Raw genomic sequence first — 97,282 nt, forward strand, 5'->3', positions numbered from 1 at the left:
CGGCCGGTCGAGGCCGCCGGCCACGAGACGCTGCGGGGCGACATCCACGACACCGAACTGCTGGACCAGGCCATGAAGGGCGTCGGCGCGGTCGTCCACCTGGCCGGCACCCCGTCCACCTCGGCCACGTTCGAGGAGACGCTGACCGCCAACATCGAGGGCACCTACCGGGTCTTCGAGGCCGCCCGCCGGGCCGGGGTGGGCCGGGTGGTGTACGCCAGCAGCAACCACGCGGCCGGGTTCACCCCGCGCCAAGAGCTCGCCCCCGCCGACGTGCCGGTCGCGCCCGACTCGCACTACGGCGTCTCCAAGGCCTACGGCGAGGCGCTCGGCCGCTACTACTCCGCCCGTTACGGCATGGGCGTGGCGGCGCTGCGCATCGGCAGCTTCGGGCGGCGACCGCCGAACGCCCGGGCACTGTCCACCTGGATCAGCCCGGGCGACATGGTGCGGCTCGTGCACGCCTGCCTCACCGCGCCGGACCTGACCTACGCCGAGGTGTGGGGCGTGTCGGCCAACACCCGGGGGTGGCTGGACCTGGCGGCCGGGCGGGCCCTGGGCTACGAGCCGCGGGACGACGCCGAGGCGTACGCCGGGGAAATGCCCGAGCTGGACCATGACGATCCGGAGTACGCCTGGCTCGGCGGGCGCGTCGTCGAGTCATGAGCGGGGATAATCATCATTGACGCGCGGCAGGGAGGACGGAAATGACGGAGCAGCAGCAGGCCGTGACCGCGATGCCGCACGTCAAGTCCGCCGTGCGCACCGTGGAGCTGCTCGACTTCTTCGCGCAGTACCCCGGGCTGCACAGCCTGTCCGACCTGCAGGGCAAGCTGGGCTATCCCAAGAGCAGCCTGCACGCCCTGCTGCGCACGCTGGTCGACCTCGGCTGGATCGAGACCGACGTCACCGGCACCCTGTACCGCATCGGCATGCGGGCGTTGCTGGTCGGCGCCACCTACATCGACGGCGACCCGGTGGTGCAGATCGCCCGCGAGGCGCTCGACTGGCTCGCCGAGGTCACCGGCGAGACCGTGCACCTGGCGCGGCTGGACCATTTCGACATGGTCTATCTCGCCACCCGCGCCTCGCGCCACTACCTGCGGCCGTTCACCCGGGTGGGCCGCCGGCTGCCGGCCAGCACCACCTCGCTCGGCAAGGCCGTCCTCGCCACCCGCGATGACGCCGAGGTGATGCGGATGCTGCCCGCCGAGCTGCCCCGGCTCACCAAGAACACCATCGTCGACCAGGGACAGCTGGTCGCCGACCTGCGCCGCATCCGCAAGCGCGGCTACTCGATCGACCGCGAGGAGAACACCGAGGGCCTGCGCTGTTTCGGCGTCGCCCTGGACATCGCCTACCCGCCCCGCGACGCGGTGAGCGTCTCGGTCCCGGTGCCGCGGCTGACCGCCGGCCGGGACAAGGAGATCGCGGCCTGCCTGCTGGAGGCGCGTGACCGCATCGAGGTCGCCGCCCGCGGGGTCCGCCGCACCTACTGATCCGGCCGACCGGTGCCGAAGGCCACCGGCTTGACCATGCACGCTCCGCGGTTGTTCGATATAGCAGTCTTACATTTCATGTAATGGAACGGAGTTACCGGGTGGAGACACGATACGCGACGGCGCCCGACCAGGTCCCCGGCATGACCACCGAGGCGCTGCGGCGCCGGTTCCTGGCCGAGGAGCTGTTCGCTCCGGGGCAGGCCCGCCTGCTGTACTCCCACGAGGACCGGATGGTGATCGGCGGGGTGGCGGCCGGTGACGCGCCGGTCGAGCTGCCCTGCCCGGCCGAGTTGCGGGCCGAGCACTTCCTGCAGCGCCGCGAGCTCGGCGTGGTCAACGTGGGCGAGGCGAGCGGCACCGTCACGGTGGACGGCACCAAGCACGAGCTCGGCGCCCGGGAGTGCCTGTACGTGGGCCGCGGCGCCCGGGAGGTGTCCTTTCTCGGCGGCGACTTCTACCTCGTCTCCACCCCCGCGCACACCGAGCATCCGACGGTGCGCGTCGGTCTCGCCGACGCCGAACCGGTGCGGCTGGGCTCCCAGGAGGGCTCCAACGACCGGACGATCTACAAGTTCATCCATGCCGCGGGCATCCGCAGCTGCCAGCTCGTGCTCGGGGTGACCGTGCTGGAGCCGGGCAGCATGTGGAACACCATGCCGTGCCACACCCACGAGCGGCGCACCGAGGCCTACTTCTACTTCGGCCTGCCCGCCGGCCACCGGGTGGTCCACCTGATGGGCCGGCCGGACGAGACGCGCAACATCATCGTCGCCGACCGCCAGGCCGTGATCTCGCCGCCCTGGTCGGTGCACTGCGGGTTCGGCACCGCCGCCTACGCCTTCGTCTGGGCCATGGGCGGCGAGAACCAGGCGTACGACGACGTGGAGCAGGTCGCGATCGGCGAGATGCGCTGATGTTCTCGCTGGTGGGACGGACGGCGCTGGTCACCGGCGCCCGGACCGGGATCGGCCGGGCGATCGCCGTCGGGCTGGCCCGGGCCGGCGCCGACCTGGTGCTGCACGGGCGCGAGGACGACCTGGACGAGGTGGCGGCCGAGGTCCTGGGTGCCGGCCGCAAGGTCCGGCGGTGGGCGCACGACCTGTCCGACGTGGCCGCGCTGCCGGAGGCCGCGGCGGCCCTGCTGGCCGAGCAGCGGATCGACGTGCTGGTGAACAACGCCGGCATCATCCGCCGCGCGCCGGCCGCCGAGCACTCCTACGCCGACTGGCGGGCCGTCCTGGACGTGAACCTGGACGCGGCCTTCCTGCTCAGCCAGGCCGCCGGGCGGGCCATGCTGGAGCGCGGCTCGGGGAAGATCATCATGATCGCGTCGATGCTGTCCTTCCAGGGCGGCGTCAACGTGGCCGGGTACACCGCGGCCAAGCACGCGGTCGCCGGGCTCACCCGGAGCCTGGCCTGCGAGTGGGCGGCCGGCGGCGTCCAGGTCAACGCCATCGCCCCCGGATACGTCGCGACCGCCAACACCGCACCGCTGCGCGCCGACCCGGCCCGCGAGCCGGCGATCCGGGCCCGGATCCCGGCCGGCCGCTGGGGCACGCCGGAGGACATCGCCGGAGCCGCCGTCTTCCTGGCCTCGCCGGCGGCCGACTACGTGAACGGCCACGTGCTGGCGGTGGACGGGGGCTGGCTCGCCCGGTGAGCCCGCCGCCGTCCCGGCCCGGCGGTCGCATCGGTGCCCGGCGCGCGGCAGGGGTCCGGCACCGGGCGGCCCGGCGATGAGTAGGCTCGGGGCGTGGTGAGGGAAGGCAGCTCCATCGACAAGGCGCTGGCGGTGCTCGAGGCGATCGCCGAGCACCATCGCGTGACCGACATCGCCGCGGCGACCGGCGTCTCCAAGTCCACGGTCCACCGCATCCTGCAGTCGCTGGTCGACTGGGGGTTCGCCCGCGCGGACGGCGCCGGCGGCTACGAGCCCGGCCCGCGCATCCTCACCCTGGCCGGCAAGGTCATGAGCCGGTTCGACCCGGCCCGGCAGGCCTCGGCCGCGCTGCGCGCGCTGCACGAGCGGACCGGGTACACCACCCACTTCGGCATCCGCAGCGGCGACGAGGCGGTCTACGTCGACAAGCTGGAGGGTCGCCGGCCGTACCAGATGCCGTCCCGGATCGGCATGAGCCTGCGCCTGCACAGCACCGCCATCGGCAAGGCCATCCTCGCCCAGCTCGACGACCGGGAGGTGCGGTCGATCGCCGGGCGCACCGGGCTGCCCCGGCACACCGCCCGCACCCTCACCGAGGTCAGCGACCTGCTGGACCACCTCGGCATGGTGCGCGCGGCCGGTTTCGCCATGGACGACGAGGAGAACGAGCCGGGCGTGCGCTGTGTCGGCGCCGCCGTGTTCGACCACACCGGCCAGGTGCTGGGCGGGATCTCCATCTCCTCGCTGGCGATGGACCTGCGCCCCGATGAGCTGGAGAACCTGGCCCCGGTGGTGGTCGCCGCCGCGCGCGAGGTCTCCCAGGCCCTCGGCGCCCCCACCCCCGCCCCCACCTCCTGACGGGCCATCACGCCCGAACGTCCCGTGAGCGGCGGCGGGCTAGAGCAGGCCGTCGATCTCGTGGGGGGTGGCGATCCGGCCGGTGCCGCCCTGGCCGGCCAGGCTGACCGCGGCGGCGGCCATGCCCGCCCGGACGGCGGCGCGCAGCGGCGCCCCGGTGGCCAGCCGGGCGGCCACCGTGCCGGCGAAGGCGTCGCCGGCCCCGGTCTGGTCCACCACGACGGGTGCCGGGACGGCCGGGATGGCCTCCGGCGGCGCGTCGCCCGAGGCGAGCAGCACGCCCGCGGCGCCTTGGGTGACGGCGACCGCCCGCGCGCCCAGGCGCAGCGCGGCGCGGGCGGTGGCGGCCGCATCGGCGGTGCCGAGCAGCGGCAGGCTGTCGCCCGGGCAGGACGGGGTGACCAGCGTGGCGTGCGGGGCCACGGCGGCCAGCGCGGCGGCGGCCTGGCCGGGCGTGGTGAGCCGGCCGCGGAAATTGGGGTCGTAGACCACCGCGCCGCCCGCCGCGGCGACGATCTCGGCGGCGTGCCGGACGGCGTGCGCGCACGAGGGGGACAGCGCCGCGGTGACCCCGCTGACCAGCAGCACCCGGGCCTCGCCCAGCGGCGCGGCGGCGACGTCGGCGGGGCCCATCCGGGACGCGGCGCTGCCGGCGCGCATGTAGGCGAAGGCGCGCTCCCCGCCGGGGTCGGCGCCCACCGCGTAGGCGCCGGTAGAGCCGGGGCCGGGCCGCATCCACCGGGTGTCCACGCCGTGCGCGGCGGCGAACCGGATGAGCCGCTCGCCGAACTCGTCGTCACCCACCCGGGTCACCAGGGCCACGTGCGCTCCGGTGGCCGCCGCCGCCACCGCGGCGTTCAGCGCGTCTCCGGAGAACGAGAGCCGGAAGGTGTCCGCGTCGGTCAGCGGGGCAGGGGCCGAGAACTCGACCAGCGGCTCGCCGATCACGATCACATCCACGGAGCACTCCCGGTTGTTTCATGTAATGGGATTTGATTCTATGTGACGCAACAAGACACCACTGTGGAGGACCCCATGCCGAACATCAGCGTCGAACTGCTCTCCGGTCGCACCATGGACCAGCGCCGGGAGTTCGTGGCGGCGGTCACCGAGGCGGCCATCGACATTCTCAAGGCCCGCCGCGAGTCGGTGCGCATCGTGTTCACCGAGATCGAGAAGTCGGACGTGGCCAACGGCGGCACCCTGGAGTCCGACAAGGGCTGAGACCCGCCCCGCGGGCACGGGCAAGGTGCCCGGGCCCGCGGGGGAGGCGGCGGACCGGTGGCGCGGGCGCCGGGACGCGTTCCTCAGGCCAGCGCGGTCGCGCGGTCCTCGCCGGTGCCGTCGCTGTCGAGCGAGTCGACCAGGGCGTCCCGGTCCGGGCGGTTCTCCGGCCGGAGCAGCCCGATGACCACGTAGAGGATCAGCGAGGTGACCAGCGGCGCCGCGACCACGAGCGTCTGGTCGGGCTTGGTCAGCCCCCACTTCACCACCGCCCACACGCCGAGACCGGCCGCCCAGGAGGTGATCGCCGCCAGCGGCCCGCTGCGCTTGAACCAGGGGAGCAGGCCCAGCATCAGCGGGATCGAGATCGGGCCCATCGTGGCGGCCACCACGTCCACGACGATCTTCAGCACCACCCCCTGGCCCTGGGTCGAGATGGCGATCGTCATGCTGATGGCGACGAACAGGAACGTGGTGATCCGGGCGAGCCGCAGCGCGCCGGCGGCGTCCAGCGTCCGGACCCGGCGCCAGAAGACCGGCAGGATGTCCCGGGTGATCACCGCGGAGATCACGTTGGCGTCCGAGGAGACCATGGCCATGGTGTGCGAGAAGAAGCCGGCCAGTACCAGGCCGATCATGCCGGTGGGCAGCAGCGCCTGCGCCAGGTGCACGTAGGACTGGTCGGAGTCGGTGAGGCCGGGCACGATCAGCGGAGCGGCGAACATCGGGATGAACAGCACCAGCGGCCACAGCAGCCACAGGCCGCTGGACAGCAGCGCCGCCCGCCTGGCCTGGCTGCCGGAGGGGGCGCCCATGTAACGCTGGGCCAGGTTCCACATGCCGCCGTTGTACTCGAACGTCTTGATCAGCAGGAACGCGAAGAAGTAGGTGCCGGTGTACGGGCCGCTCAGCGGGTCGCCGTGCCCGGCGGGCAGCCGGTCCCACATGGTCCACAGCGCCGAGACCCCGCCGAGGTGGGCGAGGACCGCGACGAACATCACGATGCCCGCCACGAACTGGATCACGAACTGCCCGAAGTCGGTGAGCACGTCCGCCCACAGCCCGCCGACGGTCACGTAGACGATCGTCACCGCGCCGGTGACGGCGATGCCGTACTGGATGGGGACGCCGGCGAAGCCCTTGAGCAGTACCGAGATGGCCACCCACTTGGCGGCGATGTCGACCACCTTGAGCAGGGCGCCGCTGTAGGCCATCACCTGCTGGGTGGGCAGGTTGTAGCGCCGGGTCAGGTACTCCAGCGGCGACACCACGCCATGCTTGGCCCGCAGGCGGTTCCACCGGGCGGCGAACAGGAAGGCGCCGACGCCGACGCCGATGCCGATCGTCATGGCCCACCAGACGTACACGGTGAGGCCGTAGTCGTAGGCCACGGCGGCGAACGCGACGAACATGACCGCGCTGTAGCCCGACATGTGGTGCGAGATCCCCGACAGCCACCAGGGGATGCGGCCGCCGGCGGTGAAGTAGTCGATCACGGTGCGGATCCGGTTCTTCGACCACACCCCGATGACGACCATGAGCGCGAAGTAGATCGCGAGCACGGACCAGTCCAGTGCGGACATCGGCCCTCCTTCCCACGTTTCCGTTGGGAGGAGATTCCAGTACATGGAACGTCATGTCAATACACGGAACGGGGATCGATGTCACGGACCGGCCGGTCGGCCGCCGTATCGTGATATTCCGGCCGCCCCGCCCCGGCGCGCCTCCCTGGTGCCGGCCGGCCTCTTACGTAGCCTGGGCATCATGGCCACCCGTACGTCGAAAGGCGCCCAGAAGGGATCGGCGAAGCGGCCCGCCCCGGCGCGCCGCCCTCCGGCCAAGCGGCCGGCCGCCACCCGGGGCAGGGGCACCAGGCCGGCCGGCCGCCCCGCCGCCCGCCGGTCGGCGAGCGCGCCGCCGGACCCGATCAGCTGGGTCTTCCTGGCGATCGGCAAGCTCTTCGTCGGCGTGTGGCTGCTGTTCGCCAACGGCATCGGCACCGCCGCCCGGGCCTTCGGCCGGCAGGCGCGCGAGCTCGACCCGGCGCACCGCCGCGACGGACTCGGCCTGGCGGTGCTCGCGGCGGCCATCGTGCTGGCCGCGATGACCTGGCGTCCGGCCCGCGGCACCGCCGCGACCGTGGTGGACGCCGTGCTGCGCGGTGCCCTGGGCTCGCTGGCCTGGTCGGTGCCGCTGCTGCTCGCGCTGGTCGCCTGGCGCCTGCTGCGCCACCCGGACCAGAACGCCGACACCGCGCGCATGATGATCGGCTGGACCGCGCTGCTCGCCGGGCTGCTCGGCGTGATCCACGTCGCGCACGCCACGCCGTACCCCTCCGGGCCGGCCGCCACCGACGGCATGGACAAGGTGTCCGCGGCGGGCGGCATGATCGGGTTCATCGTGTCGGCGCCGCCGGCCAGCGTCCTGCCCGCGTTCATCACCGTTCCGCTGCTCCTGCTGCTGTCCGGGTTCGGCCTGCTGGTGATCACCGCCACCCCGGTGCACCGGGTGCCCGAGCGCCTCGCCGAGATCCAGCACATGCTCTTCCACCCGAGCGGCCAGGGCGCCGCTCCGCCGGACGAGGCCGCCCGGCCGGCCCGGCGCGGCCGGGGGCGCGGCTCCGCCGGGCGGTCCAAGCCGGACGAGCCGCTCGCCGGCGGCGAGGGCGGCGAGCACGTCAAGCCCTACGACACGCCGGTGGTCGCCGAGGACGGCCGGTCCACCGAGCACGCGCCGGAGATCGTGCCCGGGCTGGTCGAGGAGCCGACCGAGCCCGAGCTGCCGCTGCCGCCGCGCGCCGCGGCCCCGCCGCCGGAACCCTCCCCGCCGCCGCGCCGGGTCGAGCAGCTCGTCCTGTCGTCGCAGGCCGGGCCGTACGCCCTGCCGGACCTGCAGGTCCTGCGGTCGGGCAGCCCGCCCAAGCCGCAGACCAAGGCGAACACCGTCGTGGTGAACGCGCTGACCAGCGTGCTGGAACAGTTCGGCATCGACGCGCAGGTGATCGGCTTCACCCGCGGGCCGACCGTCACCCGGTACGAGATCGAGCTGGGCCCGGCGGTGAAGGTGGAGAAGGTCACCGCGCTCACCAAGAACATCGCCTACGCCGTCAAGTCCGCCGACGTGCGCATCCTGTCCCCGATCCCCGGCAAGTCGGCGATCGGCGTCGAGATCCCCAACACCGACAAGGACCTGGTCAGCCTCGGCGACGTGCTGCGCTCCCAGGTCGCCCAGGCCGACCACCACCCGATGATCGTCGGCCTCGGCAAGGACGTCGAGGGCCGCACCATAGTGGCCAACCTCGCCAAGATGCCCCACCTGCTCATCGCGGGCGCGACCGGCGCGGGCAAGTCGGTCTGCGTCAACGGGCTGATCTCCTCGGTGCTCATGCGGGCCACGCCGGACGACGTGCGCATGGTGCTGGTCGACCCCAAGCGGGTGGAACTGTCGGTCTACGAGGGCATCCCGCATCTGATCACCCCGATCATCACCAACCCCAAGAAGGCCGCCGAGGCCCTCGAGTGGGTGGTCGGCGAGATGGACCGCCGCTACGACGACCTGGCGGCCAGCGGCTTCCGGCACGTCGACGAGTTCAACAAGGCGGTACGCGCCGGCAAGCTGGTGCCCCCGCCGGGCAGCGAGCGGGTCTACCAGCCCTACCCCTACCTGCTGGTGATCGTCGACGAGCTCGCCGACCTGATGATGGTCGCGCCGCGTGACGTCGAGGACTCGATCGTGCGGATCACCCAGCTCGCCCGGGCGGCCGGCATCCACCTGGTGATCGCCACCCAGCGGCCGAGCGTCGACGTGGTGACCGGCCTGATCAAGGCGAACGTGCCGTCCCGGCTGGCGTTCGCCACCTCCTCGCTCGCCGACTCGCGGGTCATCCTCGACCAGCCGGGCGCCGAGAAGCTGGTCGGCCAGGGCGACGCGCTGTTCCTGCCGATGGGCGCCAGCAAGCCGATGCGGCTGCAGAACGCGTTCGTCTCGGAGAAGGAGATCGCCGAGGTCGTCGCGCACTGCAAGACCCAGATGCAGGCCGAGTACCGCGAGGACGTGGCCGCCGCGGCCACCGCCAAACGCGAGATCGACGAGGACATCGGCGACGACCTCGACCTGCTGGTGCAGGCGGCCGAGCTGATCGTCACCACCCAGTTCGGCTCCACCTCGATGCTGCAGCGCAAGCTGCGCGTCGGCTTCGCCAAGGCCGGCCGGCTGATGGACCTGCTGGAGAGCCGCGACGTCGTCGGCCCGAGCGAGGGTTCCAAGGCCCGCGAGGTGCTCGTCAAGCCGGACGATCTGCCCGCACTGCTCGCCGACTTGCGGGGAGGGTGACCCCTCCGCGACCGTCCCCCTCGGTTACTGGTTGAATGTGAATGACTACGCTTCGTCCGGGTGCGTGGTCAGGGCCACGGCGAGGGGGACACGTATGAGCATCGGGGGGACGCTGGCCGCGGCACGGCAGGCGGCGGGCATGTCGGTCGCCCAGCTGAGCGGCCGTACCCGGATCCGGGAGACGGTGATCTACGCCATCGAGCGGGACGACTTCTCGCTCTGCGGCGGCGATTTCTACGCCAGAGGGCACGTCCGCAACATCGCCAAGACGCTCGGGCTCGATCCGCAGGCGGTCGCGCACCAGTTCGACGAGGAGCACGGTGGGCCGGCCCGGCCGGTGCGCGCGGCCGCGGTCTTCCAGGCCGAGCACACGATCAAGCTGCGCGACCGGCGCAGTCCCAACTGGTCCACCGCGATGGCCATCGCGCTGGCCCTGGTGGCGGTCTTCGGGGTGACCCGGGTGATGAGCGGCTCCGGCGACCCGGTCGCCACCGGTCCCGACCCGCGGCGGGTCCCGCCGAAGTCCTCGCCCTCGGTCGGGGTCTCCACGCACCCGAAGGCGGCCAGGCCGGCCGGCGACCTGGTCACGCTGCGGGTGACGGCCAAGCGGCGCACCTGGCTGGACGTCACCGACGCCAAGGGCAAGCGCATCTTCCGCGGCGTGCTGCCGGCCGGTGGCGCCGCGACCTGGAAGGCGCGCAAGCTGATGAAGGTCACCTTCGGCAACGCCGGCGGGGTCGACCTGGAGGTGAACGGCCGGCACATCGGCCCGCCCGGCCGGTCCGGGGAGCTCGTCCGCCGCTCGTTCCGGCCGGAGGCGTCCGGCGCCCGATGACCGCGCGGGCGGGCGGTGACCTGGCGGCCTCGCACCCGCCCGGATGAGGAAGTACGGGGGGAGTGCGCCGGGCGGGGGGCAACTCCCGATACCGTAGAGCCATCATGTCTTCCCGCCGAACCGCATCGCTGATCACATTGGGCTGCGCGCGCAACGAGGTCGACTCCGAGGAGCTCGCCGCGCGTCTGGAGGCCGCCGGCTGGCGGCTGGACGACGACGACCCCGATGTGGTCGTCGTCAACACCTGCGGCTTCATCGACTCGGCGAAGAAGGACTCGATCGACACGCTGCTCGCCGCGGCCGACTCCGGGGCCAAGGTGATCGCGGCCGGCTGCATGGCCGAGCGGTACGGCAAGGAGCTCGCCGACGCGCTCCCCGAGGCCGCCGCGGTCATCTCCTTCGACGACTACGCCGACATCGGCACCCGGCTGGACGACGTGGTGGCCGGCCGGGCGCCGGCGCCGCACGTCCCGCGCGACCGCCGCGTCCTGCTGCCGATCAGTCCGGTGGAGCGCTCCGCCGGGGCCGGCCGGGTGCACATCCCCGGCCACGCCCAGCTGCCCGACGGCGTCGCGCCGCCGAGCGGGCCCCGCACGCTGCGCAAGCGGCTCTCCGGTGGCCCGGTGGCCGCGCTGAAGCTGGCCTCTGGCTGCGACCGGCGCTGCACGTTCTGCGCGATCCCCGCCTTCCGTGGCTCTTACGTCTCCCGCCATCCCGACGAGCTGCTGGCCGAGGCGGCCTGGCTGGCCGGGGAGGGCGTCAAGGAGCTGGTGCTGGTCAGCGAGAACAGCACCTCCTATGGCAAGGACCTCGGCGATCTGCGCGCGCTGGAGCGGCTGCTGCCCGCGCTGGCCGCCACCGACGGCATCGAACGGGTGCGGGTCAGCTACCTGCAGCCCGCCGAGCTGCGTCCGGGGTTGATCGACGTCATCGCCGGCACCGAGGGGGTGGCACCGTACTTCGACATCTCCTTCCAGCATGCCAGCGGCCCGGTGCTGCGCCGGATGCGCCGGTTCGGCGACCCGCGGCGCTTCCTCGACCTGCTCGGCGCCATCCGTGAGCGGGCGCCGGAGGCCGGGGTGCGCTCCAACTTCATCGCCGGGTTCCCCGGCGAGAGCGAGGCCGAGTTCGCCGAGCTGACCGGCTTCCTCACCGAGGCGCGGCTGGACGTGATTGGCGTGTTCGGCTACTCCGACGAGGAGGGCACCGAGGCGGCCGGGTTCGCGGGCAAGCTCGACGCCGACGTGGTCGCCGAACGGGTGGCCGCGCTGAGCGACCTGGCCGAGGAGCTCACCGCCCAGCGCGCCGAGGAGCGCATCGGCACCGAGATCGAGGTGCTGGTGGAGGAGGACCTCGGCGACGGCGGTTACGAGGGCCGGGCGGCCCACCAGGGGCCGGAGGTGGACGGCTCGGTGACCGTCCAGGGCATCGGCCTGGTCCCCGGCCAGATCGTGCGGGCCACCGTCGTCGACGCCGAGGGCGTCGACCTGATCGCGCGCATCAAGGCCGGGCCATGACCAACCAGCCGGAGGCCGGTGCCGAGCCCATCGCCGCGTCGGTGGTGGGGCGGGTGAGCCCGTGGAACATCGCCAACGTGCTGACCGTGCTCCGGCTGGTGGTCGTCCCGCTCTTCGTGGTGTGCATGCTCCTTCCCGGCATGCGCTGGCGCGCGGCGGCGCTCGCCGTCTTCCTGCTCGCCTCGCTGACCGACCAGCTCGACGGCTGGCTGGCCCGGCGGTACGGGCTGGTCACCGACTTCGGCAAGATCGCCGACCCGATCGCGGACAAGGCGCTGATCGGCGCGGGCATGATCGTGCTGTCCGCGCTCGCCGAGCTGCCCTGGTGGATCACCGGGCTGGTGCTCGGGCGCGAGCTGGGCATCACCGCGCTGAGGTTCGCGGTGATGCGCCACGGCATCATCCCGGCGAGCTACGGCGGGAAGGTCAAGACCGTGCTGCAGATCGTCGCCATCTCGCTCTACATCCTGCCCGGCGTGCCCGACGTGGTGCGGTGGGTGGTCATGGGCGTGGCGGTGGCGGTCACCGTCGGCACCGGCCTCGACTACGTGGTGCGGGCGATCCGGCTGCGGCGGGTGGCCCGCGAGGCCGGCGGCGGATGAGCGCGGAGGTGGCCGCGGCCGTGCTCGCCCTGCTGGTCCGCCGGCGGGCCACGGTGGCGGTCGCCGAGTCGCTCACCGGCGGGCTGATCGGCGCGGCGCTGACCACCCCGAGCGGTGCCTCGGCCGCGTTCCGGGGTGGGGTGATCGCCTACGCGACCGAGCTGAAGGCACGGCTGCTCGCGGTGCCGGCCGACCTGCTCGCCCGGGAGGGAGCGGTGCATCCCCAGGTCGCGGCGGCGATGGCCGCAGGCGTGCGGGGGCTGACCGGCGCCACCTACGGGCTGGCGGTCACCGGGGTCGCGGGTCCCGATCCGCAGGACGGCCGGCCGGTGGGCACGGTGCACCTGGCGGTGTGCGGCCCGGGCGGCGAGGTGTGGCCCCGAGACGTTGTACTGACCGGATCTAGGGAACAGATCCGAAAAAGCACCGTAAGAGAGGGTTTAGTGCTCCTCAGAGGTGTGCTGGAGGGTGAAGTGGGGGAACATTCGGGGTGATTACCGCGTTACGTCACCAGCGAACATGCTCGGCACGGTCTGCCGCCCTGTTGGTCGATGAAGGTACGGTGGAGCTGTGAGCGAGGTTCGTGACCCAGCGACCAGGACCACGTCCGGCGTACGCCCGGCACAGGGGCCGAGCGAACCGAAGATGACGGCGAGGAGCATGTACGAAGGGCATCCGAAGAACGGGCGATATGAACCGACCCCGCGGAGCGTCGTGAAGACGCCCGCGCCCGGGAGGGAGCGACAGATGGTCCTGCTGCGTCAGCTGCTCGGTGACGTACTGCGGCGGCTGCGGGTGCGGCAGGCGCGCACCCTGCGTGAGGTTTCGACTCTTGCCCGTGTCTCCCTCGGCTACCTGTCCGAGGTGGAACGCGGCCAGAAGGAGGCCTCCTCGGAGCTGCTCGCCTCGATCTGCGGCGCCCTCGGCGTGCCGCTGTCACAGGTGCTCCGCGAGGTGTCCGACCAGTTCGCCCTGGCCGAGCTCCAGCACGCGCCGGTGCTCGCCGACGTGCCCGAGCACGAGCGCCTGCCCATTCCCGACTCCGTGTCCACCACGATCTCCGGCCCCGAGTTCGAGGGCTTCCCGGAGGTCAAGGACATGGTGGCCGCGTAACCGGCGCGGTCACCGTCGCGGCGGCGGCAGCGCCTCCGCGTCCTGCCCGGCGCCGGCCGGCGGTCATGGCTGGCACGCGGGGCAGTAGAACACCACTCGTTCCTGTGGCCGCGCGCCCAGTTCGGCGCCGACGATCCCGGCACCGCAGCGCAGGCAGGGCCGCCCGGCCCGCCCGTACGCCCACAACCGCCGGCCCGGGCGTTGATCGCCGGTGGTGACCGGTCCCTGCGACCGGTCGCGGTTGGCCAGCAGCAGCCGGCGGGCCAGCGCGACCACCTTCGCCAGATCGACCTCCTCGACGCGCCGGTAGGGCGAGACCCCTGCCAGAAAGAGCGTCTCCGCGCGCCAGATGGTGCCGATCCCCGCCACGTTCCGCTGGTCGAGCAGCGCCTCCCCGATCGTGACCTCCGGCCGGGCGGCCAGTGCGGCCACCGCCCGCCGCAGGTGGTCGTCCGCCCAGTCCGGCGCCAGCAGATCCGGGCCCAGATGCCCGACCACCCGGTGCTCCTGCCCGGTCGGCAGCAGGTCCACCATGCCGAGCCGCAGCCCGACGGCCTGCCGGACCGCGTTGCCGAGCACCAGCCGCACCTGATCGCCGCGCGGTGGCCGGGTGCCCGCCGGCTGCACCCGCCAGCTTCCCTCCATCCGCAGGTGGGTGTGCACGGTCAGCTCGCCCTCCACCCGGGTGAGCAGGTGCTTGCCCCGCGACTCGGTGGTGAGCACCGCCCGCCCGGTCAGGTCGGCGGTGGCGTATCGGGGCACCCGGAAATCGGAGACGGTCAGCGTCCGCCCGTCCAGCGCGCCGCGCAGCCGCGCCGCCGCCCGGTAGACCGCGTCCCCTTCGGGCACCGGTCAGTCCCAGGCCGCCGGGTCGGCGGCCAGCCGCATGACGCTCTCGGGCAGGCGGTCGGCGGCGATCTGGTCGAGGGTCACCTCTTCCAGGATCGCGCGCTCGCTGGCCCGCAGGGCGATCCACACCTGCTGCAGCGACCGGGCCGCACCGCGGTAGCCGACGTGCTCGGGCCGCTCGCCGCGGACGTTGGCCAGCGGCCCGTCCACCGCGCGGATCACGTCGGCGAGGGAGATGTCGGCGGGCGGGCGGGCGAGGACGTAGCCGCCCTCCGGGCCGCGCTGCCCACGGACCAGGCCCGCCCGGCGCATCTGGAGCAGGATGTTCTCCAGATACTTGGGCGGCATCTCCTGCTCCTTGGCCAGCTCGCCCACCGTGGTGGGCCCGCTGCCGGCGGCGGCGAGTTCGGCCGCGGCGCGCAGGGCGTAGTCGACTCGGGCGGAAAGACGCATGTTATCGATTATCCCGCCTGCTTAACACTGGTTACGCGCACCCGCGCCGCCACCGGGAGATGATCTGAGAACGGGACGCGCGGAACCCACGCCCCGGTCACCGTCAATCCCGGGCTCACCAGCAGGTGGTCGATCCGCCGGACCGGCCGGTCGGCCGGCGACGTCGGCGGGTCGCCGAACGCCGGGAGCGGGTCGGCCAGCCCGGCCGCGGTCAGCACCCGCATCTCCGGATCGGCGGGCGTGGTGTTGAGATCGCCGGCCAGCAGCAGCGGCCGGGCCGGTCCGGTCCGGCGCGCGCGGGGCGTGCCGGCGTCCCGGGCCGGCACCCCGGCCGCCAGATCCCGGGCGATGGCCGCCACCTCCGGCGCCTGGCCCGGTGGAGACTGCAGGTGGGTGTTGACGACGCCCACCTCGGTGCCGCCCACCTCCAGCACCACGGCCTGCGCCTGCGCCCCGGTGGGATACCCGTGCCGGCCCAGCGGATGGGAGGCGATCTGCCGGACCGGCAGGTTCGTCAGCACGGCGTCCCCCCACAGCGCGTCGGCCGCCGGGGCGAAGTAGTGCCGCATGCCCAGCCCGCGGGCGATCCTGGCCAGGCCGTCGTGCCCGCCGTTGAGCAGCCAGCCCCGGTCCACCTCGCTCAGCAGCACCACGTCCGCGCCGGTACCGCGCACCCAGCCGGCCACCCGGTCCAGGTCGAGCCGGCCGGACAGCCCGAACCCCATCCGGATGTTGTAGGCGACCACCGTGAACCCGTCCCCGGTCACGGCGCGCGCCGCCGGCGGCGGGCGCCAGGTGATGGCGGCGACCGTCACGGCGACCACGATCGTCACCGCCACGGCCGCCCGGCCCGGCGGCGGCGCGGTGAGCAGCATCCGCCGGCCCCGGCCCGCGGCGAACGCGACCCCGCCCACCAGCGCGGCGAGCAGTACCGGGACCAGGCGGTTGGGAAAGCCCAGATCGGCGTCGTAGGCGGCGTAGTAGGCGAACACCGCGACCAGGAAGACCAGCGTGCCCCCCAACAGCGCGCCGCCGCCCCGCGCCGGACCGGCGGCGCGCGGCGCCGCGGCCACCCCCAGGCAGGCGCCCAGGGCCGGCGCGGCGATCAGCGCCGGGATCGGGGAGTCCGCGGCGATCAGCAGCCAGGCCGACAGCGGGAACACCGCCACCGCGATCTGCCAGCGGGCCGGCGGTGCGGCGGCGAACGACGCCATGGCGAGCTGCCCGGCCACCAGCAGCCCCACCGTCACGGCCCGTGCCACCGGATCCTGCCCGGCGCCGCCGTCCGGCCCGGCCAGCCCGATGGTGGCCAGGTACATGCCGTGCAGGGCCAGCGCCGGGCCGAACAGGAACCACAGGTGCCAGGACGCCGGATCGGCGGTCGAGGGCACCAGCCGGGCGCAGGCCGGCAGCGCGACGCACAGCGCGGCGACCGCGACGAACGGCCACGGACCCGGTCGCCAGGCCAGGTCCACCTGGTCCAGGGCCAGCTGGACGATCGCGGCGGCGGCCAGCCCGGCCGCGAGCCCCGCGGGCGCCGACCGGCGCGGCACGACGCGGGCGCACCCGTACAGCACGACGAGGCCGGCCGACACGCCGGCGCCGCTCACGTACAGTTGCGCGGTGCCGCCGCCGGTGGCCTGCAGCGCCAGCCGGGCCACGCCCAGCAGCGCCGCCCCGGCGAGCAGGACCGGTCTCGGCCCGGCCGGCCGGGCGGCCGGGACGGCGGCCAGCGGCAGCAGGAACCACAGGGCGGCGAACGCCCCCATCCGCTCCGGCGGCGTGTCGCCGGCCCGGCCGAACAGGGTGATCAGCGACGGCAGGAACACCCGCAGCGCGTCGGTCAGCAGCAGCACCGCGAGGGCCGTGGTGAGCGCTGGCGCCGCCCGGCGGGTCCGCCGGGCGGCCGCGGCGGCGGCCCGGCGCGCGTGCCGGCCGAACGGTGACCGGACCGCGGGGCCGGTACGGGGCGGCGGTGCGACGGCGGGCTCACCCATGACATCCTCCCGGGGACATGAGCGATCTTCGGGCTCGGCTCCGGTGTGAGGCAAGCCCCGGCACGGGGTGAGCGGATATGGCCCGCGGCGGGCGAGCGTGCCGCCCGGTCGCCGGCGGGCGCCGCTAAACTGGCAGGAAGCTTTACTGCAGGGCCACGTCCGGCGTGGCCGGGGGGATCACGGAAGAAAGCGGGCGATGGAGCGACGTCCTGGCGTGCCCAGGTTGCTGCGGGAGATCAACGACCGGGCGGCGCTGGAGCTGCTGCTCGCCTCCGGGCCGCTCACCCGCGGCCAGATCGGCGATCTGACCGGCCTGTCCAAGGTCACCGCCTCGCAGGCGCTGTCCCGGCTGGAGGAACGCGGGCTGGTCGAGGTGGTGGGGGAGCAGGCGGGCACCCGGGGGCCGAACGCCGCCCTGTACGGAGTGATCCCGTCCTCCGCCTACGTCGCCGGCCTGGAGGTGGGCCCCGAACAGGTCACCGCCGCCGTGGCCGGCATCAACGGCGAGATCGTCGCGGAGGCGACCGTCTCGCCGGGCGACCACGACGACCCGGTACCGATGATCCGCGACGCCGTGCTGAAGGCGGGCCGGTCGGCCCGGGTGGCACCGGGCCGGCTGAAGGGCATGGTGATCGGCACCCCGGGTGTGGTGGACCCGCGCACCGGAGAGGTCCGGTTCTCCTTCGACCTGCCCGGCTGGCAGCGGATCGGGCACCACGCCCTGGCGCGTGACCTGCGCCTGCCGGTCACCATCGAGAACGACGTGAACCTGGCCGCCCTCGCCGAGCGGTCGCAGGGCGCGGCGCGCGGGGTGGACGACTTCGTGCTGCTGTGGATCGAGCGCGGCGTGGGCCTGGCCGTCGTGCTCGGCGGGCGGCTGCACCGGGGCCGGTCCGGCAGCGCGGGCGAGATCGGCTACCTGCCGGTGCCGGGCGTGCCGCCGGCCGAGGACGTCCGTGCGGTGCCCGGCCGGCTGCCCGCGCTGGCGGGCGGCCTGGCCTCCCTGGTCAGCGCCGAGGCGGTCGCCGAGCTGGCTGCCGCGCACGGGTTCGCCGGCCGGCCGGCCGCCGAGGCCGTACACGCCGCGGCGGCCGGCGCGGCCGGCGGCGAGGAGTTCCTGGACGAGCTGGCCCGGCGGCTGGCACTCGGCGTCGCCTCGGTGTGCGTCGTGCTGGATCCGGCGCTGGTGGTGCTCAGCGGCGAGGTGGGCCGGGCGGGCGGCGGCCCGCTCACCCGGCGGGTGGCCGCGGCCGTCGCCCGCATGTGCCCCATCCGCCCCGACGTGGTGACCGGCGAGGTGCCGGGACGCCCGGTGCTGCGCGGCGCGATCCTGGCCGCGCTGGACCGGGCCCGCGAGGAGATCTTCGCCTCCTGACCCTGCGGCATCCGGCACGGATCAGGTGGTGAGCAGCTCGGCGGCGGCCCGCGCGTTGGCGCGCGCCGCGCCGTAGGTGGCGATGTAGGCCGCGGCCGGCGGCCGCCAGATCGGCAGCCCCATCTCCACCAGGGTGGCGTCCGGCCGGGCGGCCAGCAGCGCGGACACGATGTCCCGGCTCTCCCGGTACCGGTGGGCGTCCCTGACCACGATGACCAGGGACCGATTCCGGGCCCGGTCCAGCAGGCCGGGTACCTCGGCCGGGTCCGGCCGGGTGCGGACGACCTCCGCGGCCGGCAGCCACGGCGCGAAACCCCACGGCACGTCGCCGGCCGCGATGTTGGGCGGGGTCTCCACCTCGACCACGAGCGGGTCGGTGAGCGGGCGCGGCGTGCCGGACAGGCTCACCGCCCGGCGGGCGGCGGCCAGCCCGACTCCCTCGCCGTCCGGGGCCGCCGGGCGCGGCCCGCCGAACCACGCGCGCAGCCGGGCCACTCGCTCGGCGGCCTCTTCCAGGCGCGCCGCGGTGAGCCGGCCGTCGCCGACCGCGGTCACGATCGCCTGCCCGATCTCGGCCACCTGCGTCCGGGTGGGCAGCGGCCCCAGGCACAGCAGGTCGGCGCCGGCGGCCAGCGACATCACCGCACCGCCGCCGAGGCCGACCGACTCGCTGATGGCGTGCATGTCCAGCGCGTCGGAGATCACGACTCCGTCGTAGCCCAGCTCGGTCCGCAGCAGCCCGGTCAGCGCGGGGGCCGACAGGGTGGCGGGCTCGCGCCCGGTCAGGGACGGCACCCGCACGTGCGCCGTCATGATCGACTTGGTGCCGGCCTCGATCGCGGCCCGGAACGGGACCAGCTCCCGTTCCCACAGCACCTCGCGCGGCACGTCCACCTCGGGGATCTCCAGGTGCGAGTCCTGCCGGGTGGCCCCGTGCCCGGGGAAGTGCTTCGCGCAGGCCGCCACGCCGGCCTCCTGCAGCCCGTGCACCGCCGCCACGGTGTGCCGGGCCACCAGTGCCGGGTCCGCGCCGAAGGCGCGCGTCCCGATGATCGGGTTGTCGTCGGCCGTGTTGACATCCGCGTCCGGCGCCATGTCCAGGTTCACCCCGCACCGGGCAAGCTCGTCGCCGATCGAGTGGTATACCCGGCGGGTCAGTTCCACGTCGTCCACGGCGCCGAGCGCCGCGTTGCCCGGATAGGGACTGCCCACGTGGTAGGCGAGCCGGGTGACGTCGCCGCCCTCCTCGTCCAGCGAGATCACCGGGTCCCCGGCCTCGCGCAGGCGGGTGGTCAGCGCGGTGAGCCCGGCGGCGTCCGCCACATTGAACCCGAAGAGGGTGACGCCGCCGAGCCCGGCGGCGAGATCGTGCAGCAGCCAGTCGGGCGCGGTCGTGCCCGGAAAGGCGGCCAGCAGCGTGCCCGCCGCCAGGCGGTGCAGGCCGGGGTCGCCGTCCGGCGGGATGGGCCCGTTCGCGGAGAACTCAGACATGGTCCTGCTCGACTCCTCGCCTCGGGAATGACATCGGCCCCTCAGTGCCAGCCTTTCACGGCCACGCCGGACGGCCCGGAGGCCGGGGTGCCGTCCTACCTGCGGTGATGTGATGGCCCGGTGGTGAACCGCGGTAGGCCGGCAGTGGCCGGCCGAGGACGGGGGTGGTCCTCGGCGCCGGGCGGCCACCGGACCGCCCGATCTCCGGCCGGATGCGGGTCCTGGTGCGGCCGGTGCCGCGCCAGGAAAGGGCTGGACGATCGTGCATGGATATCCGCTGGTCAAACTAACAAGAAAGTTTGTTTAGAGAAACTCTCGTTAGCCTATCGTGATCCGGTCATGCGCGCCGGCCGGACGCGCCGAGGGATCAGCGGCGCAGCCGCAGGCCGCGCGGGGTGGGGTGGAACCCGGCCTCCTCCAGGGCGGCGGCCAGCGGCGAGCCGGTGATCGCCGCGCCGTCGGCCTTCTCCACCGTCAGCTTGCCCAGCGCGCCGTCCCGGACCGCCAGCGCCAGCGCGTCCACGGCCGGCCGCAGCCGGTCGTCGTCGGCGAACGACAGCAGGGTGCGCCCGCCGCGCTCGACGTAGAGCACCAGCCGGCCGTCCAGCAGCACCACCAGCGCGCCGGCCTTGCGCCCCGGCTTGTGGGAGACCTCGCCCGGGTGCGCGGGCCAGGGCAGCGCGGCGCCGTACGGGTTGGCCGGATCGGTCGCGGCCAGCACCACCGCCCGCCGCTCGCCGCCGCCCGCCCGGCCCCGGCGGGCCGGGACGTCCCCGGCCCACTCGCGCGCGGCGAGGGCGCCCACCGGCCGGACGGCGTCCGGCTCGGCCGGCGGCCCGTCGGCCAAGGTGGCGCCGATGGCGCGCATCCGGTCGACGGCACCCGGCAGGGCGAACTGGGCGCCGCCCAGGCCCTCCACGAAGTAGCCCCGGCGGCATCGCCCGCTCTCCTCCAAGGCGCGCAGCACCGGATAGACGGCGCCGAACCCCTCGGCCAGCCGCTCGGCCGCCACCGCCCCCCTGGTCACCACACCGTGCCGTTCCAGCAGCACCTCGGCCTGGGCGTGCGCCCGCATCGTCGGATCACCGGCCGGCTCTGGCAGCGCCCACCACCGGCCGCTCACCGTGGGCGGGCCGGACCGGGTCGGCAGCACCACCCGGCGGCGCGAGCCGGGTGGGCGGTGCGCGGGCCGGCCGGTGCCCAGCGTGGCCCGCAGCGGGGCCGGCGTGTCGCCGGACACCCGCCCCGACCACACCAGGTCCCACAGCGCCGCCGCCAGCACGGTGTCGTCGGCGGGCCCGGCCCGGCCGGACAGGTCCCGGAAGAACAGCGCGCCGCCACCGCCCAGCGCCGTCATGATCTGCTCGTGCAGCGGCGTCATGGTGATCTCGGCCGGCGGCGGCAGCAGCAGCGGCGCGGTGTCGGCGAAGAACAGCGCGACCCAGCCGTCCCCGCCGGGCAGCGCGCCCTGGCCGGCCCAGATGACCTCGCCGGAGGCGGTCAGCTCGTCCAGCAGACCGGAATGGTAGCCGGCGACCCGGCTCGGCAGCACCAGCGACTCCAGCGCCGAGGCGGGCACCGCCGCGCCCTGCAACTGCTCGATCGCGTGCACGAGCGCGTCGGTGCCACCGGCCGGACGGCCGGCGGTTATGCCCTGCCAGGCGGGCGCGAAGGCGCCGAGCACCTCCGGCGGGACCGGCTCGACCTCCTTGCGCAGCCGGGCCAGCGACCGGCGGCGCAGCAGCCGGAGCACCCCCGCGTCACACCACTCCTCGCCCCGGCCGCCGGGCCGGAACTCGCCGGGCACCACCCGGCCGGCGGCGGCGAGCCGGCGCAGCGTGTCGGTGACCACCGCGGCGCCCAGGCCGAAGCGCGCGGCGGCGGTGGCGGCCGGGAACGGGCCGCGGGTGCGGGCGTGCCGGGCGAGCAGGTCGCCCAGCGGGTCGGCCAGCGGCTCCAGGAACGCGTGCGGCACGCCCACCGGGAGCGGTACACCGAGGGCGTCGCGCAGCCGCCCGGCGTCCTCGATCGCCGCCCAGCACTCCGTCCCCGCCACCCGGACCCGGATCGCCCGGCGGGCGGCCGCGAGCTCCGCCAGCAGGGCGGCGGAACCGTCGCGTACCACGACGTCCTCCTCCAGCAGCGGCCCGTGCGTGCGCAGCAGATCGGCGACGTCCTCGGCGTCGCGCAGCGGCCGGTCCAGCCGGGCCAGCTCTCGCTCGGTGTCGGCCACCACGTCCGGATCGAGCAGCTCGCGCAGGTCGGCCTCGCCCAGCAGCTCGGCCAGCAGGCGGGTGTCCAGGGCGAGCGCCTGCGCCCGCCGCTCGGCCAGCGGCGCGTCCCCCTCGTACATGAAGGCGCCGACGTAGGAGAAGAGCAGGGAGGCCGCGAACGGGGACGCCTGCGCGGTCTCCACCTCCACCACCCGCACCCGGCGGGCGGCCACGTCGCGCATGAGAGCGATCAGGCCGGGCACGTCGAAGACGTCCTGCAGGCACTCGCGCATGGTCTCCAGCACGATCGGGAACGAGCCGTACCGGCCGGCGACCTTCAGCAGGTCGGCCGCCCGCTGCCGCTGCTGCCACAGCGGGGCGCGCCGGCCGGGGTTGCGCCGGGGGAGCAGCAGCGCCCGGCCGGCGCACTCGCGGAACCGGGAGGCGAACAGCGCCGACCCGCCCAGCTCCTCGGTGACGATCTGCTCGATCTCGTCGGCGTCGAACACCGCGACGTCGCCGGGTGCCCCCTCCAGGGTGTCGGGGATGCGCAGCACGATGCCGTCGTCGGAGTGGGTCGCCTGCACGTCGACGCCGTACCGCTCGCGCAGCCGCCGCCCGATCGCCAGCGCCCAGGGGGCGTGCACCCGGGCGCCGTAGGGGCTGTGGACGACCACCCGCCAGTCGCCGAGCTCGTCGTGGAACCGCTCGATCACCAGGGTGCGGTCGTCGGGCAGGTGCCCGGTGGCCTGCCGCTGCTCGGCCAGGTAGGCCAGCAGGTTGCCGATGGCGTACTCGTCCAGGCCGGCGGCCGCCAGGCGGTCGGTCGAGCCGCCGGAGATCTCGCGCAGGAACGCCCCGAGGGCCCGGCCGAGCTCGGCCGGGCGGCCGGGGGTGTCCCCGTGCCAGAACGGCAGCTTGCCGGGCTGCCCCGGCGCCGGGGAGACCAGCACCCGGTCGGTGGTGATGTCCTCGATCCGCCAGGAGGTGGCGCCCAGCACGAACACGTCCCCCACCCTGGACTCGTAGACCATCTCCTCGTCCAGCTCGCCGACCCGCCGGCCGCCGCGCCGGGTGTCGCCGCCGGCCAGGAAGACGCCGAACATGCCCCGGTCGGGGATCGTGCCCCCGCTGGTCACCGCCAGGCGCTGCGCGCCGGGCCGGCCGGTGAGGCGGCCGGTCACCCGATCCCACACCACGCGCGGCCGCAGCTCGGCGAACTCCTCGCCGGGATAGCGGCCGGCCAGCATGTCGAGCGTCGCCTCAAGGGCGCTGCGCGGCAGGGTGGCGTAGGGGGCCGCCCGCCTGACCAGCGTCTCCAGCTCGTCCACCGTCCACTCGTCGAGCGCGCACATCGCCACGATCTGCTGGGCCAGCACGTCCAGCGGGTTGCGCGGATGGCGGATCTCCTCGATCTCGCCGGACCGCATGCGCTCGGAGACCACGGCCGTCTGCAGCAGGTCGCCGCGGTACTTCGGGAAGATCACCCCCTTGGACACCGCGCCGACCTGGTGGCAGGCCCGGCCGATGCGCTGCAGGCCGCTCGCGACGCTGGGCGGCGACTCCACGCAGGCCACCAGATCGACCGCGCCCATGTCGATGCCGAGCTCCAGGCTGGAAGTGGCGACGACGGCGGGCAGCCGGCCGGACTTCAGCGCCTCCTCGATCTGGGCGCGCTCCTCCTTGGACACCGACCCGTGGTGGGCGCGCACCACCTCCGGAGCGACGCCGGCGGCCGCGCCGGCCTGCGCCATCAGCTCGGCGGGGGCCGCCTGCGGCCCCGGCCCGGCGCGGCCGGGCTCCGCCGGCGCCGTGCGGGCGGCGGCCAGCTCGTTGAGCCGGGCGCACAGCCGCTCGGCGAGCCGCCGCGAGTTGGCGAACACGATCGTCGAGCGGTGCGCGCCGATCAGGTCGAGCAGATGCTCCTCCACGTGCGGCCAGATGGACCGCCGCGCCGGCGGATCGCCCGCCAGGCCGGCTTCGGCGCCGGCCTCGGCGCCGCCGGCCGCCGTGGCCGGCGGCCGGTCGAGCTCGGTCATGTCCTCGACCGGGACGACCACCTCGACGTCGATCACCTTGTCGGAGGGGGGTTGCACCACGGTCGCCGGCCGGGCCCCGCCGAGGAAGGACGCGACCTCGGCCACCGGCCGGACGGTGGCCGACAGGCCGATGCGCTGGGCCGGGCGGGCCAGCAGCGCGTCCAGCCGCTCCAGGGTGAGCGCCAGGTGCGCCCCCCGCTTGGTGGCCGCCACCGCGTGCACCTCGTCGACGATCACGGTGTCGACCTCGCGCAGCGCGTCACGCGCCCGGCTGGTGAGCAGCAGGTAGAGCGACTCGGGCGTGGTGATCAGGATGTCGGCCGGGTCGGTGGCGAAGCGCCGCCGCTCCTCGGCCGCGGTGTCGCCGGACCGGACCGCCACCGAGATCGCCGGGGCCGGCCGGCCGGTCCGGCGCGCGGTCTGCCGGATGCCGGCCAGCGGCGCCCGCAGGTTGCGCTCGACGTCGACCGCCAGCGCCTTGAGCGGTGAGACGTAGACCACCCGGCAGCGCCCGCCCCGGCGCTCGGCCGCGGCGGCGCCTCGCCGGCCCGCGCGGGGTGCCGGCGCGGCCGGGCCGGCCGGCGTGGCGGACATCCGCTCGGCGGCCAGCCGGTCGAGCGACCACAGGAACGCCGCCAGGGTCTTGCCCGAGCCGGTCGGCGCGACGACCAGGGTGTGGTCGCCCCGCGCGATCGACCGCCACGCGGCCTCCTGCGCGGCCGTGGGCGCGGCGAAGGAGCCGGTGAACCACTCGCGGGTCACCGGCGTGAACAGGTCGAGCACGGATCCGGTCACGGCTTCATCCTGCCGCCCGCCACCGACAGAACGCGCCATGCCCCCCGCGTGACCTGGACGGGCGCCGGTCTGGGCCGGCTATGTCGACCTGCGGGACATACCGGAACTTGACATCGGCCCGGGCCGGGCCGTCCCCTGAGGTATGGCAATCGATTACGCGGCCATCGAAGCGGCCCGGGAGCGCATCCGCCAGACGCACCTGCGTGAGCGGCGCCCGGAAAGCAGTGCCCGCGGGCTTCACCATTTCGCGCTCATCTGCTCCGACGTGGAGCGGACCATCGAGTTCTACCAGGGCCTCCTGGAGTTCCCGCTGACCGAGATCTTCGAGAACCGTGACTACAAGGGCTCCAACCACTTCTTCTTCGATATAGGCAACGGCAACCTGCTCGCCTTCTTCGACCTCCCGGGGCTGGATCTCGGTCCCTACCAGGAGGTCCTCGGCGGGCTGCACCACATAGCGATCTCCGTCGAGCGCGGCCGGTGGGAGCGGCTGCGTGACAAGCTCGACGAGGCCCAGGTGCCCTACCAGCTGGAGAGCGACGCCTCGATCTACTTCCGCGACCCGGACGGGGCTCGGCTGGAGCTGCTGGCCGACCCGCTCGGCGAGATGTACGGCTCCCGGGTGCTCTGAACCGGGCCGTGAACCGGGCCGTGCGGCCCGGCCGCGGGTGCCACGGCCCCGGGCCGGGCCCATCGCGTGCCCGGGTGTGGACGGCGAGTGACGCCAGATGGGGCCGCCGAGTGCCTCATCGCCGGCCCCGGCCCGGCCCTTCGGGTGGCTCATACTGGGAAGATGCGTTTGACGGACTTCTGGAACAGGATGCACCGCCACTTCGGCGACAGATACGCCCAGTCCTGGGCGCAGGACTATGTGCTCGCCGAGCTGGGCGGGCGCACGGTGGTGCAGGCGCTCGCCGACGGGGTGGGGGCCAAAGAGGTCTGGCGCGCTGTCTGCGGCGTCACCGACGTCGACTCCCGGCTGCGCTGACGGCCGCACTCGCGGGAGTCGCGGACACCGCGACGGCCCGGGAGCGATGGCCGCCGAGATCCTTTCTCCGGCCGGCGGGTCTCCGGCCGCGTCGGCCCCCGATCGAACAATCGTTCGGCTATATTTGACGGACCGGCGCCCGTGGGCGCGCCCGGCGGAAATTGTCGGTGGCGCCCCGTAGCTTCCAGGCGACGGAAAAGACTTCAACACCCTCTAGGGGGGCACTCCATGGCAGCCAACGACCGCGAGAAGGCGCTCGAGACCGCGCTCGCCCAGATCGAGCGGCAGTTCGGCAAGGGGTCGGTCATGCGTCTCGGCGATGACGCCCGCGCCCCCATCGAGGTGATCCCGACCGGTGCCATCGCGCTCGACGTGGCCCTCGGCATCGGCGGGTTCCCGCGCGGCCGCATCGTCGAGATCTACGGTCCTGAGTCCAGCGGTAAGACCACGGTCGCGCTGCACGCGGTGGCCAACGCCCAGCGGGCCGGCGGCATCGCCGCGTTCATCGACGCCGAGCACGCGCTCGACCCCGACTACGCCCGCAAGCTCGGCGTCGACACCGACGCCCTGCTGGTCTCCCAGCCCGACACCGGCGAGCAGGCGCTCGAGATCGCCGACATGCTCATCCGCTCCGGCGCGGTCGACCTGGTGGTCATCGACTCGGTCGCCGCGCTGGTGCCCAAGGCCGAGATCGAGGGCGAGATGGGCGACAGCCACGTCGGCCTGCAGGCCCGGCTGATGTCCCAGGCGCTGCGCAAGGTGGCCGGCGCGCTGAACAACACCGGCACCACCGCCATCTTCATCAACCAGCTCCGCGAGAAGATCGGTGTCATGTTCGGCTCGCCCGAGACCACCACCGGCGGCAAGGCGCTGAAGTTCTACGCGTCGGTGCGCCTGGACGTGCGCCGCATCGAGACGCTGAAGGACGGCACCGAGCCGGTCGGCAACCGCACCCGGGTCAAGGTCGTGAAGAACAAGATGGCCCCGCCGTTCCGCCAGGCCGACTTCGACATCCTCTACGGCATCGGCATCTCCCGCGAAGGCGGGTTGATCGACATGGGCGTGGAGCACGGCTTCGTGCGCAAGGCCGGCGCCTGGTACACCTACGAGGGCGACCAGCTCGGCCAGGGCAAGGAGAACGCCCGTAACTTCCTGAAGAACAACCCCGACATCGCCAACGAGATCGAGAAGAAGATCAAGGAGAAGCTCGGCGTCGGGCCGCGGCTGGACACCCCGGCCGAGCCGATGGCGCCGCCGGCGGGCCCGGCGGCCGCCGGCCGGGCTCCGGCCACCGGGCCGGCCGGCCGGTCCGCCGCTCCGGCGGCGGCCGGTCGCGGCAAGGCGCCCAAGCCGGGTGACGTCTGAGCGGACCCGATCCGATGACGGCGCACGATGAGACTCCGGACGGCCTTCGCCGCGGCGACTGGGGGGCCTGGGTCGAAGAGCGGCCGGGGCGGCCGGCCGCCGATCGCCGTCGCCGCCGGGCCGGCCGGTCCCGGCGGGACGGCGGCGATCCGCAGCCCCGGCCGGATCTCGGGGCCGACGGCCCGGTGCCGGGTTCGGCGGCGGCCGACGGGCCACCGGGTGATCCGGCGGCGGTGGCGCGGGCGGTCTGCCTGCGCCTGCTGACCATGGCGCCGCGCACCCGGGCCCAGCTGGCCGAGGCGCTGCGCCGCCGGGGCATCCCCGATGCCGCGGCCGATTCGGTGCTGTCCCGGTTCTCCGACGTCGGGCTGATCGACGACGAGGCCTTCGCCGCGGCGTGGGTCAGCTCCCGGCATGCCGGGCGCGGGCTGGCCCGCCGGGCGCTGGCCGCCGAGCTGCGCAACCGCGGGGTCGAGGAGGAGGTCGTCCGGGAGGCCGTCGACCGGCTCGATCCGGACGAGGAGATCGAGACGGCCCGGCGGCTGGTGGAGCGCAGGTTGCCCGGCACCCGCGGGCTGGCCACCCCGGCCCGCGTCCGGCGGCTGGCCGGCATGCTCGCCCGCAAGGGCTACTCCAGCGGCCTCGCCTACCGCGTCGTGCGGGAGGCGCTGGAGGCCGAGGACCATCCCGCCGAGGACCTGCCGGACACCTTCGACTGAGGGTGTCGGAGGCGAACGCCTGCCGGCGACGCCCGGCTTGCCTCCCGGCGGCCAGGAGGCGGCCGGGAGGCGGGTGAACGCCCGGTCGAGCGGTCGTCCGGGGCGACGGCGCCGGGTCCGATGCCCGCCGACCGCAGGCCCGATCTTCCCTGCCGGTCGGCCCGCCTCACAGGGCGCGCAGGGCGGGCAGGAGATCCTTCTCGGCCCAGCCGAGGAATTCGCGCTGGTGTTCCGCCCCGACCTGTACCAGGGCGACGTGGGTGAAGCCGGCGTCGGTGAACTTCTTGACGGCCTGGACGACCGCGTCTACGTCCGCCCCGCAGGGCACCTGCCCGGTCACGTCCTCCGGCCGGACGAACGCGGAGTAGGCGGCGAAGTTCACCGGAGAGGGCAACTCCGCCATGACCTTCCAGCCGGCGGGGAACCAGCGCCACAGCCGGTGCGCGCGCTCCTCGGCCGCCGCGATGTCGGTGTCGTAGGAGATGGCGAGCTGGCCGTAGACCGGCTTGCCGGCGCCGCCCGCGGCGTGGAAGCCGCGCACCAGTTCGGCGTCCGGCTGGGTGGCGATCAGGGCGTCGCCGTACTCCGCCGCCAGGTCCACCGACTGGGCGCCGGACGCGGCCACGCCGATCGGCACCGGCCGATCGGGCAGATCGTAGAGCTTGGCGGAGTCGACGGTGTAGTGGTCGCCCCGGTAGTTGACATAGTCGCCGCGGAGCAGCGCCTGGATGATCTCGATGGCCTCGCCGAACATCTCGTGCCGGATGTTCACCGGCGGCCATCCCTGCCCGATGATGTGCTCGTTGAGGTTCTCCCCGGCACCGAGGCCGAGGGTGAACCGGTCCTGCGAGAGCGCGCCGACGGTCGCCGCCTTCTGCGCGACCACCGCCGGGTGGTAGCGCATGATCGGGCAGGTGACGTAGGTCATCATCGGGATGGCGTCGGTGGCTTGGGCCACCCCGCCGAGCACCGACCAGGCGTAGGGGGAGTGGCCCATGTCCTCCAGCCACGGGAAGTAGTGGTCGGAGATGGTCAGGTAGTCGAACCCGGCCCGCTCCGCCCCGGCGGCGTCCTGGACCAGTTGCCGGGCCGGGGTCTGCTCGGACATCAACGTGTAGCCGATCTGTGCCATGGCCGCCCCATACCCGCCCGGTCGTGGATGGTGCCCACGCCGCAGAAGATCTTCCGATGCCGCCGCCACAAGCCCGGTTCACCGGGCGGCGCTCCGGCCGGCGCGGGCCGGTGGATGCCGGATCGCCGGCCGGGCCGCCGTTCCTGCCCCGGGCGCGGTGCCGACATTTCCTGACGAACCCGACAAATGGTCAGCGACGTGAGTCATCGAGCGGGTGACATGAGCAGACTCACCCCGTCCGGCGGGCGGTCTTTGCTTGCTCGTTACCTCTCTGACGCTTAATCTCGACCACAGTGAGGAGTTACTCCGCGCAGTGCGGATTGCCATAACGGTCAACGACGGACGATCTACATCGATCATTTCCGGCGCAGCGAGTGTGATATCACGCGGTGTGCCCGGATATATTCGTCTGGTCAGGGTGCCTGGCCGGGGCGGCCCGTGCTGTGCGTGTGACACCTCGCGTGCTGGAAGCGACGCGAGGAGGGGTGGGCGCGCATGAACTCGACAGTCGTGATCATGCTGGCGGTAGCCGTTGTCCTGCTGGCGGTGGTCGCGGTTGTCGTGCCGATGGTGCTGCTGCGGCGGGCCGGTGGCCGGCCCGGCGGCGCGGGGCCGTCCGCCGAGCAGGTCGCCGACGCCCAGGCCGAGTTGGACGAGGCCCGCCGCGCCGGGGTGGAGATCCGCAGCCAGGCCGAGTCGCAGGCCGGCGAGGTACTGCGCCGGGCCGAGGCCGCCGCCGAGGACGCGCAGCGGATGCGCCGGCAGGTCGAGGACGAGGCCCGCGGCCTGAAGGACGAGATCAAGGAGCTGCGGGCCGACCTGGAGCGCCGGGAGAACCGGCTGGCCGAGCGCGAGCGGCGGCTGGACGAGGAGGCCCGCCGGCAGGCCGAGCGGGCCAGGACGATCACCGAGACCGAGTCCGAGCTGGCCGGCCGGCGAGTCGAGCTGGACCGGGTCGCCGAGCAGCGCCGCGAGGTGCTGGAACGGGTGGCCGGCCTGACCGCGGACCAGGCCAAGGCCGAGCTGGTGATGGCCATCGAGAACCAGGCCAAGCGCGAGGCCGCGCTGATCATCCGGGAGATCGAGAGTGAGGCCCGCAAGGAAGGCGAGAAGCGGGCCTGCAAGATCGTGACGCTGGCCGTGCAGCGGGTGGCCACCGAGCAGACCGCCGAGTCGGTGGTCAGCGTCGTCCACCTGCCGGGTGACGAGATGAAGGGCCGCATCATCGGACGCGAGGGCCGGAACATCCGCGCCTTCGAGTCCACCACCGGGGTCAATCTGATCATCGACGACACCCCGGAGGCCGTGCTGCTGTCCTGTTTCGACCCGGTGCGCCGGGAGACGGCCCGGCTCACCCTGGAGAAGCTCGTGCTGGACGGGCGCATCCACCCGCAGCGCATCGAGGAGGCGCACGAGCGCAGCAAGGAGGAGGTCAAGGATCTGTGCGTGCGGGCCGGGGAGGACGCCCTGGTGGAGCTCGGCATCACCGACATGCACCCCGAGCTGGTCATGCTGCTCGGCCAGCTGCGCTATCGCACCTCCTACGGGCAGAACGTGCTCCGCCACCTGGTCGAGTCGGCGCACATCGCCGGCATCATGGCCGCCGAGCTGCGGCTGGATCCGATGCTGCTCAAGCGCTGCACGGTGCTGCACGACATCGGCAAGGCGCTCACCCACGAGGTGGAGGGCAGCCACGCGCTCATCGGCGCCGAGATCGCCCGCCGGTACGGCGAGCACGAGGACGTCGTGCACGCCATCGAGGCGCACCACAACGAGGTGGAGGTCCGCACCGTGGAGGCGGTGTTGACCCAGGCCGCCGACGCGATCAGCGGGAGCCGGCCGGGTGCCCGCCGCGAGTCGCTGGAGGCCTACGTCAAGCGGCTGGAGCGGCTGGAGGAGATCGCCCAGTCCTACGACGGGGTGGAGAAGGTCTTCGCCATGCAGGCGGGCCGGGAGATCCGGGTCATGGTCCGGCCGGACGCGATCGACGACATCCAGGCTCAGGTGATCGCCCGGGACGTGGCCAAGCAGGTGGAGGAGGAGCTGACCTATCCCGGGCAGATCCGGGTGACGGTCGTCCGGGAGTCCCGCGCCACCGAGTTCGCCCGCTGAGTCGCCCGCCGGGTCGTCCGCCGGCCGGTGCCGGTCACATCTGGAAGATCTGCTGGTAGAAGGCGAACTCGGCGGCCAGCGCCGCGCTGCGGGTCTCCGCCCGGCGCAGGCCGTGCGCCTCGCCGTCGAAGGCCAGGAACGCGCACGAGACGCCGCGCTCGGCGAGGGCGTCGGCGAACGCCTCCGACTGGCCGGCCGGCACCACCGGATCGTCCAGGCCGTGCATGAGCAGCGTGGGGCAGGAGATCCGCCCGGCGCGGGCCAGCGGCTCCCGGGCGGCGTACCGGGCCGGGTCGGCCGGTCCGGCCAGCCACTCCACGTACCGCGACTCGAAGTCATGGGTGGCGGCGGCCAGCGAGCCCAGCGCGGTGACCCCCGCGATCGCCACCCCGCCGGCGAACAGTCCGGAGTCGCAGCAGGCGCCGAGCGCCGTCCAGCCGCCGGCCCCGAAGCCGCGGACCGCGATGCGCCGCGGATCGGCCGGGCCGGCGGCCAGCAGCCACTCGGCGGCGGCGACCACGTCCTGCACGTCGACCACCCCCCAGCCGCCGCGCAGCCGGTCGCGGTAGGCACGGCCGTAACCGGTGGAGCCGCCGTGGTCGACGTCCAGCACCCCGATGCCCCGGCCGGTGAGATAGGCCTTGACCGGGTCGAACGCGGTGGTGGCGTGCGCCGCCGGGCCGTCATGGACGAACACCACGTACGGCGGTGCCGGATCGTCCGGCCCGGCGGGCGGGTGGACGATCGCGTGCACCCGCCGCCCGAACCGCCCGTCGATCTCCACCGGGCGCGGCCGCGGACCGGGCAGCGCGGCGGGGAGCCGGCCGGCGTCCCGCCGCAGCTCCTCGGCCCGTCCGGTGCCGGCGTCCACCCGCACCACCGAGTGCGGCACGCCCGGGCCGTAGGCCACCCCGCACACCGCCAGGCCGTCGGCGCTCAGCGAGGGCACCCAGCCCGGGTACGGCGGCCCGGCGTCGGCCAGCGCGCCGGTCGCCGGGTCCAGGACGGCCAGCCGCAGGTCGCCGCGGCCGTGCAGCACGGCGAGCCGGCCGTCGGCGAGCGGGGCGTAGGGGGTGCCGCCCAGCTCGGGCAGCCCCCAGGCGAACTCCTCGGCGGCCGGGCACAGCGGCCGGGGCGGGCCGCCGTTGACGTCGCACTCCATGAGGTTCCACCAGCCGGACCGGTCGGACAGCAGGTAGAGCGTGCGCTCGTCCTTCCACACGGGGGCGAGCACCGATTCGGCGGGGCCGCCGGTGACCCGCCGGGTCCGGCCGTCGGCCAGCCGGGTCACCCGCAACTCGGTGCCGATCCACGGCATCAGCGGGTGGTCCCAGCAGATGTAGGCCAGGTGGGCGCCGTCCGGGGAGAGCACCGGGGCGGCGTAGAAGTCGCTGCCGGTCACGTGCGCCACCGGCTCGCCGCCGGAGAGCGGGAGCGAGACGATGGCACGGTCCACCTTGCCGTCGCCGGAGTGCCGTTCCCGCACGCACCAGATCCGGCCGTCCCGCGCGGCCGGCTCGGCGTAACGCAGGCCGCCCGGCACCTCCGGCTCGGGGGAGAGCGGCCGCGGCGCCCGGGCCGGTCCGGATGGCAGCAGGTAGAGCCGCTGGTCGCCGTGGTGGGTGAACACGACGCCGCCGCCGGGCACGACGGCGTACGCCCGGCCACCGTACTCGTGGACCCGGGTGCGCGCGTCCCACGGCGCGGGCAGCAGCTCGCGCGGCGCGCCGGTCGCGGACCGGTGCACGATGGTGCGCCGTCCGTGCTCGGCCGGGCGGTCCTCCTCCCACCACGCCTCGCCGCCGATGATCGTCGGATGGCGGGGGCGCACCTCGGCGCGGGCCAGGTCGGCGGTGGAGATCGGCCGGGCATCGGGCGCGGGGACGGGACGCCCCGGCATGTGCTCGGGGGGCATAGCCGAATCCTGCCGGAAAACCTTCCCCGGCGTGGCGGCTACGCGCACGATGGTCGTCCGGCCGGTCCCGGCCAGGGGGCGCGGCTGGTCCCGGCCGGCGGACGATCCGGGCACCCGCGCCATCGGGACGTGCCGGGTGGCCGCATGCGTGGGGCGGCAGGAAGCGCGCCGCGGTTCGAGATCGTCTCCGCGACGATCCGGGCGCGCGTGAACACGGGCGGCGGCCGGCCAGCCCGACCGGCCGCCGCGGTATCGGCCCGGTACCGCGGCGGCGCGGGGTCGATGGCCGTGGCGGCGCCGCGGGCCGGCTACTCCACGCGCGCGCTGTCGGCGACGACGCTGATCCCGGCCGACTCGGCCGAGGGCGGTCCGGCCGGTGCGGTGGGCCCGGCGAGACCCGCGGGCGCGGCGGGACCGCGGGAGCGCCTGCTGCGCCGCTCCAGCACGGTGGCCAGGTGGGCGAGGGCCATGTTGATCCCGATGTACACCACGGAGATGACGATCGCGCTCGGGATGAGGTTGCCGAAGTTCGCCGGGATCTGCTTGAGCCCGAAGTTCAGCAGCTCCTCGTAGGCGATCACCCAGCCGAGCGCGGTGTCCTTCAGCAGCACCACCATCTGGCTGATGATGGCCGGCATCATCGCGGTGGTCGCCTGCGGCAGCAGGATGAGCCGCATGACGCCGCTCTTGCTCAGCCCGAGCGAGTAGCCCGCCTCGGATTGCCCGCGCGGCACCGCCAGCACGCCCGCCCGGAACACCTCGGCCAGCACCGAGCCGTTGTACAGGGTGAGCCCGATGACGACCGCGGCGAACGCCGGCACGCCGACGGTGTACCCGCTCAGGGTGGCGGGGCCCGCCTGGGCGAAGAAGATCAGCAGCAGCAGCGGGATCGCCCGGAAGAACTCCACCACCGCGCCGGCCGGCCGGCGGATCCACGCGTGGTCGGAGAGCCGGCCGAGGCCGAAGACCACGCCGAAGACCAGTGCCAGCACCGCCGAGAGCGCCGCGGCCTTCAGCGTTGCCACCAGCCCGGGAATGATCATCCCGGTCCAGACGTCCGCCCGCAGGAACGGCTCCCAGAGCCTGCCCTGCAGCTGGCCCTTGTCGGCGAGCCCGCTGATCAGCAGGTAGGCGACGCCGAGCACCACGACGGCCGAAACCAGCGTGATGATGTTGTTGCGCAGCCGGGCCCGCGGCCCGGGTACGTCGAACAGGACGCTCGTGCTCATCGGACCACCGCCAGCCGCCGGGCGAGCCAGCCGAAGAAGAAGCCGGTGGGCAGGGTCAGGACCATGTAGCCCGCGGCGAAGCCCAGGAAGATCGGCAATGTCCCGCCGTAGTCGTCGAACATCTGCTTCATCACGGCCGAGGCCTCGATATAGCCGGCCACGATGACGATCGTGGTGTTCTTGGTCAGCGCGATGAGGATGCTGCCGAGCGGGGCGATCACCGAGCGGAAGGCCTGGGGCAGCACGATCAGCCGCAGCGACTGGGTGAAGGTGAGCCCGATGGCACGGGCCGCCTCGGCCTGGCCGACCGGGACGGTGTTGATGCCGGCGCGCAGCGCCTCGCAGACGAACGCGGCGGTGTACGCCGACAGGCCCGCGATGGCCCACCAGTAATAGTTGATCCCGGGGTCACGCGACAGCGTGAGCTGCAGCGTGTCGCTCAGCCCGAGCGCGCACAGCAGCAGCACCAGGGTCAGCGGGGTGTTGCGCAGGATGTTGACGTAGAACGTGCCCACCGAGCGCAGCACGGGCGTCGGCGAGACCCGCATCGCGACCAGCACGGTGCCGAGCACCAGCGCCAGCACCGCGCTCATCACGGTCAGCCGGATCGTCGACCAGAACCCGGCGAGGATCGTGGCGAACTCTTGGACGAGAGGACCGAAGTCGAGTAGCGATTCCATCGTGCTCCACCGGAGACGGGGAGCGCCGGTGAGGTGGTGGCCTCACCGGCGCCCCGGAAGCGGGATCAGCTGCAGCCCTCGGCGGGCGGCGCGCCGGTGGCCGTGAAGTTCAGCCCGGTACCGCTGAAGTGCTTCTCGAACAGCTGCTTGATCGTCCCGTCCTGGTACATCTTGGTGATCGCCTTGTTGACCGCCTCGCAGGTCTCCTTGTCGCCCTTCTTCAGGCCGACGCCGTACTTCTCGTCGGTGAACGGCGCGCCGGTGACCTTCAGCGCGCTGCCCTCACGCTTGGCGTACCCGGCGAGGATCATGTCGTCGGTGGTCACCGCGTCCAGGGCGTTGCCCTTGAGCTTGGTGATGCACTCGTCGTAGGCGCCGGCCGGCACCAGCGTGACGTCGACCTTCTTGCTCTCCTTGTTGGTGCCCTCGGCGATGTTCTTCCAGGAGTTGGAGCCGGTGACCTGGCAGATGCGCTTGCCCTTGAGGCTGTCCAGCGAGGTGATCGAGGTGTCGTCCGCGCGCACCAGGGTGTCCTGGTGGGCCAGGTAGAACGGCCCGGCGAAGGTGACCTTGGGCTTGCGCGCCTCGGTGATGGAGTAGGTCGCCACGATCAGGTCGACCTGGCCCTGCGCCAGGAAGGTCTCCCGGTTGGCCGACCGGGCCTCCTTCCAGGTGATGCCGGACTCCGGGACGCCGAGCTCCTTGGCGATGTACTTGGCCACGTCGACGTCGAAGCCCTCGACGGTGCCGTCGGGCTTCTTCAGCCCCATGCCGGGCTGGTCGTACTTCACGCCGATCGTGAGCTTCTTCTCGTCCTTGGCCTTGGCGAGGGCCGAGGACGGGCCGCTGCTGCCGCAGGCGGCCAGACCGCCCACCAGAGTCGCGGCGGACAGCAGGGCGGCCCCGAACTGTCGTAGGCGCATATGCGTGTACCTCTTCTTTCTTGTGACGAGCGGTCGATACCGGCACGGGCTGTACGGTGCCCCGGCGACGGCCGGCGCGACGGGTGCGGGGCCGCGGTCCCGCACGCGGGAGGGACGGAGACGAGGGCTCAGTGCGTGAGGATCTTCGACAGGAAGTCCTTGGCGCGGTCGGTCCGGGCGTTGGTGAAGAACTCGTCGGGCGTGTTCTCCTCCACGATCTGCCCGTCGGACATGAACACCACCCGGTTGGCGGCCCGCCGGGCGAAGCCCATCTCGTGGGTCACGACCACCATGGTCATGCCGTCCCTGGCCAGCCCGATCATGACGTCCAGCACTTCCTGCACCATCTCGGGGTCCAGGGCGGACGTCGGCTCGTCGAAGAGGATCATCTTCGGCTCCATCGCCAGGGCGCGGGCGATGGCCACCCGCTGCTGCTGGCCCCCGGACAGCTGTGCCGGATACTTGTGCGCCTGGCTGGCGATGCCCACGCGCTCCAGCAGTTCCATTCCCCGCCGCTCCGCCTGCTCGCGGGACACCCCCCGCACCTTGATCGGTCCCAGCGTGACGTTGTCGATGATCGTCTTGTGGGCGAACAGGTTGAAGGACTGGAAGACCATGCCCACGTCCGAGCGGAGCCGGGCCAGGGCCCTGCCTTCGGCCGGCAACGGCTTGCCGTCGAAGACGATGCTGCCCGAGTCGATGGCCTCCAGCCGGTTCAGGGCACGGCACAGCGTCGACTTGCCTCCGCCGGACGGGCCGATCACCACCACGACCTCCCCCCGGGAGACCGTCAGATTGATGTCCTTGAGCACATGCAGGGCACCGAAGCTCTTGTTGACGTTCTCGACCCTGACGAGAGGCGTCGCGTCCCCGTTCTCCGTCATGGTGCACAAGGTAGGTGGTGGAGGCCACCGGTCACTAACCAGGTGGTACCGATCGCATCACGGCCTGGTCACGGGCTGTGGTCAAGATGCCCGGTACCTCCGGTGGTGTGGGCCGGATGGCCGGTCCGGGACGCTCCGCCACCGTCACCGGAACGTTAAGTGATCACGGTACGCGGGCGCCCGCGCCCGGCGCGGAGACAGGGGTGGCGGCCGCGTGCGGCGGGGCCCGCCGACCGCCTACCCTTGGATGTCGAGATGACTGTCACCGAGGAGCGCACCCGGACCTACGAAGTCCGCACGTACGGGTGCCAGATGAACGTCCACGACTCCGAGCGCCTGTCCGGCCTGCTGGAGGACGCCGGGTACGCCCGCGCGGCCGACGGGGAGCAGGCCGACGTGGTCGTGTTCAACACCTGCGCGGTGCGCGAGAACGCCGACAACCGCCTGTACGGCAATCTCGGCCACCTGCGCCCGGTCAAGGCGGGCCGGCCCGGCATGCAGATCGCCGTCGGCGGCTGCCTGGCTCAGAAGGACCAGGGCGAGATCGTCCGCCGGGCGCCCTGGGTCGACGTGGTGTTCGGCACGCACAACATCGGTTCGCTGCCGGTGCTGCTGGAACGGGCGCGCCTGGCCGAGGAGGCCCAGGTCGAGATCAAGGAGTCGCTGGAGGTCTTCCCCAGCACCCTGCCCACCAGGCGCGAGTCGGCGTACGCGGCGTGGGTGTCGGTCTCGGTGGGGTGCAACAACACCTGCACCTTCTGCATCGTGCCGTCGCTGCGCGGCAAGGAGAAGGACCGCCGCCCCGGTGACGTGCTCGGCGAGGTGCGCTCGCTGGTGGAGCTCGGCGTGCTGGAGGTCACCCTCCTCGGGCAGAACGTGAACACCTATGGAGTGGAGTTCGGTGACCGGCTGGCGTTCGGCAAGCTGCTGCGCGCCTGCGGCGGCGTGGACGGCCTGGAGCGGGTCCGGTTCACCTCGCCGCATCCGGCCGCCTTCACCGACGATGTGATCGCCGCCATGGCCGAGACCCCGAACGTCATGCACCAGCTGCACATGCCGCTGCAGTCCGGCTCGGACCGCGTGCTGAAGGCCATGCGCCGCTCTTACCGTGCCGAGCGGTATCTCGGCATCATCGAGCGGGTGCGCACCGCGATGCCGGACGCGGCGATCTCCACCGACATCATCGTCGGGTTCCCCGGCGAGACAGAGGAGGACTTCCAGGCCACCTTGGACGTGGTCCGCGCCTCCCGCTTCGCCAATGCCTTCACCTTCCAGTACTCCATCCGGCCCGGCACCCCGGCGGCGACCATGGACGGTCAGGTGCCGAAGGAGGTCGTCCAGGAGCGCTACGAGCGGCTGGTCGAGCTGCAGAACGCCATCTCCTGGGAGGAGAACCGGGCGCAGGTCGGGCGGGTGCTGGAGGTGCTGGTCGCCGAGGGCGAGGGCCGCAAGGACGAGGCGACCCGCCGGTTGTCCGGCCGGGCTCCGGACAACCGCCTGGTGCACTTCACCCCGGCCGAGGGCGAGCCGCCCCGGCCGGGTGACATGGCGACCGTCGAGGTCACCTACGCCGCCCCGCACCACCTGGTGGCCGACGCCCCGGCGCTGAAGGTGCGCCGCACCCGGGCGGGCGACGCCTGGGCGGCCCGGGAGAGCGCCGCGTGCGGTGCGGCGCCGGGTTCCGCCCCGGCCGCGGCCGGGCCGGTCGCGCTCGGCATGCCGGTCCTGCGCCGGGCCTGATCCGCTCATCCGCCACCGGCATCCCCTGTGGGGGTGCCGGTGTCCGGCATGCTCAGCGGTCGCCGGACAGGATCCGCTCGCAGTAGTCGCGGCGCAGGTCGGTGAAGCGCGCGCACGGATTCCCCGGGCCGGGCCCGTACTCCTCGCCGGACGGGCCGGGAGCCGGCGGGGCGTCCGGTTGGGACGGCGGCGGTGACCACGGCGCCGGCGGCCGGCGTTCGGGCCGGGGCGTCCAGGGCAGCGGCGGGCGTTGCGGCCGCGGGGCACCGGAGCGCGGCGGGCGCGAGCGGGTGGCCACCGGTCGCGGCACGGGCCGGGCCCGGACGGGCGGCGGACCGGCGGCCCGCGGAGAGGCGGGCCGGCCGGACCCCGGTGGGCGGCCCGCCGCGGCGGGGCGTCCGGTGCGGCCCGCCGGGGCGGGCACCGGCCCGGCCCAGCCCTCGGAGGGCACCGCTGAACGGTGATCGAAACTGTGATTCTGGTCACGCGCTGTGCCGGTTGCCCGGCCGGCGGCGCGTGGCCGGGCAGGTATCCCGTACGGGGTGCCGGGGCCGGGAGTTCGTTCCGCTAAAAATCCCGACATACCTGGCGATTCGCGGCGTGGTGGAGCGGTGCCACAGGCGACCATGAGTCCGCTCGCGCCGATTGCCAGGGCCGTTCCGCAGATGACCACCGAACGCCGCCATGAGATCGGTCCATGTGATGACAAGTCGTGATTCTTCCGTGATTGAGGTGCGGTAACTCCAACAGTGGGACTAGTGTGACGACCGCCCGCGGAAGCCGGAGTGCTTTCTCACCGATGCCGCAGGAGTCATCTTTCATGGATCGGCACGACCCCCCGTCATACCCCCGTCACGGCGAGTCCGACCCGGTGGGCCCCACCGAGTACCTGTACGACGAGCCGCCCGCCGCCCGCGGGCCGCGGAAGAAGACGCTGGTGATCAGCGCCGCGTCCGCCGTGCTCGCCGCCGCCGTCGCGGCCGGAGGTGTGGTCGCCTTCACCGGCGAGGACACCGGCGCCACGCCCGCCGGCCAGGAGACCTCCCAGGACGCCGCCGGTCAGACCGAAGACGGGTCTGGGGCCACCACCGAAGACCAGCAGGACCTGGAGGAGGAGGCCGCCGCCGGCCCGCCGGACTCGGCGGAGTCCGGCACCGGATCCTCCGGTTCCGGCGCCAGCGGCTTCACCGGCGGTGGCGATACCTCCGGTACCCCTGACGGCGCTTCCGACGGCACCGGGGGCCGGCCGGACGGCCAGAGCGCCAAGCGCAAGAAGAACTCCGGCTCCGGCGGCACCTCCGGCAAGCCGCAGGGCCCCGGCTTCCAGGCCGGCCCGGACGGCCCCGAGGGCTCCGTCGCGCCGGGTGCCCCGGTCCGGGGGTCGGCGAGCGGCTCCGGCGGCACCGGGGCGGCGCCCACGCCTACCGCCTCGCCCACCGCGCCCGCCGCGCGGCGCTCCGCCCGGCCCACGGTCAAGCCGACCGCGACCCGCTCCGCCCGGCCCTCGGCCAAGCCCTCGACGCCGGCCCCGACCGGCTCGGCGCAGGGGGACGGTTCCACCGCCCAGAAGACGGCGGAGGACGAGGTCGCCCGGCTGACCAACCAGGCCCGCGCGGGTGAGGGCTGCGGCCCGCTGCGCATCGACGAGAAGCTGCGCGCCGCGGCGCGCGGCCACTCCGACGACATGGCGGCCAAGAAGTACTTCTCGCACACCTCCGCCGACGGCCGGTCCCCGTGGGACCGCATCAAGGCGGCCGGCTACACCTCCTCGATGTTCGCCGAGAACATCGCCCGCGGCCAGGCCACCCCGGCGGCGGTCGTGAAGGCCTGGCTGGACAGTCCCGGCCACCGGGCGAACATCATGAACTGCAAGCTGAAGGCCATCGGCGTCGGCGTGCACCTCGGTACCGGCGGCCCCTGGTGGACCCAGGACTTCGGCGGCACCTGATCCCCCGGCGGGGCCACCGCGCATCCCCCGGCCCGCCCGCCGAGGTCGCCCCCGGCCGGCGGGCCGTCGCGTGCCCGGACGCGGGCGCCGGCCGCGCAGGCGCGGGCCCTGACGCGCGACGGCTACGGTTGGGGAAAGCGGTGGCGCACCGGACGCCCCGCCGACGATGATCGCGCGAATGGAAATGATCGGAATGCTGGACGTCGCCTTCGGCAGCGTTCCCACCCCGGTCGGGGACGTGCTGGTCGCCGTCACCGGCCAGGGGGTGGTCGCCACCTCGTTCGGGGACGGACCGGCGGTGCGGCGGCGCGTGCTGGACCGCCTCGGCGCGCTGGAGGCCGACGACCCCGGCCGGGCCCGCGCCGCGCGCGAGGAGATGGCCGCCTACTTCGCCGGGCGGCTGCGGCGCTTCACCGTCCCGCTCGACTGGCGGCTGACCTCGCCGCTGCAGCGCCGGGTCCTCGGCACCCTGCACGAGACCGTCCCCTACGGCCGGGTGACGACGTACGGCGGGCTGGCGGACCGCAGCGGGGCGGGGGTGCCCGCCCGGGCCATCGGCTCGATCATGGGCGGCAACCCGATCCCGATCATCGTGCCCTGCCACCGGGTCGTCGCCGGATCCGGCCTCGGCGGGTTCAGCGGCGGCGAGGGCGTCGAGTCCAAGCGCTGGCTGCTCACCCTGGAGGGGTACCTGCCGCCGACCCTCGACTGGACGCTGTGATGGGCGGCCCGGCGCGGCCCCGGGTGCTCGCCGTGGTGGGGGCGACCGCGGCAGGCAAGTCCGACCTGGCGGTGGAGCTGGCGCTGCGCCTGGGCGGGGAGGCGCTGAACACCGACTCGATGCAGCTCTACCGCGGCATGGACATCGGCACCGCCAAACTGACCCTCGCCGAGCGGCGCGGCGTCCCGCACCACCTGCTGGACGTCTGGCCGGTCACCGAGACGGCGAGCGTCGCCGCCTACCAGCGCCTGGCCCGGCCGCTGATCGACGGCCTGCTGGCGGCCGGCACGGCGCCGGTGCTGGTCGGCGGGTCCGGGCTGTACGTCCGCGCCGCGCTGGACGACCTGGAGTTCCCCGGCACCGACCCGGAGATCCGCGCCCGGCTGGAGGCGGAGCTGGCCGCCCGCGGCCCGGAGGAGATGCACCGGCGGCTGAAAGAGCTGGATCCGGTGGCGGCCGAGGCGGTGCTGGCGAGCAACGGCCGCCGCGTCGTGCGCGCGCTGGAGGTGATCGAGCTGACCGGGCGGCCGTTCTCGGCAACGATGCCCTCCTACGACGCCGTCTACGACAGCGTGCAGATCGGCGTGGCGGTGCCCCGGCCGGAGCTGGACGAGCGCATCGCGCTGCGGGTGGACCGGATGTGGGCGGCCGGGTTCGTCGAGGAGGTGCGGCGGCTGGCCGGCGAGGGGCTGGCGGACGGTCGCACGGCGAGCCGGGCCCTCGGCTACGCGCAGGTGCTGCGCTTCCTGGCCGGCGAGTGGGCCGAGGAGCAGGCCCGCGAGGAGACGGTGCGGGCCACCCGGCGGTTCGCCCGGCGCCAGGAGTCGTGGTTCCGCCGTGACCCCCGGGTGCGCTGGCTCCCGTACGACGCGCCGGACCTGGTGGATCAAGCCCTGGCGACGGCCGGGCGTAGACTTGGCTGATATGCGCTTCGTCAAGGGTCACGGCACCGAGAACGACTTCGTCATCCTTCCGGACCGCGACGGCGGCCTGGAGCTGTCGGCCGCCGTCGTGGCGGCGCTGTGCGACCGGCGGGCCGGCATCGGCGCCGACGGCGTGCTGCGCGTGGTGCCCGCCAAGCTGAGCGCGGAGGCCGTCGCGATCGTCGACCGGGCCGGCGAGGCGGGCGGGCCGCCGCCGCGCGGCGCCGACTGGTTCATGGACTACCGCAACGCCGACGGCGGCCTGGCCGAGATGTGCGGCAACGGGCTGCGCGTCTTCGCGCGCTACCTGGTGGACGCCGGCCTGGCCGAGCCCGGCGAGTTCGACGTGGTCACCCGGGGCGGGCTGCGCCGGGTCCGGCTGGAGGCCACCGGTGACGTCACGGTCGACATGGGCCGCCCCGTGGTGGGCGGCGAGAGCTGGGCGAGCGTCGGGGGCACCGAGTACGACGGCCTGGTGGTCAGCATGGGCAACCCGCACCTGGCGTGCGTGACCGGCGAGCCGGTGGCCCGCCTCGACCTCACCGCGCAGCCCGGTTTCGACCCGGCCGTCTTCCCGCACGGGGTCAACGTCGAGCTGGTCAACGCGGTCGGCGCGCGCCGGGCCGTCATGCGGGTGTACGAGCGCGGCTCGGGGGAGACCCGCTCCTGCGGCACCGGCGCGGTGGCCGCCGCGGTGGCGGTCGCCGCCGTGGCCGGCGAGCGCACCGGCACCTGGACGGTGGAGGTGCCCGGCGGCCTGCTCACCGTGGAACTGGACGAGCACACCAGCCGGCTCACCGGCCCGGCCGTCCTGGTCGCCGCGGGCGAGGTGCCGCCGGTCGCGCTGGTCTGACCCTGCCGGGCGCCGGCCCGCGGCGCGCGGTGGGTGTCCGTTTCCCGGCACGGCGCCCGCGCGTGTTTGGGGGAGCGTCCGCGAGCTGGCAGACTGACCTGCCATGGACGTGGACATCTGGGCGTGGGTGGCGGACACCCAGCGGCAACTGCACGAGGCTGGGAACACCGGGCTGGCGATCGCGCTGGGTGACCTGCCGGCGCAGGCCCTGGAGGGCCGGTACCCGCAGCTCGACGTGATGGCCCCCGCGGTCGCCCAGCAGGCCGAGGCGCTGGAGCTTCCCTGGCTGGAGTTCTTCGCGCGTTACTGGCACCTGATCGGCCGGGTGGGCGACCGGGCCCAGGGGGAGGTGGCGCTCGCCGACGCCGTGGCCCTGGTGGAGTTCACCCGGCGCGCCGACGTGCGGGACTGCCCCTCGGTCGTCGCCGCCACCGAGGCGCTGGCCCAGTGCCAGGCGAACATCGACGGTCCCGGGTACGCCGCCGAGCGGCTGTCGGCCCTCGGCGCCGCGCTGGACGGCCTGCCGCCCTCCTCGCCGGCGTTCTGTGCCCTGGCCGCCCAGTACGTCGCGGCGCTGGCCGACGCCGGCGACCACGCCCAGGCCGTGGCCTACCAGGAGTCGGCCGCCGCCCGCCGCCGGGAGGCCCAGGCGCAGGTGAGCTGGGAGCTCGCCGCCGCGGGCGTGCGCGCGCTGCTCGGCGCCGGCCGGCCGCAGGAGGCGCTGGCCGCGCTGGAGGCCGCCGGCGAGTTCCCGGCGGACGACCCGGTGGCCAAGGACCGCCGGGCGGGCGTGCTGCACGCGCTGGTGCTGGCCCGCCTGGGCCGGTCCGCCGAGGCGCTGGAGACGCTGCCCGACCTCGACGTCGTGGGAGACCACCCGCGCGACTGGCCGGAGTGGGCCACCGCGGTCCGCGCGCTGGACGGCGTCATCAGCAACACCTGGCAGCTCGGCCGGGTGCTGCGCCAGTGGATGGCCTACTACGAGGCGATGGGCGTGCACCGGCACCGGGTGGAGCTGGCGCTGGCCGCCGGCGAGCTGGCGGTGGCCCGGCAGGGCCTGTGGCAGGCCCGCGCGCTCGCCGACCTGGCCGCGACGTGGCTGCCGGCCCTGCGCGCCGCCGACGGGCTGGGCGAGCGGGTGGCCGCGCTGCGCGCCGCCGCCGACGCCGCCACCCCGCTGCCGGCGCCCGGCCCGCAGGACGAGCTGGTCGCCTACTTCGACGCCGCCGACGGCCACAACGCCGACCCCGAGCGGTGGGTCGGCTGGCTGTGGCCGCTGTCGGGCACCGACCTGCCGGCCACCCGCCGCCACACCACGACCCTGGGCTTCCTCGGCTACGCCCCCATCGGCGCCGACATCCTGTGGAAGACCGTGGTGGAGGACGGCGACCCGGCCACCGCCGAGGAGGAGGACGTCGCCTACCTCACCGGTGTGCTGCTGGAGGCCGGCCAGGACGAGAAGGTGGAGCGGTTCGCCGCCATGCTGCCCGCGCCGGCCGGCCACCTGGCACTGGCACGGCTGCACCGCCACCGCGAGCGCTGGGCGGAGAGCGCGGCCGAGGCGGAGCTGTCTCTAGAGGCCGGTGCCGAGGGCACCGTCGGGCTGGAGGCGCGGCGGCTGCTGGCCGGCGCGGTCCAGCAGCTCGGCGACAACGCCAAGGGCGCCGGCATCCTGCGGGAGCTGGTCGAGTCCGGCGCGGGCGAGGAGGAGGACGTCTGGCGGATGGTCGTCATGGCGACCGCCGCCGAGGACTGGCCGCTGGTCCGGCTGGGCGCCGCCCGGCTCGGCATGCAGCTGGACTCCGCCGAGGGCCCGATCGAGGAGGAGTGGCACCTGGTCCGGGTCGTCCTGCCGGTCTCCGACGGCAGCCGGCGCGAGGTGCTGTCGGTGCGTACCGGCCCGGCCACCGCCCGGCTGCTCATCCCGCAGCCCAAGGGCATGGACTACAACGCCGGTGACATCGTGGTCATCGACCCGCGCCCGCTGGAGCCGGTCCCGGAGAGCGAGGAGGAGCGCGAGAGCTTCGTCATCCCGTTCGCCGGGGTGTCGCTGCTGCGGCCGGGCGGCTACACCAGCTGGTTCTTCGACGGCGCCGCGCCGACCGAGGACGACTGGACCGAGTTCAACGAGGTGCTGGCCGAGCGCGGCTGGCCGATGTGGGTCTACAGCGACGAGACCTACTCGATCACCCACCCGGCCGGCGGTGAGCGGCTGCAGGGCGTCTACGGCTGGATCGCCGTGCCGCCCGGCGTGGAGCCGGTCGAGCTGGACGCGGTGCTGGACGACGCCACCGAGCGGTGGAGCCACCCGCTGGCCTGGCTCGACCTGGCCAGGGCGGCCGGCATCGAGGTGGAGCGGCACGAGCGGATCACCAAGGAGTACGGCCTCTGAGCCGATAGCGGGACGCCGATAGCGGGACGCGGCCGCGCCGGCCGGTGACGACACCGGCCGGCGCGGCTTTTGCGTGCTTTCTTGCCGGTCACCGCCGCCTGCCAAGGGTGGTTTCCGGCTGCCCGGCCGCCGGTTCGCCGGTAATGGTGTTCCGGCTTTTCCGTCATCTCTGGAAACGGCTGTAATTGGCGACTTCTTGGGTATTAGCGTGCCAAGTCATTGCTATTCGTTTACCTGGGGGTGGCTGGTGCGGCGGCGGAGATCACGGGCGATCGTGGCCGGGATGACGGTGATCGCATTGCTGGCCGGGTGCGGCCCGCTGGACGCCGGGGGCGTGGACGCCGGCGGTGACCGCGGGTCGGGCTCGGGCAGCGGCGGCGGGGACGGCGGCGGTAAGGGAACCGGGGTCAGCCCGCTGGACAACCCCAAGGGCACCGAGCGGGGCCTGGGCGCGGTCCGGTCGGACAAGGACCGGGCGGCGGCCGTCAAGCTGATCGGCAAGGTGGCCACCAAGGGCCGTGGCGCCAAGACCGGCTACGACCGGGACGAGTTCGGTTACGCCTGGGCGGACAACACCGACGACGTGCCCATGGCGCGCAACGGCTGTGACACTCGCAACGACGTGCTGGCCCGGGACGGCGAGGACCTCAAGTACCGCTCGGGGTCGAAGTGCGTGCTGGTCTCGATGACCCTGCACGACCCCTACACCGGCAAGACCATCGAGTGGAGCAAGTCGGACGCGGCGGAGGTGCAGATCGACCACGTCATGCCGCTGTCCTACGACTGGCAGATGGGCGCCTCGCGGTGGACCAAGAGCGAGCGGATGCGGATCGCGAACGACCCGCTGAACCTCCTGCCGGTGGACGGCTCGGCCAACTCCTCCAAGGGCGACTCCGGCCCGGCGACCTGGCTGCCGCCGGCCCGGGGGATCCGCTGCGCCTACGCGGTGCGCTTCGCGCAGGTCGCCCTCAAGTACGACCTGCCGGTGACCGCCCCGGACAAGGAGGCCATGCTGGCCCAGTGCGCCTGAGCGCCGGCCGTCCACCGGCGGCGTCGCCCCGCCCGATCCCTGGATTGCTCTACTATCTGCCTTCGGTAAAGACCACACCAGGGAACGGGCGGGATGGGCATGCCTAAGTCGAATGACGGCCAGGGACGGGGGACGGGGCGCAGGCTGCTGCTGCGCGGCGTGCTGCTCACCGTCATCGCCATCGTGGTGCTCGGGTTCGTCGCGAGCGGCTGCAGCAAGGTCAGCACCGCGCCGGACGAGGTGCGGCTGCACTACGCGGGCGGCGCGTTCGAGGCGATCAAGTTCGAGAAGTGCATCAACCCGTCCAGCGGGGCGACCTATCTCGGGCCGGGCGACTCCTCCTACTCCTATCCCTTCGGGCAGCGCACCTTCGACTTCTCCGGCTCCGACGACGCCGAGTCCGGTCCGATCAGCATCGTGTCCAAGGACAACGTGCAGCTCAAGGTGGCCGGTTCGGCGACGTTCACCCTGAACACCTCCTGCGAGACGCTGCGCCGGTTCCACGAGCGGATCGGGCTGAAGTACGTCGCCTACTTCGACGGGAGCGAGTCCTCCTCCGGCTGGCGGCGCATGCTGAACTTCTACTTCAAGCAGCCGCTCGACCGGGCCATGGACGCGGCCTCCCAGGAGTTCGAGTGGAAGAAGCTGTTCAACGACCCCAACGCCAAGCAGCAGTGGGAGCAGCGGGTCGGCGTGCTGGCGCGGCAGTTCATCAAGGAGACCGCCGGCGCCGACTACTTCTGCCAGCCCAACTACGGCGGCTCCGGCGAGTGCGGCGACGTGGTGCTCACCATCCAGAAGCCCGAGCCGCCGCAGAGCCTGATCGACGCGCTGGCCGCCGAGCAGGCCGCCAAGCAGCAGAACCTGGCGCAGGCGCAGATCAACACCAAGGTGAAGACCGAACTGGAGTCGATCCGGGACCTGGTGAAGGTGCTCGGCCCGCAGGGCGCGATCCTGTGGAAGGCGGTGCAGGACGGCCGGATCGACGTGGTGCCGGTGCCGGCCGACGGTTCGGTGAACATCACCCCGCGGGCCCGCTGATCCGGGTGGCCGGGCCGGGCCAACGGAAATTGTTGGCAATGTGCGGAGATAGTGCAATGCGGGTGAGCTTTGAGGGGAAATATGTTATATAGGCGATTTGTCGGGGTTGGGGGGCGGCGATGGCGGAGCGTGCGCATTATCCGGACGGCGCCCCCTGCTGGCCCGAGCTGACCACCAACGACCTGGCCGGCGCCACCCGGTTCTACCAGCGCGTCTTCGACTGGTCGTGCGAGGATCTCGGCCGCCACCTGTGGCACTACACCTTGTGCCGGATCGGCGAGGCGCCGGTCGCCGCGCTGACCCCGCCGGCGGTCGGCATGGAAGGGGTGGCGCCGGCCTGGACCACCTACCTGGCCACCTCCGACATCGAGGCCTCGGTCGTCCGGGTCGAGGCCAACGGCGGCAAGCTGGTCGTGCTGCCCACCGCCCTGCCGGGTTACGCGCGGTTCGCGCTGGCCGCCGACCCGGACGGGGCGCCGTTCGGGTTGTGGCAGGCGGCCGGCCATGCCGGCGCCGCGCTGGTGGGCGAGCCGGGTGCGATGTGCTGGGCGGAGGTGCACTCCCGTAACCCGATGGCCGCCGACGGCTTCTACGAGGCGCTGTTCGGCTACGAGCGCGAGCAGCAGGGCGACGGGGTCGACTTCGACTACGTGCTGATGAAGATCAGGGGTACGGCGGTCTGCGGGCGGCTGCGCATGCCCTACGAGGCGGCCGGCGAGGTGCCGCACTGGCTGGTGCACTTCACCGTGGCCGACTGCGAGGAGACCACCGCCCGGGTGGTGCGGGCCGGCGGCGAGGTCCTGATCAGCCCGTTCGAGATGCGCGAGACGCTGGTGGCCTACGCGGCCGACCCGTCCGGCGCCCGGTTCGCCGTCTGCCAGGGCGGCGGCTGACGGCGCCGCGGCCGGCCCGCCCGGCGGCCGGCCGGGTCAGGGCACCGGCGCGGGCCGGCCGGGGCGCAACGCCGGCCCCACCTCCGCGCCGAAGTCGTCGGCCACCGCGAGCATGCCCAGGGCCAGCTCCGCGCGGTCCAGCGCGTCGATCCGCCCGGCCGGCCCGGAGACCGACATGGCGGCGACCACCCGGTCCCCGTCGCGGACCGGGACGGCCAGGCAGTGCACGCCCGGTTCCTCCTCGCCGAGGTCGGCCGCGTACCCGCGGGCGCGCACCAGGTCCAGTTCGGCCAGCATCTCCGGGGCCGAGACCACCGTGTGCGGGGTGCGGCGCGGCAGGCCGGTGCGCGCCAGCACCTCGGCCGCGTCCGGGCGCGCGGCCAGCAGCACCTTGCCCACCGCGGTGCTGTGCGGCAGCACCCGCCGGCCCACCTCGGCGAACATCCGCAGCCGGCGGGAGGACGCCGCCTGGGCGATGTAGACCACGAAGTTGCCCTCCATCACCGCCAGGTTCGCCGTCTCGCCGGACAGCGCCACCAGCTTCTCGAGGTAGGGCCGGGCCCAGGTGCCGACCAGCCGCTCGGCGGCACCGCCCAGCCGGACCAGCGTGCTGCCGAGTGCGTAGCGGCGGTCGGACTCCTGCCGGACGTACCCGCGGTCGAGCAGCGCCCGCAGCAGCCGGTGGATGGTGCCGTACGGCAGCCCGGTGCGGGCCGCGATCTGCGACAGGCTCGCCGCCCCGCCGTGCTCGGCCAGCGCCTCCAGCACGTCCAGTGCCCGGTCGACGCTCTGGACGCTCATGATCGTCTCTCCTCCTCCGCGGCGCCCGGCCCCGGCCTCCCGAGCGCGGCGGGGGACAGGCCGCGCAGCGAGGCGTCGAGCACCTCGGCGGTGTGGGCGACGCGGATGTCCCGGCCGCCCCGGCGCACCGCCGAGGCTATCTGCATCGTGCAGCCCGGGTTGGCCGAGACGAGCAGATCGGCGCCGGCCGACAGCACGTTCGCCGCCTTGCGGTCGCCGAGCTCGCGCGCCGCGGCCGGCTGGAACAGGTTGTAGGTGCCGGCCGAGCCGCAGCACATGGCCGCGTCCGGCACCTCGCGCAACCGCAGCCCCGGGATGGCCGCCAGCGACTCCCGCGGCTGGGCGCGCACCCCCTGGGCGTGGGCCAGATGGCAGGCGTCGTGGTAGGCGACGGTGATCGGCAGCGGGTGACGCTCGGCCACCGGGCCCAGCTCGGCCAGGTACTCGGCCAGGTCGGCGAAGCGCAGCCGCCGGGCCCGGGCCGACCACTCGGGGTCGGCGGCCAGCAGCTCGGCGTACTCCTTGGCGGTCGCCCCGCAGCCGGCCGCGTTCACCACGACGGTGTCCACCCCGGCCCGCTCGAACGCGGCGATCGTCCGGCGGGCGAACCGGGCCGCCTCCGCCGTCCGGCCGCCGTGCGCCGACAGCGCGCCGCAGCAGCCCTGGCCGGCCGGCACCACCACCTCGCACCCCTCCATGGCCAGCACCCGTACGGTGGCCGCGTTGACCGCGGGGAAGAACTCGCGCTGCACGCAGCCGGTCAGCACCCCGACCACCGCCCGGCGCTCACCGCGCGCCGGCACCCGGGCGGGCAGCCGGATCGGCCGGGGGAGCGGCGGCGCCAGCTCGGCGAGCGCGCCGAGCCGCGGCGGCAGGCGGTCCAGCAGCGGCCGCAGCCACGGGCGGGCGGCGGTGGCCGCGCGCAGCGGCAGCCGCAGCGCGCGCAGCCGCCGGGGGTACGGGAACAGGCCGAAGACCAGCGCACGGAACGCCCGCTCGGCCGCCGGGCGCCGGTGCGCCCGCTCCACCTCCGCCCGCGCCGACTCGATGAGCCGGTCGTAGCGCACCCCGGACGGGCAGGCCGGCACGCAGGCCAGGCAGCCGAGGCAGGCGTCGAAGTGGCCCGCCATCTCCGGCGTCAGCGGAGTGCCCTCGACATGCTGCTTCATCAGATGGATGCGCCCGCGCGGCGAGTCCATCTCCTCGGCCCACAGCGCGTAGGTGGGGCAGGCCGGCAGGCAGAAGCCGCAGTGCACGCAGTCGTCGATCAGCTCGGGGTCCATGGTCCTCCCGTCGTGCCACCGGCCGCCGGGAGCAGCCGGCCCGGCGCCATCCGCCCCTCGGGGTCGAAACGGTCCTTGACCCGCCGCATCAGCGCCGCGGCGCCGACCGGCCCGAGCATGTCCAGGCCGGCCGCCGCCGCCGGGGGCGCGGCCACCACCGGCAGCCGGCCGCCGAGCGGTGCCACCGCGGCCCTGGCCGCGGCGACGAACGCCGCGGCGGCCGCGGGCGGGACGTCCCCGGGCAGCGCCAGGTACAGCACCGCGACGCACGCCGACCCGCGGACGGCGACCGGCAGGTCCCCGGCCGCGGCCCCTATCGCCGCCAGCGCCGGCCGGACGGCGGCGGGCGGGACGCGCAGCTCCAGCAGGTGGCCGCCGTCCGGCGGCCGGCCCCACCAGGCCGGGGCCCGCGTCCCGATCGCCGCGCGCGGCCCGAGCGCCCGGCGCAGGACCTCGGCGCGCTCGGCGGCGGCGACCCCCTCCACCAGCACCGCCAGCGTCGCCGGGCCGCTGAGATCCGGCAGCTCCAGCTCGACGGCGCTCGGCTCGGCGGGGGAGGCGGCGACGGCGGCCAGGCCGGGGAGCGCGGCCGGGTCCGGGACGGTCACCGTGACGAACGCCCGCCCGGCGGGCAGCGGGTGCAGCCGGAACGTCGCCTCGGCGATCACGCCGAGCGTGCCGTGCGACCCGGTGAACAGCTTGCCCAGGTCGTAGCCGGCGACGTTCTTGACGACCTTGCCGCCGGACCGGGCCACCGTGCCGTCGGCGAGCACCACCGTGACGCCGATCAGCAGGTCGCGGGCGGTGCCGTAGCGCAGGCGGCGCGGGCCGGCGAGCCCGCCGGCCAGCGTCCCGCCGACGGTCGCCCCCGGCACCGGTACGTCCAGGGCCAGCTCCTGCCCGGCGCCGGCCAGCGTCGCGGCGAGGGCCGCCATCGGGACGCCGGCCTGCGTCCGGGCCACCAGGTCGCCGGCGGCGTGCTCCAGCACCCGGTCCAGCCGGCCGGTGTCCAGCAGCAGGTCGCAGCGCTCCGGCGGCGGCCCCCAGTGCAGGGTGGCGCGGCCCCCGGCGGGCAGCACGGCCAGGTCGCGCGCGGCGGCGGCCCGCAGCACGGCGGCCACCTCGGTGGTGGAGCCGGGCAGCGCCACCCATCGCGGGACGACTCCGGCGACGGCGTCGGCGGGCCCGCCGGCCCGCACGGGCACCCCGTCCACCGTGAACTCCCCCTCGCGTGAGGCGGGCGCGGCCATCAGAACAGCTCCGCCTCGCCCGAGGCCACCAGCGGGTGCGGCGCCCGGCGCACGCCGGGGACCTCGCCGCACAGCCGGGGGGTGGGGAAGATCTTGCCGGGATTGGCCAGGCCGGCCGGGTCGAACGCGCAGCGCAGCAGCTGCATGGTGTCCAGGTCGGCCGCGCCGAACATCTTCGGCATGTGCCGCGCCTTGTCGACGCCGACCCCGTGCTCCCCGGTGATGGACCCGCCATGCGCCAGGCACAGGTCGAGGATCTCCGCCGACACCGCCTCGGCGCGCGCGCCCGCGCCCGGTTCGCCGTCGTCGAACAGCACCAGCGGGTGCAGGTTGCCGTCGCCGGCGTGGAAGACGTTGGCCACCCGGACGCCGTACCGCGCCGACAGCGCCTCGATGCCGGCCAGCACCTCCGGCAGCGCGGTGCGCGGCACCACGCCGTCCTGGACGAGGTAGGCGGGGCTGATCCGCCCGACCGCGGCGAAGGCCGCCCGGCGGCCGCGCCAGATCGCCGCCCGCAGCGCCGGATCCTCGGCGACCCGCAGCTCGAAGGCGTCGCTCTCCCGGCACAGCGCGACCACCCGCTCGTGTTCGGCGACCACCTGGGCGGCCGGGCCGTCCAGCTCAACGATGAGCACCGCGCCCGCGCCGGCCGGGTAGCCGCAGCGCACCGCCGCCTCGGCCGCCTCGATCGCCAGGGCGTCCATCATCTCGATCGCCGCCGGGACGATGCCGGCGGCGATGACCGCCGACACCGCCCGCCCGCCGGACTCGACGTCGGGGAAGGCGGCCAGCAGCGTGGTCACCGCCTCCGGTTCCGGGGTCAGCCGCACGATGATCTTCGTGGCGATGCCGAGGGTGCCCTCCGAGCCGATGAAGGCGCCGAGCAGGTCGTAGCCGGGGTCCATCGTGTCCAGCCAGACGATCTCCCCCTCGGGGGTCACCAGCTCGACCGCCAGGACGTGGTTGACCGTGAAGCCGTACTTCAGGCAGTGCGCGCCGCCGGAGTTCTCCGCGACGTTGCCGCCGATGGTGCAGACCTGCCGGCTGGAGGGGTCGGGAGCGTAGTAGAGGCCGTACGGCGCGGCGGCCTCGGTGATCGCCAGGTTGGTCACCCCCGGCTCCACCACCGCCCGGCGGTTCTCCGGCTCCACCGACAGGACGCGGCGCAGCCGCGAGGTCACCACCAGCACCCCGTCCGCCCGGGGCAGCGCCCCGCCGGACAGGCCGGTGCCGGCGCCGCGGGCGACGAACGGGACGCCGGCCCGGTGGCAGGCCCGGACCACCGCGGCGACCTGCTCGGCGGTCTCCGGCAGCACCACGACCGCCGGGGTGGCCCGGTGGTAGGTCAGGCCGTCGCACTCGTAGGTGCGCAGCCGCACCGGGTCGGTGATCAGCCCGTCCGGCCCGGTGATCGCGGCCAGCCGGTCGGCGAGCCCGGCCGCGATCACGGCATGCGGGCGTAGGCGGGCAGGGTGAGGAACTCGGCGAAGTCGTCATCCAGCGCGACCTCGGCGAACAGCTCGGCGGCCTGCGTGTACCGCGCCCGGTCGAATTCGGGCTCCCGGCCGATGCCGTCCAGCTCCTCGGCGATCACCCGCTCGACCAGCTCCTTGGTGACGGTCCGGCCGCTGTCGGCCAGCTCGATGCCGTTGTGCACCCACTGCCAGATCTGCGACCGGGAGATCTCCGCGGTGGCGGCGTCCTCCATCAGGTTGTGGATGCCGACCGCGCCGCTGCCGCCCATCCAGGCGGCCAGGTAGCGCAGCGCCACCTCCACGTTGTTGCGCAGCCCGGCCTCGGTGATGTCGCCCGGCGTCTTGGCGACGGCGAGCAGGTCGGCCGCCGAGACCGACACGTCCTCGCGCAGCCGGTCCAGCTGGTTAGGCCGGTCGCCGAGCACCGCGCCGAACACCTCGGCGCAGACGGGCACCAGGTCGGGGTGGGCCACCCAGGAGCCGTCGAAGCCGTCGCCGGACTCCCGCGTCTTGTCGGCCCGCACCTTCTCCAGGGCGACCTTGTTGACCTCGGCGTCGCGGCGGGAGGGGATGAACGCCGCCATCCCCCCGATGGCGTGCGCGCCGCGCCGGTGGCAGGTGCGGACCAGCAGCTCGGTGTAGGCGCGCATGAAGGGCGCGGTCATGGTGACCGCGTTGCGCTCGGGGAGCAGGAACTCCCGGCCCCGGGTGCGGAACTTCTTGATCACGCTGAACAGGTAGTCCCAGCGGCCGGCGTTCAGCCCGGCCGAATGGTCGCGCAGCTCGTAGAGGATCTCGTCCATCTCGAACGCGGCCGGATAGGTCTCGATGAGGACGGTCGCCCGGATCGTGCCCCGGGGGATGCCGAGCAGCTCCTGGGCCCGGACGAACACGTCGTTCCACAGCCGGGCCTCCAGGTGCGACTCCAGCTTCGGCAGGTAGTAGTAGGGGCCGCGGCCCTTGTCCAGCTGCCGGCGGGCGCAGTGGAAGAAGTACAGCGCGAAGTCGAAGAGCGACGCCGAGCACGGGGCGCCGTCCACCAGCAGGTGCTTCTCGGTCAGGTGCCAGCCGCGCGGGCGGACCACGATGGTGGGCAGCTCCTCGTCCGGCCGCAGCGCGTAGGTCTTGCCGCCGGCGGTGAAGTCGATCGTGCGGTCCAGCGCGTCGCGGAGGTTCAGCTGGCCGGCCACGACGTTCTCCCACAGCGGGGAGTTGGCGTCCTCGAAGTCGGCGAGCCAGACCTTGGCCCCGGAGTTCAGCGCGTTGATCGTCATCTTCCGGTCGACCGGTCCGGTGATCTCCACCCGCCGATCGGCCAGGCCGGGGGCCGGCTCGGCGACCCGCCAGGTGTCATCCTCGCGGATCGCCCTGGTCTCGGGCAGGAAGTCGAGGGTGCCGCCCGCGGACAGCTCGGCCTGCCGCGCCTGCCGGGCGTCCAGCAGTTCGCGCCGCCGGCCGTCGAACTCCCGCTGCAGGGTGGCCACGAAGTCGAGCGCCTCGCCGGTCAGGATCTCGCCGAACCGGTCCGGTAGGGGACCGGTGATCTCAACGCCCGCCATGGCCGTCCTCTCCACGAATTCACCAAGAGCTTTCCACGATACGGAAAAGTCCTTCTGGATTATGGAATCGACGCTACTCGACGGCCGGGCCGGCGGTCAACGCCGGGCGCCGTCTGCGGGACGGGTAAGGGACCGGTCGGGGAAGTCCCCGATGGGCGGCCGGGCACCGGCGGGACCATCCTTGGACCATGAGCATCTCGACCGCCCGTCCCGCCGCCACCGGCCCGTCCCGCGGCCGCCGGAGCCTGGCCGCCGCCGGTGCCGTCCTGGGCGCGGCCCTGCTGCTGAGCGGATGCGGCCTGCGGAGCCTGGCCTCGCCGGCCCAGGAGAAGGTCCAGACCTACGACGTGGGCGGCCGGCTCACCATGCTCAAGGTGGACTCCGGCTCGGGCGCCATCGTCGTGGACCAGACCGGCCGGTCCGGCGTCCGGGTGACCGAGACCGTGCACTGGACCGATGATCCGCCGCGGACCCGGCACCCGGTCGACGGCGGCACCCTCACGCTCGACTACGACTGCCCGCGCGACGAATGGCGGTGTGGCGTCGACTACAAGATCGAGATCCCGCGCGATCTGCGGGTCGACCTGCACACCGGTTCCGGCGACATCACCCTGCGGGCGGTGTCGGGCGAGCTGAAGGCCGTCACCGGCTCCGGCGAGATCGGCGGGAGCGCGCTCACCGCCCGGCGGGCGTCCGCCGAGACCGGCTCGGGCGACGTGGAACTGCGGTTCGCCACCGCACCCGGGACCGCCGAGCTGCGCACCGGCTCGGGCAGCGCCATCGTCCGGGTGCCGCAGGACACCTACGACGTCACCGCGCGCACCGGCTCCGGGCAGAAGGTCGTCGAGGTCGGTACCTCCGCCTCCGCCACCCGGCGGATCGTCGTGCAGACCGGTTCCGGCGACGCCAAGGTGCTGAAGGGCTGACTCCCGCGGCGCCGGGGTGCCGGCCCCAAAAGAAGGTGAACCGGCACCGCCCCCCGTGGCACCATCGGGAAGAGCGCACGAGATTCACGTGTTGAACCGTGTGTAGAACCACACCCGAGCGCCAAGGGAGCGCCACCATAGCCACCGAGAAGACGTACATGTCGAACGAGTCCTACGAAGACCTCGCCGAGCTCGCCACCGGCGACTACGACCTGGCGGAGCGGCAGGCGCTGCGGCGGGTCGCCGGTCTGTCCACCGAGCTCGAGGACGTCACCGAGGTCGAGTACCGGCAGCTCCGTCTGGAGCGGGTGGTGCTGGTCGGGGTGTGGACCACCGGCACCGCGACCGACGCGGAGAACTCCCTGCAGGAGCTGAAGCTGCTCGCCGAGACGGCCGGCTCCCAGGTCCTGGAGGGTCTCATCCAGCGCCGGCAGCGGCCCGACCCGGCCACCTACATCGGCTCGGGCAAGGCGACCGAGCTGCGCGACATCGTGGTCGCGACCGGCGCGGACACCGTGATCTGCGACGGCGAACTCACCCCCGGCCAGCTCCGCCAGCTGGAGGACATCGTCAAGGTCAAGGTCATCGACCGTACGGCGCTGATCCTGGACATCTTCGCCCAGCACGCCAAGAGCCGCGAGGGCAAGGCCCAGGTCGAGCTGGCCCAGCTCAGCTACCTGCTGCCCCGCCTGCGCGGCTGGGGCGGCAACCTGTCCCGGCAGGTCGGCGGCCGGGCCGCCGGCGGCGTCGGCATCGGCGGCCGCGGCCCCGGTGAGACGAAGATCGAGCTGGACCGGCGCCGCATCCGCGAGCGGATGGCCAAGCTCCGCCGGCAGATCGGCGGCATGTCGGTCGCCCGCGAGACCATGCGGGCCCGGCGGGCGCGGCGCGAGGTGCCGGCGGTCGCCATCGCCGGATACACCAACGCCGGCAAGTCGTCGCTGCTCAACCGGATCACCGGCGCGGGCGTGCTGGTGGAGGACGCCCTGTTCGCCACCCTGGACCCGACCGTGCGCCAGGCGCGCACCCCGGACGGCCGGCTGTTCACCATCGCCGACACCGTCGGATTCGTCCGGCACCTGCCGCACCAGCTGGTCGAGGCGTTCCGCTCGACGCTGGAGGAGGTCGGCGAGGCCGATCTGATCCTGCACGTCGTCGACGGCTCGCACCCGGACCCGGAGTCGCAGATCGCCGCGGTCCGCGAGGTGCTCTCCGACATCGAGGGCGTCCGCGACATCCCGGAGATCATCGTGATCAACAAGGCGGACGCCGTCGATCCGGTGGTCCTCACCCGGCTCACGATGCGCGAGCGGCGCAGCGTGGTGGTCTCCGCCCGCACCGGCGCGGGGATCGACGAGGTGCTCGCCCTGATCGAGCGGGACCTGCCCCGGCTGGACCACCACGTCCACCTGCTGGTCCCCTACGACCGGGGCGACCTGATCGCCCGGGCCCACCAGGAGGGCGAGGTGCTGTCGGTCGACCACACCGGCGACGGCACCGTGCTGCGGGCCAGGGTGCCGGCCGGGCTCTACCACGAGCTCGAGCGCACCGCCAAGCCGGTCGAGACGGTCTGAACCACCCGGGCCGGCGCGGGTTTCCTCCCGCGCCGGCCCGCCACGTCAGCAGGTGCGGCGCAGCGCCACGATCGCCACGTCGTCCTCCCGCGGGCCGAAATGGTCGATCAGCCGGTCACAGAAGGCCTCCAGGTCCTGGCCGGCCGACATGGCGAGCGTGCGCACCACTTCCAGGCTCTGGTCCAGCGGCACGTCGCGGTCCTCGATCAGCCCGTCGGTGAACATCAGCAGCGCCCCCTCCGGCGGGATCCGCAGCCGGTCCACCCGGTACCGCTCCGGCGCGGCTCCGATGAGCAGATTGCCCCAGTCCAGGTAGACCGCCTCACCGTCCCCGACGATCACCGGGGGGATGTGGCCGGCGTTCGCCATCTCGATCTCGCCGGTGGCGGTGTCCATCAGCAGCAGGCACACCGTGGCGGTCATGCCGGGGTGGTAGTGGCGCAGCACGTCGTTCAGCCGGCCCATGAGCCGGCCGAGATCGCGTTCCTCCACCGCCAGCGCGCGCAGCGCGTGCCGCAGCTCGGCCATGATCGTCGCCGCGTGCAGCGAGTGGCCCTGTACGTCGCCGATGCCCACCAGCAGCCGGTCGCCGAGCCGCATCACCTCGTAGAAGTCGCCGCCCACCTCCACGTTGTCCACCGCGGGCTGGTAGCGCACGGCGAGCTCCAGGCCCGCCGGTGAGGGGATGTGCGAGGGCAGGAAGCTGCGCTGCAAGGTCAGCGCGATCAGGTGCTCCTCGGCATAGGTGCGCAGCGCGTCCGCCGCGATGGCCAGCGCCTGGCAGAGCTGCTTGAGGATGTTCGCCTCATCGGCGTCCAGATCCTCCAGGGCCTCGACACCGAGGACCACGGGGGTCCGGCCGACGCGGGTGCGGGAGATGACGCCGAACATGCCGATCCGGATGGTGGCGTTCGGCACCACCCGCAGCCACTCGCCGAGCGTCGCGGAGAACTCCGCGGTGCCCGCCGCGTCACCGAGCGCGATCGCGCTGACCCGGTCCAGCGCGTCCGGCACCACCGGCTGGTAGATCGCCTCGTCGCCGGGGACGATGACCGAACAGCGGCGGGTCCGGCCGTCCAGGCCCATCGCCAGCGCGCCGGCCCGCCGGTCCAGGATCTCCGCGGTGCCCTCGACCGCGGCCCGCAGCATCTGGTCGAACGTGGCGCTGGCATTGATCTTCAGGGTGACCTGGGTCAGCGCGCCGAGCCGGTGCGCCATCAGCTCCGCCCGCTGCCGGGCCCGGTAGTAACGCAACGTCGCCTGGACGGTCGCGATGAACTCCTCGGGCTCGATCGGCTCGGCCATGTAGCCGTCGGCGCCGCGGTCCAGGCCGTGCGCGCGGTCCAGCACCGAGATGGCGTGCGCCGAGATCTGGATCACCGGGATCGCGGCGGTCGTCGGATCGCCCTTGATCCGCTCGCACACCTCGTACCCGTCGATGTCCGGCAGCCGCACGTCCAGGATGACCAGGTCCGGGGAGATCGCCCGCACCTTCTCCAGCGCCTCCTGGCCGCAGGTGGCCTCCACGACCTCGTGACCGACCCGGCGCAGCCAGCTGCCGAGGATGTAGCGCTTGGTCGGGGTGTCGTCCACCACCAGGATGGTCGCGGGATTCTCGTTCATACTCCCTCTTCGGTCGGCCCGCGGCGTCGGGCCGCATACCGTGCGGGTGGACTTCCCCACCGTCGGCCGATCACGCCTGCGGCCGGCCGGGACCGCTACGCGCTCGCCGGCGGGGCCGCGGGGCCGTGCTGCGGGTCGTCGCGCGCCGGCCGCCCCCCGTCGTCCTGACCCTCCGGTGCCAGCGGCAACCGCACCGCGACCGTCGTGCCCTCGCCGGGAACGCTCGTCAGATGCAGGCTACCTCCCAGTACGCCCGCCAGCCGCCGCGCGTACGGCAGCCCGAGCCCGGTACCGGACGCCTTCACCTGCAGGGCGCCGGGCACCTGGTAGAACTCCTCGAAGACCCGGGCCTGGAGCTCTTCGGGGATGCCGATGCCGGTGTCGGACACCTCCAGCACCACCTCGCCGGCTTCCTCGTCGACCCGGCCGCGCAGCGCCACCTCCCCTGACTCGGTGTACTTCAGGGCGTTCGACAGCAGGTTGCGCAGCACGCGCGTCAGCAGCACCTCGTCGGTCAGCAGGGTCGCCGGGACCGCGGAGACGTCCACGACCAGCCGGACCTCGGTGCCGGTGGTCGGGTGCAGCGTCATCCGCAGCCGGTCGGCGAGCGCCGGCAGGTCGACGGCCGAGCGCTGGGAGGTGAGGCGGCCGGACTCGGCCTTCGCCATGTCCAGCAGCTCGCTGACCAGGCCGAGCAGCGTCTGCGCCGAGGCGCCGATCAGCTCCACCTGCAACTGCTGCTCGGCGCTCAGCTCGTCGCCGCCCGGCCCGAGCAGCAGGCGGGTCAGCCCGATGACCGAGTTGAGCGGGGTGCGCAGCTCGTGGCTGATCGTCGCCCAGAAGCGCTTCCTGGCCTCGCCGGCCTCGCGGAGCTGCGCCGACTTCTCGTCCAGCTCGGCGTACAGTGCCACCACGCCGCGGTTGGTCTCCTCCAGCTCTTCGGAGAGCTGGTTGTACAGGGCGAAGACCCCCTGGTTGGTCTCCTCCAGCTCGGCGTTGACCCGCAGCAGGCTCTCGCGCTGCCGCCGGGAGTCGTCCAGCGCGGCGGCCAGCTCGCGGTTGCGCTGGCGCAGCTCGTCCAGGGCGCTGGTCGGGGCCAGCTCGATGAGCCGGTCGCGAATGCCCCCGAGGTCACCCTGCGGCCGGCTGAGCGTGGGCGGCAGGTGCTTCACCATGACGACCCGATGGCCGGCCTCGTCGTGCTCGAGCGTGTCCATCAGCCGCCCGGCCAGGGTGACCCCGCCCGGCTCGACCGGGTCCGGCCCGGCGGTGTAGCCGATGTCGATGATCAGCCCGAGGTCGTCGTCCAGCCGGAACGTCACCTCGGCGTCCCGGACGCCGGTGACGATCTCCCGGCCGACCTCGCTGAGCGCGGTCCCCACCCGGATCTGGTCGAGGTCGTCCAGCCCGACCGCCTCGGCCACCTCCCGGCCGAGCTGCCGCACGGTGAAGACGTCCCGGTCGTCCCGGACCGCCACCGTGATCAGGTCTCGGGTCACGGCGTCGCACGCACCACGAGGACGCAGGCGTCGTCCCGCCGGATGGCCCAGTCCCGCAGCAGGGTGCCCGCGATGACGTGCGCGCCGTGCCGCAGCAGGCGCGGGTAACCGGTCAGGTCCCACCGCTCGGTGAGGCCGTCGGAGTGCATCACCACCACGCCGTGCGGCGGCAGCTCGTAGTCGAACTCGCGGATCCGCCGAGCGTTGTGGCCGGCGATCCCGGGCACCGAGACCAGCCCCTGGCGGCCGTCGAAGCCGGCGATCCACCCGGAGATATTGCCCACGCCGGCGTAGGTGACCCGCCCGGCCGCCCGGTCGACGCGCGCGACGGCCACCGCGCCGCCGCGGGTCTGCCCGAGAGAGCGGTGCACCCGCTCCACCAGCCGGCCCGGCGGCTCCGGCGGGGCGGCGGCGAACACGCGGACGGCCTCCTGGGAGGCCGCCGCCGCCTGCACGCCGTGCCCGAGCCCGTCGCACACGATGGCGGTGATCACCCCGGCGGACTCGTGGAAGGCGTAGGCGTCACCGCTGATCACTTCCTCGCCGACCGGCCGGGTCAGCCCGCAGGCGCCGCCGTCCGGCGGCTCGGCGCCGCGCATGGTGAAGTGCATGCTCAGCACGGTGCCCTTGCCGGGCAGCGAGTGGAGGTCGTAGGCGTCGCTGAGCCGGGTGATCGCGCCCAGGCCGATGCCGAGCGTGCCGGTGGTGGAGTAGCCGTCCCGGATGGAGGCGAGTGTGTCGGCCATGCCGGGCCCGCGGTCGATCGCCATGACCTCGATGGACGTCTCCGCCCTGGGATGCGGGCGGATCAGCATCTGGCCGTCGGCGGCGTGCTTGACCAGGTTGGAGGCGGCCTCACTCACCGCGACCGCCACCTGGCCGACGTGCTCCTCGTCGAAGCCGCGGGCGGCGGCGAGCTGGCTGGCCGCCCGGCGGGCCGCGCCGATCGCGCTGGAGTCCTCCACCCGCAGCCAGGTATCCGATGGCCTCGGGGTCAGCGGGTCCATTTCGTCACCGTCACGACGGTCCCCCGGCCGGGGTCCGAATCGAGGGTGAACTCGTCGACCAGCCGGCGGCTGCCGCTCAGCCCCAGGCCCAGGCCGCCGCCGCTGCTCCATCCGTCGGTGAGGGCGAGGTCGAGGTCGGAGATGCCCGGACCGTTGTCGCTGAACACCAGGCGCAGGCCGCGCCGCATGCCGTTCTGCACGACCTCGATGCAGGCCTGCCCGCCGCCGGCGTGCACCAGCGTGTTGCGGGCCAGCTCGCTGGCCGCGGTGACCACCTTGGTCTGGTCGACGAGGGACAGGCCGAGGTCGATGGCATGCGCCCGCACCTTCTGGCGGACGATGACCACGTCGTCGTTGGAGGTGATGGAGAGTTGTTCCATTGTGCCGGCCGCCCCCGGGCGGTTCACTGCCCGACCGCGGACAGGTCGTCGAGGGGGGCCGAGGCGGTCCGGCCGAGCAGGGCGATGCCCTTCTCCAGGTCCAGGGCGGTGCGCAGCCCGCCCAAGGAGAGTCCGAGTTCGACGAGGGTGATGGCCACCGCCGGGCGCATGCCCACCACGATGGTCTCGGCGTCCAGCATCCGGGACATCCCGGCGATCGTGGAGAGCATGCGACCGACGAAGGAGTCGACGATCTCGACCGCGGTGATGTCGATGATGACGCCGACCGCTCCGGTCGCCACCACGCGCTCGGCGAGGTCCTCCTGGAGCGTCAGCACCGACTGGTCGTCCAGGTCACCCTGGATGGACACCAGCAGCACGTCGCCGATCTTGAGAATGGGCACCCGGTCCATGTCAGGCCTCCTCCGCGCGGACCGACACCCGGGTCCGGCGCCGGTTCACGACCTCGACCCCGCTCTGCCGCAGGGCGAAGGCGAGCGCGTCGGCGAGGGTCGCCTTGGTCACGATGTCGCCGAACTCGATGCCCAGGGTGACGATCGTGTGCGCGATCTGCGGGCGGATGCCGGAGATGATGCAGTGGGCGCCCATCAGGCGGGCGGCCATCACCGTCTTGAGCAGGTGCTGGGCCACCTGGGTGTCCACCGCCGGGACGCCGGTGATGTCGATCACCGCGTACTCCGAGCCGGTGTCCACCAGGGTCTGCAGCAGCTTCTCCATCACGACCTGGGTGCGGGCGGAGTCGAGCGTGCCGACCAGCGGCACCGCGACGATGCCGTCCCACAGCTTCACCACCGGGGTGGACAGCTCCAGCAGTTGCTCGGTCTGGTCGGCGATGATCTTCTCGCGGGCGGCGGTGTAGGCCTCGAAGGTGTAAAGGCCGAGCTCGTCGATGGTGCGGGACAGGCTGATGTAGCCGTGCAGCACCTCCTCGCCGCCGTCCGCCTCGACCAGCTCGTACACCGCTTCCTTGAGGGTGAAGACGGCCAGCGCGGTCTCGCCGGGGGTGAAGCCCTGGCGCGCGCGGGTGCGGGAGAGATCGGCGAGCAGGCCCCGCAGGTCGGCGCCGCCGTCGGGCGACTCCGACGAGCGCAGCAAGGCCCGGAGCAGGTCCCGCAGCTCACGGCGGACGTCGCTGTCGACGACCCGGCCACGCAGCGGGGCGTTCGAGATCTCGACCCAGCGGTCGACCAGGCGGTCCTCGTTCTCGCGCATAAGATCTTCGATGCGCCGCCTGCTGCTGCTCTCCTGCACGGTCAAGACATCTCCCCGCGGGCTTCTACATCTTGTTCTTCAGTCTTCGCGGGCGTGGTGCCCGCCTGAAGGCTACACGGCTCCCCGTAAGATCATTCCGCCCGCCCGCCTGCCCGACATATAGCCCAAGCGTCAATAAAATGGGCAAACCGCCTTGAAGCGCATCTACCTGGGGTAACTTCGCATAAGTGCAGGAAGTGGCAGTGGCCCGTGGTGCTCGGTTATTGCTACGATATGGAAACCCTGACAAGGCATTCTGGCGTTGGTCTCGCATGATGACGTGTGTGACTCCTGTTGCGGCAGGGGGCCGGGGCGACACCAGGCGGCACCCACAGGGCAGATCAGACATGCCAGGGCGCGCGGCGCACCGCCGTGCCCGCGAGGAGAACAAGCGGCGTTCTTCCCGATAAGCCTGTACATCGAGCCGACCTGTGAAATAACGTAACTGAACTGAAATCGCCCGGCCATGATCGCGGCGATACCGTCATCGCACCCGGTGCGGATGAGATCAGGAGACCCCCCATGACGTCCGGAGACGGAGCGGACCCGGCGGGCATGGCGCCCCGAGCCGACCGGGCCGTCACGGTGTTCCCGGACGACCGCTCGATCCCCACCGGGGTGGTGATGCCATGACGGTTCGGCTGCTCACGAACATCGGCCGGCTCTGGACCGGCAACGACGTCTGCAGCAACGCGGCGATCCTCGTGCACAACGACCGCATCGCCTGGGTCGGCCGGGCCGCCGACCTGCCGCAGAGCGTGCCTGGGGTCGTCGACGACATCGTCGACGTCGATCATGTGGAGAACCTCGGCGGGGCCCTGGTCACGCCGGGCCTCATCGACGCGCACACCCATCCGGTTTACGCCGGCAACCGCTGGGCCGAGATGGCCATGCGGTCCGGCGGGTCCACGCCGAGCGCCATCACCGCCGCGGGCGGCGGCATCGGCTCGACCGTCACCGTGACCCGCGGCACCGACCCGTGGACGCTGTGCAACGGCGTCCGCGAGCGCCTGCACGACTGGCTGCTCGGCGGCACCACCACCGTCGAGGCCAAGACCGGCTACCACCTCACCCGCGACGGCGAGCTCGCCGACATCCGGCTGCTGCGCGAGCTGGAGAAGGAACCGATGATGCCGCGGGTGCACGTCACGTTCCTCGCCGCGCACGTCGTGCCGCCGGAGTACTTCGGCCGCCAGCGCGACTACGTCGAGGCCGTCGGCTCCTGGTGCGCCGACGCCGCCGCGGCCGGTGCCGACAGCGTCGACGTCTACTGCGACGACGGCCACTTCACCACCGACGAGGCCCGTTGGGTGCTGGCCTCCGGCCGCAACGTCGGCCTGCTGCCGCGCATCCACGCCGGCGCGCACAAGCGCCGCGGCGCCGTCCAGCTGGCCGCCGAGCTCGGCTGCGCCTCGGCCGACCTGCTGCACAACACCACCGACGAGGACATCGCGCTGCTCGGCAGGTACGGCGTGCCCGCGGTCGTCTGCCCCAGCACGGCGCTGCAGCAGGGCACCCTCCCGCCGGTCCGCCGGATGCTCGCCCAGGGCGTGACCGTCGCGCTCGGCAGCGACCACAATCCCGGGCACTGCGGCATCACCTCCATGTCCCTGGTGATCGGGCTCGCGGTCGCCGCCTTCGGCATCAGCGTGGGCGACGCCCTGCGCGCCGCCACGCTCGGCGGCGCCACCGTGCTCGGCGCCCCGGACCGCGGCGTGCTCGCACCCGGCCGGCTGGCCGACATCGTCCAGTGGGACGCCGACCACGAGGGCGCCTTCGCCTGGGGCTTCGGCCTCAAGCCCCGCCGGGTCTGGCGCGGCGGCACCCCCGTCCAGTAACCGCCACCGGGCGCCTGGCTCCTGCGGTCCGGCGCCGGGAACGGAACGCGGGCGGATACGCCCGCCCCCGTCCGGTGACCTGCGCCGGCCGGCTCCACCGGCCGGTCCCGCCGCGGCCGAAGCTCTCGCGTCCGCCCCGGGCCGGGCACCCATCGCCGGGTCCGGCATGCCGCCCGGCCGGTGTGCCCGTCCGCCGGCCCTGGCGGCCGTGACCTTCCGCAGGTGGCGCCCGGGTAGCCTTCGGGCATGTCGCAAGCCGTCGCCGTGGTCACCGATTCCAGCGCCGCCCTCGACCCGGCCGAGGCGGGGCGGGAAGGCGTGCTGGTGATCCCGCTGCAGGTCGCGGTGGGCGGGCGCACCTTCGACGACGTGGCGCAGATCGACGCGGCCGCGGTCGCCGAGGCGCTGGCCGCCTGGTCGCCGGTCACCACCTCGCGCCCGGCGCCGCAGCGCTTCGCCGACGCCTACGAGGCCGCCGCCGCCCGCGGCGCGGCGAGCGTGGTCTCGGTCCACCTGTCCGCAGCGCTGTCGGGTACGGCTGACTCGGCGCGGCTCGCCGCGGCGGACGCCCTGGTGCCGGTCGACGTGGTCGACAGCGGCTCGCTGGCCATGGGACTGGGCTTCCCGGTGCTCGCCGCCGCCCGGGCCGCCCGGCGCGGCGGCACCCGGCAGCAGGTCGCCGCGGCCGCCCGGGCCTGCGCGGCGGAGACGATGACCTACTTCTACGTCGACGACCTGGAGCACCTGCGCCGCAGCGGCCGGCTCGGCACCGCGGCGACGTTCCTCGGCTCGGCGCTGGCCATCAAGCCCTTGCTGCACATCACCGGCGGCACGATCGTCCCGCTGGAGAAGGTGCGCACCTCGGGACGGGCCATCGCCCGGCTGGCCGACCTCGCGGTCAGTGCCGCGGGCGAGCGGCGGGTGGACGTCGCCGTGCACCATCTGGCCGCCCCGGCCCGGGCCGGCACGCTGGCCCGGCAGCTGACCGACCGCGTCCCGGGCCTGGCGAGCATGCGGGTGACCGAGGTCGGCCCGGCCGTCGGCGTGCACGCCGGCCCCGGCATGCTCGGCATCACCGTGGCCCCGGCCATACCGCACTGAACCGCCTACCACCCGCCAGCCGCGTACCTGACCTCACGGGACAGAACACCTAGCCGGCCGCTCCGCCGGTTATCCACAGAACGTCGCTCGGCGCCTGCCGGGGTGCCCGGCGCCGCCTAGCGTGCCTGGCGTGCGAACCGTCAACGGGTCGGACGGCGGCGAGGTCGGCGCCGCCCGCCTTTACGCCCTGCGCCCTCCCGCCGGCCCACCGCCCGTCCCGCGCTATCCGGCCGGCTATCCGGACGGCCTGGAGCACCCGGGGACCGGGTCCGATGCCGACCAGGCCGACCTCGCCCCGGCCGGGCGCCTTCGCGCGTCACCGATGCCGGCCGGCCCGGACGATGATCGGCGCCGGTCCGGTCCGGCACGGGACCCTGCCGGGCACGACGGCGTGCCGCGCGCGGCGGGAGATCGGGACGGTGGCGCGCCGGTGATCGGCGGCACGGTGCGGGAGCTGCTGGGGGCCACGATCCCCACCCGGATGGCCGGTCTCGATCCAGGGCGCCCCGGGCTCAAGGTGCTCCTGGTCGTCGGCCTGCTGGCCGCGCTGGCGGGCGGGGTCTACGCCTGGCGGGCCCGGCCGGAGCCCGAGCCGCTGCCCCCGCCGCTCCCGGTGGCCGCGCCGTCCCGCCCGCCGGCGAGCCCGACGCCGGTGGCCCGGGTGATGGTGCACGTCGCCGGTAAGGTGCGCAGGCCCGGCCTGGTCGCGCTACCGGGCGGCTCCCGGGTGGCCGACGCGCTGGCCGCCGCGGGCGGGGTGCGGCCGGGGGCGAGCGCCGGCCCGCTCAACCTTGCCCGCCGGGTGATCGACGGCGAGCAGATCATGGTGGGCGTGACCGCCGGTCCGGCCGGCTCGGAGCCGATCACGGCCGGTCCGGGCGCGGCCACCGGTGGGGTCCTCGATCTCAACGCCGCGACCACCGACCAGCTGGAGACCCTGCCCGGGGTGGGCGAGGTGCTGGCGGCCCGGATCGCCGAGTTCCGCACCCGCCACTCCGGGTTCCGCAGCGTCGATCAGCTACGCGAGGTTCCCGGCATCGGCGAGCGCAAGTTCGCCGAGCTCCGCGACAAGGTCACCGTATGACCGCCCCCGGCCCGCCCGCACCAGGTCCGCTCGTACCGGTCCCGCCCGCACCCGGTCCTTCGGCCGCATTCCGCCCGCGCGGGCCAGAGGTGAAAGGTTCGGAGGCGCCGTCGGCGTTCGCCGCCCGCCTGGTGCCGCCGGCCCTGGCCGCCTGGGGCACCGCCCTGGTGCTGCTCGGCTGCCCGGCCCGCACCGGCGTGCTGACCGCCCTCACCGCCCTGGTCCTGATGGCGGCGGTGGCCGCGATGCCACGAGGTCGTCACCTGGCGCCGGGCCGCCGCCCGGGCAGGCCGGAGCGGAGGGGAGCGGGGACGGGCTGGTCGGTCGGGGTCCCGCCCGGTCCCGGCCACGGTGTGCCGCGGCGGGCCGGCCGATCTCCGGCGCTGCGGGCGGGCCGGGGGGTGGCGCTCGGGATGCTCGGGTGCATCGCGGGGGCCGCGGCTGCGGTGGCGTTCCGGGTGCACGCCGTCACCTCCGGCCCGGTCGCGGAGCTGGCGCAGCGGCGGGCCGCGGTCGTGCTGGAGGTGACGCTGACCGACGACCCCCGGGTGCTGCCCGGCCATCGCGGGCTGGTCCGCCGGGACCGCATCGTGGTGCCGGCCGCCGCGGTGCTGGTGACCGCCGGCGGACGGGCCTACGCGGTGCGGGCGCCGCTGGTCGTGTTCGCCTCCGGTGACGAGTGGCGCGGGCTGCTGCCCAGCCAGCGGCTACGCGTCCACGGCCGGCTGGCCCCTCCCGAGCCGGGCGAGCTGCTGGCGGCCGTGCTCCTGGCCGCCGGGGCGCCAGAGCGGCTGAGCGGTCCGTCACCGCCGCAGCGGGTCGCCGCGACGTTGCGGTCCGGGCTCCGGCAGGCGGCGGGCGTCCTGCCGCCGGACGAGCGCGGCCTGCTGCCGGCGCTGGTGGTCGGTGATCTGTCGCTCATGGAGGAACAGGTCCGCGCCGACCTGAAGACGGCGGGGCTGAGCCACCTGACCGCGGTGTCCGGGGCCAACCTCGCCATCGTCGCCGGCGCGGTGGTGGCCCTGTCCCGGCTGGCCGGCCTGCCGCTCGGGCTGCGGGCGGCCGGCATGATCGCGGCGATGATGGCGTTCGCGGTCGTGGCCCGTCCCTCGCCGAGCGTGCTGCGCGCGCTGGTCATGGGCTCGGTGGCCGCCATCGCCCTTGGGACCGGGCGGTCGGCCGCCGGCCTCGGCGCGCTGGCGGCCACGGTTCTCGGCCTGGTGCTGTTCGACCCGGGGCTGGCCCGCGAGTACGGCTTCGCGCTGTCGGTCTTCGCCACCGGCGGCATCTTGGTGCTGGCGCCCCGGTGGCGCGACCGGCTGGCCGGGCGGCTGCCCCGGATGGTCGCCGAGGCCATCGCCGTCCCCTGCGCCGCCCAGGCGGCGGTGACCCCGCTGCTGGTGGTGATGGCCGGGCAGCTGGAGCCGGTCGCGGTGCCGGCCAACCTGCTGGCCGGGCCGGCCGTGGCGCCGGCGACGCTGCTCGGCTTCGCGGCGGCGGTCGTCGCGCCGTTTCACCTGCCGGCGGCCCAGGTCCTGGTCCGGCCGGCCGGGTACGCGGTGGGCTGGATCATCTGGGTGGCCCGGCAGGCGGCCGGACTCCCGGCCGCGACTCTCTCCTGGCCCGGCGGGCCGGCCGGGCTGCTACTGCTCGCCCTGATCGCCGCGACGGCCTGGTTCGTGCTGCGCCGCCGGGCCTGGCGGCTGCTGGCCTGCGCCATGGCCGCCGGCCTGGTGCTGGTGCTGGTGCTGGCCGGGCCGGTGCTGCGATCGTGGCCGCCGCCGGGTTGGCTGATGGTCTCCTGTGATGTCGGCCAGGGTGACGCGCACGTGCTCGCCGCCGGGGCCGGCCGGGCCGTGGTGGTCGACACCGGCCCGGATGTGGTGGCGGTGGACCGCTGCCTGCGCGAGCTGGGCGTCCGCGAGGTGCCCCTGCTGATCCTGACCCATCCGCACTTCGACCATGTCGGCGGCCTGGACGGGGTGTTCCGGGACCGCCGGGTCGGGGTCGTGCTGACCGGCCCGGGCACCGAGCCGCGCCAGGAGAGCGCCCGGGTGCACGCCGATCTCGCCCGGCGGCACGTCACGCCCCGGGTGGCCTCGCCCGGCACCGTCTGGCAGATCGGCCCGGTCCGGCTGACCGTCCTCGCCCCGGACGCCGGCCTGTTGCCGGCGGGGCCGGGGGAGGGCTCGGTCGCGAACAACGCGAGCGTGGTGATCCACGCGAGCTGGGCCGCCGGTTCGGTGCTGCTGACCGGCGACGTGGAGACCGAGGCCCAGCAGGCCCTGCTGGCCCGCGGGCTGCCGCCCGCCGACATCTTGAAGGTCCCGCACCACGGCTCGGCCCGGCAGGACCCCGGCTTTCTGGCCGCCACCGGCGCCCGGGCGGCGCTGATCAGCGTAGGGGCGGGCAACGACTACGGCCATCCGGCGCCGCTCACCCTGACCCGGCTGCGCGATCTCGGCATCCGCGTCCACCGCACCGACCGCGAGGGCGCCCTCGCCGTCATCGCCGACCACGGCCACCTCGCCATCGTCCCCCGCGGCCCTCCCGGCTGATCCCGTCCCGCCGAGGCCGCGGGATCCGTGCCGCCGGGCTCCGGCGGGGCGGTGACCAGGCGGGGCCTGATGCTCGCTGCGCCCCAGGGGCCGTCAGCAGGTGACCTTGTGGCCGCAGCCTGCGGGGGACCGGGGGTGGGCCGTTCCGAGGTCGGGCCCGGGCGGTCGCTGCGCGACGTAGGTGAGCGGGTGGTGCGCGGCGGGCGGGGTGGGCGTGGGATGCTGCTGGCATGGCGACCAATCCGGCCCCGGTGACGCTCGTGCTGGGCGACGAGGAGCTGCTCGCCGAACGGGCGATGGGCGCGGTGGTCTCCGCCGCGCGGGCGGCCGACCCGCAGGCCGAGGTGTACGACCTGTTCGGAAGCAAGGTGGAGCCGGGCGAGCTGACCCGGCTGACGTCACCGTCCCTGTTCGGTGATCGGTCGGTCATCGCGGTCCGGTCGGCGCAGGACCTGGTGAAAGACGTGATCGCCGAGGCGCTGGCATACGCCAGGGCGCCGTCGGAGGACGTCACGCTGGTCCTGCTGCACCCAGGGGGCGCCAAGGGCAAGGCGCTGGTGGACGGCCTGAAGAAGGCGGGCGCCGCGGTGGTGACCGTCACCAAGCTCACCAAGGCGGGGGAGCGGCTGGACTTCATTCGGTCGGAGATGCGCGCCGCCGGGCGGAGCATCAGTGCCGACGCGACGCAGATGCTACTGGACGCGGTCGGCAGCGACCTGCGCGAGCTGGCCGCGGCCTGCAGCCAGCTCGCCTTCGACACCCCCGGCAAGGCCGTCGACGAGGCGGCCGTCGCCCGCTACCACCGGGGCCGGGCCGAGGTCAGCGGTTTCACCGTCGCCGACAAGGCGGTGGAGGGCCGGCTGGGTGAGGCGATGGAGCAGCTGCGGTGGGCGCTGGCGACCGGGGTGGCGCCGGTGCTGATCGTCAGCGCGCTGGCCGGCGGAGTGCGTTCGCTGGCCAAGGTGGGCAGCGCGCCGCGCAACCTGCGCGGCGGGCAGCTGGCCGCGCACGTCGGCATGCCACCGTGGAAGGTCGACCGGGTGCGGCGGCAGCTCAACGGCTGGGGGCCGGACGGCCTCGCCCGGGCGCTGCGGGCCGTCGCCGTGGCCGACGAGCAGGTCAAGGGCGGTGGCACCGACCCGGGGTACGCGCTGGAGCGCACCGTGCAGACCATCGTCGCCAGCCGCGACGGCCGCTGACGGCCGTCCACCGTCGATCCGGGCACCATGGGCGCAGGGCCGGTGCGGTCGGGCGGTTCGCGCACCGGCCGGCCGCTGACGTGCCGGCTGCCACATCGACCGGTCGAGCCGAGGGCCGGTCGAGCGGCGGGCCGGTGCGGCCGGGCCGGCGGGCCGAGCCGGGTGCCGGTGAGGCCGAGGCGCGGGCCGGTGCCGGTCAGGCCGGCTGGGGGGCGGTGGGGGTGGCCGGAACGAAGGCGCCGTCGTGCAGTTCCAGGACGCGGTCGGCCAGGGTGATCAGGTTGGGGTCGTGCGTGGCGACCAGCGCGGTCACGCCCTCGCTGCGCACCACGGCCCGCAGCAGCTGCATGATCTGCCGGCCGGTCTGCGAGTCCAGCTGCCCGGTCGGCTCGTCGGCGACCAGCAGCCGCGGGCGGTTGGCCAGCGCCCGGGCGACCGCGACCCGCTGCTGCTGGCCGCCGGACAGCTCGTAGGGCCGCTGGTTCATGTGCTTCTCCAGCCCGACCATCGCCAGCAGCGTCCGCACCCGCTCGTCCCGCTCGGCGGCGGCGGTGCGGGCCAGCCGCATCGGCACTCCGACGTTCTCCGCGGCCGACAGGACCGGGATGAGACCGAACGACTGGAAGACGAAGCCGATGACGTCGCGGCGCAGTTCCAGCAGCCGGGACTCCGGCATCCGGGTGACCGGGTACCCGGCGACGGTCACCGTGCCGCCGTCCGGCCGGTCCAGCCCGCCGACCAGGTTGAGCAGCGTCGTCTTGCCGGACCCCGACCTGCCCCGGATGGCGATCAGCTCGCCGGGATGGGCGGTGAAGGACACGTCGCGCAACGCGACGACCTCTTTCGGGCCGGTCCGATAAACCTTGCGCAGGTTCTCCACCACGACCAGCGGCTCCGTGCCGTCGGCCGGGGGCATGGCCAGGCCGGGCCGGGGCTCGTCGCCCGCTGTCTGGGAACCGGCTACCTGCGGACCGGGGCCGGCCGGGGTGCCGTCCGGTCGAGTCGGGTTCTGGGCCGTATCCGGCTGCCGGCTCGCGGCTTCCTGGTCAGGGGCGACGGTGGTGGGGTGCGGCGGGGTGGTGGGGGGCAGGGGGGCACCGGCCGGGGTGGCGGGGGCCTTGCCGGAGGCGGGGTCGGTGGGGGAGTGGGTCATTGGGGGTCCTCCGGGCGGGGCCGGTCCGGCCATACTCCGATGTGGTCGCGTTCGAGCTCCAGCCGCACCCGGCGTTCCATGGCGAGCGCGCTGGTGAAGTCGCGGGGCAGCTGCAGCCGGCCCACCCGGTCGAGCACCGCGTACTCCTCGGCGATGATCGCGCCGTCGGAGTCCTCCCGGCGCAGCGTCTCGCTGCTGGTCCGCCCGTCGCGGATGCCGACGGTCCGGTCCACCTGCTCCGACACCGTCGGATCGTGCGTGACGATGACCGCGGTCACGCCGAGCTCCCGGTTCGCCCGGCGCAGCGCGGCGAACACGTGCTCGGAGTTCTCGCTGTCCAGCTCGCCGGTCGGCTCGTCGGCCAGGACGACCTGCGGCTCGTTGGCGAGGGCGACCGCGATGGCGACCCGCTGCTGCTCGCCGCCGGACAGCTCTCCGGGCCGGCGGCCGGCGCAGTAGCCGATCTCCAGCAGTTCCAGCAGCTCGTCGGCCCGCCGGGCGGCCGCGGCGCGGGACGCGCGCCCGCGCCGGCCGGCCAGCCGCATCGGCAGCCGCACGTTCTCCCGGGCGGTCAGGTAGGGGAGCAGGTTGCGCGCGGTCTGCTGCCAGATGAAGCCGACGACCTGCCGCCGGTAGTGCAGCCGGTCCTTGGCGGTCATGGCCAGCAGGTCGGTCCCGGCGACCCGGGCGACGCCCGCGGTGGGCACGTCCAGGCCGGACAGCACGTTGAGCAGCGTCGACTTGCCCGACCCGGAGGCGCCGACGACGGCGATCAGCTCCCCCTTGTCCACCAGCAGGTCGAGCCCCTGCAGGGCGACCACCTCGACACCCTCGGTCTTGTAGATGCGCACCAGGTTGTCGCACAGGATGTGGGAGTGCTCGCCGAAGGCGGGCCGGGCGCGGACCGCCTCCGACTCCAGTTCCGACAGCGTCGGCGTGTCGAGCCCGGTCGATGTCTCCAAATCACTCACCCACTCGCAGGATGGAGCCGAGCGACCGGCGGCGGCCGATCGCGGCGTGCAGGAAGGCGCCCGCCATGGTGACGGCGACGAGCCCCGCGGCCAGCAGGACGGGCGTGGTGACGTTCAGCTGGTACGCCGGGACCGCCTGCCCGCCCGCGTACGCGCTCAGGTCGATGCCGCGGCCGAGCGCCGCCGGCAATACGAGCCCGAGGGCCAGGCCGGCGCACGCGGTCAGCAGGACCAGCGGGGTGATCTCCAGCACGGTCAGGCCGGCCGCCTGCCGTTCCGACAGCCCGAGGGTGCGCAGGTAGGAAAGGGCGCGGGTGCGGTCGGTGGCCCCGATGACCAGGGCGAGGATCACGGTGAGCAGCGCGTAGCCGGCCAGCGCGACGGTGGCGAGTGCGAAGGAGTTCTTGATCGTGCCGGTGAGGGGGGTGTCGTTCACCTTGGCGAGCGAGCCTTCGAAGGTGGTCACCAGGATGTCCCGGCGGCCGCCGGTGGCCTCGGTGAGCCGGGCCTGGTCGACGCCGTCGCCGCCGATGAGCAGCATGGTGGTGTGATCCCGGGAGCCGGCGCGCCTGGACGCGTCGTAGGGCACCACGATGAGGCTCCGCTCGGCGAAGGCGACCCCCGGCAGCCCGCCCTGGACGACCCCTTTCACGGCGAGCTGCATCCGGACGTGCCAGCCGATCTCGAAGGAGCCCAGCGCGTACAGGTCGGGGGAGACCAGCGCGGGGACGGCGCGCCCGCCGGGGTCGGCGGGCGCCTGCGGCACCCGCAGCGGGGTGCCGGCCACCAGCCGGCGGTAGGCGTCGAGGTCGATGGCGACGACGGTGGCGGTGCGCCCGCTCAGCCCCACCTGGGCGGTGCCGCGGTCGGCGGGGACGACGGTGCGGACGCCGGGCACCCGGCGCACCCGGTCGACGGTCGCCGGGGCGAGTTCGGCGGCGCTGTCCACCCGGGCGCCGGCGCCGGTGGCCTGCCAGGCGGCCGCCCGCTGGGCCGCGTCCAGGGTGCCGCCGGCCACGGCGCCGAACACCGAGACCGCGAGCGCCGGCAGCAGGATCAGCATCGGCAGCGCGGTGACCGACCTGGCGCGCGCGGCGAGCGCGAGGCCGACGAACGGCACCGCGGGCCGGGCGCGGGCGGTCAGCCAGGCGACCAGGCGCAGCGGGTAGGGGTAGCAGCGCAGGGTGATCAGCGCCGCCGCCACGGTGAGCGCGGCGGGCACCAGCATGAGGAACGGGTCGCCGCCGCGGGCGGCGGCGTCGGTGGCCAGGCCTCGGGTGCGCAGCAGGTAGGCCCCGGCCAGGGCCAGTGCCACGACGAGCACCTCCAGCACGACGCGGCGCGGCGAGACGCGGCGGGCCACCATGTCCTCGCGCCGGTCGGCGAGCGGTCTGCGGTGGGTCAGCGGCAGCAGCACCGCCGCGTACCCGATGGGGGCCAGGGCCAGCAGCAGGGTGCCGATGTGCACGACCGGGGTGACCGGTCCGGGGATCAGGAAGGTGAGCCCGTAGCCGGCCAGCACCGGCGGCAGCACGGCGAGGGCCACCGCCGCGGCCCCGGTGCCGGCGATCCGCCCGGTGGACGCGCCGCGGGCGCGGGCCAGGGCCAGCGCCGGGCGCAGCCGCTCGGCCAGCAGCCGGGTGGCCAGCCCGAGCACCCCGGCGGCCACGACCAGCACCCCGCCGAGTACGAGGAACAGCAGGGCCTGCGCGGTGGCCAGCCGGGCCAGGAACCGTTGCAGCATCTCGGGCAGCGCGGTGGTCACCTCGTAGGGGGACACGCCGAGCGCGCTGACGTAGTCGAGCACCCGGTAGGCGTCGGTGGTCAGCTCGCGCCGGTACTCGATGACGCCGCCGGTGGTGGCCGCGGCGTTGCGCGCGTCGATCGCGGTGGTGCGCACCGGGACGACCCACTCGTAGCTGAGCTCGCGGTCCTGCCGGCTGAGCAGCGGGATCGACGCGGTGGAGGTGAGCGCGGTGATGTGGTTCTCGTCGACGTCGCCGCCCGGCGGGCGGCGGACGGTGACGTTCAGCGCGTCCAGGTTGTGGTTCCAGTACGGGCCGCCGGGCTCCAGCGGCTGGAACAGCGCGGTGACCCGGGCGATGACCGGCCGGCTGTTGCCGAGCAGCAGGGTGGTGCCGATCTTCAGGTCCATCTGCCGGGAGGGCCCGGCGGCCACCGCGACCTCGAACAGCGGGAGCTCGCCGAGGTCCGGCCGGCCGGGCACGCGCATGACCGACGGCGCGCCGGGAGCGGCGCCGGCGACGTACCGGACCCGGCGGTCCGCTCCTTCCAGCCACGCGACGTTGACGTACTGGTAGGCGCGTGGCGGCGAGCCGATCCGGCCGGCCACCGGGGTGCCGTAGGTCTTGATGGCGGAGTGCCCGTGGCCGCCGGGGCGCCGGTCCAGCACCGCGGCCAGCGCCGGCGGCGCGGCCGCCACGAAATGGGTGTACGCGGCCCGCAACTGGTCCTCGCCGGACAGTCCGGCCACGCCGCCGGGCGGGCGCATCGCCACGGTGATGTCGGTGATGTTCGCGCCCACCTGGTCGAGGGTGCCGCGCAGGGAGGTGTCGTAGGAGCGCTCGAACATCCGGGGCAGCCCGGCCACCAGCAGGACCGCGCTGAACGCCAGCAGTGCCAGCACGGTCGCGGTGCCCCGGTGCACCCGGAGCAGGAGCACAGGGTTCATCGGTCCTCTCCGATGCGCAGGGCCCGTCCCAGGCCCTGGCGCCGCAGCGAGCGGGCCAGGCCGGCGACGATGGCGAACAGCAGCACGGCGACCGCGGCGAGCAGCGCCAGGGTGGCCGGCCACGGGATGTCGAGCAGAACCGGCGGGGTGACCGAGGCGGCCTGCCCGGTGAGCACGATGTGCGGGACGACAAGCGTGGCGACCACCACGGCGAGCAGCGTGCCGCCGAGCAGGGACAGCCCGATCATGAACGTCTGTTCCACGGCGAGCAGCCCGAAGATCTGCCGGAAGCTGACGCCGAGGGCGCGCAGGATGGCGAACTCGGCGGCGCGCTCGCGGGCGGCGACGGCGGCGTTCACCAGGAAGCCGAGCAGGGCGAACACCAGGGCGGCGGCGAAGCCGAGGACCAGCGCCCCCTGCAGCCCGGAGGCGAGCGGGTCGTCGCGGAGCCGCCGGGTGAGGGTGTCCAGGTCGATGATGGTCTGGTCCCAGTCCAGGTGCCGGGCCAGTTCGGCGCGGACCGGGGCGGTCCGGTCGTCGCGCGCCGATATCCACCATTCGACGACCGGTCGCGGGTCGCGGCCGTCGAAGGCGTCCCTGGTCTGCAGGGTGGGCAGGTCGGCGAGCACCGCCGGGGTGCCGGCCGGGGTGCCGGGCATCGCCTCGACGATCCCGGCCACCTGCACCAGGACGGGCCGGCCGTCGAGGTTCATGCCGGTGGTGCGGCCCTGGACCAGCTTCTCGGCGGTGGCCAGGTCGGCGGTGACGACGATCGGCAGCGGCCCGAAGATCCGGGCGCCGGGCCGGTCGGGGGGCAGGAAGTAGTCGGCGGGGGGTGCGCCGGCCGGGACGGCCATGGCGGCGACCACCGCGTATTCTCCGGGCCCGTCGCCCTGGTCGGCGTCCGCCGGCGCCGGCACGGTGAGCGTCAGCAGCGCCGGGCCGGTGGTGGCCCGCGCGCCGGAGACGCGGTCGGTGCCGCGCACGCCGGGCGCCCAGGCCAGCCCGGCCTGCAGGGCGACGGCGGAGCCGGCGTCGGTCTCGGCGTCGGTAAGGTCCAGCCGCAGGCCGGTTCCGGAGCCGGGCACCGGGATGTCCAGCAGCAGGCCGCGCAGGCGCAGCGGGTAGGCTAGCCTCCCTTCGCGGCCCGCCAGCGCGGCCAGGTCGAAGGTGACCCGCCGGGGCCGGCCGGTCAGGCCGGCCGGTCCGGCGCGCACCTCCTTGCTCACGCCCAAGGCGTCGGTGACGACGGCGCGCAGGCCGGTGGTGTCGTACGCCTTGCGGGCCTTGCCCCGGTCGAGGGTGAGCCGGGCGTCCATGCTGAGCGCGCGCGGCCGGCCGGGCAGCTCCAGGCCGGGCACGGCGGGCCGGCCGGCGGCGAGCCGGCCGGCCAGCGTGGCGACCGGCCCGGCGGTCAGGTCGTCGCGCAGCAACATCAGCCGGTCCAGCTTGCCGGCGTCCGCGGCGATGAGCATCGGGGTGGTGGCGTTGAAGGAGACGGTGCCCCGGTGCACCGGGCTGAGCCCGGTGACGCCGTCGAGCGCCGCGTAGGCCGGGCCGCGGCCGAGGGAGCCGAGCCGGGCGTTGTCCGGCGGCACCACGACGCGCAGGTCGGCCGCGGCCTGGTGGCGGGCCTGGTCGATCTGCGAGGTCCGCCAGGTCGCCGCGGTGGCCATGGAGACCACGCCGATGGCGACCGCCATGGTGAGCAGCAGGGCGGGCCCGGAGTAGCGCATGGGACGGCGGCTGACCTGCCAGGCGCCGAGCGCCGGGGCGAGCCCGGGGCGCCGGGAGGTGAACAGTTCGGCCAGCCGGGAGATCCGCGGCACCAGCCGCAGGCCGAGCATCCCGCCGCACAGCAGGGCCAGGGCCGGGCCGGTGACGATGAGCGGGTCGATGCCCAGGCCGCCGCCCGCGGTGGCCGTCACCGGCGCGCCGTACCTCTGGAGCTGCCAGATGGCGAGCGCGGCCACCACGAGCAGGGCCAGGTCGCCGCCGGCCCGCTCCAGCAGGCCGCGGCGGTCGCCCCGGCCGCGGGCCGCCTGCTCCTCGATGTAGGTGCGCCGGGAGCCGCGCAGCGCGGGGAGCGCCAGCAGCACGGCGCAGGCCAGCGCGACGCCGGCCGAGACGGTGAAGGCGAGGACGTCGGGGGTCGGGGCCAGCCGGATCCCCGACGACCGGATCCACGGGATGCGGTTGACCAGCGTGAGCAGCAGCGGGGCCAGGAACGGCGCGGCCACCGCGCACGGCACGGCGACCAGCAGTGCCTCGCCTCCGGCGAGCAGGGCGATCGCCGGGCCGCCGGCGCCCCGGGACCGCAGCAGCGCGACCTCCATCCGCCGGTGTTCGGCGAGCAGCCGTGCGGTCAGCACCAGGGCGTAGGCGGCGAGCAGCAGCAGTTGCAGGACCGGCACGAGCATGGTGGACCGGGCCACCAGCGCGGCCTGGTCGAGTTGGGTCAGCATGTCGGGCAGCCGGCTGAAGGTGGTGCATTCCGGGCAGTCGCGCCGCACGGTGTCGCCCAGGGCGCCCACCGACGCCGCCAGCGGGCGCAGCCCGCCGGGCGCCAGGGCGCTCAGGTCCGGCGCCGCGGTCCAGGTGGCGCTGACGCTGCCGCCGGCGAACCGGGTGAGGAAGGTCTCCTTGGCGACCAGCAGCGGCCCGTAGGTGGTGTAGTTGCCCCGTTCGACGCCGCCCCGCAGCAGTTCGTCGCCGCGCCACCGCTCGTCGTAGGGGTCGGCGAGCCGGAAGACGCCGGAGACCCGGGCCCGGGCCGGCCGGTCGTCCAGCCGGCCCACCACGGTGAACTCCTGGCCCAGGGACAGGCCCATCGCCCGGGCGGCCGGCTGGGAGAGGGCCACCTCGGCGGGCTCGCCGCGGGCCGCCGGGCGCGGCCAGGCGCCCTCCGACAGCCGGGCGTGCCGGTCCAGGCCCTCGGCGAAACCGAACCGGGTCAGTTCGGGCCGCCGACGGTACTGCTGGCCGGGCATGGCGTAGGAGTCGGAGCGGACGCTCACCGTCACCGCGGCGGGTACCCGGTGCCCGCCGACCTGCCGGGCGACCGCGTCGCGCACCGAGCGGTCGGCGCCGGCGAACGTCGCCTGGCGGACCGGGGAGCTGACGGTGATGGCCGTGATGGCGGCCGGCGCGGTCTCCATGGTGCGGCGGACGCCCACCTCGGCCACCGACGAGGCGTACATCGCCAGGGCGACCAGGCTGGTGGTGGCGAGCAGGATGGAGCCGAGGGCCGCGAAGAGCAGCAGGGGCTCGCTGAACGCGCGACGCAGCACCAGAGGAGTCCGCCCCCGCATGAACCATCCTCCCGCCCACGTGCCGCCGCGTGGGCAGCACGCTATGGTCGGCGTCCCCTCCAGGAGAATGGCCGCGGCGGGACGTGACGGACCCGATACCCCGCGGCGACGGCGGTGTTATCTCGAAATCATGACATTTGCGTACCCGACACCCGGCGGGCATGGCAAAACGCCGCGCCCGGTGTCGGGACGCGGCGTCGCTCGGCGGAACCCGCCGGACGGCCTACTTGCTCAGCGCGCCGACCCGCCGGGCGATCGCCGACTTGCGGTTCGCGGCCTGGTTGCGGTGGATGACGCCCTTGCTGACGGCGCGGTCGAGCTGGCGCGAGGCGGCCCGCATGAGCTCGGCGGCCTTGTCGGCGTCGCCGCCGTCGGCGGCCTCGCGGAACTTGCGGACGGCCGTCTTCAGGGACGACTTGACGGCCTTGTTGCGCAGCCGGGCCTTCTCGTTCTGCCGGTTGCGCTTGATCTGGGACTTGATGTTCGCCACGAAGAAGCCTCGGTGAATGTCGATCGGATGGGGCGCGCGGGCAAGAGGGCGCGCCACACGCAGTTGAACAGGATACCAACATGCCAGGTCCGCGCTCAAATCATGGACCATGGCACACGCCTGCTCCCCAATGGTAGCGCAGCGGCGAGTTCGACGGTCTTGGCGCCCGTTAAACTGGAGGACGGGCGCGGCACCGGCGCGCCGGCGCGACGATGGCCGCAAGGCGGCGTCCGGCCGGTGTGCGAGGCCGCGCCGCTCCACACGTCCGGTGCCCGGGTATCGCTGGGTGCCAGGCGGGGGCGGCCCGCCCCCGCCGATCATCGTCAATCCTGCCGAAACGGACCCCGGTGCGCATCCACCCTGGCCAGACCGACCCCGCGTTGATCCGCAACTTCTGCATCATCGCGCACATCGACCATGGCAAGTCCACGCTTGCCGACCGGATGTTGCAGCTCACCGGCGTTGTCGACGACCGGCAGATGCGCGCGCAGTACCTCGACCGGATGGACATCGAGCGCGAGCGGGGCATCACCATCAAGTCGCAGGCCGTCCGGCTGCCCTGGGACGGTCACGTGCTCAACATGATCGACACCCCCGGCCACGTCGACTTCACCTACGAGGTGTCCCGGTCGCTGGCCGCGTGCGAGGGGGCGGTGCTGCTGGTCGACGCCGCGCAGGGCATCGAGGCGCAGACCCTGGCCAACCTCTACCTGGCGATGAGCGCCGACCTGCACATCATCCCGGTGCTCAACAAGATCGACCTGCCGGCCGCCCAGCCGGACAAGTACGCCGAGGAGCTCGCCGGGCTGATCGGGTGCGACCCCTCCGACGTGCTGCGGGTCTCCGGCAAGACCGGAGCCGGCGTCAAGGAGCTGCTCGACCACGTCGTCGAGCACGTGCCCGCGCCGGTCGGCGACGCCGCCGCCCCGGCCCGCGCCCTGATCTTCGACTCGGTGTACGACACCTACCGGGGCGTCGTCACCTACGTCCGGGTGATCGACGGCGACCTGTCCAAGCGGGAGCGCACCGTGATGATGTCCACCGGCGCCGCGCACGAGACCCTGGAGATCGGGGTGATCTCTCCCGAGCCGGTGCCCGCGCCCTCGCTCGGCGTCGGCGAGGTCGGCTATCTGATCACCGGGGTGAAGGACGTCCGCCAGGCCCGGGTCGGCGACACGGTGACCTCCGCGGCCCGGCCCGCCACCCAGGCGCTCGGCGGCTACGAGCACCCCAACCCCATGGTCTACTCCGGCCTCTACCCGATCGACGGTGACGACTACCCCGAGCTGCGCGAGGCGCTGGACAAGCTCCGGCTCAACGACGCGGCGCTCGCCTACGAGCCGGAGACCTCCGCGGCGCTCGGCTTCGGCTTCCGCTGCGGCTTCCTCGGCCTGCTGCACATGGAGATCGTCCGCGAGCGGCTGGAGCGCGAGTTCAACCTGTCGCTGATCTCCACCGCCCCGAACGTCATCTACCGGGTGGTCATGGAGGACGGCACCGAGACGATCGTCACCAACCCCTCCGAGTTCCCGTCCGGCAAGATCGCCGAGATCCACGAGCCGGTGGTGAAGGCCACGCTGCTGTCCCCGGCCGACCACATCGGCGCCATCATGGAGCTGTGCCAGAGCCGCCGCGGGTCGCTGCTCGGCATGGACTACCTGTCGGAGGACCGGGTCGAGATCCGCTACACCCTGCCGCTCGGCGAGATCATCTTCGACTTCTTCGACCAGCTCAAGTCGCGCACCCGCGGGTACGCCTCGCTGGACTACGAGACCTCGGGCGAGCAGCGGGCCGACCTGGTCAAGGTCGACATCCTGCTGCACGGCGAGGCGGTCGACGCGTTCAGCGCCATCGTGCACCGCGACAAGGCCTACTCCTACGGCGTCGAGATGGCCAAGAAGCTCCGCGAGCTCATTCCGCGGCAGCAGTTCGAGGTGCCCATCCAGGCCGCCATCGGCTCCCGGGTGATCGCCCGGGAGAACATCCGCGCCATCCGCAAGGACGTGCTCGCCAAGTGCTACGGCGGCGACATCAGCCGCAAGCGCAAGCTGCTGGAGAAGCAGAAGGAGGGCAAGAAGCGGATGAAGATGGTGGGCCGGGTCGAGGTGCCGCAGGAGGCCTTCGTCGCCGCGCTGTCCACCGAGTCGGCCGCCGCCGACAAGCCGAAGAAGTGACCCGCCGCGGCCGGGGCACCGGTACGGACACCGGTACGGACACGGGTACGAACACCGTTATGGACAGGGCACACTGAAGCCGTGCCCTCCGTAGTCCTCGACGGCGACCCGGTCCCGGCGTCCGGCGAGCTCCCGGCCGAAGCCCTGGCCGGCCTCGGCGGCCGGCCGTTCGGCTTCTACGTCCACGTGCCGTTCTGCGTGACCCGCTGCGGCTACTGCGACTTCAACACCTACACCGCCGCCGAGCTCGGTCCGGGCGCCTCCCGGGCCGACTACGCCGCGACCGCGATCGCCGAGATCCGGCTGGCGCGGCGGGTGCTCGGCGACGCCGACCTGCCGGTGCGCACGGTCTTCTTCGGCGGCGGCACGCCCACCCTGCTGCCCGCCGCCGATCTGGTGGCGATCCTGCGCGCCATCGGCGAGGAGTTCGGGCTGGCGGCGGACGCCGAGGTGACCACCGAGGCCAACCCCGAGTCGATCGGCCCGGCGGCGCTGGCCGAGCTGCGGGCCGGCGGGTTCACCCGGGTGAGTCTCGGCATGCAGAGCGCCCGCGAGCACGTGCTCACCGTGCTCGACCGGCGGCACACCCCCGGCCGGGCCGCCGCCGCGGTCGCCGAGGCGCGCGCGGCCGGGTTCGAGCACGTCAGCCTGGACCTCATCTACGGGACGCCGGGGGAGAGCGACGACGACTGGCGGGCCTCGCTGGACGCCGCCATCGCCGCCGGCCCCGACCACGTGTCGGCGTACTCGCTGATCGTCGAGGACGGCACCCGGCTGGCCGCGCGGATCCGCCGCGGCGAGCTGCCGATGCCGGACGACGACGTCGCGGCCGACCGCTACGCCATCGCCGACGCGGCGCTGTCGGCGGCCGGCTTCTCCTGGTACGAGGTGTCCAACTGGGCGGTCGAACCCGCCGCCCGCTGCCGGCACAACCTGCTGTACTGGACCGGCGGCGACTGGTGGGGCGTGGGCCCCGGCGCGCACGGCCACGTCGGCGGCACCCGCTGGTGGAACGTCAAGCACCCGGCCGCCTACGCGGCCCGGCTGGCGGCCGGCGACTCGCCGGGGCACGCCCGCGAGGTGCTGTCGGCCCGCGACCGTCACGTGGAGCGGCTGATGCTGGAACTGCGGCTGGACACCGGCTTCCCGCTCGCCGAGGTCGACCCGGCGGCCCGCCCGGCGGTGGCCCGCGCCCTGGGCGACGGGCTGCTGGACCCCGGGGCGTTCCGGTCCGGCCGCGCGGTGCTCACGCTCCGCGGGCGGCTGCTCGCCGACGCCCTGGTGCGTGATCTCACCTAGGCCTCCTCGTCACCCGCCGCGGTGACGAAGTCGATCAGCTCCTCCACCCGGCCGAGCAGCTCCGGCTCCAGGTCGGCGAACGTGCGCACCGCGCCGAGGATGCGCCGCCAGGCGTCACCCGGCTCCGTCCGCCAGCCCAGCGCCTCGATCACGCCCTCCTTCCACGGCACACCGCGCGGCACCACCGGCCAGGCCGGGATGCCGAGGACCGACGGCTTCACCGCCTGCCAGACGTCCACGAACGGGTGGCCGGCGACGAGCACGTACGGCGAGGCCACCTGGGCGGCGATCCGGCTCTCCTTGGACCCGGAGACCAGGTGGTCGACCAGCACCCCGAGGCGGCGGCCGGGCCCGGGGCCGAACTCCGCGACGATCGCCGGCAGGTCGTCGACCCCTTCCAGGTACTCGACCACGACCCCCTCGACCCGCAGGTCATGACCCCAGATCTTCTCCACCAGGGCCGCGTCGTGCACGCCCTCCACGTAGATCCGGCTCTCCCGGGCGACCCGCGCCCGCAGGCCGGCCACCGCGACCGAGCCGGAGGCGCTGCGCCCCGGGGCGCGGGGCGCGGCGGCGGCCGGGCGGACCAGGGTCACCGGCCGGCCGTCCAGCAGGAACGCGGCCGGCGCCAGCGGGAACACCCGCCGGTTGCCGAACCGGTCCTCAAGGGTGACCGACTCCTTGTCGCAGGCGACCACCGCGCCGCAGAAGCGGCCCTCGGCGTCCTCGACCACCAGGTCCGGCTCGGCGGGCACCACGGGGATCTGCCCCCGCCGTGGCCTGCGCCAGTCTCCGGCCAGCACGTCGCGTCCGTAGTCCCGCATGACCGGGCACGCTAGCAAAGATCGGGCACCGGCCGGCCGCCGCCCGGCGGAGATCGCAACGGACGGGTTATCGCACGCCGTCTGCGGGAGCCGTACACTTGGCACTCGGGAACACAGAGTGCCAGCCTGGCCGTTCCTGGAAAGGCACGGACGCGACATCTCGTACAGGAGGTGAGCAGGTTGCTCGATGACCGTAAGCTCGCGGTCCTGCGCGCCGTGGTCGAGGACTACGTGTCCACCAACGAGCCGGTCGGCTCCAAGGCGCTCGCCGAGCGGCACAACCTCGGCGTCTCGCCCGCCACCGTGCGCAACGACATGGCGGTGCTGGAGGAGCAGGGGTACATCACCCAGCCGCACACCAGCGCGGGCCGGGTGCCCACCGACAAGGGATACCGGCTGTTCGTCGACCGGCTGTCCCAGATCAAGCCGCTGTCGGGCGCCGAGCGCCGGGCGATCGAGACCTTCCTGGCCGGGGCGGTCGACCTCGACGACGTGGTGACGCGCACGGTGCGGCTGCTCGCGCAGCTCACCCGGCAGGTCGCCGTGGTGCAGTATCCCTCGCTCACCCGGTCCACCGTCCGGCACGTCGAGCTGGTGCCGATCGCCGAGCGGCGGATCATGCTGGTGCTGATCACCAACACCGGCCGGGTCGAGCAGCGGGTCGTCGACCTGCCCGAGGCCGCCGGGGACGACCGGATCGCCCACCTGCGGGCGGTGCTCAACGCCAACCTGGACGGCTGCGGCCTGAGCCGGGTGCCCGACACGGTGGCCGCCCTGCCCGAGCGGCTCGCCGAGGAGGACCGGCCGCTGGCCGCCACCATCCTGTCGGTGCTGCTGGAGACGCTGGTCGAGCGGCACGAGGAGAAGATCGTGTTCGCCGGTGCGGCCAACCTGGCCGGCGACTTCACCGTCGGCCTGCGCGAGGTGCTGGAGGCCCTGGAGGAGCAGGTCGTGCTGATGCGCCTGCTCGGCGAGGCGTCCGACCCGGCGGCGCTCACCGTGCGCATCGGCCGGGAGAACCCCTATTCCGGCCTGCACGGCACCTCTATCGTCGCCGCCGGATACGGTTCGGGCGACAATGAACTGGCCCGGCTCGGAGTGCTGGGCCCGACGCGAATGGACTATCCGGTGACGATGGGAGCGGTGCGCGCAGTGGCACGCTATGTCGGCCAGATTCTGGCGGGGTCATAGGTGGCCCGCGACTACTACGGCATCCTCGGCGTGCGCCGGGACGCGAGCCAGGACGAGATCAAGAAGGCCTACCGCCGGCTCGCCCGGGAGCTGCACCCCGACGTCAACCCGGACCCGGCCACCCAGGAGCGCTTCAAGGAGATCAACCAGGCGTACGAGGTCCTCTCGGACCCGAACAAGCGCCAGATGTTCGACCTCGGCGCCGACCCGTTCGGCGGCGCGGCCGGCGGCGGCCCCGGCGGGGCGGCCGGCTTCGGCGCGGGCTTCCCGTTCAGCGACATCATGGACGCCTTCTTCGGTGGCGCCGGCGCCGGCGCCCGCGGCCCCCGGTCCCGGGCCCGCCGCGGGCGCAACGCGACGATCCGCGTGGAGCTCGACCTGGCCGAGTCGGCGTTCGGCACCACCCGCGAGCTGGCGGTGGACACCGCGGTGCTGTGCGAGGTCTGCCACGGCTCGGGCGCCGCGGCGGGCACCCATCCCGACACCTGCGACATGTGTCACGGGCGCGGTGAGATCTCCCAGGTCACCCGGTCGTTCCTGGGCCAGGTCATGACCGCCCGGCCCTGCCCGCAGTGCGGCGGCTTCGGGTCGATCATCCAGCATCCCTGCCAGGAGTGCTCCGGCGACGGGCGGGTCCGCACCCGCCGCACGATCAAGGTGCGCATCCCGGCCGGGGTCGAGGACGGCACGCACATCCAGCTCGCCGGCGAGGGCGAGGTCGGCCCGGGCGGCGGCCCACCCGGCGACCTGTTCCTGGAGATCGTCGAGCGCCCGCACGAGATCTTCGAGCGGCGCGGCGACGACCTGCACTGCACGGTGCAGATCCCGATGACCGCCGCCGCGCTCGGCACCTCGCTGACCGTGCAGACCCTGGACGGCGCCGAGGAAATCGACGTGCGCCCCGGCACCCAGGCCGGGCAGGTCATCCCGCTGTACAACCGGGGCATCCAGCGGCTGAACGAGACCGGCCGGGGCGACCTGCTGATCCATGTGAACGTGGAGACCCCGTCCCGGCTGGACCCGGCGCAGGAGGAGCTGCTGAAGGAGCTCGCCAAGCTGCGCGGCGAGGAACGCCCGCCGGGCAAGTTCGCCCCCGGGCAGCAGGGCTTCTTCTCCCGGCTGCGGGACGCGTTCAACGGCCGCTGACCGAGCCGCCGGCCGGGCGGCCGGCGTGAGCCACCGACCGGACCGCGGACCGGGCCACCGGCCAGGGTGCCGGCCACGCCGTTGATCGGGCCACCGCCGGGTCGCCGACCGGGCCGGTACTCGCCGCCGGCGCTCGGTGGCACCGCTGGGCGGGTGCACGCGCGGCCCTGGCCGGCCGGGTGTTCGCGCGGGCCGCGGGCCCTGGCTAGGGTTTGCGGGTGAGCGTCCCCGTCTTCCTCGCCGACGACCTGTCCGCCGACGAGATCGTGCTGTCCGGTCCGGAAGGGCGGCACGCGGCCACCGTGCGCCGCCTGCGCGCGGGTGAGCGGGCCGATCTCACCGACGGCCGGGGCGCGGTCGCCGAGTGCGTCGTGCGGGACACGGCCAAGGACCGGCTGCGCCTGGACGTCATCGGCCGCCGCCGGGTGCCCGAGCCGCGGCCGCGGCTCGTGGTGGTGCAGGGCCTGCCCAAGGGCGATCGGGGCGAGCTCGCCGTCGAGATGATGACCGAGGCGGGGGTGGACGTCATCGTGCCCTGGGCCGCCGCCCGGTGCGTCACCCAGTGGAAGGGCGACCGGGCGGCCAAGGCGCTCGCCCGCTGGCGGTCCACCGCCCGGGAGGCCGGCAAGCAGGCCCGGCGCTTTCACCTGCCCGAGGTGACCGAGCAGGCCGGCACCGAGGAGGTGGCCCGGCTGCTCGGCCGCGCGGCGCTGGCCGCCGTGCTGCACGAGGACGCCGACCGCCCGCTGTCCGGCCTGGAGCCGCCGGTCACCGGCGACATCGTGCTGGTGGTCGGGCCGGAGGGCGGCATCACCGGCGACGAGATCGACCGCTTCCGCGCCGTTGGCGCGCATCCGGCGCTGCTCGGCCCGACCGTGCTGCGCACCTCCACGGCCGGGGTGGCCGCCGCCGCCGTGCTGCTGGCCCGCTGCGGCCGCTGGTAGGCCCTCCCCGCCCTTACCGCGCGGGGGGACGTCGCCGTCGTACCGGCGCCATCCGGGGCACCGGCCGGCGTTGGCTCGCGACCGGCGAGCGCGAACCATTCGCCGCCATCCTGCGCGCCGACCTTTCCGTGGTTCCCGCCACACCGCCCGCAGGCTCGGGTCCGCCTCGAGCGGGCGGCTAGGTGGCCGACGGGGCCGGTTCGGTCGCCACCAGCGGCGACTCGCTCGGTGCCGCGGTCGGGGTGGGCGGCGGCGGGTCGGGGTCGGTGGTCGCCGTCGGCGTCGGCGCCGGCGGCTTGGGCGACCGGGTGGGCTGGGTGGTCGGCGGCGGCGGCACCGGGGTGGGCGACGGTGTCGGCGTGGGGCCGGGCCGGGTGGTGTGCTGCGGCCCGGGGTCGCCGGAGGTGGGATCGGCGCACGGGTGCGCCGAGTCGCGGGCCCCCTGCTGCGGCGGCGGTGGCGCCTGGTCGGCGCATTCGCCGCCGGTGGACACCGACGGGGTGGCGGTGGGCGGCAGCGCCGTCCCGGACGGCGTCGGGCTGCCGGACGGGCTGGCGGGCGGCGGCTGCGAGACGCCGGGCGGCAGGTTGACGTTCGGCGGCCGGCGGGTGCTGGAGTCGTCCGGCGGGCGGGTCTCGTACTGGATCGGCACGATCGGCCGCTCGGTGATCTGCTCCCGGAACCCGGGCACCGCCATCACCACGGTGGCGGCGACCAGGAACGCTCCCGCGGCCGAGGCGCCGGCCCGCAGCCAGAAGACGTTCCGCCAGCCGCGCCGCTTGTCGATGCGGTCGCGGATGATCGACAACCCTTCCGCGGAGGGCATGACGGAATCCGCCTCCGCGCGCAAGACACGGCGGAGGACGTCGCCGTACTCGTCGGGGGACTCGGTCATGACAGTTGCTCCAGTACCGTGCGCAGGGCGGCCATGCCGCGGGCCGTGTGGCTTTTCACCGCGCCCTTGCTGATGCGCATGGCGTGGGCGATCTCCGCCTCGGACAGGTCGCCGTAGTAGCGCAGCACCAGCGCCTCGCGCTGCCGGGCCGGCAGCCCGCGCAGTGCCTCGATCACGGCGGTCCGCTCGAGCTCACCGATGGCGCCGTTCTCCGCGCTCGGCGCGTCGGGCAGCCCTTTGGGGGCGTACTTCTCCACGACGGCACGATGGCGGAGCACGGAGCGCGATCGGTTGACGACCGACTGGCGCAGGTAGGCGAGTGCCTTGTCGGTGTCGCGCAGCCGGCGCCACGCCCCATGGAGGGCGACGAACGCGTCCTGCACGACCTCTTCGGCGGTCGCGGCATCACGGACCAAGAGCATGGCGAGCCGGACGAGGGACCGGTAATGCGCACTGTAGAGCGCAGTCACGGCCTCGTCGGCGTCCCATCCGACGGGCACCGCCCCGAGCGACCTTTCGGCCACGAGGGTCTCGGTGGTCACATCCGTTGGACGCGCGGCCTTCTCCGAGGGTTTACGCTCTGCCGGTTCTTTAGGGGGCATGACCCAGATGTGTCCTCGCCGGTGGCCTCGCCGACACTTGAGTTGTCTGCCGGTGCAGTGTCGCACACCAACCTTATCGGCGCGGATCTTTCGGCGGGACCGCCGCTGTTATTACCGATTGGCAACAGAGGTGACTAGCATTCCGGCGTGACAGAGTGCCTTTTCTGCAGGATCGCGGCGGGGGAGATCCCGGCGACGATCGTCCACCGGACCGAGCGCACCGTCGCCTTCCGCGACGTGAACCCGCAGGCGCCGACGCACGTGCTGGTCATCCCGACCGACCACTACGAGAACGCCGCGGCGCTGGCCGCGGCCGGCGACGGCCTGGCCGGCGAGCTGCTCGCGGCCGCCCACGAGATCGCCGAGCGGGAGGGCGTCGCCGAGGACGGCTACCGGCTGGTGTTCAACACCGGTCCGCAGGCCGGCCAGACCGTCTTCCACGTGCACGGGCACGTCATCGGCGGGCGCGACCTCGGCTGGCCGCCCGGCTGACCGGCCGGGGGCGTGCCGGGCCGTCCTGCGGGAGCGGCGCGGTCCCGATACCATGGTCTGGAAGTCGCCGGCCCGCAGGGCCGGACGCGACCTTCGAAACGACGCTCGGGCGAGCGGCGGCCCGGCCGCCGCGACGCCGCACATGAACAGACCGGGAGGCGAGCAGGCCGCAAGGCCGCCCATGTCCGAGTCAACCGAGAACCGCACCGCGTCCGGCGCCCAGGCCGGCGTGGCGCCGCGTACCAAGGGCCCGTCCCGCACCCAGGCCAAGGTCGTCATCCCCGACGAGTACCCCATGGTGAGCATCCTCGGCTCCCGTGACGAGCTGCTGCGGGTGATCGAGAAGGCCTTCCGCGCGGACGTGCACGTCCGCGGCAACGAGATCACGATCAGCGGCAGCCCGGAGGAGAGCGGCCTGGTCGTGCGGCTCTTCGAGGAACTGGTGGAGCTGGTCCGCTCCGGCGCGCAGCTCACCGCGGACGCGGTCGAGCGCAGCATCGCCATGCTCCGGATGAGCTCCGCCCGCCCGGCGGACGTGCTGTCGCTGGACATCCTGTCCTCGCGCGGGCGCACGATCCGTCCCAAGACGGTGAACCAGAAGCGCTACGTCGACGCGATCGACCGGCACACCATCGTGTTCGGCATCGGTCCGGCGGGCACCGGCAAGACCTACCTGGCCATGGCCAAGGCCGTGAAGGCCCTGCAGGCCAAGGACGTCAACCGCATCATCCTCACCCGGCCGGCGGTCGAGGCGGGGGAGCGGCTGGGCTTCCTGCCGGGCACCCTGTTCGAGAAGATCGACCCCTACCTGCGCCCGCTCTACGACGCGCTGCACGACATGCTCGACCCCGACTCGATCCCGCGGCTGATGGCGGCGGGCACGATCGAGGTGGCGCCGCTGGCGTACATGCGCGGCCGCACGCTGAACGACGCCTTCATCATCCTGGACGAGGCGCAGAACACCTCGCCCGAGCAGATGAAGATGTTCCTCACCCGCCTGGGCTTCGGCGCGAAGATCGTCGTCACCGGCGACGTCACGCAGATCGACCTGCCCGGCGGCCAGCAGAGCGGCCTGAAGGTCGTGCAGGATATCCTGGAAGGCATCCCGGACATCCATTTCAGCAGGCTGACCAGCGCGGACGTCGTGCGGCACAAGCTCGTGAGCGACATCATCGACGCCTACAGCCGCCACGACCTGGCGACGGCCGAGCCGCACGCGATCAAGGGCGGCAAGCGCCCGCGGGGGAGATAGCGCGACCATGAGCATCGAGGTTGCCAACGAGTCCGGCGTCGAGGTCGACGAGTCGGCGCTGGTGCGGCTGGCCGGGCACGTGCTGGCGCGGATGGGCGTCCACCCGCTGGCCGAGCTGTCCATCCTGGTGGTGGACGAGGCGGCGATGTCCGAGCTGCATGAGAAGTGGATGGGCGAGCCCGGGCCGACGGACGTGCTCGCCTTCCCGATGGACGAGCTGCGGCCGAGCCTGGGCGGCTCCCGGCAGGACGCCGAGGCGCCGACCGACCCGGCGCTGCTCGGTGATGTGGTGCTCTGCCCGCAGGTGGCGGCCCGGCAGGCCGCCGAGGCCGGCCACTCCACCCGGGAGGAGCTGGAACTGCTCTGCACGCACGGCATCCTGCACCTGCTCGGGTACGACCACGCCGAGCCCGAGGAGCACGCGGAGATGTTCGGGCTGCAGGGTGAGCTGCTGGACGCCTGGCGGGAGGTGCGGCGCGAGCCGTGAGCGCTCCCGGCGGGTGGCTGGTGTCGGCCGCCCTTCTGATCATCGTAGGTGGCCTGCTGGCCAGCGCGGAGACGGCGCTCGCCCGCATCTCGCGGGTCCGGGCCGACGAGTTCGCGCGCAAGGGCGGCCGCCGGGCGCAGCGACTGCAGGCGATCGTGGCCGACCCGCCCCGCTACCTCAACCTGCTGTTGCTGCTGCGCCTCAGCTGCGAGCTGATCGCCACGGTGATCGGCACGCTGCTGTTCATCGACTGGCTCGGCGACCGGGGCCAGGCGTACGCCGCAGCGGCCGGTGTGATGATCATTATCAGCTATGTGATCGTCGGCGTCTCGCCGCGCACCCTGGGGCGGCAGCACGCCGAGCCGATCGCGCTGGCCAGCGCCCCGATCGTGTACGGCCTCACCCGCATCTTCGGGCCGCTGCCCAAGCTGCTCATCCTGCTGGGCAACGCGCTGACGCCCGGCAAGGGCTTCCGGGACGGCCCGTTCACCTCTGAGGCCGAGCTGCGCGACCTGGTCGACCTGGCCGAGGAGCGCCGGGTCATCGAGCCGGACGAGCGGCAGATGATCCACTCGGTCTTCGAGCTGGGCGACACGCTGGTGCGCGAGGTCATGGTTCCGCGCACCGACATGGTCTTCATCGAGCGCGGCAAGACGCTCTCCCAGGCGCTGTCGCTCGCGCTGCGCAGCGGCTTCTCCCGCATCCCGGTGGTGGGGGAGAACGAGGACGACGTGGTCGGCATCGCCTACCTGAAGGACATCGTGCGCCGGGTGCACGAGGGCGTGGCCGGTGACGGCGCCGACCAGGAGAAGGTCGGCTCGCTGATGCGCCCGGCGACGTACGTGCCGGAGAGCAAGCCGATCGACGCGCTGCTGCGCGAGATGCAGGCGCGCCAGATCCATCTGGCCATCGTGATCGACGAGTACGGCGGCACCGCCGGCCTGGTCACCATCGAGGACATCCTGGAGGAGATCGTCGGGGAGATCGCCGACGAGTACGACCAGGAGGCGCCGCGGGTGGAGTGGCTGGACGACGGCGGCGCCCGGGTGACCGCCCGGCTGCCGGTGGACGAGCTGGCCGAGCTGTTCGACACCGAGCTGGAGGTCGAGGACGTCGACACCGTCGGCGGGTTGCTGGCGCACGCGCTGGGCCGGGTGCCGATCGCCGGCTCGCAGGTCACGGTGGACGGGCTGGCCCTCATCGCGGAGAGCACCGCGGGCCGGCGCAACCGCATCAACACCGTGGTCGTGCACCGGACCGCCCCGGCCGAGGACGCCGAGGTCTCCGCCGCCGCCGAGCAGGACTGACCCGCGCCGGTCCGGGCGGCCGCGCCGCCCGGCGGACGTTCTCCTGTTTTATCCGCCTCGGGAGAGCTCTGGGGCTTTCGCCAGCATGCGCGGCAAGTGTTCGTTAAGTGAGTTGCAAGTGGTGGCTGGGACATTGATCACAGGCGCCCACCGGCTCGGGGCGCCGGTAAAGGGGAGGGCCGGTGTGCCGGGAGGGGTTCGCGGCACACCGGCCGAGCCGGGGGGAAGGGTGACCGCCCGGACCGGGACGCCGATCCGGCGTGGAAAAGACGATGTCCCCGCCTGTGCTGGGCAGGCGGGGACATCTTTTCGTGCGGGCCCCGGTACGGGCACGGCCGGAGATCCGGCGCCGCGGTCCGCGGGCGTCAGCAGATCACGTTAGGGGCGACCGGGTCGTCGCCGCCCCACACGCTCTCGTCCTCCACCAGCCAGGTGCTCCGCTCGCGCTCCTTGTCGCCCTCGCCGCCGGCGCCGCCGCCCATCGGCATGAACGGCATGCCGCCCATCGGGTTGCCGCCCATGGCGGCGTTGCGCGCGGCCAGCGCCGGCGTGGCGGCCGCCCCGCCGCCGCTCGCGTACCAGGAGCCGCCGCTCTTGTTGCCGCCGCCGTTGCCGGTGTTCCCCTCGCCTCCGGTCCCGCCCGGAACGCCGTTCTGCGTGGTGCCGCCGGTGAGGTTGGGGTTGACCAGGGCGTTCGAGGTGGGCAGCCCGTTCTGGTTCGGCAGCCCGTTCTGACTCGGCAGGCCGTTCTGACTCGTCAGCCCGGGCGGGGTCTTCAGGCCGTTCGGGTTGGCCGGATCGGTCAGCCCGTTCCCCTGGCCCAGGTCGGCCAGTTGGGACCTGCGGGCCGGGTCGTCGATGTCGCCCGTTCCGTTCCCGGCGCCGCCCGCCTGGTTCCCGGTGCCACCGGCACCGTTTCCCCCGGAACCGGTGCCCGGGTAGCCGGGCGGGTAGCCGGTGCCCCCGCCGTTCCCGGTGCCGGTGCCGGTGCCGTTTCCGCTCCCGGGTACGGTTCCCGGCGGATAGGTGCCGGGGGGGTAGGTACCGGGCGGGTAAGAGCCGGGGGGGTAGGAGCCGGTGCCACCGGCCGTCCCGTCCAGGCCGGGCCGCGTGGAGCCGTAGCCGGCCGACCCGTCCAGCGCACCGGGTGTCCGGAAGGAACCGGTGCCGTCGGTGCCGCCCGGGTAACCGGCGAGCGAGGTGTTCCCGAGGTCGGAGCCGCCCGGGTAGCCGCCGAGGCCGGGTACCTGGGTGAGCAGCGGCAGCGTGGCGGGGTCCGGCGCGGGCAGCTGGGTGGTGACGGCCTCCGGCAGGTTCTGGTACGTCCCCACGAGCCGGACGTTGAGCTTCTCAAGGCGCTGCTGGGCCTGCTCGTTCTCAGAGTCCCAGGTGGAGGCGCCGGTGGAGGCCCATCCCCACCAGCTGTCATCCCAGCTCGCGGCGCCGCTGTCCGGCAGGTCCGCCTTGGCCTCGCTGATCGCCTCAGAGTAGGTCCTGTGCACCTCGCCGACCTGGCGGGCCCGGTAGGCGATCTCGCGGGCGGAGGCGTGCAGCAGCCGCAACCCTTCCTGGAACTGCGGGGACGACTTGGTCTTCCAGTCGCCGGCCAGCGTGCCGGCCACCGACTCGATCCGCGAGACGAAGCTCTCCATCCGGGCGGCGAGCTGAAAGTAGGCGTCACCAGCCTGGGCGACCGCCGCCGGATCGGTGTTCTGCAGCTTCTGACGGACGCTCTCGACGCCGCCATAGGTGCTGGAGTCCCCGCGCGGGGTTGCGGTGCCCACCCGGATCGGCTGAATGTCGCTTGTCTTCTTCATCTCGGCCCATCGCCTTGCTGTCGGTCAGGCATCGACATTCGATGTGTTCCGCGGAATCGTGCTCTTCTCCTCGGCCTGGTCGAGGTTGCCGATGCTGGCCAGACCGGTCTGCACCGTGGATAGGCCCTGGATGAAGAGGTTGCGCGAACCGGCGACGATGGCCGCGTGCGCCTGTGCGAAGACCGGCGAGATCCCCTGCGGCACGTCCCAGTCGCCGAGGTGCCCCTGGGCCACCTTCCCGTACGCCTCCAGGTGCTTGGGCGTGCCGGGCGTGGTCGCCTCCAGCAGTTCGTCCATCTCGGCCAGGAGCGACTTGAGTACGTTCTTGACCTGCGGGCGGACGACGTCGACGTCCTCGTCCACCGACAGCCCGGGCCACTTCGGCTCGAGCTGGAAGCCCTCGTACGCGGCGCCGCCACCGTCGTTAACGATCATCGTGCCCCCTCGAACGGAGAATCCGCCCTGATGGCGCGGATGCACCTCAGGGCGGGGTCAGTCGTGGTGAATCGGGTGAGTGCCGGTCACCGGCCGTCGAACATGGCGACGTTGGCCTTCTCGGTGAGGTGGAAGTTCTCGTGGCCCTGCTCGATGACCGCGCCGAGCTGCTGGAGCAGCTGGGCCATCCGGCCGGACGCCGCGTCCCACTGCTGCCGTGCCTGGAAGTAGGCGGTGCGCGCGTCGCCGTCCCACTCGCCGAGCAGGCGGTCGAGGTCGGTCTCCAGCTGCTGGAGGGTGCCTTCCATCGCCTGCCACTGGCGGGCGAAGTCCTGCCGGCCGGTGGCCATGGTGCCGAAGTTGACCAGCGTGCGGTCGATGTCGTTGTTGATGCCAGCCATGAGTGTCTCCGTTGGTTCGTTCGGGTGGTCAGCTGTTGATGCTGGCGCTCAGCCGGTTGGCCACCGCGGCCTGGTTCTCTTCGGCGGTGCGGTACTGCTGCTCCACCTTCTTCAGCCGGTCGGCGAGCGAGTGCAGGGTGTTGAGCACGCCGGTCAGCTCGTGGTTCCACTGGGTGTAGACGCTCTCGAACGCCATGCCGGACTGGCCGCCCCAGCCCGCCCGTAGCTCGGCGACGTGCCCCTGGAGCTGGGTCTGGATGCTGGCGATGAGCGAGTGAGCCGTGTCGGTCTTCTTCGCGGATTCCACGATCTGCGGAAGATTCGCGGCGGTCTGCTGGGCCACGGGGTGCCTCCATCAAGTGCGGCCGGGCATGCGGCGGCACGCCTTGCGGCTTCGCATCGACTGCCCCCGCGATGCTGATCATCTGCAACATTAGGATCAATCCCCCCACAGCGGACAACCGTCATGTTGCGACTCGGTAACGCTTTTTCGTCACGCCGCCGAGCCGCTGCTCAGGGCTTCGGCGGCTCCGGAACGCCGACGGGCACGGGTTTGCGGGCCGCCGCCGGGTCGAGCGTGGGCCCCTCGGGGATCAGGTGCAGCAGGTGCGCGGGCACCGGCGCGACGTCCCCGGCGTCGTACCCGAGCCTGGCCACCAGGTCGGCGGACGCCAGTGCGAACCGCCGTCCCTGATCGGTGATCAGCCAGTAGGTCCGCACCGCGGCGAGCTGGCCCTCGCCCGGCAGCAGGCCGGCCAGCGCGGCGCCGCCGGGCGGCAGCAGCACCTGGTCCACGTGGTCCTGGCCGGCCGTGCCGAGGTCCGCCGGAACCGGGATGCGGATCCGCGACCCCAGGGTGAGCCGGGCCCGGGTCGACCCGGACCTGGTGTCGGAGTAGACCGCGCACAGCGGCACCGCCGGATCCGGAGTACTGATCTTGGGCATGGTGGCCGGCAGGCCCTCGGCGGCCAGCGAGGTGCGGGACTGCGGGAAGGCGTTGGCCCGGGCGGCGTCCAGCTCGATCTCCGCCACCGGCTCGCGCCCGTAGGCCCGTTCGCTGGCCGGGTCGCGCAGCAGCAGGGCCGCCTGGGTCTCGGTGATCGAGGCCAGCCCGTCGGACAGCAGTACGTACCAGCGCGGCCGCTCGCCCTGGGCGATCGACGGTGACTTGTAGATCCGTCCGACCGCGGAGGCGTCGCCGGCCGGCCCGCGCGTGGCCCGGCCGCGGCCGGGGATCGCGGGCGGGCCGAAGTCCGGGCCGATGGGCAGCGCGTTGAGCCAGGTCGCCGGGATCTGGCGCGGCCGTTCGGCGGTCAGGGCGCGGACGCCGGAGTCGGTCACCCGCATCCGGCGGTCGGCCAGGATCACCCAGGACTGGTCGCCGTCGTCGGCGATCATCGCCTCCGCGCCGAACGGCCGACCGCCGACGTCGGTGCCGCCGACCAGCGAGACGTACGGCCGGCGGGTGCCCTCGGCGTCGGCTGCTTCGGCCACGCAGGTGGACCACGGTCCGTGGACCAGCTTCTCTCGCCTCGGCAGCGAGTCGGGCGCCCCGGGGATGCCGACGAGGGTGCCGCGGGTGAAGCCGGTCAGCGAGGCGGCCGACACGGTGCGCACCGTCGCCTCGGGGGTGTCCAGCAGCAGGCGACCGGAGACGTAGTTGGCGGCCGGGATGAGCTTCTTCTCCCGCTCGCTGTAGGCGTAGACGGCGCCGCTCTCCTCCTCGACGATGAGGGTGCCGGGGGCGGTGAGCGACGTCGCGCCGCCCGGCTTGAGCAGCCCCCAGATGCCGAACCCGGCCGTCACCAGGATGGCCACCAGGACCCCGCAGAACAGGGCCACGTTGTGCCGGCGCATGGGCGACTCGGGCACATCCGGCTCGGCCTGCAGCAGCGCCATGCCGAGGCGCTGGGTCATCAGCCGGTGCGCCTGGTAAAGATCACGACGGGTCTGCATGCCACCTCTGCCTCGCTGGCGGATCGTCGCCGACAGCATAGAAGCCGGCGGCACGGCAGCGGCGCGCCCGGCATGCCCGACGATGGCGGGGTTTCGGCTTCCTGTACGCCCCGGTGGCCGCTGGGCTAGTCTGCGACCCACGGAGGATCATGCGCGGGACGGGGACGAAAGTGAGCGAGCGACTCGGCCTGGAAGCACTGCTGAACGGGGAAGGCCCCGCCGCGGGCGCCGGCCCGGAACCCGGCGGGGGCACCGCGACGCTGGTCGGCGGCCCTGGCCCGGACGCCGGTGCCGGTGGCCTGCCCGGCCGGCCGGCACCGGACGGCGGATCCGGCCCGGCGCCGGACGCCGGCCACCGTTTCGACACGACCGTCGGTGGCCCCGATCCGGATACCGGCCGGCCGGACGGCGCCCCGGGGGACGGCGGGTTCGCGAGCGTGCCCCCTGGGGACGGCGGGTTCGCGACGCTGCTGTCCGGACCGCCTGGGGACGGCGGGTCGGGCACGATGGTCGGCGGGCCGGATGACGGGGGGTTCGCCACCGTGCTGTCCGGGCCGGCCGGTGGCGGTGGACCCGGCACGATCGACGCCGCGCCGGGACCGGACGGCGGGTTCACCTCCGTCATCACCGGGCCGACCACGCCGCCGGCCGGACCGACCGGCGGGGACGAT

General features: G+C 74.0%; 81 protein-coding genes and 1 pseudogene (1 of these 82 only partly in view). 44 read left to right on the plus strand and 38 right to left on the minus strand.

Annotated features, from left to right (window positions below):
- The 5 genes from Sru01_RS16145 to Sru01_RS16165 all read left to right on the plus strand — a co-directional run.
- Window positions 1–666, plus strand: the 3' portion of a protein-coding gene (locus Sru01_RS16145) for an NAD-dependent epimerase/dehydratase family protein (protein ID WP_203985436.1). The gene continues 102 nt to the left of window position 1, outside the view; 666 of the gene's 768 nt are visible here — the last part of the coding sequence; its start codon lies off the left edge, out of view; it ends in the stop codon at window positions 664–666.
- A gap of 41 nt (window positions 667–707) precedes the next feature.
- Window positions 708–1,499: an IclR family transcriptional regulator gene (locus tag Sru01_RS16150; protein WP_239137478.1), complete on the plus strand. Its 792-nt coding sequence runs from the start codon at window positions 708–710 to the stop codon at window positions 1,497–1,499.
- A gap of 83 nt (window positions 1,500–1,582) precedes the next feature.
- A complete protein-coding gene (gene kduI, locus Sru01_RS16155; RefSeq protein WP_203985437.1) occupies window positions 1,583–2,416 on the plus strand; it encodes a 5-dehydro-4-deoxy-D-glucuronate isomerase in 834 nt (277 codons plus the stop codon).
- A complete protein-coding gene (locus tag Sru01_RS16160) occupies window positions 2,416–3,162 on the plus strand; it encodes an SDR family oxidoreductase (RefSeq protein ID WP_203985438.1) in 747 nt (248 codons plus the stop codon). Before kduI ends, Sru01_RS16160 begins: the two co-directional genes overlap by 1 nt.
- 93 nt (window positions 3,163–3,255) lie before the next feature.
- A complete protein-coding gene (locus Sru01_RS16165; protein ID WP_203985439.1) occupies window positions 3,256–4,020 on the plus strand; it encodes an IclR family transcriptional regulator in 765 nt (254 codons plus the stop codon).
- Window positions 4,021–4,059: 39 nt separating this feature from the next.
- On the opposite strand, the gene Sru01_RS16170 is transcribed toward Sru01_RS16165, so the two are convergent.
- Window positions 4,060–4,980, minus strand: a complete 921-nt coding sequence (locus tag Sru01_RS16170; RefSeq protein ID WP_203985440.1) for a sugar kinase — start codon at window positions 4,978–4,980, stop codon at window positions 4,060–4,062.
- 75 nt (window positions 4,981–5,055) lie between these two features.
- Here Sru01_RS16170 and Sru01_RS16175 point away from each other — a divergent pair, with 75 nt between their 5' ends.
- Complete coding sequence (locus Sru01_RS16175; protein ID WP_203985441.1) at window positions 5,056–5,244, plus strand: tautomerase family protein; 189 nt, start codon at window positions 5,056–5,058, stop codon at window positions 5,242–5,244.
- Between the two features lie 83 nt (window positions 5,245–5,327).
- Here Sru01_RS16175 and Sru01_RS16180 read toward each other — a convergent pair whose 3' ends face one another.
- A complete protein-coding gene (locus Sru01_RS16180) occupies window positions 5,328–6,827 on the minus strand; it encodes a sodium:solute symporter family protein (protein WP_203985442.1) in 1,500 nt (499 codons plus the stop codon).
- A gap of 181 nt (window positions 6,828–7,008) precedes the next feature.
- Here Sru01_RS16180 and Sru01_RS16185 point away from each other — a divergent pair, with 181 nt between their 5' ends.
- From Sru01_RS16185 to Sru01_RS16210, 6 genes are all read left to right on the plus strand, one after another.
- Window positions 7,009–9,576: an FtsK/SpoIIIE family DNA translocase gene (locus tag Sru01_RS16185; protein WP_203985453.1), complete on the plus strand. Its 2,568-nt coding sequence runs from the start codon at window positions 7,009–7,011 to the stop codon at window positions 9,574–9,576.
- Window positions 9,577–9,670: 94 nt separating this feature from the next.
- Window positions 9,671–10,411, plus strand: a complete 741-nt coding sequence (locus Sru01_RS16190) for a helix-turn-helix domain-containing protein (protein ID WP_203985480.1) — start codon at window positions 9,671–9,673, stop codon at window positions 10,409–10,411.
- Between the two features lie 104 nt (window positions 10,412–10,515).
- Complete coding sequence (gene rimO, locus Sru01_RS16195; RefSeq protein WP_203985482.1) at window positions 10,516–11,928, plus strand: 30S ribosomal protein S12 methylthiotransferase RimO; 1,413 nt, start codon at window positions 10,516–10,518, stop codon at window positions 11,926–11,928.
- Window positions 11,925–12,530: a CDP-diacylglycerol--glycerol-3-phosphate 3-phosphatidyltransferase gene (pgsA, locus tag Sru01_RS16200; RefSeq protein ID WP_203985484.1), complete on the plus strand. Its 606-nt coding sequence runs from the start codon at window positions 11,925–11,927 to the stop codon at window positions 12,528–12,530. The genes rimO and pgsA overlap by 4 nt, the downstream gene beginning before the upstream one ends.
- The gene (locus tag Sru01_RS16205) at window positions 12,527–13,024 is read left to right on the plus strand and encodes a CinA family protein (protein ID WP_203985486.1); all 498 of its coding nucleotides are present in this window, start codon (window positions 12,527–12,529) and stop codon (window positions 13,022–13,024) included. The genes pgsA and Sru01_RS16205 overlap by 4 nt, the downstream gene beginning before the upstream one ends.
- A gap of 253 nt (window positions 13,025–13,277) precedes the next feature.
- Entirely contained in the window at window positions 13,278–13,643 is a 366-nt protein-coding gene (locus tag Sru01_RS16210; protein WP_203985489.1) for a helix-turn-helix domain-containing protein, read from the plus strand.
- Between the two features lie 63 nt (window positions 13,644–13,706).
- Here the strand turns inward: Sru01_RS16210 and Sru01_RS16215 are convergent, their stop codons facing one another.
- From Sru01_RS16215 to Sru01_RS16225, 3 genes are read right to left on the minus strand one after another with little or no spacing between them, the layout of a single operon-like run.
- Window positions 13,707–14,492 (minus strand): DNA-formamidopyrimidine glycosylase family protein, encoded by a 786-nt coding sequence (locus Sru01_RS16215; RefSeq protein ID WP_203985492.1) that lies wholly within the window; start codon window positions 14,490–14,492, stop codon window positions 13,707–13,709.
- Between the two features lie 3 nt (window positions 14,493–14,495).
- A complete protein-coding gene (locus Sru01_RS16220; RefSeq protein ID WP_203985495.1) occupies window positions 14,496–14,945 on the minus strand; it encodes an RrF2 family transcriptional regulator in 450 nt (149 codons plus the stop codon).
- An 8-nt stretch (window positions 14,946–14,953) separates the two neighbouring features.
- On the minus strand, window positions 14,954–16,942 hold the full coding sequence (locus Sru01_RS16225) for an endonuclease/exonuclease/phosphatase family protein (protein WP_203985498.1): 1,989 nt from the start codon (window positions 16,940–16,942) through the stop codon (window positions 14,954–14,956).
- A gap of 196 nt (window positions 16,943–17,138) precedes the next feature.
- Here Sru01_RS16225 and Sru01_RS16230 point away from each other — a divergent pair, with 196 nt between their 5' ends.
- On the plus strand, window positions 17,139–18,317 hold the full coding sequence (locus Sru01_RS16230) for an ROK family transcriptional regulator (RefSeq protein WP_203985501.1): 1,179 nt from the start codon (window positions 17,139–17,141) through the stop codon (window positions 18,315–18,317).
- Window positions 18,318–18,338: 21 nt separating this feature from the next.
- On the opposite strand, the gene Sru01_RS16235 is transcribed toward Sru01_RS16230, so the two are convergent.
- The gene (locus Sru01_RS16235) at window positions 18,339–19,808 is read right to left on the minus strand and encodes a glycoside hydrolase family 3 protein (RefSeq protein WP_203985503.1); all 1,470 of its coding nucleotides are present in this window, start codon (window positions 19,806–19,808) and stop codon (window positions 18,339–18,341) included.
- 367 nt (window positions 19,809–20,175) lie between these two features.
- Window positions 20,176–24,855 (minus strand): ATP-dependent helicase, encoded by a 4,680-nt coding sequence (locus tag Sru01_RS16240; protein WP_445009380.1) that lies wholly within the window; start codon window positions 24,853–24,855, stop codon window positions 20,176–20,178.
- Window positions 24,856–24,997: 142 nt separating this feature from the next.
- Between Sru01_RS16240 and Sru01_RS16245 the strand changes: the two genes are divergently transcribed.
- From Sru01_RS16245 to recX, 4 genes are all read left to right on the plus strand, one after another.
- Window positions 24,998–25,486: a VOC family protein gene (locus Sru01_RS16245; RefSeq protein ID WP_203985509.1), complete on the plus strand. Its 489-nt coding sequence runs from the start codon at window positions 24,998–25,000 to the stop codon at window positions 25,484–25,486.
- Between the two features lie 162 nt (window positions 25,487–25,648).
- Entirely contained in the window at window positions 25,649–25,843 is a 195-nt protein-coding gene (locus Sru01_RS16250; RefSeq protein WP_203985511.1) for a DUF3046 domain-containing protein, read from the plus strand.
- A 228-nt stretch (window positions 25,844–26,071) separates the two neighbouring features.
- Window positions 26,072–27,208 (plus strand): recombinase RecA, encoded by a 1,137-nt coding sequence (gene recA / locus Sru01_RS16255; protein WP_203985514.1) that lies wholly within the window; start codon window positions 26,072–26,074, stop codon window positions 27,206–27,208.
- A gap of 14 nt (window positions 27,209–27,222) precedes the next feature.
- On the plus strand, window positions 27,223–27,927 hold the full coding sequence (gene recX / locus Sru01_RS16260; RefSeq protein ID WP_203985517.1) for a recombination regulator RecX: 705 nt from the start codon (window positions 27,223–27,225) through the stop codon (window positions 27,925–27,927).
- 166 nt (window positions 27,928–28,093) lie between these two features.
- Here the strand turns inward: recX and Sru01_RS16265 are convergent, their stop codons facing one another.
- Window positions 28,094–29,059: a TIGR03557 family F420-dependent LLM class oxidoreductase gene (locus tag Sru01_RS16265; RefSeq protein WP_203985520.1), complete on the minus strand. Its 966-nt coding sequence runs from the start codon at window positions 29,057–29,059 to the stop codon at window positions 28,094–28,096.
- A gap of 495 nt (window positions 29,060–29,554) precedes the next feature.
- Here Sru01_RS16265 and rny point away from each other — a divergent pair, with 495 nt between their 5' ends.
- Window positions 29,555–31,171, plus strand: coding sequence for a ribonuclease Y (gene rny / locus Sru01_RS16270; protein ID WP_239137479.1), 1,617 nt, complete (start codon window positions 29,555–29,557; stop codon window positions 31,169–31,171).
- Window positions 31,172–31,205: 34 nt separating this feature from the next.
- Here the strand turns inward: rny and Sru01_RS16275 are convergent, their stop codons facing one another.
- The 5 genes from Sru01_RS16275 to Sru01_RS16295 form a co-directional block, all read right to left on the minus strand.
- The gene (locus Sru01_RS16275) at window positions 31,206–33,086 is read right to left on the minus strand and encodes a S9 family peptidase (RefSeq protein ID WP_239137480.1); all 1,881 of its coding nucleotides are present in this window, start codon (window positions 33,084–33,086) and stop codon (window positions 31,206–31,208) included.
- Window positions 33,087–33,394: 308 nt separating this feature from the next.
- The gene (locus Sru01_RS16280; RefSeq protein ID WP_203985523.1) at window positions 33,395–34,315 is read right to left on the minus strand and encodes an amino acid ABC transporter permease; all 921 of its coding nucleotides are present in this window, start codon (window positions 34,313–34,315) and stop codon (window positions 33,395–33,397) included.
- A complete protein-coding gene (locus Sru01_RS16285; protein WP_203985526.1) occupies window positions 34,312–34,995 on the minus strand; it encodes an amino acid ABC transporter permease in 684 nt (227 codons plus the stop codon). Before Sru01_RS16285 ends, Sru01_RS16280 begins: the two co-directional genes overlap by 4 nt.
- A gap of 65 nt (window positions 34,996–35,060) precedes the next feature.
- On the minus strand, window positions 35,061–35,918 hold the full coding sequence (locus Sru01_RS16290) for a glutamate ABC transporter substrate-binding protein (protein WP_203985529.1): 858 nt from the start codon (window positions 35,916–35,918) through the stop codon (window positions 35,061–35,063).
- 128 nt (window positions 35,919–36,046) lie between these two features.
- Entirely contained in the window at window positions 36,047–36,802 is a 756-nt protein-coding gene (locus tag Sru01_RS16295; RefSeq protein ID WP_203985531.1) for an amino acid ABC transporter ATP-binding protein, read from the minus strand.
- 255 nt (window positions 36,803–37,057) lie between these two features.
- Between Sru01_RS16295 and miaB the strand changes: the two genes are divergently transcribed.
- A complete protein-coding gene (gene miaB, locus Sru01_RS16300) occupies window positions 37,058–38,542 on the plus strand; it encodes a tRNA (N6-isopentenyl adenosine(37)-C2)-methylthiotransferase MiaB (protein WP_203985534.1) in 1,485 nt (494 codons plus the stop codon).
- A gap of 52 nt (window positions 38,543–38,594) precedes the next feature.
- On the opposite strand, the gene Sru01_RS16305 is transcribed toward miaB, so the two are convergent.
- Window positions 38,595–38,852 (minus strand): hypothetical protein, encoded by a 258-nt coding sequence (locus Sru01_RS16305; RefSeq protein WP_203985539.1) that lies wholly within the window; start codon window positions 38,850–38,852, stop codon window positions 38,595–38,597.
- A gap of 510 nt (window positions 38,853–39,362) precedes the next feature.
- Between Sru01_RS16305 and Sru01_RS16310 the strand changes: the two genes are divergently transcribed.
- The 8 genes from Sru01_RS16310 (at window position 39,363) to Sru01_RS16345 (ending at window position 48,343) form a co-directional block, all read left to right on the plus strand.
- Complete coding sequence (locus Sru01_RS16310; RefSeq protein ID WP_203985542.1) at window positions 39,363–40,490, plus strand: CAP domain-containing protein; 1,128 nt, start codon at window positions 39,363–39,365, stop codon at window positions 40,488–40,490.
- Window positions 40,491–40,668: 178 nt separating this feature from the next.
- Complete coding sequence (locus tag Sru01_RS16315; RefSeq protein WP_239137481.1) at window positions 40,669–41,211, plus strand: methylated-DNA--[protein]-cysteine S-methyltransferase; 543 nt, start codon at window positions 40,669–40,671, stop codon at window positions 41,209–41,211.
- The gene (gene miaA, locus Sru01_RS16320) at window positions 41,211–42,134 is read left to right on the plus strand and encodes a tRNA (adenosine(37)-N6)-dimethylallyltransferase MiaA (RefSeq protein WP_203985545.1); all 924 of its coding nucleotides are present in this window, start codon (window positions 41,211–41,213) and stop codon (window positions 42,132–42,134) included. Before Sru01_RS16315 ends, miaA begins: the two co-directional genes overlap by 1 nt.
- Window position 42,135: 1 nt before the next feature.
- Entirely contained in the window at window positions 42,136–42,987 is an 852-nt protein-coding gene (dapF, locus tag Sru01_RS16325; protein WP_203985549.1) for a diaminopimelate epimerase, read from the plus strand.
- 103 nt (window positions 42,988–43,090) lie between these two features.
- Window positions 43,091–45,379 (plus strand): tetratricopeptide repeat protein, encoded by a 2,289-nt coding sequence (locus Sru01_RS16330; RefSeq protein WP_203985551.1) that lies wholly within the window; start codon window positions 43,091–43,093, stop codon window positions 45,377–45,379.
- Between the two features lie 283 nt (window positions 45,380–45,662).
- Window positions 45,663–46,409, plus strand: coding sequence for an HNH endonuclease family protein (locus Sru01_RS16335; RefSeq protein WP_239137482.1), 747 nt, complete (start codon window positions 45,663–45,665; stop codon window positions 46,407–46,409).
- Between the two features lie 99 nt (window positions 46,410–46,508).
- Window positions 46,509–47,450, plus strand: a complete 942-nt coding sequence (locus Sru01_RS16340; protein ID WP_203985554.1) for an SPFH domain-containing protein — start codon at window positions 46,509–46,511, stop codon at window positions 47,448–47,450.
- Between the two features lie 119 nt (window positions 47,451–47,569).
- Window positions 47,570–48,343 (plus strand): VOC family protein, encoded by a 774-nt coding sequence (locus tag Sru01_RS16345; RefSeq protein ID WP_203985557.1) that lies wholly within the window; start codon window positions 47,570–47,572, stop codon window positions 48,341–48,343.
- A gap of 36 nt (window positions 48,344–48,379) precedes the next feature.
- Here the strand turns inward: Sru01_RS16345 and Sru01_RS16350 are convergent, their stop codons facing one another.
- From Sru01_RS16350 to aceB, 5 genes are read right to left on the minus strand one after another with little or no spacing between them, the layout of a single operon-like run.
- A complete protein-coding gene (locus Sru01_RS16350) occupies window positions 48,380–49,144 on the minus strand; it encodes an IclR family transcriptional regulator (protein WP_203985560.1) in 765 nt (254 codons plus the stop codon).
- On the minus strand, window positions 49,141–50,427 hold the full coding sequence (locus tag Sru01_RS16355; protein ID WP_203985563.1) for a (Fe-S)-binding protein: 1,287 nt from the start codon (window positions 50,425–50,427) through the stop codon (window positions 49,141–49,143). The genes Sru01_RS16350 and Sru01_RS16355 overlap by 4 nt, the downstream gene beginning before the upstream one ends.
- Entirely contained in the window at window positions 50,412–51,677 is a 1,266-nt protein-coding gene (locus Sru01_RS16360; RefSeq protein WP_203985566.1) for an FAD-binding oxidoreductase, read from the minus strand. Before Sru01_RS16360 ends, Sru01_RS16355 begins: the two co-directional genes overlap by 16 nt.
- Window positions 51,677–53,125 carry an FAD-linked oxidase C-terminal domain-containing protein gene (locus Sru01_RS16365; RefSeq protein ID WP_203985570.1) on the minus strand — a complete coding sequence of 483 codons (1,449 nt, stop codon included), beginning with the start codon at window positions 53,123–53,125 and terminating at the stop codon, window positions 51,677–51,679. Before Sru01_RS16365 ends, Sru01_RS16360 begins: the two co-directional genes overlap by 1 nt.
- Window positions 53,122–54,711 (minus strand): malate synthase A, encoded by a 1,590-nt coding sequence (gene aceB / locus Sru01_RS16370; RefSeq protein WP_203985574.1) that lies wholly within the window; start codon window positions 54,709–54,711, stop codon window positions 53,122–53,124. Before aceB ends, Sru01_RS16365 begins: the two co-directional genes overlap by 4 nt.
- 188 nt (window positions 54,712–54,899) lie before the next feature.
- Between aceB and Sru01_RS16375 the strand changes: the two genes are divergently transcribed.
- Window positions 54,900–55,637 carry a DUF4097 family beta strand repeat-containing protein gene (locus Sru01_RS16375; RefSeq protein WP_203985577.1) on the plus strand — a complete coding sequence of 246 codons (738 nt, stop codon included), beginning with the start codon at window positions 54,900–54,902 and terminating at the stop codon, window positions 55,635–55,637.
- A 158-nt stretch (window positions 55,638–55,795) separates the two neighbouring features.
- Entirely contained in the window at window positions 55,796–57,211 is a 1,416-nt protein-coding gene (gene hflX, locus Sru01_RS16380) for a GTPase HflX (RefSeq protein WP_203985580.1), read from the plus strand.
- Between the two features lie 45 nt (window positions 57,212–57,256).
- On the opposite strand, the gene Sru01_RS16385 is transcribed toward hflX, so the two are convergent.
- From Sru01_RS16385 to Sru01_RS16410, 6 genes are all read right to left on the minus strand, one after another.
- The gene (locus Sru01_RS16385; RefSeq protein WP_203985583.1) at window positions 57,257–58,834 is read right to left on the minus strand and encodes a fused response regulator/phosphatase; all 1,578 of its coding nucleotides are present in this window, start codon (window positions 58,832–58,834) and stop codon (window positions 57,257–57,259) included.
- A gap of 95 nt (window positions 58,835–58,929) precedes the next feature.
- Window positions 58,930–60,333: a sensor histidine kinase gene (locus Sru01_RS16390; protein WP_203985586.1), complete on the minus strand. Its 1,404-nt coding sequence runs from the start codon at window positions 60,331–60,333 to the stop codon at window positions 58,930–58,932.
- The gene (locus tag Sru01_RS16395; protein WP_203985589.1) at window positions 60,330–61,340 is read right to left on the minus strand and encodes an ATP-binding SpoIIE family protein phosphatase; all 1,011 of its coding nucleotides are present in this window, start codon (window positions 61,338–61,340) and stop codon (window positions 60,330–60,332) included. The genes Sru01_RS16390 and Sru01_RS16395 overlap by 4 nt, the downstream gene beginning before the upstream one ends.
- Window positions 61,328–61,720, minus strand: coding sequence for an anti-sigma regulatory factor (locus Sru01_RS16400; protein ID WP_203985591.1), 393 nt, complete (start codon window positions 61,718–61,720; stop codon window positions 61,328–61,330). Before Sru01_RS16400 ends, Sru01_RS16395 begins: the two co-directional genes overlap by 13 nt.
- A gap of 23 nt (window positions 61,721–61,743) precedes the next feature.
- Window positions 61,744–62,133: an STAS domain-containing protein gene (locus Sru01_RS16405; protein WP_203985593.1), complete on the minus strand. Its 390-nt coding sequence runs from the start codon at window positions 62,131–62,133 to the stop codon at window positions 61,744–61,746.
- Window position 62,134: 1 nt separating this feature from the next.
- On the minus strand, window positions 62,135–62,992 hold the full coding sequence (locus Sru01_RS16410; RefSeq protein WP_373869522.1) for an STAS domain-containing protein: 858 nt from the start codon (window positions 62,990–62,992) through the stop codon (window positions 62,135–62,137).
- A 629-nt stretch (window positions 62,993–63,621) separates the two neighbouring features.
- Here Sru01_RS16410 and Sru01_RS16415 point away from each other — a divergent pair.
- The 5 genes from Sru01_RS16415 to holA all read left to right on the plus strand — a co-directional run bounded on the left by Sru01_RS16415 (window position 63,622) and on the right by holA (window position 70,772).
- The gene (locus Sru01_RS16415; protein WP_203985596.1) at window positions 63,622–64,830 is read left to right on the plus strand and encodes an amidohydrolase family protein; all 1,209 of its coding nucleotides are present in this window, start codon (window positions 63,622–63,624) and stop codon (window positions 64,828–64,830) included.
- Window positions 64,831–65,076: 246 nt separating this feature from the next.
- Window positions 65,077–65,931: a DegV family protein gene (locus Sru01_RS16420; protein WP_203985599.1), complete on the plus strand. Its 855-nt coding sequence runs from the start codon at window positions 65,077–65,079 to the stop codon at window positions 65,929–65,931.
- A 130-nt stretch (window positions 65,932–66,061) separates the two neighbouring features.
- A complete protein-coding gene (locus Sru01_RS35665; RefSeq protein WP_239137484.1) occupies window positions 66,062–67,015 on the plus strand; it encodes a ComEA family DNA-binding protein in 954 nt (317 codons plus the stop codon).
- A gap of 89 nt (window positions 67,016–67,104) precedes the next feature.
- Window positions 67,105–69,573 carry a ComEC/Rec2 family competence protein gene (locus Sru01_RS16430; protein ID WP_239137485.1) on the plus strand — a complete coding sequence of 823 codons (2,469 nt, stop codon included), beginning with the start codon at window positions 67,105–67,107 and terminating at the stop codon, window positions 69,571–69,573.
- A 230-nt stretch (window positions 69,574–69,803) separates the two neighbouring features.
- Complete coding sequence (gene holA / locus Sru01_RS16435; RefSeq protein WP_203985605.1) at window positions 69,804–70,772, plus strand: DNA polymerase III subunit delta; 969 nt, start codon at window positions 69,804–69,806, stop codon at window positions 70,770–70,772.
- 196 nt (window positions 70,773–70,968) lie between these two features.
- Here holA and Sru01_RS16440 read toward each other — a convergent pair whose 3' ends face one another.
- The 5 genes from Sru01_RS16440 to rpsT form a co-directional block, all read right to left on the minus strand.
- The gene (locus Sru01_RS16440) at window positions 70,969–71,925 is read right to left on the minus strand and encodes an ABC transporter ATP-binding protein (RefSeq protein ID WP_239137486.1); all 957 of its coding nucleotides are present in this window, start codon (window positions 71,923–71,925) and stop codon (window positions 70,969–70,971) included.
- Window positions 71,922–72,896 (minus strand): ABC transporter ATP-binding protein, encoded by a 975-nt coding sequence (locus Sru01_RS16445; protein WP_239137487.1) that lies wholly within the window; start codon window positions 72,894–72,896, stop codon window positions 71,922–71,924. Before Sru01_RS16445 ends, Sru01_RS16440 begins: the two co-directional genes overlap by 4 nt.
- Window positions 72,889–75,588 carry an FtsX-like permease family protein gene (locus Sru01_RS16450; RefSeq protein ID WP_203985608.1) on the minus strand — a complete coding sequence of 900 codons (2,700 nt, stop codon included), beginning with the start codon at window positions 75,586–75,588 and terminating at the stop codon, window positions 72,889–72,891. The genes Sru01_RS16445 and Sru01_RS16450 overlap by 8 nt, the downstream gene beginning before the upstream one ends.
- On the minus strand, window positions 75,585–78,899 hold the full coding sequence (locus tag Sru01_RS16455) for an FtsX-like permease family protein (protein WP_203985611.1): 3,315 nt from the start codon (window positions 78,897–78,899) through the stop codon (window positions 75,585–75,587). Before Sru01_RS16455 ends, Sru01_RS16450 begins: the two co-directional genes overlap by 4 nt.
- A 223-nt stretch (window positions 78,900–79,122) precedes the next feature.
- On the minus strand, window positions 79,123–79,389 hold the full coding sequence (gene rpsT, locus Sru01_RS16460; protein WP_203985614.1) for a 30S ribosomal protein S20: 267 nt from the start codon (window positions 79,387–79,389) through the stop codon (window positions 79,123–79,125).
- Between the two features lie 347 nt (window positions 79,390–79,736).
- Here rpsT and lepA point away from each other — a divergent pair, with 347 nt between their 5' ends.
- Window positions 79,737–81,563, plus strand: a complete 1,827-nt coding sequence (gene lepA / locus Sru01_RS16465; protein WP_373869521.1) for a translation elongation factor 4 — start codon at window positions 79,737–79,739, stop codon at window positions 81,561–81,563.
- Between the two features lie 81 nt (window positions 81,564–81,644).
- Window positions 81,645–82,862, plus strand: a complete 1,218-nt coding sequence (gene hemW, locus Sru01_RS16470; RefSeq protein WP_203985620.1) for a radical SAM family heme chaperone HemW — start codon at window positions 81,645–81,647, stop codon at window positions 82,860–82,862.
- On the opposite strand, the gene Sru01_RS16475 is transcribed toward hemW, so the two are convergent.
- Window positions 82,859–83,686, minus strand: a complete 828-nt coding sequence (locus Sru01_RS16475) for a DUF3097 domain-containing protein (RefSeq protein ID WP_203985623.1) — start codon at window positions 83,684–83,686, stop codon at window positions 82,859–82,861. The two genes, hemW and Sru01_RS16475, sit on opposite strands and share 4 nt — an antisense overlap.
- Before the next feature lie 180 nt (window positions 83,687–83,866).
- Between Sru01_RS16475 and hrcA the strand changes: the two genes are divergently transcribed.
- From hrcA to Sru01_RS16490, 3 genes are all read left to right on the plus strand, one after another.
- Entirely contained in the window at window positions 83,867–84,877 is a 1,011-nt protein-coding gene (hrcA, locus tag Sru01_RS16480) for a heat-inducible transcriptional repressor HrcA (RefSeq protein WP_203985626.1), read from the plus strand.
- Window positions 84,878–86,023, plus strand: coding sequence for a molecular chaperone DnaJ (gene dnaJ, locus Sru01_RS16485; protein WP_203985629.1), 1,146 nt, complete (start codon window positions 84,878–84,880; stop codon window positions 86,021–86,023).
- A 218-nt stretch (window positions 86,024–86,241) separates the two neighbouring features.
- On the plus strand, window positions 86,242–86,967 hold the full coding sequence (locus Sru01_RS16490) for a 16S rRNA (uracil(1498)-N(3))-methyltransferase (RefSeq protein WP_203985632.1): 726 nt from the start codon (window positions 86,242–86,244) through the stop codon (window positions 86,965–86,967).
- A gap of 178 nt (window positions 86,968–87,145) precedes the next feature.
- Here the strand turns inward: Sru01_RS16490 and Sru01_RS16495 are convergent, their stop codons facing one another.
- Entirely contained in the window at window positions 87,146–87,793 is a 648-nt protein-coding gene (locus Sru01_RS16495; RefSeq protein WP_203985635.1) for a hypothetical protein, read from the minus strand.
- A 65-nt stretch (window positions 87,794–87,858) separates the two neighbouring features.
- On the minus strand, window positions 87,859–88,464 hold the full coding sequence (locus Sru01_RS16500) for a SigE family RNA polymerase sigma factor (protein WP_239137488.1): 606 nt from the start codon (window positions 88,462–88,464) through the stop codon (window positions 87,859–87,861).
- A gap of 147 nt (window positions 88,465–88,611) precedes the next feature.
- Here Sru01_RS16500 and Sru01_RS16505 point away from each other — a divergent pair, with 147 nt between their 5' ends.
- The 4 genes from Sru01_RS16505 (at window position 88,612) to Sru01_RS16520 (ending at window position 92,002) form a co-directional block, all read left to right on the plus strand.
- Window positions 88,612–88,956, plus strand: a complete 345-nt coding sequence (locus tag Sru01_RS16505; protein WP_203985641.1) for a histidine triad nucleotide-binding protein — start codon at window positions 88,612–88,614, stop codon at window positions 88,954–88,956.
- Window positions 88,957–89,251: 295 nt separating this feature from the next.
- Window positions 89,252–90,208 carry a PhoH family protein gene (locus tag Sru01_RS16510; protein WP_445009381.1) on the plus strand — a complete coding sequence of 319 codons (957 nt, stop codon included), beginning with the start codon at window positions 89,252–89,254 and terminating at the stop codon, window positions 90,206–90,208.
- A 7-nt stretch (window positions 90,209–90,215) separates the two neighbouring features.
- The gene (gene ybeY / locus Sru01_RS16515) at window positions 90,216–90,695 is read left to right on the plus strand and encodes an rRNA maturation RNase YbeY (protein WP_203985647.1); all 480 of its coding nucleotides are present in this window, start codon (window positions 90,216–90,218) and stop codon (window positions 90,693–90,695) included.
- Window positions 90,692–92,002 (plus strand): hemolysin family protein, encoded by a 1,311-nt coding sequence (locus tag Sru01_RS16520; protein ID WP_203985650.1) that lies wholly within the window; start codon window positions 90,692–90,694, stop codon window positions 92,000–92,002. Before ybeY ends, Sru01_RS16520 begins: the two co-directional genes overlap by 4 nt.
- Before the next feature lie 365 nt (window positions 92,003–92,367).
- Here Sru01_RS16520 and Sru01_RS16525 read toward each other — a convergent pair whose 3' ends face one another.
- The 5 genes from Sru01_RS16525 to eccB form a co-directional block, all read right to left on the minus strand.
- Window positions 92,368–93,819 (minus strand): WXG100 family type VII secretion target, encoded by a 1,452-nt coding sequence (locus tag Sru01_RS16525; protein ID WP_203985653.1) that lies wholly within the window; start codon window positions 93,817–93,819, stop codon window positions 92,368–92,370.
- Window positions 93,820–93,843: 24 nt separating this feature from the next.
- The gene (locus tag Sru01_RS16530) at window positions 93,844–94,254 is read right to left on the minus strand and encodes a hypothetical protein (protein WP_203985656.1); all 411 of its coding nucleotides are present in this window, start codon (window positions 94,252–94,254) and stop codon (window positions 93,844–93,846) included.
- A gap of 86 nt (window positions 94,255–94,340) precedes the next feature.
- Window positions 94,341–94,655: a WXG100 family type VII secretion target gene (locus Sru01_RS16535; RefSeq protein WP_203985659.1), complete on the minus strand. Its 315-nt coding sequence runs from the start codon at window positions 94,653–94,655 to the stop codon at window positions 94,341–94,343.
- 28 nt (window positions 94,656–94,683) lie between these two features.
- Entirely contained in the window at window positions 94,684–94,998 is a 315-nt protein-coding gene (locus Sru01_RS16540) for a WXG100 family type VII secretion target (protein WP_203985662.1), read from the minus strand.
- Between the two features lie 170 nt (window positions 94,999–95,168).
- Entirely contained in the window at window positions 95,169–96,611 is a 1,443-nt protein-coding gene (gene eccB / locus Sru01_RS16545; RefSeq protein WP_203985664.1) for a type VII secretion protein EccB, read from the minus strand.
- A 170-nt stretch (window positions 96,612–96,781) separates the two neighbouring features.
- Here eccB and Sru01_RS16550 point away from each other — a divergent pair.
- Window positions 96,782–97,282 (plus strand): annotated as a pseudogene (locus Sru01_RS16550) (hypothetical protein); the annotation flags it as partial.

The organism is Sphaerisporangium rufum, assembly GCF_016863395.1.
GTDB classification, from domain to species: Bacteria; Actinomycetota; Actinomycetes; order Streptosporangiales; family Streptosporangiaceae; genus Sphaerisporangium; species Sphaerisporangium rufum.

Coding starts and splice junctions, on each gene's coding strand:
- Sru01_RS16150 (WP_239137478.1), top strand. CDS start 708: ATGACGGAGCAGCAGCAGGCCGTGACCGCGATGCCGCACGTCAAGTCC.
- kduI (WP_203985437.1), top strand. CDS start 1,583: ATGGAACGGAGTTACCGGGTGGAGACACGATACGCGACGGCGCCCGAC.
- Sru01_RS16160 (WP_203985438.1), top strand. CDS start 2,416: ATGTTCTCGCTGGTGGGACGGACGGCGCTGGTCACCGGCGCCCGGACC.
- Sru01_RS16175 (WP_203985441.1), top strand. CDS start 5,056: ATGCCGAACATCAGCGTCGAACTGCTCTCCGGTCGCACCATGGACCAG.
- Sru01_RS16180 (WP_203985442.1), bottom strand. CDS start 6,827: ATGTCCGCACTGGACTGGTCCGTGCTCGCGATCTACTTCGCGCTCATG.
- Sru01_RS16185 (WP_203985453.1), top strand. CDS start 7,009: ATGGCCACCCGTACGTCGAAAGGCGCCCAGAAGGGATCGGCGAAGCGG.
- Sru01_RS16190 (WP_203985480.1), top strand. CDS start 9,671: ATGAGCATCGGGGGGACGCTGGCCGCGGCACGGCAGGCGGCGGGCATG.
- rimO (WP_203985482.1), top strand. CDS start 10,516: ATGTCTTCCCGCCGAACCGCATCGCTGATCACATTGGGCTGCGCGCGC.
- pgsA (WP_203985484.1), top strand. CDS start 11,925: ATGACCAACCAGCCGGAGGCCGGTGCCGAGCCCATCGCCGCGTCGGTG.
- Sru01_RS16205 (WP_203985486.1), top strand. CDS start 12,527: ATGAGCGCGGAGGTGGCCGCGGCCGTGCTCGCCCTGCTGGTCCGCCGG.
- Sru01_RS16210 (WP_203985489.1), top strand. CDS start 13,278: ATGGTCCTGCTGCGTCAGCTGCTCGGTGACGTACTGCGGCGGCTGCGG.
- Sru01_RS16220 (WP_203985495.1), bottom strand. CDS start 14,945: ATGCGTCTTTCCGCCCGAGTCGACTACGCCCTGCGCGCCGCGGCCGAA.
- Sru01_RS16225 (WP_203985498.1), bottom strand. CDS start 16,942: ATGGGTGAGCCCGCCGTCGCACCGCCGCCCCGTACCGGCCCCGCGGTC.
- Sru01_RS16230 (WP_203985501.1), top strand. CDS start 17,139: ATGGAGCGACGTCCTGGCGTGCCCAGGTTGCTGCGGGAGATCAACGAC.
- Sru01_RS16235 (WP_203985503.1), bottom strand. CDS start 19,808: ATGTCTGAGTTCTCCGCGAACGGGCCCATCCCGCCGGACGGCGACCCC.
- Sru01_RS16245 (WP_203985509.1), top strand. CDS start 24,998: ATGGCAATCGATTACGCGGCCATCGAAGCGGCCCGGGAGCGCATCCGC.
- Sru01_RS16250 (WP_203985511.1), top strand. CDS start 25,649: ATGCGTTTGACGGACTTCTGGAACAGGATGCACCGCCACTTCGGCGAC.
- recA (WP_203985514.1), top strand. CDS start 26,072: ATGGCAGCCAACGACCGCGAGAAGGCGCTCGAGACCGCGCTCGCCCAG.
- recX (WP_203985517.1), top strand. CDS start 27,223: ATGACGGCGCACGATGAGACTCCGGACGGCCTTCGCCGCGGCGACTGG.
- Sru01_RS16265 (WP_203985520.1), bottom strand. CDS start 29,059: ATGGCACAGATCGGCTACACGTTGATGTCCGAGCAGACCCCGGCCCGG.
- rny (WP_239137479.1), top strand. CDS start 29,555: ATGAACTCGACAGTCGTGATCATGCTGGCGGTAGCCGTTGTCCTGCTG.
- Sru01_RS16275 (WP_239137480.1), bottom strand. CDS start 33,086: ATGCCCCCCGAGCACATGCCGGGGCGTCCCGTCCCCGCGCCCGATGCC.
- Sru01_RS16280 (WP_203985523.1), bottom strand. CDS start 34,315: ATGAGCACGAGCGTCCTGTTCGACGTACCCGGGCCGCGGGCCCGGCTG.
- Sru01_RS16285 (WP_203985526.1), bottom strand. CDS start 34,995: ATGGAATCGCTACTCGACTTCGGTCCTCTCGTCCAAGAGTTCGCCACG.
- Sru01_RS16290 (WP_203985529.1), bottom strand. CDS start 35,918: ATGCGCCTACGACAGTTCGGGGCCGCCCTGCTGTCCGCCGCGACTCTG.
- Sru01_RS16295 (WP_203985531.1), bottom strand. CDS start 36,802: ATGACGGAGAACGGGGACGCGACGCCTCTCGTCAGGGTCGAGAACGTC.
- miaB (WP_203985534.1), top strand. CDS start 37,058: ATGACTGTCACCGAGGAGCGCACCCGGACCTACGAAGTCCGCACGTAC.
- Sru01_RS16310 (WP_203985542.1), top strand. CDS start 39,363: ATGGATCGGCACGACCCCCCGTCATACCCCCGTCACGGCGAGTCCGAC.
- Sru01_RS16315 (WP_239137481.1), top strand. CDS start 40,669: ATGGAAATGATCGGAATGCTGGACGTCGCCTTCGGCAGCGTTCCCACC.
- miaA (WP_203985545.1), top strand. CDS start 41,211: ATGGGCGGCCCGGCGCGGCCCCGGGTGCTCGCCGTGGTGGGGGCGACC.
- dapF (WP_203985549.1), top strand. CDS start 42,136: ATGCGCTTCGTCAAGGGTCACGGCACCGAGAACGACTTCGTCATCCTT.
- Sru01_RS16330 (WP_203985551.1), top strand. CDS start 43,091: ATGGACGTGGACATCTGGGCGTGGGTGGCGGACACCCAGCGGCAACTG.
- Sru01_RS16335 (WP_239137482.1), top strand. CDS start 45,663: ATGACGGTGATCGCATTGCTGGCCGGGTGCGGCCCGCTGGACGCCGGG.
- Sru01_RS16340 (WP_203985554.1), top strand. CDS start 46,509: ATGCCTAAGTCGAATGACGGCCAGGGACGGGGGACGGGGCGCAGGCTG.
- Sru01_RS16345 (WP_203985557.1), top strand. CDS start 47,570: ATGGCGGAGCGTGCGCATTATCCGGACGGCGCCCCCTGCTGGCCCGAG.
- Sru01_RS16350 (WP_203985560.1), bottom strand. CDS start 49,144: ATGAGCGTCCAGAGCGTCGACCGGGCACTGGACGTGCTGGAGGCGCTG.
- Sru01_RS16355 (WP_203985563.1), bottom strand. CDS start 50,427: ATGGACCCCGAGCTGATCGACGACTGCGTGCACTGCGGCTTCTGCCTG.
- Sru01_RS16360 (WP_203985566.1), bottom strand. CDS start 51,677: ATGGCCGCGCCCGCCTCACGCGAGGGGGAGTTCACGGTGGACGGGGTG.
- aceB (WP_203985574.1), bottom strand. CDS start 54,711: ATGGCGGGCGTTGAGATCACCGGTCCCCTACCGGACCGGTTCGGCGAG.
- Sru01_RS16375 (WP_203985577.1), top strand. CDS start 54,900: ATGAGCATCTCGACCGCCCGTCCCGCCGCCACCGGCCCGTCCCGCGGC.
- hflX (WP_203985580.1), top strand. CDS start 55,796: ATGTCGAACGAGTCCTACGAAGACCTCGCCGAGCTCGCCACCGGCGAC.
- Sru01_RS16385 (WP_203985583.1), bottom strand. CDS start 58,834: ATGAACGAGAATCCCGCGACCATCCTGGTGGTGGACGACACCCCGACC.
- Sru01_RS16395 (WP_203985589.1), bottom strand. CDS start 61,340: ATGGACCCGCTGACCCCGAGGCCATCGGATACCTGGCTGCGGGTGGAG.
- Sru01_RS16400 (WP_203985591.1), bottom strand. CDS start 61,720: ATGGAACAACTCTCCATCACCTCCAACGACGACGTGGTCATCGTCCGC.
- Sru01_RS16405 (WP_203985593.1), bottom strand. CDS start 62,133: ATGGACCGGGTGCCCATTCTCAAGATCGGCGACGTGCTGCTGGTGTCC.
- Sru01_RS16415 (WP_203985596.1), top strand. CDS start 63,622: ATGACGGTTCGGCTGCTCACGAACATCGGCCGGCTCTGGACCGGCAAC.
- Sru01_RS16420 (WP_203985599.1), top strand. CDS start 65,077: ATGTCGCAAGCCGTCGCCGTGGTCACCGATTCCAGCGCCGCCCTCGAC.
- holA (WP_203985605.1), top strand. CDS start 69,804: ATGGCGACCAATCCGGCCCCGGTGACGCTCGTGCTGGGCGACGAGGAG.
- Sru01_RS16440 (WP_239137486.1), bottom strand. CDS start 71,925: ATGACCCACTCCCCCACCGACCCCGCCTCCGGCAAGGCCCCCGCCACC.
- Sru01_RS16450 (WP_203985608.1), bottom strand. CDS start 75,588: ATGAACCCTGTGCTCCTGCTCCGGGTGCACCGGGGCACCGCGACCGTG.
- Sru01_RS16455 (WP_203985611.1), bottom strand. CDS start 78,899: ATGCGGGGGCGGACTCCTCTGGTGCTGCGTCGCGCGTTCAGCGAGCCC.
- Sru01_RS16475 (WP_203985623.1), bottom strand. CDS start 83,686: ATGCGGGACTACGGACGCGACGTGCTGGCCGGAGACTGGCGCAGGCCA.
- Sru01_RS16495 (WP_203985635.1), bottom strand. CDS start 87,793: ATGCCCTCCGCGGAAGGGTTGTCGATCATCCGCGACCGCATCGACAAG.
- Sru01_RS16500 (WP_239137488.1), bottom strand. CDS start 88,464: ATGCCCCCTAAAGAACCGGCAGAGCGTAAACCCTCGGAGAAGGCCGCG.
- Sru01_RS16510 (WP_445009381.1), top strand. CDS start 89,252: ATGGTGAGCATCCTCGGCTCCCGTGACGAGCTGCTGCGGGTGATCGAG.
- ybeY (WP_203985647.1), top strand. CDS start 90,216: ATGAGCATCGAGGTTGCCAACGAGTCCGGCGTCGAGGTCGACGAGTCG.
- Sru01_RS16525 (WP_203985653.1), bottom strand. CDS start 93,819: ATGAAGAAGACAAGCGACATTCAGCCGATCCGGGTGGGCACCGCAACC.
- Sru01_RS16530 (WP_203985656.1), bottom strand. CDS start 94,254: ATGATCGTTAACGACGGTGGCGGCGCCGCGTACGAGGGCTTCCAGCTC.
- Sru01_RS16535 (WP_203985659.1), bottom strand. CDS start 94,655: ATGGCTGGCATCAACAACGACATCGACCGCACGCTGGTCAACTTCGGC.
- eccB (WP_203985664.1), bottom strand. CDS start 96,611: ATGCAGACCCGTCGTGATCTTTACCAGGCGCACCGGCTGATGACCCAG.